Here is a 111884-nt window from a genome sequence, read left to right as displayed (position 1 = left end):
ACGAGGGCGCGGTGCACGATCCCGACGCGCTCGCGGAGCTGCTCGGCGACTTCGACGTGGAGATCGACGGGGACGGCGAGGAGATCGGCTTCGCGGCGGACGAGGCGTACGAGCAGCTGACCGGCGCGGAGACCCCGGACCTGGGCATTCCGATGCCGGGCGGGGAGCCGCTGGGAGCCCCGTTCGACCTGGAGGACGACAAGGTCCTCCGGGCCCGCTTCCCGCGGCTGTGGGAGCGCTTCGGGTCGGTGTAGCGACGATCCGGGGCCCCGGGCCGCGGGCCGCGGCCAGGCGCACTGCCCACGGGGTGCCGGGCGTCAGAAGTGCGTGCCGCCGTCGATGCGGACCTCGGTGCCGGTGATGAACTTCCCGTCCTCGGACGCCAGCATCGCGACGACGCCCGCGACGGTCTCGGGGCCCGCGAAACCCTGGCCGAGGGCCGGGGCGAGCTTCCCGAAGAGGGACCAGTCGGCGTCCTCGGGGATGCCGGGGCCGACGCTCTGGCGGCTGGCGCCGGTGCCGTCGGTCATGCCGGAGGAGATGGAGCCGGGCTGGACCGCGGTGAAGCGGATGCCCTGCTTGGCGTACTCGGCGGCGAGCGCGTGGGTCATGGACTGGATGCCGCCCTTGCTGGCCGCGTAGGCCGCCATGTAGGGGTGCGCGAACGTCGCGGAGGTGGAGGAGAAGTTCACGACGGCGGCGCCGTCGCCCTCCAGGAGCGCGGGGATCGACTCGCGGATCACCAGGAACGTGCCGGTGAGGTTGATCCGTATCACCTGCTCGAAGGAGTCGAGGCTCGTCTCACGGGTGTGCGAGGAGCGCAGGATGCCGGCCGCGTTGACCAGGACGTCCAGGCCGCCGAGCGCCTCGACGGCGGCGGCGACACCGGCGCGCACGGAGGCCTCGTCGGCGACGTCCAGGACGACGGTGGTGAGGCGGTCGGCGGCGTCGCCGGCCTTGGCGGCGGTGTCCTCGAGGCCGTCCTCGCTGATGTCGGCGGCGACGACCCGGCCGCCCTCGGCGAGCACGCGCAGGACGGTGGCCTGGCCGATGCCGGAGCCACCGCCGGTGATGAGGGCGCGGCGTCCTACGTAACGGGTCAGCTGGTTCATGGCGGCGACCTCTCGATGTCGAGCTTCCGGGGATCCTGCTTCCGGGACGTCAGAGGTTCCCGGGGATGCCGCCACCGTACGCCCACGTGGCACGTTTTGCCACAGCTGCACGACGTGCACCGTCGGCAGTCGCGGGCGTACGCTTCGTACGGTGAGCACCAAGCCCGAGGGCGCCACGCCCCCCACCCGGACGCTGACGGAGCGCCGCAAGGCCGCGACCCAGCTGGACATCGCGCGCGCCGCCGCCGAGCTCTTCACCGAGCACGGCCCCGACGGCACCACGGCCGAGGACATCGCCCTGCGGGCCGGGGTCGCGCTGCGCACCTTCTACCGGTACTTCCGCTCCAAGCAGGACGCCGTCGCCCCGCTCCTCGCGGGCGGCGGCGACCGCTGGCGCGAACTCCTCGCCGCGACGGCCACCGCCGGCGCGGGGGGCGCCTCGGGGCCGGGCGCGGGGCTGCCCGAGGCCCTGGAGCGCTCGATCGCCGCCTCACTGACCCCGGTGGACCCGGCGGCCGAGGAAGGACTGCGCTGGACGCGCGGGCTCCTGCGCGCGGCCGCCGAGGACCCGGCGCTGCGGGCCGTCTGGTACCGGGTCAACCAGGAGTCTGAGGAGCGGCTGCGCGAGGTCGTCGCCGGCCTCGCGGGGCCGGGTGCGGACCCGCTGGAGGTACGGCTCGCGGCGGCGGCGGCCACGGACGCGATCCGGATCGCCCTGGAGAGCTGGGCGGAGACGGACGCGCCGGTGCGCGGCGAGGGCGCCCCGGCGGAGCTCGCGGTCCGGTGCCTGCGCGAACTGATGGGCGGGATGCGGCTGCTGAACCCGGACGTCAGCGAGGGGTCAGCGACCGGCCCATGAGGACGTCGTCCACGTACTCCCCGGCCAGGAACAGCTCCCCCGGCAGCACACCCTCCACCGTGAAGCCCTCGGAGGCGTAGAGCGCGCGGGCCGGGGCGTTGTGGCCGAGCACCCGCAGTGTCATGCGGACGGCGCCGTCCGCCCGGGCCTTGTCCATCGCGGCCCGCAGCAGCGCCCGCGCCACGCCGCGCCCCCGCGCGGCCTCGGCGACCACGAGGCCCTGGACCTGCCGCACATGGGCGGTGGCCGCGAGCCGGGTCGGCGGCACCACCCGGATGTAGCCGACGATCACGCCCCCACGCACCGCGAGGAGGTAGTCCCCGGGCAGGTGGCGCTCGTCGAAGAAGGGCTCGTACGGCGGGACCGGGGCGGGCAGCACCGCGTGCAGGGTCGACCAGGCGGCCCGGTCGAGCTCGGCGAGGGCGGCGTCGTCCGCGCGTTCGGCGGTACGTATCAGCGTCTCCGGCACGATCATGACCGCCACTGTGCCACGCGCCCGCCCGGGAGGGCAGGATGGTGCCCATGCAGCGTTCCACCACTCGCAAGCGCGTCGCCGTCACCGGCGCCTCCGGGCTCATCGGCTCCGCCCTCGTCCGCTCCCTGCGCGCCGACGGCCACGACGTCGTCCGGCTCGTCCGCCGGCCCGCCCTGACCGCCGACGAGGTCGAGTGGGACCCGAAGCGGCTGTACGTGGACGCCGCCGGGCTCGTCGGCGTGGACTCCGTCGTGCACCTGGCGGGCGCCGGGGTCGGCGAGCGCCGCTGGAACGACGCGTACAAGCAGGAGATCCGCGACAGCCGCGTCCTCGGCACGACGGCGATCTCCCAGGCCCTCGCCTCCCTCGCGGAGCCGCCCGAGAGCCTGGTGTGCGGCACGGCGCTCGGCTGGTACGGGGACACCGGCAGCCGCGCGGTCGACGAGAGCGCCCCGGCGGGCACGGGCTTCCTGCCCGAGGTCTGCGTGGAGTGGGAGGCCGCCGCGGCCCCCGCCGAGGAGGCCGGCATCCGGGTCACCTACGCCCGTACGGGCCTGGTGGTGGCGCGCGAGGGAGGGGCGTGGGGACGGCTGTTCCCGGTCTTCCGGGCCGGACTCGGCGGACGGATGGGAGACGGCCGCCAGTACTGGTCGTTCATCTCCCTCCACGACGAGGTGGCCGCCCTGCGCCACCTCGTCGACACCCCGGCGCTCTCGGGCCCGGTGAACCTGACCGCCCCCGACCCCGTCACCAACCGCGAGGTGACGGCGGCGATGGGCCGGGTGCTGCACCGGCCGACGCTCTTCACCGTGCCCGCGGCCGCCCTGAAGGTGGTGCTCGGGGACTTCGCCCAGGACGTGCTGGGCAGTCAGCGGGTCCTCCCGGGGCGGCTGTTGGAGACCGGATTCGACTTCGCGTTCCCGACGATCGACGACTCGATCAGGGCCGCCGCGCGCTGAACTCGGCACCGCTCCCCCGCCTTCGCTCCCCCTCCGTGCTCCCCCGTGCCACACGCACCCCGGTGCGCGCGGCTGGCACCCGTGGGAGCGCTGCCTAGGCTCGACGAGAACGGCGAACTCGGGCATTCCGGAGGCTCGTTGGGGGCATAGGCCTCCCACCGGCCGCGCCGACCTGGGGAGGGGCACGTGCTCAACAGCGCAGACAGCGCAAGGACCGCACAGCGTACGAACGTCGACAGCGACGTCCATGTCGACCTCGGCACCGCGCACACCGTCGACGTCGTCATCGTGGGAGCCGGGGCCGCGGGACTCGCCGCGGCCCGCCGGCTGACCGACGCCGGGCTCTCCGTGATCGTCCTGGAGGCGGAACCCCGCATCGGGGGCCGGATGGCGACCGAAGCCGTCGACGGCTTCCTGCTCGACCGGGTGGGACCGCTGCTCACCCTGTCGCACGAGGAACTCCGGGCCGTCCCGGGGCTCGACGGCCTGGTGCTGCGGCCGTTCGCCCCGGGGGTGCTCGTGCACAGCGACGGCCGGTACGCGCGGTGGGGCGCCCCGCACCCTCGCCGGACGGCCGGCGCGCCCCGGAGCGCGGGGCACCGAAGCGTGGGGGGAGCGTTCAGCGTGGCGCGCGCCCTCGCGAGCGCCCCCCGGCATCCGGCCGCCTCGCTCGACCAGGCGCGGCTCGGGGCCTCCCTCGTCCGGCTCGCGGCGACCCCGACGCAGCGGATCCTGGCCCGCCCCGAGCGGACCGCGCGCGAGGCGCTCACCTCGCGGCTGCCCGCCAGGACCGTCCAGGGCGTACTGCGGCCGCTGCTCGCGGCGCTCCTCGGCGACCCGGACCTCGGCATGTCGAGCCGCCGCGCGGATCTGGCGCTGCGCTCCTTCGCCCGGGGCCGGCTCGCGGTGCCCGAGGGCGGGGCGGCGGCGCTCCCGGAGCGGCTCGCGGCGGCGCTTCCGCCGGGCACGGTACGGACGGGGGTCCGGGTCACGGAGGCGTCGGTCTCGCGGGTGACGACGGCGGAGCACGGGGTGTTCCGGTGCCGGTCGGTCGTCCTCGCGACGGGGGCGCGGACGGCCGCCGAGCTGCTGCCCGGTCTGCGCCGGCCGGCCTTCCACCCCGTGACGGTGCTGCACCACACGGCGCCGGTGGCGCCGACGGCCGACCCGACGCTGCTCCTGGAGGCGGACCCGGGCGGGCCGGTGGCCCACACGGCGGTGATGAGCGCGGTGGACCCGGGGCGGGCGCCGGAGGGCCGGACGCTGATCACCTCGACGGTGCTCGGGACGCCGCCGGACGACACGGAACGGCGGGTCCGCAAGCACCTCGCGACGCTGTACGGGACGTCGACGGACGAGTGGGAGCTGCTGGCCCTGCGTCACACGCCGGACGCGGTCCCGTCGATGCCCCCACCGCACGACGCGCACCGCTCGGTCCGCCTGCTCGCGGGCCTGTACGTCTGCGGCGACCACCGCGCGACGAGCACCCCGCAGGGGGCCCTGATCTCGGGCCACCGGGCGGCGACGTCCTTGTTGAGGGACTTGGGGCTGCGGCGGGGGGTGGACGAGGGGGCTGAGGAGGCGGCGTAGGCCCCAGCGCCCGCGTCGTGGGCGACCGCTCCTCCCCCCGGACGGAGTCCGGGGGGAGGGTGGCACGACGGAACGGCGCCCTTGCCGGGCCCAGGCTTCCGCGCCTGGACCCGCACCCCTTGTGCACCGTGCTCGGGGCGCGGGTCCAGGCGCAAGGGCGGAGGCCGCGGGCGCAGCCCGCGCGGCGGCCCGGGGTGCTGGGGGTCAGACGGTGGCCCCAAGGGCCCGGGGTGCTGGTGGTCAGCCGATGGCGGCTACTCGGTCTCGGTAGGTGCGGGCCGCCGCCGCGTCCCGGTACGGCTCCAGGCGGCGCTCGAAGTCGCGTACGTACTCCACCGCCCTCGCCGACCGCATCTCCGAGGCCTGCTGGGCCGCCTCCGCCCCCAGCGCGCACGCCTGGTCCAGTTCCCCCAGGGCCAGCCGCGACGTCGCCAGGACCACCCGGCAGAAGAGGCGGCTGCGGGCGAAGCCGGGGGCCCGGAGCTGCAGGGCGCGTTCCGCGTGCTGCGCGGCCGGCCGGTACTGCTGGAGGTCGCGGTGGCAGTGCCCGAGTTCGTCGGCGAGCTGGGCCTCGTCGAACATCCGGGCCCAGTACGGCACCTCGTCGCCCGGCCGCGCCGCCTCGAGGGCCCGCTCGGCCCGTACGAGCGAGGCGCTGCAGGCCCGTGCCTCGCCGAGCACCGCGTGCCCCCGCGCCTCGACCGCGTGCAGCATCGCCTGGACGACCGGCGGCGCGGCCGGTCCGACGCCCTGCTGGGCGACCCGGGCCAGCTGGACGGCCTCCCGTCCGTGGCCGAGGTAGACGGCCTGGCAGCTCATGGTGAGCAGTACGTACGAGCCGTAGGCCCGGTCCCCGGCGGCCTGGGCGAGCCGCAGCGCCTGGACGAAGTAGCGCTGGGCGAGGCCGTGCGCGGCGATGTCGTACGAGGTCCAGCCGGCGAGCCGGGTGAGGTCGGCGGCCGCGGCGAAGAGGCGGCGACCGACGGACTCGCCGTACGTGCCGCGCAGCATCGGCTCGGCCTCGTGCTCCAGGTAGCGGACGAGGGCCTGCCGGGCGTGCCCGCCGCCGTAGGCGTGGTCGAGCGTGCGGAAGAGCTCGCCGACCGAGCGCAGGGCCGCGATGTCCCCGCTGGTGACCCGCTGGCCGGGCCCCCGGTCCGTGCCGCGCTGCCGGGGCACGGAGAAGCGCCCCTGGGGCGGCACCCTGGGGTCGTGCGCGAGCCGCGGGTCGTGGGCCGGGCGCGGGTCGTGCCCCAGGCGGGCCTCGCCCGTGACCGCGGCTGTGACGGCCGGGGCGCCGGACGAGGCCCGCGGGCCCTGCGGCGCGTCCCCCCGCGCCACCCGGTCGTCCGCACGGCCGATCAGCCAGTCGCGGCTGGGCACGACCAGGCCCGCCGGGGTGAAGGCGATCTTGCGGAGTTCGGCGTGGCTGCCGGAGTCCTTCCGCCAGAGCCCGCTGACGATGTCGACCGCCTCTTCGGGGGTCGCCGCGAACTCCAGGCCCGCGTAGACCGGGGCGCAGGCGTCGAGGCCGAGGTCCTGGGCGGAGAGCCGGCGGCCGAGGCGACGGGTGAAGACCTCGGCGATCAGCGCGGGCGTGGTGCCGCGCGGCTGCTGGCCGCGGAGCCAGCGGGTCACCGAGGTCTTGTCGTACCGCAGGTCGAGTCCGTGTTCCAGACCGAGCTGGTCCACCCGTCTCGCCAGGCCCGCATGGGAGAACCCGGCTTCGGCGATGAGCGCGGCGAGCTGGCGGTTCGGGATGCGCTGCGGTGGTCGTTCCGTCATCAGCTGTGCGGTCTCCTGCCTTCCGGGTCCCGGCGGCAGCCCCGTCGGACCCTCATGGAACGGCGTGAATTTAGCGGTACTCACGGCCTGTACCGCCACCTTCGCCCCACATTCATCCGATCGTGTGAGGATTGACGGCATGGCTGACGTAGGTGCTCCCAGCCACCTGCCGGAGGATGTCCCGCCCACTCCGCGGCACGCGGTCCCCGAACACCTGCCGGAGGGCCGTCCCCGGCACCGCCGTACAGTGGCATGGGCGCGAATGACGCATGGTGCCGCACCGGCCCGGGATGATCCCCGGAGTCCGGCCCCCGGCACCCAGGAGGAGGCATGGCCGTGAGTGAGCTGCGATTCGTCCGCCTTGGGTTCGGCGGGGAAGCCGTCGACTACCAGGTGGCCTGGGACAGGCAGCGCGAAGTGCACGCCGCGCGGTTCGCCGACGAGATCGACGACACCTGTCTGCTCCTCGAGCACTCGCCGGTCTACACGGCCGGCCGGCGTACGGCGGAGAGCGAGCGCCCGCTCGACGGGACGCCCGTGGTGGACGTCGACCGCGGCGGCAAGATCACCTGGCACGGCCCCGGTCAGCTCGTCGGCTACCCGATCATGAAGCTGCCCCGCCCGGTGGACGTCGTCGCGCACGTGCGCCGGCTGGAGGAGGCGCTGATCCTCACCGCCGCCGAGTTCGGCGTGGCGACCACGCGGATCGAGGGCCGCAGCGGCGTCTGGGTCCTCGGCGACCCGGTCGAGCAGCGCCCGGCGATCGGCGGGCTCTCCCTCGACTTCGACCCGCGGCTGACCGACGACGAGTTCGACCCGCGCCTGAACGGCCCCGAGTACGCCCCGTCCAACGCCGGCCAGCGCCGCGAGGACCGGAAGCTCGCCGCCATCGGCATCCGGGTCGCCAAGGGCGTCACGATGCACGGTTTCGCGCTGAACGTGAACCCGGACAACGCCTGGTTCGACCGGATCATCCCGTGCGGCATCCGCGACGCGGGCGTGACCTCGCTCGCCAACGAGCTGGGCCGGGACCTCACCATCGAGGAGGTGCTCCCGGTCGTGGAGAAGCACCTGCGGAACGTCCTGGAGAACGCGGAGCTGAAGCCGCGGGAGATCGAGCGCCCGGTGGAGACGGCCTCGGCCTGAGGAGTGCCCGCAGGAATGCAGGGCGCTGGCCAGAGGTTGGCCAGAGGTAGTAAGGCATGGGAAGCAACGGCGTACCCTGGTGTGCGCCGAAGAATCGAAGCTACAGGAGCCGATGTGTCCGCAGTCGCACCCGACGGACGCAAGATGCTGCGCCTGGAGGTCCGGAACGCCCAGACCCCCATCGAGCGCAAGCCCGAGTGGATCAAGACGCGGGCGAAGATGGGGCCCGAGTACACGAAGATGCAGAGCCTCGTGAAGAGCGAGGGGCTGCACACGGTCTGCCAGGAGGCGGGCTGTCCCAACATCTTCGAGTGCTGGGAGGACCGCGAGGCGACCTTCCTCATCGGCGGTGACCAGTGCACCCGGCGCTGCGACTTCTGCCAGATCGACACGGGCAAGCCCGAGGCGCTGGACCGGGACGAGCCGCGCCGCGTGGGCGAGTCCGTCGTCACGATGGACCTGAACTACGCCACCATCACCGGCGTCGCGCGCGACGACCTGGAGGACGGCGGCGCCTGGCTGTACGCGGAGACCGTGCGCCAGATCCACCAGCAGACCGCCGAGCGCGCCGACGGCCGCACCAAGGTCGAGCTGCTCGCGCCCGACTTCAACGCCGTGCCGGAACTCCTGGCCGAGGTCTTCGCCTCCCGCCCCGAGGTCTTCGCGCACAACGTGGAGACCGTGCCGCGGATCTTCAAGCGGATCCGTCCGGGATTCCGTTACGAGCGTTCGCTCGACGTCATCACGCAGGCCCGTGACTACGGTCTGGTCACGAAGTCGAACCTGATCCTCGGCATGGGCGAGACCCGTGAGGAGATCAGCGAGGCGCTTCAGCAGCTGCACGACGCGGGGTGCGAGCTGATCACGATCACGCAGTACCTGCGTCCCTCCGTCCGGCACCACCCCGTCGAGCGCTGGGTGAAGCCGCAGGAGTTCGTGGAGCTCAAGGAGGAGGCCGACGAGATCGGCTTCTCCGGTGTCATGTCGGGCCCGCTGGTCCGTTCGTCGTACCGCGCGGGGCGCCTCTTCCAGCAGGCGATCGAGAAGCGCGGCGCGGTGGACAACGCCACGCAGGCTGTGTGAATCGGAGCACAAGCGGTTACCGGTCGGTAATGGCCGGATCGGACGCGGCCCGTACGGCCCCGCAGCTCAGCGGGGATGTGCGGGCCGCGTCGACGTCCGCCGTGCCCTCCACATGGCCGCATCAACGTTTCATCAGTGTTTGACCAGCGGGTCACGCCCTGGTAACACCAGTCTGTGAGCGTGGTTTCACTCACCGCCACGACGCGCTCACATCCCCGCCGTACCCCCCGCCTCGTCTCACCCGCAATCGAGGGAGGACCCCGACATGCCGGCCGCATCGACGCACGTCCGCGTCACCGCGATCCCGTCCGTCACCGACGCCCTGAAGGCCGTGGAGGCACTGCTCCTCGGCGCCGGGCAGCGCACCGCCCGGCGCAACGCCTGGAACTCCGTCCTGGAGGACCGGCGCCGCGCCAAGGACCGGGTCGAGGCCCAGCACGTGATGGAGGTCGCGTCGGGCCGGACTTCCCGGGCCACGTAAACTTCAGGACATGGCGAGGAAGGCAAACACGGGCAGCGCTGACGCTGCGAACCAGGGGCGGCTCAAGCAGATCGCCCTCACGTACAAGATGACCCGAAAGGCTGACCCCAAGGTCGGGCTTGTCGTCGCAGGCGTGGGCATCGTCGTACTCGGTGTCCTCCTCGCGATCGGCTTCCTGATCGGTCACCCGGTCTACCTGGGCATCCTGGGCTTCGTCCTGGCGCTCCTGGCGGCGGCCATCGTGTTCGGACGGCGTGCCGAGCGCGCGGCCTTCGGACAGATGGAGGGCCAGCCGGGCGCTGCCGCGGCGGTGCTCCAGAACGTCGGGCGAGGCTGGACGACGACCCCCGCGGTCGCGATGAACCGCAGCCAGGACGTCGTGCACCGGGCGGTCGGCCGGGCCGGCATCGTGCTGGTGGCCGAGGGCAACCCGAACCGGTTGAAGCCTCTGCTCGCGGCCGAGAAGAAGCGCATGAACCGCGTCGTGGTGGACGTGCCGGTGACCGACATCATCGTCGGCGACGGCGAGGGCCAGGTGCCGCTCAAGAAGGTCCGTACGACCATGCTCAAGCTGCCTCGGGTGCTCACCGGCCCGCAGGTGACGGTGGCCAACGACCGGCTGCGGGCGATGGGTGACCTGATGAGCAACATGCCGCTGCCGAAGGGTCCGATGCCGAAGGGCATGCGGATGCCGCGGGGCGGAAAGACGCGCTGACGCGCCCGACCGGAGGCGATGCCTCCAGAACTGCTGCATGAGGAGGGCCCCGGACCGTGTGACGGTCCGGGGCCCTCCTCATGGGGTTCTCCGGGTGACGGGGCTCCCGGGCGTGCTCTCGGGCGGGCTCCCGGGCGTCAGATGCGGACCTGTACGGCGCCGGAGAGGCGGTCGTGGAGGCCGCGGCCGTCGCGGTCCCAGATGAGGGCCGGGATCGCCAGGCAGACGAGCAGGGAGCGGAGCGCGACGCGCGGGAGGCCGAGGCGGCCGCCGTTCACGGAGACGACCCCGAGGCCGAAGAGGCGCTTGCCGGGAGTCGAGCCGATGGTGCCGACGGTCAGCACGCTCAGGACGAGCAGGATGACGAGGGCCCAGTTGCCGGTGGCCTGGTTGTAGCCGTCGGTGATCAGGCCGTATGCGATCAGCGTGCAGAGGGCCCAGTCGACGGCGAGGGCGCCGAGGCGCCGCCCGGGGCGGGCGATCGAACCGGGGCCCTCCTCGGGCAGCCCCAGCTGCTGACCGCGGTAGCCGAAGTCGACGCCGGCGTCCTCGGCCGCCGCGCGGGGGCCGGAGAGCCAAGATCCGAGTGCTTGCCTGTTGTCCACCCGACCACGGTACTGCGCCCGTTTTTGATCACTTCGGCCCGGGTAGGCGAAGGGTCCCGACCGGCGCGGCGGCACCCACCTCGGTTAACTTCGACGAAACAAATGGGTCATGCTTGAGAAATCCCGTCTGCCTATGGTCGGGTCCAGCGTGTGCCACCGCACTGGCCGCACGAACCAGCTGCAAACCCCGCCCCTCCCCGGGCCGGGAGTAGGAGGAGTGGGATGTCCGAGACGCACGGGTTCCAGAACGCCGACGAGGTCAAGAAGTACATCAAGGACAACGACGTCAAGATGGTCGACGTCCGTTTCTGCGACCTTCCGGGCGTGATGCAGCACTTCACGATCCCGGCGACGGCGTTCGACCCGTCGGAGGAGCTCGCCTTCGACGGCTCGTCGATCCGCGGCTTCCAGGCGATCCACGAGTCCGACATGGCGCTCCGCGCCGACCTGTCGACGGCCCGCGTGGACCCCTTCCGCCGCGACAAGACGCTGAACATCAACTTCTTCATCCACGACCCGATCACGGGCGAGCAGTACAGCCGTGACCCGCGGAACATCGCGAAGAAGGCCGAGGCGTACCTCGCGTCCACCGGCATCGCCGACACCGCGTACTTCGGCCCCGAGGCCGAGTTCTACGTGTTCGACTCGGTGCGCTTCGAGACCTCCGCGAACCAGGGCTTCTACCACATCGACTCCGAGGCCGGCGCCTGGAACACCGGTGCGGAGGAGAACAACCGCGGTTACAAGGTCCGCTACAAGGGCGGCTACTTCCCGGCCCCGCCGGTCGACCACTTCGCCGACCTGCGCTCGGAGATCTCCCTGGAGCTGGAGAACGTCGGCCTGCAGGTCGAGCGCCAGCACCACGAGGTCGGCACCGCCGGCCAGGCCGAGATCAACTACAAGTTCAACACGCTGCTCGCCGCGGCCGACGACCTGATGCTCTTCAAGTACATCGTGAAGAACGTCGCCTGGCGCAACGGCAAGACCGCGACCTTCATGCCGAAGCCGATCTTCGGCGACAACGGCTCGGGCATGCACGTCCACCAGTCGCTGTGGGCGAACGGCGACCCGCTGTTCTACGACGAGACGGGCTACGCGGGCCTCTCGGACACCGCCCGCTACTACATCGGCGGCATCCTCAAGCACGCCCCGTCGCTGCTGGCCTTCACCAACCCGACGGTGAACTCGTACCACCGCCTGGTCCCGGGCTTCGAGGCCCCGGTCAACATGGTGTACTCGCAGCGCAACCGCTCCGCCGCCATGCGCATCCCGATCACGGGCTCGAACCCGAAGGCCAAGCGCGTCGAGTTCCGCGCGCCGGACCCGTCCTCGAACCCGTACCTCGCCTTCTCGGCGCTGCTCCTCGCGGGCCTCGACGGCATCAAGAACAAGATCGAGCCGGCGGAGCCGATCGACAAGGACCTCTACGAGCTCGCTCCCGAGGAGCACGCGAACGTCCAGCAGGTCCCGACCAACCTGGAGGCCGTGCTCAACGCCCTCGAGGCGGACAACGAGTACCTGCAGGCCGGCGGCGTCTTCACGTCCGACCTGATCGAGACCTGGATCGACTACAAGCGCACCCACGAGATCGCCCCGATCCAGCTGCGCCCGCACCCGCACGAGTTCGAGCTCTACTTCGACCTCTAAGCCGTACCGCGCGAGCGAGGTTCTCCGAGGCCCGTCGTCCCCTTCGAGGGGGCGGCGGGCCTCGCCGTTCCCGGCCAAGATCACAGGAGTGCGAACAGGTGACGAACTCTCGTCCGTACCTGCGAGTAGGGGGTTCACGCTCCGCGACTGATCGATAGCGTGTGGTCGTCGCCGCCGCCACACCCGGAGCACTGGGCTCCGCTGGGACTAGCTGGCGCGATGAGGACTGCCGACGTGACTCAGGCGGCTTTCGCCCCTGCAGAGACGCTCCGACTCCAGCCGTACACCGATCACTGCCGCGTCATCGCCGACGAGGGCGCGCACGTGGTCATCGGCGTCTCTCCGGGAAACAGTTATTTCACCGCCCAGCGGCTGCGCGAGCTGACGCGCTGGGGCTTGGACCACTTCGACCAGGTCGATCTCGTCTACACCGATCTGCATGTCTCCGACATGTACGAGGCACTGGGGTACGGGGCCGACGAGGCGCGGCGCAAGGCCGTCAAGAACCTGCGGGGGGTGCGGGCGAAGGTCGGGGCCGCCGTGGCCGAGGCCGATCCCACCGGGGTACGGGTACGGGCCCGCGGGATGTCGGAGTTCCAGGCCCTCCCCGCGTACCAGGAGCTGCACCGCCAGGTGGTGGCGGCCGTCGCCGGGGATCCCGTCGTACGGGAGACCTGCGACGCGCTCACCGGGATCTTCCTGGCCGGGAAGCTGACGCCGGGGCAGCAGGCGAGCGGGCTCCAGAAGGAGGTGTGCCGGGCGTACATCAGCGCCGAGGTGCCGCTGTTCCTGGACACCCCCGCGATCCTCGGGGTGCCGTCCTCGCTCAACTGCTACCACCAGGCCCTGCCCCTCGCCGATCTGCTCTACGCCCGGGGCACCGGGCTGCGTGCCTCCCGCAACCAGGGGCACGGCATCCTCACACCTGTCGAAGGAGATCCGCGATGACCGTGGTCACGACGAACGAACCGCCCGCGTTCCCCTTCGACTGGGACGGGACCCGGCTGCCCGCCGAGGTCGAGGCGCTCCGCGCCGAACCCGTACGTCGGGTGCGGACGATCGCCGGGGCCGAGGCCTGGCTGGTCTCCTCGTACGAGCTGTGCCGACAGGTCCTGGAGGACCCGCGGTTCAGCCTCAAGGACACCTCGGCGCCGGGAGCGCCGCGGCAGTACGCGCTGACGATCCCGCCGCACGTGGTGAACAACATGGGCAACATCACCGGGGCCGGGCTGCGCAAGGCCGTCATGAAGGCGATCAACCCGAAGGCGCCGGGTCTGGAGGAGTGGCTGCGGGCGCGGGCCGGGGCCCTGGTGGACACGCTGGTCGCCGAGGGGGCGCCAGGGGAGCTGCGGAGCGGCTACGCCGATCCGTACTCGGCGGGGCTGCACTGCCGGATGCTGGGCATCCCGGAGGAGGACGGGCCGCGACTGCTGCGCAGTCTGGACGTGGCCTTCATGAACGCCCCGCACGAGATCGAGGCGGCCCGGCTCCACTGGGACCGGGACATCGCGTACATGACCGAGCGCCTGGACGATCCCGCGACGGGCGGGCTGATGGCGGAGCTCGCGGCGCTGCGCGAGGACCCCGACTACGCGCATCTGACGGACGAGATGCTGGCGACGGTGGGCGTGACGCTGTTCGGGGCCGGGGTGATCTCCACCGCCGGGTTCCTGACGATGGCGCTCGTGTCGGTGCTGACCCGGCCGGACGTGCGGGAGGCGCTGGTCGCCGGCGAGCACGGGGTCGCCGGGGCGATGGACGAACTGCTGCGGGTGAACCTGTCGATCGGCGACGGGCTGCCCCGGCTGGCCCTGGAGGACGTACGGCTCGGCGAGGTCGAGGTGCGGGCCGGTGAACTGGTCCTGGTGCTGGTGGAGGCCGCGAACCACGACCCGGAGCGCTTCCCCGACCCGCTGGCCTTCCGGCCGGACCGGGAGAACGCCGCCGAGCACCTCTCCTTCGGCGGCGGGCGGCACTACTGCCCGGCGACGGCGCTCGGCAAGCGGCATGCCGAGATCGCCCTGGAGACGCTTCTCGACCGGCTGCCGGAGCTGCGGCTCGCGGTGCCGGTCGAACAGCTGGTGTGGCGCACCAACTTCATGAAGCGGCTCCCCGAGCGGCTGCCGGTGGCCTGGTAGCGGACGGGATCCGACGACGGCGCTGCCCGGCCGGGGGCCGGGCAGCGCCCCTCCGCCGTCAGCGGCCGTAGCGGATCATGGCGCGCACCATGCGGCAGGTGGTGTCCGAGGGCGGGTGGATGCCGAGGTGGTCGGCCGTGGTGCGTATCGTCGCGTTCGTGGCCTTCGACGGGACGTAGACGCCGGCGTCGAGGAGGGCGATCGCGAGGCGCATGGCCTTCAGTCGGCGGTTGTGCGTCACGTACCACTCGCGGGGGCGGCCCGCGGGGAGCGGCTTCTTCCGGAGCGGCTTCCAGGGTTCGAGGGACGGTGTCCGGATCACGGCGAGAGCCATGGGCTACCTCCTGGCGAACGGCGGGGTGCGGGCCCTCCCCGGGACCCTCACCTTCACCCCTTATTTTAGTGCCCCCCACTGACAATCGCCCCTGGCCAGAGGGGGTTTGGGGGGTGGTGGAGGGTGCTCTGGGGGGTACCGTGGGGGCATGGAGATCTGGATCAATCCCGCCTGTTCCAAGTGCCGCAGCGCCCTCACCCTTCTCGACGCCGAGGGCGCCGACTACACCGTGCGCCGCTACCTGGAGGACGTGCCCTCCCCCGACGAGATCCGGCAGGTGCTCGACCGGCTCGGGCTCGAACCGTGGGACATCACGCGGACGCAGGAGGCCGTCGCCAAGGAGCTCGGGGTGAAGGAGTGGGCCCGCGACGCCGGGAGCCGGGAGCGGTGGATCGAGGCCCTCTCCGCGCATCCCGAGCTCATCCAGCGGCCGATCATCACGGCCGAGGACGGGACGGCCGTCGTCGGCCGGTCCGACGAGGCCGTGCGGGACGCGCTCTCCCGGTAGGGCCTGGACCTTTCCGTCGGATCGAGCCCTAGGAGGCCAGGAAGCCCGTGAGGGTGGCCAGGGTCTTCGGCGGCAGCGTGGCCGGCAGGGTGTGGTGGGTCGCCCCCGGCACGAGCTCCGCGCGCAGGCCCAGGGCCGTCGCCCTCGTCGCCACCTCGTGTGCGTCGTGCGTCCGGCTGCCCTCCGCCAGGAGGACCAGAGCCGGCGGGCGCAGGGCCGCGAGTTCGGTGGCGGTCGGGCGGGGGCCGGTGACCGGGCGGAGGCGCGGGAGCTCCGCCGCCAGGGTGTCCAGGCGGCGCACCCGGGGGTCGTGTTCCGCGCTGCCCGTCTCCCACGCCAGGAACCCCGCCGTCCGCGCGGCCGTCGGGCGCAGCAGCGTCGGCAGCGCCCGCAGCAGATAGCCCGGGCGGAAGCCGGCGAAGCAGCCGGTCGGGTCGAGCAGGGCGAGGCGGTCGGTCCGGTCCGGGGCCGCCAGCGCGTACCGGAGCGCGATCCACCCTCCGTACGAGTGGCCGCAGAAGGCCGCCGAGGTCAGTCCGAGGCCGTCGAGCACGGCGTCCAGCCAGGCCGTCAGGTCGGCGGCCGTACGGATCGGGCGGCCGTCCGTACGGCTGCGGCCCGGGCCGCCGACGAGGTCGACGGCGTGCACCCGGTGGGTCGCGCCGAGCGCCGCGGCCGTGGTGCGCCAGGAGCCGGCGGTCGATCCGCCGCCGGGCAGGAGGAGGACCGGCGGGGCGTCCTCGGCGCCGTGGTGCAGGAGGTGCGTGGTGCCGTAGGGGGTGGGGAGTTCGGAGGCCGTGGTGGGGTGCGGCCAGGTGGCGAGGAGTTCGTCGTACGCGGAGTCGAAGGCGGAGTCGTTCGCGGAGTCGTCCGCGGAGTCGGAGTCGTCCGCGGAGCCGGAGTCGTCCGCGAAGTCGGAGTCGTGCGCGGAGTCGGAGGTTCGGGATTCGGGCATCTCCTGGTCCTCTCGTTCGGCGATAATCTCGCTCAGCGAGATAATAGGAGGACGCGGTGGCCGAGTCACCCGAGATGCTCATCTTTCATCTGCTCCGCGAGGTCACCGTCGAATACGGCCTCCGGCAGGGCGAGTTCGCCGCCCGCAACGGCATGCACCCCACCGACGTCCGCGCCCTGATCTGCCTCCTCGACGCCGAGCGCGCCGGCACCGACGCCACCGCCGGGTGGCTCGGCGCGCGGCTCGGCCTCAACTCGGCCGGCACGACCGCCGTCGTCGACCGGCTCGAACGCCTCGGCCACGTGGCCCGCGTCCGCGACACCCGCGACCGGCGGCGGGTCCTCCTCACCGTGGAGGACCGGGCGAAGGAGCTGGGGCGCGCCCACTTCGGGCCCCTCGTCGACGGGGCCGTGGCCCTGCTCGGCGGGTTCGAGGAGGGCGAGAGGGAGGCCGTACGTCGGTTCCTGACCGGCGTACGGGACCTCATGAGCAACGTGGGCGACGTGCGCGCCGTGAGCGACGGGGAGGAATCGTGACCGCGTCGGGCGACGACGGGCTCGGGGTCGATCTGCACCTGGAGCTGAGCGCCGCCGGCGGGCGGCGGGCCGTGCTCATCGCCGCGCTGCGCGAGGCCGTACGCGGCGGGCGGCTGGCCCCGGGGACCCGGCTGCCGCCCTACCGGTCGCTCGCCGCCGATCTCGGCATCGCCAGGAACACCGTCGCCGACGCGTACGCCGAGCTCGTCGCCGAGGGCTGGCTCACCTCCCGCCAGGGCTCCGGGACCCGCGTCGCCGACCGGGTCGCCGCCCCCGCCCCCCGGCCCGTACGGACGACCGTGCCGCCCCCGCTCCCGTACGACCTCGTCCAGGGCAAGCCCGACCCCGGCGCCTTCCCCCGCGCCGCGTGGCTGGCGGCGGCCCGGCGGGCCCTGACGGCCGCGCCGCACGAGGCCTTCGGGATCGGCGACCCGCACGGCCGGATCGAACTGCGCCTGGCCCTCGCCGAGTACCTCGCGCGGGTGCGGGGCGTCCGCACCACCCCGGACCGGATCGTGGTCTGCTCCGGTGCCGCGCACGCGCTCCGGCTCCTCGCACGGGTGCTCGGCCCGGCGGACCCCTGGGCGGTCGAGGCGTACGGGCTGCCCTTCCACCGCGGGCTGCTCGCCGAGGCCGGAGTCACCACCCTGCCGGTGGCCGTCGACGAGGACGGGGCGCGGGTCGCCGAGATCCCGGAGCACGCGCGCGCGGTGCTGCTGACCCCCGCCCACCAGTTCCCCACCGGCGGCCCGCTGCACCCGGAGCGCCGGGCCGGGGTCCTGAAGTGGGCGCGGGCCTCCGACGGGCTGGTGATCGAGGACGACTACGACGGGGAGTTCCGCTACGACCGGCGGCCCGTGGGCGCCGTCCAGGGCCTCGACCCCGAGCGGACCGTGCTCATCGGCTCCGTCAGCAAGAGCCTCTCCCCCGCCCTGCGGATCGGCTGGATGTGCCTGCCGTCCGGGCTGGTGGACCCGGTGGTCGCGGCGAAGGGCCAACGCGAGCCGTACGCCTCCGCGGCGGACCAGCTCACCCTCGCGGACCTCCTCGCCTCGGGCGCCTACGACCGGCACGTCCGGCGGATGCGCCAGCGGCACCGCGCGCGGCGCGACCGCCTGACGGCGCTGCTCGCCGAACGGGTCCCGGCGGTACGGGTGACGGGCATCGCCGCCGGGCTGCACGCCGTCCTGGAACTGCCCGCCGGTACGGAGCGGGCGGCCCTCGCCGCGACGGCCCGGCGCGGGGCCGCGGTGGAGGGCCTGGCCCCCTATCGCCATCCAGGCGCCCGGGACCCGGCCCGTCCGGACGCCCCGGACGGCCCGGCCGCCCTGCGCGGCCCGGCCCGCCTGGACGACCCGGCCCCTCCGGACGGTCTGGTCGTCGGTTACGCCACGCCGCCGGAGCGGTTGTACCCGGATGCGCTGGAGGCGCTGTGCGCGGGGCTGTCCGAGGCACTGGGGTCCTGACGGGCGCCCTCCGCCGCGATCGCCTCCGCCGCCGTCAGGATCTCCGTGAGGCGGAGCCCGAAGCGGACGTCGCAGGCGTCGGGTTCGCCCGTGCGGGCCGCGTCGACCAGGGCGTCCACCGCCGCGCCGAACGCCCCCACCGCCCCGTCCCAGCGGGGCAGTTCGGCCCGGCCCCCGGTGCCGTACAGGGTGAGTGCCGCCTCCGCCGCCTCCGGCGGTGCGCTGAGGGTGAGGGTGGCGGTGCTGCTCGCGCCCGAGGTGTGGCGGAGCACCAGGTGGTGGGTGTCCGCCGGGCCCCGCGCCGCGGTGATCTCCGTGACGTCTCCGAGGACCGGGAGGTAGACCGAGAGGACGTGCGGGCCCACGTCCCACAGGCCGCCCTTCTCACGGCGCCAGGGTGAGGCCGCGTACTCGCTGGTCGAACCGGTCCCGTAGAGCGAGCCCAGCCAGTGCGCCTCGCCCAGGAACCAGCCGCCGGCCGCCGCCTGTTCGTCGATCCAGCGGGCCGTCGGCTCCGCGAAGCGGAGCGTGCAGAAGACGACCGAGGACGCTCCCGCGGCCTCCACCGCCTCGGCCACCTCCCGCGCCCCGGCGACCGTCGTCGCGACCGGCTTGTCGAGGAGGACATGGCAGCCGGCCTCCGCGGCCCGGACCGCCAGCGGGGCCTGAACGTCCGGCGGGAGCGCGAGCGCGACGGCGTCGCTGGCCGCGAGGAGCGCGTCCACGTCGTCGTACGCGCGCGTGCCCGACGCGGCGGCGAGCGCGGCCGCCGCCTCGGGGCGTCTGCCCCACACCCCGCTGAACTCGATCCCGGGATGCCCGGCCAACGCGGGCGCGTGCGTGTGACCGGCCCAGGGGCCGGTGCCGAGGAGTCCGATACGGGGCTTCGCGCCCAGCTGCTTCGCCATGCCCCCAGTCTGCCGGGTGCCTCCGACAACGGTCCCAGGCGGACCCGCCCGCGGCGGCCCTCACCGAAATCCGCTCGCGCCCCTCCCCCTGCCCGGTGTTAGCGTTTCCGGGCCGGCCGCGGGACTCCGGTGCGACTTCCGGAACCTGCCTCTGAAGCAACGTCTTCGCTGTTCGCGCCCTCATTCCCCGGCCGGCGCCCACGCGGTACGAGAAGGAGAGAGCCTTGTCCGAGCTCGTCGCCGCCGAGGACGTGCTCCTCTTCGTCAACGCCGCCGTGACCGCCACCGGCCAGCGCGAGTTCCGTTCCTCCGCCGCCGAGCAGCAGTTCTCGCTCCGCTTCGTCCACGAGTACGTACGGGTCAACTACCGGCCCGTGTACGCCGCGGCCCTCGCGCTCGACATCAACCACCACAACGCCGCCCTCGTCGTCGAGCAGCTCCTGCGCACCGCCGACGAGGCGGGCGGGCCCGAGGAGAAGCGGGCCGAGGGGCGGCTGATCGGGGCCCGGCTCGCGCTGCTGCCGCCGCAGCGGGTCTACCGGCTGTTCCGGGCGCTGCGCGCCGCCGGGGTCAACAACCGGCGTACGCGCGCGATCGTGCGCGCGTGGCTCGCGGCCCGCCCCGATCCCGCCCTGGACGCGGTGAAGTACCGGAGCGGTCTGAAGGCCACTCTCCGGCACGTCCACGGGCGGCTGCCCGACCCCGAGACCGGGGACTTCCTCTTCGCGCCGGGGCGCCGGGTCCGGTACGAGAGCCCGACGCTCGACGCGTTCCGCCGCGCCCGGTACGAGCAGGGGGCGCTGTACGAGCTGCCGTTCACCGTCGCCGAGGGTTTCGCCGCCAGGCACGGGGTGCCGCGCGCGGTGTTCCTGGAGCGGATCGCGCCCCGGATGACCCGGCTCGAACAGCTCAGGACCGAGCGGGCCGCCGACCTGTCCGTGATGCCGCTGACCCGGCTCGCCCTGTACGTCCTCTCGCTGCCGTTCGGCGAGCGCGTGGAGCGGCGGGCCGAGCTGACGGGGGCGCTGCGGGCCGCGGCCCGGCGTGCGGCGGGGCCGTACGCCGGGAGTTGGGGGCGGGTCACGGCGGTGCTCGACGACAGCTTCTCCTCCTCGGGTTCGGCGGTGAAGCGGCGTCGTCCGCTGGCGGTCGCGCTCGGCTGCCACTTCCTCCTGGAGGCCCTCGCGGCGCCGGGGGCGTACACGCCGCTCTGGACGTCGGGCGGGGAAGATCCGCTGCTCGTCCGGCCGTACGGGCCGACCCCGCTGGGCCTGCGGATCCTGGACGGTCTGGAGACCGGCCCGGACCGGCTCGTGATCGTCTCGGACGGCTGGGACAACGCCCCGCCGGGACTCGCGGGCGAGGTGCTGCGGGTGTGGCGGTCGCGGCTGGATCCGGAGCGCCGCACGAGCGTGGTGCACCTGAACCCCGTATACGACGGGCAGGGCTTCGACGTGCGCCGGCTCGCCCCGGGCGTGCCCGCCGCTGGCATCCGGGACGCGGAGGACCTGGCGGCGCTGGTGGAGATCGCGCAGTTCGCCGAGGGGCGGACGGGCTTCGCGGAGCTGCGGGCCTATCTGGACCGGCGGGTGGAGCTGTTCCTGAAGGCGGCGGAGGAAGGGGGACGGGCATGACCAGGATCGATCTGACCGGGCTCGACGTCCGGCCCGCGCAGGTGTGGGGCGGGGTACGGCTGGTGCCGCTGGTGCGGTCAGAGCCGGTTCCCGGGCTGCGGCTGCACCGGGAGGTGTACGGCGGGCTCGGCGCGGTGGACCTGCCCGACCGCTCCACCTACACCTCGTACGTCCCGCACGGGTTCGTCGCCGACTGGACGGGGGCGGGGGCCGGGGCGGACCCGGTGCCGGGGGCGGGCCGGGAGTCCGCCGCGTACGGGACCCGGCTCGGAGGCGGAGCCGGCGCGCGCGGAAGCGGCGGCCGCGACGAGGTGCCGGACCGCGTGCCCGTGCGCCGCGTCCACCGGATGGCCAAGCGGCGGCGCGACAAGGACGGGCGCGCCGAGTCGCGGCTCCGCTTCCTGCCGCTGCACCTCGCCCTGGAGGGCTATCTCGCGCTGCACTTCGGCGGTCCTTCGATCGTCTGGGACGAGTGGTCCCGCGAGGCGGTCCGGCACGGCCTCTCGCCGCGTGCCGAGGCGGCGTACGCGGGGTGGGGCGTGCCCGGGCTCACGGAGGCGCTGTGGATCTTCGAGGTCCACCCGGGCCAGTGCGGGCTGCTCCTGTACACGGCCGACGCGCTGGCCGCGGCCTTCGTGGTGCCGCACCCGGACGACTACCGGCTGCTGCACCCGACGCTCGTCGAGGACCTGTACGGGGAGCTGGTCCACCAGTACGCGTACTACGGCGGCCCGGTGCCCGAGTTCACGGCGCGGATCCGGGACGGGGGCGGTGGCATCCGTACCCTCGCGGACCTGCGGGCGGCGGCCCGGGAGCAGGAGCGGGCCTGGGCCGCGGCGCACGACGGGATCATGGCGCGGGACCTCCTGGAGACCTCGTACGCCTTCGAGCGGGTCCACCGGGCCGGGCCGTTCGACCTGCACCGGTTCCTGCCGCCGTTCGAGCGGGGCGGGCGGGAGCAGCACATCGGGGAGCTGATCACCGACCGCAAGGGGCGGACGGCCTATCTGAAGACGTTCCGGCTCTCGGAGAACCAGATCCGCAAGGGGTATCTGCTGCGGCGGCTCGCCGACTGCGACTGGCACCTGGGGCGGGCGGCGGAGGCCCTGGGGACCTCGTACGCGGAGGTCGTACGGCGTGTCCGGAGCGCGGGTCTGGGCTCGTTCCTGAACGAGCACTCCGTCGCACAGCGGCTCCGCGAAGATCGGGAAAGCTGAGTAACACGGGGTTCACATTCGGGCAACGGACGGGAAATCCCGTGTTGCGAAGCTGCGACCGGACACAGACACCGCAGCTTCTCGCAGCGCCGCGAGCCGCCGCGACACCCGCAGCAGCACGCCCAAAGGATGAGGCCAGTGACCTTCAAGGCTGAGTACATCTGGATCGACGGCACCGAGCCGACCGCGAAGCTTCGTTCGAAGACGAAGATCATCGTGGGCGGGGGCGCCACGCTCGGCGAGCTGCCGATCTGGGGCTTCGACGGTTCCAGCACGAACCAGGCCAAGGGCCACGCCTCGGACCGTGTCCTCAAGCCGGTCTTCGTCTGCCCGGACCCGATCCGCGGCGGCGACGACGTCCTGGTGCTGTGCGAGGTCCTCAACACGGACATGACGCCGCACGAGTCCAACACGCGTGCCGCGCTGGCCGAGGTCGCCGCGAAGTACGCCGCTCAGGAGCCGATCTTCGGCATCGAGCAGGAGTACACGTTCTTCGAGGGCACCCGCCCGCTCGGCTTCCCGGTCAACGGCTTCCCGGCCGCCCAGGGCGGCTACTACTGCGGTGTCGGCGCGGACGAGATCTTCGGCCGCCCGATCGTCGAGGCGCACCTGGAGAACTGTCTCAAGGCCGGTCTCGGCATCTCCGGCATCAACGCCGAGGTCATGCCGGGCCAGTGGGAGTTCCAGGTCGGCCCGCTGGCGCCGCTGGAGGTCTCGGACCAGCTGTGGATCGCCCGCTGGCTGCTGTACCGCACGGCCGAGGACTTCAACGTCTCCGCGACGCTGGACCCGAAGCCGGTGAAGGGCGACTGGAACGGCGCGGGCGCGCACACCAACTTCTCGACGAAGGCGATGCGCGAGGGCTACGACGCGATCATCACCGCCGCCGAGTCCCTCGGCGAGGGCTCGAAGCCGCTCGACCACGTCAAGAACTACGGCGCCGGCATCGACGACCGTCTGACGGGCCTGCACGAGACCGCCCCGTGGGACCAGTACTCCTACGGCGTCTCGGACCGCGGCGCCTCGGTCCGCATCCCGTGGCAGGTCGAGCAGGACCAGAAGGGCTACATCGAGGACCGCCGCCCGAACGCGAACGTGGACCCGTACACGGTGACCCGCCTCCTGGTGGACACCTGCTGCGAGGCCCTCGCGAAGGCCGGCCAGGTCTGATCCGCACGTCTTCACGCCGAGAGGCGCCCACCCTTCCCGGTGGGCGCCTCTCGGCGTTCGTGCCGGGCCTCTCCCGGCGCGTGACGGGGCTCCTCCCGGCCTCGCGAACCGGGCGGCTCTCCCGGCATGTGGGAAGGACGACACGGGGTTTGGCCGACGAAGGGGTCGTCGGGGGCATTCCCTTCTGGTTCAATAGGGATATGGCCATCACACAGAACGACACCGCGACGGGTCGTCACGACCTCGAGCCGTTCTGGCCTTCCCGGCAGCACCACGACTTCGACCGGGTGTGTTGCCGCGCGAGGAACGCGTCGGCCCTCTAAAGCCCCGATCGGTACGGTCCGATCCACGGCCTTCGGCCGACGCGCACGACGTCTGACGTACGACTCCTGTCCGTCCGTTCCTCCGCGCGAAAGAGCTGACTCCCCATGGCCCAGACCGCTCACAGCACCCCCACCGCCGTTCGTCCCGGCCGTCATCGACTGCGCGCCGTCGATCCCAACGAGGTCGTCGACTTCGCGCAGGTGGCCGACTTCCTGCCGCCCGGCGCCACTCTGCTGCCCGCTCCCCCGCACACCCTGCCGACGCTGCCGGGCCGGCCGCCGATGGTCGGGTACCTCGTGCTCGTACCGGCCGATCAGCAGCCGCGGCTGCCCGTCGCCGCTCCCGTGCCCGCGCCCGTCCCCGCCGCGGTGGAGGACCAGGGGCCCGTGGCCATCGACGGCGTCCAGCGGATCGCCGTCGTGGACGGGCAGGCGCTCGACCTGACATATCTCGAGTTCGAGTTGCTCGCCCATCTGGTGGCGCACCCCCACCGGGTCCACACCCGCGACCAGTTGGTCACCACCGTGTGGGGGTACGGCCACGTCGGCGACGGACGCACCGTCGACGTGCACGTCGCCCGGCTGCGGCGGAAGCTGGGCGCCGAGCACCGCCACACGATCCAGACCGTGCGGCGGGTCGGCTACAAGTACACGCCCTGACCGGGCGGTTCGGCCGGCGCGGTCAGCTCGCCCGCGCCCTGCCCCTCGCCCTGGACACCAGTCCCAGGGCGAGGTCCACGGTCAGGAACAGCAACAGGCTGATGCCGAGCAAGGGGACGAACCACCCCACCACGGCCGTCACCGCGAGCAGCGGGAGCAGCATCGTCACCGGGACCTTCCGCCAGGCGCCGCGGGCCGCCGGGCGGCCCGGGCGGCGCAGCCACCACATGCGGTAGCCCCACAGGATCAGCAGGATCAGGGCGAGCGCCAGGACCGCGAGGGCCAGCTGGTTGAACAGGCCGAGGAAGACGCCCATGTGCGCGTCGATGCCTATCCGGGTGAGCTTCGCGAGGAGCGGGTAGTCCGCGAAGGCGAGCCGGTCGACGACCGCGCCGTCCGCCGGGTCCACCGCCACCGAGTCCAGCTGGAGCGGGAACTGCGCGTCCGTCTCCTTGACCACGTACCCCTTGCCCTCGCCCGGCAGGATCACCGAGATCCTCGGGCTGTCGATGCCGGCCGCACGGGCCGTCTCCAGGGCCTTGTCGAGGCCGATGTCCGGGCCCTGGGCGGTGCTGCCGCCGGTGTGGCCACCGCCGTGGCCCTCGTGCTCCGAGGAGCCGCCGGCCGCGCCGTCGACGGTCGCCGTGAGCGTGGGCGTGGCGCCGCCGAGGCCGTCCTGGACGACGCCGATGTTCTCGCCCGCGTACTTCGACCAGGTCAGGCCCGTCGCCGACAGCAGGACGAGTCCGGTCACCGCCCACAGGCCGACCGAGCCGTGCCAGGACAGCGTGCGGCGGCGCGAGGCCGGGCCGCCCTCCGGTACGAACAGGGCACGGCGGTTCCTGCGCCGCCGGCCGAGCCACAGCAGGAGACCGCCGAGGGCGATGACCCAGAGCCAGCTCGCCGCCAGCTCGCTGTAGTTGCGGCCGAACTCCCCGAGGTGCAGATCGCGGTGCAGACCGTCGATCCAGGTGCGCAGCGGGAGGGCGCCGGAGCTTCCGTAGCTGGGCAGCTGCCCGCGTACGTCCCCGGTGTACGGGTCCACGAAGACGGCCAGTGAGGTGTCCTCGGGGACGTCCGGGTCGGCCATCAGGACGCGGGTGGTCGCGCCGGGTTCGGCGCCGGGCCAGACGGCGGTGACGGTGCCGTCCGGGTTGGCCTTGCGGGCGATGTCCACCTGCTGGGAGAGCGGCAGGGTCGTCTCGCCGACGGGGACCTCCAGCTCGTGCGCGTAGACGACCTTCTCGGCCTGGAAGGAGAGCGCGTAGAGCAGACCGCTCGCGGCGGCCACGAGGAGGAACGGGGCGATGAGCACGCCCGCGTAGAAGTGGAGACGGAGGACGAGGGGGCGCAGGGCGCTCCAGGTCCCCGCCTTCTGCGGGGCGGTGGGGGTGGCGGGAGTGCGTTCCGACGGTGGCGCCTCGGGCGTTTCCGGGCGTGCGGGATCGTCGATGGTCATCGCTGTGACTGTCCTTGGAGTCGATGCAGACAGGGGGAGGGGACCCCCGGGTCAGACGTGTGCTCCGAGGGTCGTGGCGCGGGGTGCGGACAGCCGGGGCGGGCCGCGCCGGGACAGGGTGTGGGCGAGGACGACGGTGTGCGGGCGGTGGGCGCTCCGCCGGGCCCGCCGGACGGGGCGACGCGGCGCGTCGGGGACCCGCGCGCGCGCGAAGAGCAGCCGCAGGGGGGTGAAGGCGTACGCGAGGGCGGCTCGGGCGAGCGTGAAGAACGCGGCCTCGCCGTGCGCGAGCCAGAGGCCGCAGAGGAGCGCGGCGAGGAGGTGGGCGGCGAGCATGCCGGTGCTCATGTCCCTGAACATCGCGGTGGCTGCGCTCAGGTCGTGCGGGCCGGCCACGCCGTCGGCGCCGTCGGCGCCCGCCGATCCGTGCATGGCGTGCATGCCGGTCATGGCGTGCATGCCGGGCATGCCGTGCGGGGCCGTCGCCGGATGTCCCGTGTCCCCCGCCAGGGAACCGGCCATCGAGAAGAGCAGGTGCAGTGCGCCCTGGAGGACGGACAGCGCGCCCGCGATCGTCGGGGCGCCCCGGCGCCGGCCCGCGGCGGCCCACGCGGCGGCGGCCGTGACGGTGAAGGCGCCGAGCAGCGCGAACGCCGGAAGCTGGTGCGCAGACATGGACGAATGCCCCACGGCTGCCAAGGTCACGCACACCACCGCGAAAAGGGCGGCTCTCACTGCGCGTAGGGGCGACCGGGCATTCGTCATCGCCCGTCATGGTGCCACCCCGCCCGGAGGCGCACGAGACCCCCCTCCCGAACCGATGACGTTCCTCCCGGGCCGATGACCTTCCTCCCTCGGCGGAATCCTCCGGCAGCGAAAAGCCCTGGTCCCACGCCGTCCCGCGAGGGACGCTCCGATCATGAAACTGTTGATGCTCGGAGGTACGGAGTTCGTCGGCCGCGCGGTCGTCGAGGCGGCGCTCGCCCGGGGCTGGGAGGCGACCGTCTTCCATCGCGGCCGGCACGCGGCGCCGGCGGGGGTCACCTCGCTCATCGGCGACCGCACGACCGGCCCCGACGGTCTCGCCGCGCTCGCCACGGGCTCCTGGGACGCCGTCGTGGACACCTGGTCGGCCGCGCCGTCCGCGGTGCGGGACGTGGCACGGCTGCTCGCCGACCGGGTCGGGCGGTACGCGTACGTGTCGAGCCGTTCGGTGTACGCGTGGCCGGCGGCGGCCGGGCTCGACGAGGACGGCCCGCTGGTGGAGGGCTCGGCCGACGACGGGGACGTGCCGTACGCCGAGGCCAAGCGGGGCGGCGAGCTCGCCGCCACCGCCGCCTTCGGCGCGGACCGGACGCTGCTCGTCCGCGCGGGCCTCATCCTCGGCCCGTACGAGAACGTGGGCCGGCTCCCCTGGTGGCTGGGCCGGATCGCGCGCGGCGGTCCGGTCCTCGCCCCCGGGCCCGCCTCGCTCTCGGTCCAGTACGTCGACGTCCGCGACCTCGCCGAGTGGACCCTCGACGCGGTGGCCGCGGGGCTCTCGGGGCCGTACAACCTCGTCTCGCCGCCCGGGCACGTGACGATGGGCGATCTGCTCGACGCCTGCGTACGGGTCACCGGCTCCGACGCCGAACTCCGCTGGACCGCGCCGGAGGCACTGGTCGAGGCCGGGGTGGCGCCGTGGTCGGAGCTGCCCGTGTGGCTGCCGCCGGGCGAGATGTACGACGCGATGCACGCGGCCGACGTCTCCCGCGCGCTCGCGGCGGGGCTGCGCTGCCGGTCGGCGGCGGAGACGGTCGCGGACACGTGGGCGTGGCTGGAATCGGTCGGCGGCATGGCGCCCCAGCGCCCGGACCGGCCGCAGGTCGGCCTCTCCCCCGAGCGCGAGGCGGAGGTGCTTGCGGCGCTCGCGGAGGGGTGAGGCGGGCGGAGGGACGGAGGGCGGAGGCGGCCGGGGCCGGGCACATTCCACGCGAGACTGCTGGAACTGCCTGTACCGGGGTGATCCTCTACGGTCGACTCGAACGCGTACGTACCGGAGGAGTCGACATCATGCCCGCCATCCCCGCCACCTCCGTCGCCAACCTCCGTGACCTGGGGGGTCTGCCGCTCGCCGGCGGGCATGCCGTCCGTCCGGGCCTCGTCCTGCGGTCCGCCCAGCTCGACCGGCTCGACCCGGCCGAGCCGGTCGTGGCCGCGCTGGGCATCCGTACGGTCGTCGACCTCCGTACGGAGACCGAGCGGGCCGACCGGCCCGACCGGCTCCCCTCCGGTGCCCGGGGCCTCGTCGCGGACGTGCTCGCCGACCATCTGGCCACCAGCGGACTGCCGCCCGCCGCCCGTCTCAAGGCGCTGCTGTCCGACCCCGCGCTCGCCGAGGAGCACCTCGGCGAGGGCCGGGTCCGGGCGGCCTTCGCCCGGACGTACCGGGCCTTCGTCTCCGGAGAGTCCGCCCGCGCGGCCTACGGCACCCTCCTCACCGAGCTGGGCGCTCCGGGCGCCGGTCCGCTGCTCTTCCACTGTGCGGCGGGGAAGGACCGTACGGGGTGGGCGGCGACGGTCGTCCTGTCGCTGCTCGGCGCGGACGAGGAGACCGTGCGGGAGGAGTACCTGTCGGTCAACACGGCCGTACGGCAGGCGTTCGCGCCGATGATCGAGGGGTTCACCGCCCAGGGCGGCGACCCCGATCTCGCGCTCGATCTGATCGGGGTCCTGCCGCGGTACCTGGACGCGGCGCTCGACGAGGTGGCGGTCCGGCACGGGTCGATGGAGCGGTACGTACGGGAGGGTCTCGGGGTCCCGGACGAGGTGGTGGAGCGGATCCGCGAGCGGCTGACGGTCCGCGCGGGGCGACCGGTCGGGTGAGCCGCCGGGTGGGCCCCGGCTGAGCCCCGGGTGACCCGTCGGGTGGGTCGTCGGGTGGGTCGTCGCGTCGGTCGGACAGGGCGCCGGCAGCGGGAGTCGGCCGCCGAGCATGCTGTGCCGTCGCCGTCCGGGCCGCCGGGGTGACCATCGGAAGAATCGCTCGTTCTGCTGAACGTGAGCACCAAGGATCTCGTTCCCTCGCCCGTGGGCCCCGTCGACGTCGAGCAGGCCGAGGCCGCGCTCGTCGAGCGCTATCCGCGTCTCGTCCGCATCGCCTACCTCGTGCTGCCGCCGTCGCTCGGCCGCAACCGCCGGGTGCTGACCGCGCACGCGCTCGTCCAGCGTTCGCTGCCGCGCCGCCGGGTCGCGGGTCCGCCCGTGCCGGAGCCGCGGCTCGCGGAGGACGCGGTCGATCCCGGATACGCGTACGTACGGGGTGAGGTGCTGCGGCAGGCACTCGTCGCGGGGCTGCCGTTGCGGCGCCTCGCGCTGCCGCGCCGGGCCCAGTTCCCGCCGCTGCTGCCGCACGTGTGGGGGCTGCGGCTGTTCCCCCGGGTGGGCGGCGCGGACGAACTCGCCCTGGACCAGCGGCTGTCCCGGCTCTCCGGGCCGGGCCGCGCCGCGTACGTCCTGCGGGGCCTGGAACGCCAGGGCGACGCGGAGGTCCTGCGGGTGCTCACGGCGGCGGGGGTGGCGGACCCGGCGGCGGCGCTGGCGGAGGCCGACGCGCTGGAGGACGCTCCCGACTCCCCGGGTGAGGGGCCGGACGGGACGCTTCCCCCGTCCGGTGGCGGGGCCGGCACCCGTTCCGGCGCCGGTGCGGGTTTCGCCGACCGGGTCGGCGCCGGGGGTACGGGCCCGTACGGCCGCAGCGACCGGGTGGGCGAACAGCCCGGTCCCGGCCGGGGCTCAGCCGGCGGCGACCGGCCGGGGACGGGCGCGGCCGGTCGCGCAAGCCACGGGGACGCGGGGCGGCGCGCCGGCACCCCGACCGGCCCCGACGGGTCCCCGGGGACCGGCGGCGCGGACGGCGGCGGCGGCGAGAACCGCGAGCACCCCCCTGCCGTCCAGCCGGCTCGGCGCGGCTTCGATCCCGGCAGGCGCCGCAGCGGTGTCGCCCTGCTCGAGTCCGACGAGTTCGACCCCTGTGCGCTGCAGGCGCGGCCCACCGACCTGCTGCGGCGGCGGCAGCACGCGCGGGCCGGGGTCGTCGCCGTCGCGGCGTTGCTCGTGTGCGGGGCGCTGCTCGGGCTGCCGGGGGACGGATGGGGCAGAAACGGTGCTGCGGCGCCCTCGTACGCCCGCAACCCCGCCGCCGAGGCCGCGCTCGACCCCGGGGCCCTCAAGCGGGTCGACCCGGCCGTCTGGCCCGGTTCCACCCGGCAGGACTTCTCCGTGTGGCCGGCGCGCGGTGCGCTCACCGGGGACCGCGCGCTGCTGCGGCGGGCGCTCGCCGTGTGGGCGCGGCCCGGCGCGTCCGTGCACTCGTCCGCCACGCCCGGGACGCCGGTCGGGCCGCCCATGGGGCCGCCCCAGCTGCTCTTCGCCGGGGTGGTCGACGGGGCCCGGGTGGTGCTCCTTCACGACGGGCTGCGGGCCGTGCGGTACGCGGAGCCCGTCGGGGGCGACGCCGGTGCCGCGCTCGACTTCGCGCGGACCGACGGCGCCGACGCCGTCGGCTCGGCCGCGCTCGTGCTCTCCCGCGCGGCCGGCAACGTCCGCTATCTGACGGCTCCCTGGGTGAAGGAGACCGCGGTACGGGATCTCCTCGCGCCCGGCGAGGACGCGAGGCCGCTGGGGCGTGACGCCGGCGGGGTGACCGAGCCGATGACCGGTCCCGCGCCGGCGAAGGGCTGCACCCGCTGGAACACCCTTCAGGTGCGGGACGGTTCAGGGCTCCGGATGCTCGCCGACCTCGGGGAGCTCGCGCCCGCCCGGCTGCTCTGGGGGCCGCCCGCCGCACCCGCCGACGCCACGGCCCCCGAGGCGCGCGAGGCCTGGGCGCGGACCGCGTGCCAGCTGTCCGCGGTACGGGCGCACGGCGTGCGGTCCGTGAACGCCTGGCGGTTCGCCCGGCAGCCGCTGCCCGAGGGCGCCGGGCGCGGCACCTGGCTGTGCACCCGCGCGGAGACCTGGCGCGGTACGGGCAGCCGGGTCCTCGCCCAGTTCCTGGTCCCGTCGCCCTCCGTGCCCGCCGCGCTCGCGGCGCGTTCCGAGGGGTCGCCCGCCTGCGGTGTGCGCGATCCCCGGGTGCTTGCCGGGGTGCTCTGGCAGGCGCCCGGCGGCGGCTGGTACGTGCTGGCCGCCGGGAGTCCGGAGTTCACCGCCCTGGAGACCTCCGGCGGGGTGAAGGGCCGGTCCGACGGGCCGCTGCTGGCCGTGAAGGCGGCGGCGGGGGCCCGCGCCGACCTCGGCGGCACCCTGCCGGACGGGACACGGGTGCGCGCGCTGAGGTGATGTCCGGGCCGGGTGGGGGAGGTGGGGACCTCCCCTCCCCCACCTCCTCTTGGCGTCCCCTCCCCCACAGGGCAGAAAGACGGTGCACACCTCTGTTGCCACCGCGCTACCCCTCAGTACATTGACGCCATGTCTAATACGCAGCCTGCACCGGTGGCGTCGGAGCACGTCGAGCTCAAGGCCCGAAAGGTCTCCTTCGACTGGGAGGAGACTCCGCTCCACTGGGTGCCCGGCGATCCCTTCACCACGCACACCATCAACGTGCTGCACCTGCTGCTCCCGGCCGGCGAACGCTGGTTCGTGCACGTCTACCGGCAGGCGCTGCCGTACATCACCGACGACCGGCTGCGCGCGGACGTCATCGGCTTCATCGGCCAGGAGGCCGTCCACTCCCAGGCCCACGACGACGTCCTGCCCCACCTCCGGGAGCAGGGCCTCGACCCGACCCCGTACACCGCCCAGGTCGACTGGTTCTTCGAGAAGCTCCTCGGGGACCGGACCCTGCCGCCGGGGCGGCCGCGCCGCTGGTGGCTGATGGAACGGGTCGCGCTCATCGCCGCGATCGAGCACTACACCGCCTTCCTCGGCGACTGGGTGCTGAACGCCGACGAGCTCGACCGGGTCGGCGCCGACCCCACCATGCTCGACCTGCTGCGCTGGCACGGCGCCGAGGAGGTCGAGCACCGCTCGGTCGCCTTCGAGCTGTTCACGCTCCTCGACGGCGGCTACCGGCGCCGCGCCCGCACCTGGGCGCTCGCCTTCTCCGCCCTCGTCTTCCTCTGGCAGCGGGGGGTCCGCTTCTTCATGGAGAACGACCCCACCCTCCTCGACGGCAAGGCCTCCTTCGGCCAGTTCGTCCGCAAGGGCCGGCAGGGCGTGCTGCCCTCCACCCCGGACATGCTGCGCTCGATACCCCGCTACCTGAGCCGCGCCTACCACCCCTCCCAGGAGGGTGACACCGCGCAGGCGATGGCCTACCTGGCCTCCTCCCCCGGCGCCAACGGAGGCCGCTGATGCCCCGGTTCACCACCGTCGCCCTCGTCGCCGGGGCCGCGCTGCTCGTCCGCCGCGCCGTCCGCAGCCGGATGACGACCGCCCCGCTGTGGCCCATGCCCGCCCTCGACGAGCCCGTGTCCGGATACGGCCGGGGCAGCACCGTCCCCCGCAAGGTCCTCGTCACCTCGCGTGCCACTCCGGCCGAAGGAGTCGTCGAACTACGTCTGGAGGGACGCGGGTTGCCCGCCTGGCAGCCCGGCGCGCACATCGACCTCGTCCTGCCCTCCGGGCTCGTCCGGCAGTACTCGCTCTGCGGCGACCCGGCCGACCCCACGTACACCGTCGCGACCCGGCTGATCGAGACCGGGCAGGGCGGCCGGGGCGGCTCGCGCGAGGTCCACGAGCAGCTCCACGAGGGCGTGGAGATCGAGATCCGGGGCCCGCGCAACCGCTTCCCGCTCGTCGGCTCCCCCGCGTACGTCTTCGTCGCCGGCGGCATCGGCATCACGCCGGTCCTGCCGATGCTGCGCGCCGCCGAGGCGGCCGGGGCGGACTGGCGGCTCGTGTACTGCGGGCGCAGCCGCGCCACCATGCCGTACCTGGCGGAGATCGAGGCGCTGGGCGCCGCCGGGGACCGGGTGACCGTCGTCGCCGAAGACGAGACCGGCTACCCCGACCTGGGCTTCCTCGCCGGCGTACCGGCCGGGACCCCCGTCTACTGCTGCGGTCCCGACGGGCTCATGGACGCCGTGACGGCGGCGATGCCGGAAGGCGCGGCCCCGCGCCTCGAACGTTTCTCGGCCACCGCGACGACCGGCGGCACGGCCTTCGAGGTCGAGCTGCGCCGCTCAGGCCGTACGGTGCGGGTGGCGGCGGACCAGTCGGTCCTCGCGGCGGTCCGCGAGGAGGTCCCGGGCCTCATGTACTCCTGCCGGCAGGGCTTCTGCGGGACCTGCCGGCAGCGGGTCCTGGAGGGCGAGGTCGACCACCGGGACGAGCTGCTCACCGACGCCGAGCGGGACGACTCGATGCTGATCTGCGTCTCGCGCTGCGCGGGAGAGCGGCTCGTCCTGGACCTCTAGGGGGTCAGCGGGCTACGGCAGGACCAGCCAGTCGAGGGCCAGCGCGGCGAGGAGGCCTCCCACCAGGAGCCAGGTGCCGAGCCGCGTACGGCCGTTGCGGGAGAGCTCGATCACGATCCCGCAGAGGATCATCGCGAGTCCGTACACCCCGACGACCAGGACCGACGTCCGGCTCGCGAGCCGGATCACCAGGACGACGGCCATCGCGACGAGCAGCACGGAGGCGACGGCGACGCGGATGCGCCGGGCCTGCTTGGGCGTGAGGCCGTCCGCGGCGGCGACCTCGTCCTCGTCCGGGGTGTCGTCGTCGTCCGCCTCGTCGAGGTCGTCCTCGTCGAGGTCGTCGTCCTCGTCGAGTTCGTCCGCCGCGGCCGCCGTGTCCCGGGCGGCCTCGTCCGCCGCGGCCGTCTTCCGGCCCTCGGCGGGGGTCTTCGCGCGTACGGCGTCGGCCTCTTCGGCCTCGGGGGCCTCCGGGGCCTCGGTTGCCTTGACGGCCGGGGTGTCCTGGTCGGAAGCGCTCATGGGGCAGGAGCGTATCGGACGACGTTAGGCTGTTCGTATGACGACCGGGGTGCGCCGCAGGATGGGCGTCGAGGAGCGCAAGCAGCAGCTGATCGGGGTGGCCCTCGAACTCTTCAGCCACCGCTCTCCCGACGAGGTCTCCATCGACGAGATCGCCGCGGCCGCGGGGATCTCGCGGCCGCTGGTCTACCACTACTTCCCCGGCAAGCAGAGCCTCTACGAGGCGGCCCTCCGGCGCGCGGCCGACGAGTTGGCGGCCAGGTTCGTGGAGCCGCCGCAGGGTCCGCTGGGGGCGCGGCTGTTGCGGGTGATGGGCCGGTTCTTCGACTTCGTCGACGACCACGGGCCGGGGTTCGCGGCGCTGATGCGGGGCGGGCCCGCGGTGGGCTCCTCCACGACGAACGCGATGATCGACGAGGTGCGGCAGGCCGCGTACGTGCAGATCCTCGCCCATCTCCAGGTCGAGAAGCCCTCGGCCAGGCTGGAGTTGGTCGTGCGGTCCTGGGTGTCGCTCGCCGAGTCGACGGCGCTGATCTGGCTGGACGGCCGCCGGGTCCCGCGCGCCGAGCTGGAGTTGCAGCTCGTGCACGACTTCGGGGCACTCGCCGCGGTGAGTGCCGCGTACGACGCGGACATGGCGGAGATCCTGGTCGGCATCCTCGCCGACGAGCCGGCCGACGGCCCCTTCGGGGAACTGGTGGCCCGGCTGGTCGCGCTGGTGCCCGCGGTCGCGCCCGAGGTGCCCTCCGTACCCGATCAGCGCTTGCGGTAGGACGCCTCCAGGTCGCGGACCTCGACCGAGAGGCGCACCCCGTCGGTCGCCGTGAGGTGCTCCGGGAGGAGGGCGAGGACCGCCTCCGCGAGGCGCCCCTTGAGCTCGTCCGGGCGGCCCGGCAGCAGCGCGATCTCGACGTGGACGAGGGCGTCCTGGGTCGAGCCGTCCCCCACGACCGCCTCGTCGACCTCGCGGAACCGGGTCTTGCAGGCGTCGAGCGTCGTGTCGACCGTCTTCACGACGAGCGGGTGCAGGGCGAGCGCGAAGCCGCGCCGGTCGAGGGGCGCGGAGTGGTCGACGGTGATCTGCGGCATGGGCACTCCCGGCCAGAGGGATACGGCTGTCGGATGTCTGGCCACACCTTTACGGTGATCGCCATGACGGCACAAGTGACCTTCCGGCAGGCGGACGCCGGCGATGTGGACCTGCTGGTGGGAATGTACGACGGCGCGGCCCGGTGGATGCTGAGGAGCGGGATCGACCAGTGGAAGCCCGGCGGGAAGAGCGCCGAGCACTTCCGCGGACGGCTCGCCGCCGGTGAGGTGTGGCTGGCGTGCCACGGCGGGCTGCCTGTCGGCGCGTACGAGCTGTGGTGGGAGGACGAGCAGGCCTGGGGCCCGCAGCCGCCGGTCGCCGGGTACGTCCACCGGCTGATGACGGACCGGGGCTCGGCCCCCGCCGGGGCCGGGCGGGCGCTGCTCGCGCACGCGGAGGGCCGGGTCGCGGCCGGTGGGCGGTCGGTCGCCCGGCTGGACTGTCTGTCGGACAACCCGCGGCTCCGTACGTACTACGAGGCCGCGGGCTATCGTGCCGTCGGCGAGGAGCCGGGAAAGCTCGCCGCCGACGGCACGCGCTACGGGGTGACCCTGATGGAGCGGTCGCTCACCCCGGGTCCGACGGGTGGGGGTGTCACTTCGCCGTGAAGACCGCCACCGTGCGCGCCGGGACCGTGAAGGTGCCCGAACCCGGCTCGTAGGACGACGTCTTCACGACCGTGTCGGAGCCGTTCGCCTGCACCGGGTGCAGGGCGTACGACGTCCCGGCCAGGCCGGGGGCGCGCTGCGTCTGCTGCCGTGTGCTCGCGTTGAAGACCACGACCAGGTCGCCCAGGCGCATCGTGATCACGCCCGGGGTCTCCTCGGGGCCCGAGAGCGGGAAGGACAGGGCGTCCTGCACCCGGTCCGCGGTCGCGAGGGAGAAGGCCGGCTCGGTGGTACGGATCTTCTGGAGGTCGCGGTAGGCGGCGGAGGCGCCGTCGATCTGCGCGCAGCCGACGTTCAGGGCCGGGTTCACCAGGAGCGGCTTCCCGTATCCCCACTTGGCCTTGTTGTCGGGGGCCGGCGGGAGACCGCGGCCGAAGCCGTTGCCGTCGCCGCAGTCCCAGTGGATCGCGTTGAACCAGTCGCCGCTGTCGTAGGAGTTGCGGTCGAGGGACTTGGAGCGCAGCAGGTCCGAGCCGGCCTGGGAGAGCGCCGGGCCCTGCGAGAGGGTCGCGGTGGCCATGGCGAGGACCTGCATGCGGGCCCGGTCCGCGGCCGGCGTGGCCGCCGGGAGCTTGAAGGCGAGCGCGTCGTACAGGGTCTCGTTGTCGTGGGCGTCGGCGTAGGCGAGGGCCTCGCCGGGGGCGGCGGCGTATCCGGCGGGGGCGCCGTTGTAGTCGACCTGGCTGCCCTTGACCGTACGCCCGGAGGTGTCGGTGAAGGAGTAGTCGGCGAGGTTGCCGGTCAGGCCGACCTTGATGAGGTCCTGGTAGTGGAGGAGCCGGGCCTTCTGCTGCTCCGGGGTGCCGTTGGCGGTGGACGTGTTGGGGTCGGTGAAGAGGCCTGAGGCGAAGCCCTGGACGCCGGGGTCCTCGTCGAAGGGGCCGCCGCCGCGGACGGCGTCGCGGGCCCGGTCGGAGAAGGTCGCGATGCCGGTGCCGGCCATGTTCTTCTGGGTGGCCTGGACGAAGCGGGCGTCGTCGGCGATCTCGCCGAAGTTCCAGCCTTCGCCGTAGAGGATGATCGCCTTGCCGTCGACGCCGTCCTTGGCGACGGTCAGCTCGTCGAGGGCCTTGCGCACGGCGAGGATGTTGGCCTTGGGGTGGTGGCCCATGAGGTCGAAGCGGAAGCCGTCGACCTTGTAGTCCTTGGCCCAGGTGACGAGGGAGTCGACGACGAGCTTGCCCATCATCGCGTTCTCGGGTGCGGTGTTGGCGCAGCAGGTGGAAGTGGCGACGGTGCCGTCGGCCTGGAGGCGCTGGTAGTAGCCGGGGACGATCCGGTCGAGGACGGACTTGTCGGACTGTCCGGCGGCGACGGTGTGGTTGTAGACGACGTCCATGACGGTGCGCAGGCCGCTGCCGTTGAGGGCCTGGACCATCTGCCGGAACTCGACCGTGCGGCGGGTGCCTTCGGGGTCGGTGCTGTAGGAGCCCTCGGGGACGGTGTAGTGCAGCGGGTCGTAGCCCCAGTTGTAGGCGTCCTCGGCCGCGGCGGCGGCCACGCAGGCCTGCTGCTCCTCGGAGTCGGGGGCGTAGACCTTCAGGTCGCAGGCGGGCTCGGTCCGGTCGGACTTCTTCTCGGGGATGGTGCCGATGTCGAAGGCCGGGAGGAGGTGGACGTAGGAGGTGCCGGAGGCGGCGAGTTCGCGCAGGTGCTTCGAGCCCTTGCTCGCCTTGTCCGTGAAGGCGAGGTAGGTGCCGCGGTGGTCGGCCTTCGCCGTGGGGTCCGCGACGGAGAAGTCACGGATGTGGAGTTCCTGGATCTGGGCGTCGCGCAGCGGCACGGCGGCCGGCTTCCTGAGGCCGCGCCAGCCGGCCGGTGCGAGCTTCGGGTCGGCGAGGTCGACGGCGAGGCTGCGGGCGGAGTCGGTGGTGAGGGCGGTGGAGTAGGGGTCGGTGACCTTGTTCACCACGATCTTCTGGACGCTGGGCGCCCAGACCTTCACCACGTACCGGTACGGCTTGCCCGCCCAGCTGCGAGGGCCGGTGGCGGACCAGACGCCGGAGGTGTCGTCGCGCCGCATGGGCACGGTCCGGCCGTCGAGTTCGAGGGCGACGGACTGCGCGGTGGGCGCCCAGACGGAGAGGCCGACCCTGCCGCCGCGGAAGACGGGGCCGAGGGCGGCGCCGGTGGCCTTCTTCGCGTACAGGTCGTCGAGGACTCCGGCGGTCTGTACGCCGGTGGCGGCGAGCAGGGCGCCGTTGGCGGCGCGCTGGGTGGCGATCAGCTGTCCGCGCAGGGAGTCGCGGACGCGCTCGGTGTCGCGCGGGTCGACGGTGAAGGCCGGGTACTCCTTGAGATGGGGGTACTTCGCCTTCTGGGCGTCGGTGAGGGCGGTCTGGTTCAGCCGGAGCCACCGGCCCTCGGTGTTCAGGGCGCCGTCGGTGACGGTGATCCCGCCGTCCTTCGCGTACACGAGCTGCTGGCTGGTGGCCTCGGTGGCCTTGACCTTCCAGACGACGGTGTTCTGGTCGATCCACTGGGCCTCGGCCTTGCCGAGGTCGAGGTTCGGGGCGCCGCCGACGGTCGGGAGCAGGTACTTGGGCTGTCCGGAGAGCAGCCACACCTCGTGGCCGAGGCTCGCCAGGTCGAGGGACTGGTCGGTGGGCAGGTCCTTCTCGTCGCCCTTGTGGAGGATGTACGAGAGGGAGCTCGCGCCCTCGGTGAGCGGGACCTCGTAGACGGCGCCGTAGGCGTCGGTCCGGGTCGGCATGAGGGGCTTGGACCAGTCGGTGGGCTGGGCGGCGCCGGTCCAGGTGTGGAGGCCCCAGCCCTCGTAGTTCCCGTCGGTCCGCTGGTAGTGGAGGACGGCCTTGGTCTTGTCCGGGGTCACCGGGGCCGGGTTGGTGTCGGACTGGCCGTCGGCGCCTTGGGTGATCCAGACCTCGCCGGTGCGTCCGAGGTCGACGCTGCGCTGCGGGCCGTCGGCGGCGCCGTTCTTCTCGACGGTGTACGCGAGGGTGGCCGCGCCTTCGGGGACCTTGACCCACGCGAACGCGCCGTGGGCGTCGCGGCCGGTGAAGGCGGCTTCCTGGCCGGCGCCCTTCAGGGTCCAGCCGTCGTAGTTCCCGTCCTCGCGCCGGTAGTGGACGACGGCGTAGGTGCGTTCGACGGCGACCGGCTTCTGGGGGGCGGGGGCCTGTCCGGCGGTGCTCGCGGCGGTGGCGCTCGCGGTGCGGCCGGTGCTGTCGACGACGACGGCCTTGTAGCGCAGGGCGGTGCCGGCGGGGGCGGCGACGTGCTGGGTGACCTTGTAGGGGGCGTGGTCGGCGGTGCCGAGGGTCTGCCAGCGGCCGTTGCCGGTCTGGGCGGCGAAGACGACGCGGTTGAGGGCGTCGCCGCTGACGTCGGCGGTGAGCTCGACGGTGCCGGTGGCTCCGGCGGCGGGGGCCCTGAGGCTGACGGAGGGCTTCACGGCGGGGGCCGGGAGGGGCTTGTCGGCCTTGAGGACCAGGGAGGAGAGGGCGGGGACGGTGACGGTGACCCTGCCGTCGGCGGCGTTCACGGCGCCCTGGCTGCCGTACAGGCCACGGAGGTTCACCGAGTCGACGGGGACGGTGACCGTCTTGGCGGTGGTGGCGCTGTTGGTGGCGACGAGGTACTCGGTGCGCGTCTTCGGGTCCGTACGGGTGAAGGCGTACACGGAGCCCTCGGCGTACCGTTCCCGCTGGACGCCGTCGCGGAGGGCCGGGTGGTCGCGGGTCAGCTTCGACAGGGCGGCGACGGACCGGTACACCGGGTGCGTGGGGTCGTACGCGTCGGTGGCGTGGGTGCGGTCGGTGCCGAGCTGGTCGTCGTCGAGGTAGTCGGCGGTCTGGGAGGCGAAGAGGGTCTGGCGGGCGTCCTTGTCGCCGCCGGGGCCGGTGAAGCCCTGCTCGTCGCCGTAGTAGATCACCGGGTTGCCGCGGGACAGGAACATCAGCTCGTTGGCGAGGGTGGCCCGGCGGACGAGTTCGGTGTCGGAGGCGTTCGGGTTGTCCTGCTTGAGGAAGGTGCCGATGCGGCCCATGTCGTGGTTGCCGAGGAAGGTCACCTGCTCGTAGGCGTTGGCCTTGTCGGTGGTGTACCGGTAGTCCTCGGCGAAGACCTTGGCGAGCCGGTCGGCTCCGGCGCCCTGGGAGGCGAAGGCGCGGGCGGCGTCCTGGAAGGGGAAGTCGAGGGTGGCGTCGAGCCGGCCCCGGGTGACGTACGGGGAGGTGACGGCGGTGTCGGCGGAGTAGACCTCGCCGAACATGAAGAAGTCCTCGCGGCCCTGCTTCTTCGCGTAGGCGTCGAGGGCGGTGGCCCACTGGGTCCAGAAGTCGAGGTCGACGTGCTTGACGGTGTCGATGCGGAAGCCGTCGATCTTGAAGTCGCGGACCCACTTCTCGTAGATCCTCCGCATGCCGTCGACGACCTCGGGGCGCTCGGTCCACAGGTCGTCGAGGCCGACGAAGTCGCCGTACTCGGCGGACTCGCCGACCCAGGTGGAGTCGCCGCGGTTGTGGTACATCGCGGGGTCGTTGAGCCAGGCCGGGACCTTGGTGTCCGCCTTCTCGGTGGAGGCGACGGGGGTGTACGGGAAGGAGTCCCGGTCGACCTTGCCGACGGCCTCGCGGTCGTCGAAGGGGCGGCCGTCCTTGTCGAGGTACGGGTAGGCGCCCTTGGGGCGGTAGCCGTACTTCTGCTCGGCGTAGTCGACGGTGTCGGCGGTGTGGTTGGTGATGACGTCGAAGAAGACCTTCATGCCCTTGCGGTGGGCGGCCGCGATCAGCTTCTCCAGGTCCTCGTTCGTCCCGAAGTGCGGGTCGACCTGGGTGAAGTCGGTGATCCAGTAGCCGTGGTAGCCGGCGGAGGCGTCCTTGCCCTCCCCCTGCACGGGCCGGTTCTTGAAGATCGGCGCCATCCAGATGGCGGTGGTGCCGAGGCCCTTGATGTAGTCGAGCCGCTCGGTGAGGCCCTTGAGGTCGCCGCCCTGGTAGAAGCCCTTGTCGGTGGGGTCGAAGCCGGTCTGGGTCCGGCTGCCGGTGAGGCCGCCCCGGTCGTTGGAGGCGTCGCCGTTGGCGAAGCGGTCGGGCAGGACGAAGTAGAACTGCTCGCGGGTGAGGTCCTGGCGGGCGGGCTCGGCCGCGAGCGCCCGGTCGGAGGGCGGGGCCGGGGGCCTGGGCGCGGCGGCCGCGGGGACGGCCGGCACGAGGGCGGCGCACAGGGCGGCGGCCAGTGCGACCGCCGTTCTCTTGCGTGTCACGGGGGTGCTCCCTGGAGGAGGGACGGGTGTACGGGTACGGGTGGGAGGACCGCCCCGGTGCGGGGCGGCCCTGGAGGGGTGGGGAGGTCAGCCGCGGAAGGTGTCGTTCACGACGACCTGGCCGGAGGCGGGGACGGTCGCGGTGCGGTTGGCGCCGGACTCCCAGGTGACGTTCCCGGCGGCGTCCTTGCGGAGGTACTTGTACTCGAAGGCCGTTCCGGCGGGCAGGCCGACGGTGAGCTTCCAGACGGGGTACGTGGCCGGGTCGAGCTTGAGGGCGGCGGCCGGGGACCAGTTGCCGAGTTCGGCGCGGTTGCCGGTGACGTAGACGTCCTGGCCGGGCACGGTGGTGGCGGTGACGTGGAAGGCCGCGCCCGAGGTGGCGGGCGGGGTCGTCGGGGCCGTGCCGGAGCCGCAGTTCGTCGCGTTCACGTGCAGGGCCAGGGCGGTGTTGGCGCCGAGGGTGGCCGTGAACTGGCCGGATCCGTTCACCGTCACGGGCGTGTTCGACTGGACGTCGCAGTAGGTGCCGGCGGGCAGCGAGGTCTGGAAGGTGCGGGTGAGCGCCGAGGTCTCGTGGTTGATGGCCACGTACGCCTTGGTGCCGCGGCCGAACGCGATCGCGTTGTTGCCGTTGTCCCACCAGCCGGTGACGGCCTGGCCGCGTGCGGTGTTGCGGAAGGCGACCATGGAGGAGATCTCGCGCCAGGCGTGCTGGCACTTCCAGCCGTCGGTGTGACAGGCGTTGACCTGGCCGCCGTTGGGCGGTCCCGCGTCCTTGTCGGTCCACTCGTAGCCGGAGTGGACGTCCGGGGAGCCGTAGGGCCAGGCGAGCGCGAAGACGGAGGCGAGGGTGTAGTTCGCGCCGTCCTTGTAGGAGAGGGTGTCGCCGCCGCGCTCGGTGTCGTGGTTGTCGACGAAGACGCCGGACTGGCCGGAGGGCATGTAGCCCCAGGCCTCGCCGAAGTTCTTGAGGTAGGCGAGCTTCTCGTTCTGCAGGACGCGCTTGAGGTCGCGGGCGTAGCGGAACTCCTGGACGTCTCCGCTGCCGAGGTACTCGCTCGGTGAGACGGCCTCGCCGGCGCCGTGGATGGCCTCCAGCTTCCAGTACACGCCGGGCTTGGTGAGCCGCGACTTGATGTCGGCGAGGTCGGCGGCCGGCATGTGCTTGGCGGCGTCGATGCGGAAGCCGTCGACGCCGAGGGAGAGCAGGTCGTTGAGGTAGCCGGCTATCTTCCCGCGGACGTGGTCCTCGCCGGTGTCGAGGTCGGGGAGCTGGACCAGTTCGCAGTTCTGGACGTTGCCCCGGTCCTGGTAGTTGGAGATCGTCGCGCGGCAGTCGTCCATGTCGGCGCCGGAGTAGAGGCCCGGGTAGTCGTACTTGGAGAACGGGGTCCCGCCCGTTCCCGTACCGGAGCCGTTCGCCATGTGGTTGATGACGGAGTCGGCGACGACCTTGACGCCGGCCGCGTGGCAGGTGTCGATCATGTTCTTGAAGGCGGTGCGGTCGCCGAGCCGTCCGGCGATCTTGTAACTGACGGGCTGGTACGAGGTCCACCACTGGCCGCCCTGGAGGTGTTCCTGGGGCGGGGAGACCTGGACGTATCCGTATCCGGCGGGGCCGAGGCGGGCGGTGCACTCCCGGGCCACCGAGGCGAAGTTCCACTCGAACATCACCGCGGTGACGTCCTTCTCGCCGGGCGGGGCGGCTTGCGCCGGGGCGTTTCCCGTGACGGCCACAGCGGCAGCTCCCGCCACGAAGGCGAGTGCAGCGGCCACGGTTCTGCTGGCCATGATTCCTCCTGCTGACTTCACTGTCGCAAGAAGTTGCCGAAAGCTTCAGCAACTGTTTTCAGCCGTGACCGTACGAGTGCCCCGACGCCCGGTCAACCCTCCGGACAGCGCAACGCAAGTTGTTACGTAAGGACTTGCGGCAGCGCGGCGCGCGCGGGCGGCTGCGCCGTCGAGCCGCGGACCACCAGCTCCGGCTGGAAGACGAACTCCGTGCGCTGCACGGGGTTGCCCTCGATCTCCTCCAGGAGCGCGCCGACGGCCGCCGTCGCCATGGCCTGGACGGGCTGGCGCACGGTGGACAGCGGGGGGCTGGTGAAGGCGATCAGCGGCGAGTCGTCGAAGCCGACGACGGAGACGTCCCCGGGCACGTCAAGGCCCCGGGCGCGGACGGCTCGGATCACGCCGAGCGCCATCAGGTCGGAACCGCAGACGATGCCGGTGCAGCCCTCGCGGAGCAGGATGTCGGCGGCCGCGTGCCCGCCCTCGACACCGAAGAGCGTGGGTCTGATGAACCGCTCCGCGTCGGCGCGTTCGACGCCGAGGAGCTCGTACAGCTCGGCGGTGAAGCCCTCGGCCTTGCGGCGCGAGGGCACGTAACGAGTGGGGCCGATGGCCAGGCCGATGCGCTCGTGCCCCAGCTCGACCAGGTGCCGCACGGCCATCCGCGCCGCGGCCCGGTCGTCCGGGGAGACGAAGTTGGCGTCGATGTGCTCGTTGTAGCCGTTGATGAGGACGTACGGCACGCCCCGGGCGGTCAGCCGGGCGTAGCGGGCCGGGTCGGCGGAGGCGTCGGCGTGCAGCCCGGAGAGGAAGACGATGCCGGCCACCCCGCGCTCCACGAGCTGCTCGACGAGCTCGTCCTCGGTGGCGCCGCCGGGCATCTGGGTGCAGAGCACCGGGGTGTAGCCGTGCCCGGCCAGGACCTGCTCGACGACCTGCGCGAAGGCCGGGAAGATCGGGTTGGTCAGCTCGGGCACGACGAGCCCGACAAGGCCGGCGCTGCGCCGTTTCAGCCGTACGGGACGCTCGTAGCCGAGCACGTCGAGCGCCGCGAGCACCTTGTGCCGGGTCGCGCCGGCCACCCCCGCCTTGCCGTTGAGGACGCGGCTGACGGTGGCCTCGCTGACCCCGGACTGGGCCGCGATGTCCGCGAGCCGCGGGGCGCCGTTCCCGGCGCCCCGCGGCAGGGGGATCGTCACACCGCCCACCAGGCGGTCGTGTCGGCGGGCAGGACCGCGGTGTCCTGGCCGTCGGCGGCGACGATCTCGATCTCCTCGTTGGAGAGAAGGAACCGGCCGGGCAGCGGGACGGAGATGGCCCGGCCGGTGGTGTTGGCGATGCAGGCGAAGCCGTCGCGGCGGAAGGAGAGCACACCCTCGGGTGCCTCCAGCCACTCGACGGCCTCGCCCGCACCGAGTCCGGGCTGCGCCCGCCGCACGGCGAGGGCGCTGCGGTACAGCTCCAGGGTGGAGCCGGGGTCGCCGGTCTGCGCCTCGACGCTCAGGCCGCCCCAGGTGGTGGGCTGCGGCAGCCAGGAGCCGCCGGCGCCGAAGCCGTACGAGCCGCCCTCGACGGTCCACGGGATCGGGACCCGGCAGCCGTCGCGGAAGCCGTCCTGGCCGGACGCCCGCCAGAACGACGGGTCCTGGCGGACCTCGTCGGGCAGGTCGGTGACGTCGGGCAGGCCGAGCTCCTCGCCCTGGTAGACGTACGCCGAGCCGGGCAGCGCCAGCATCAGCAGGGTGGCGGCGCGGGCCCGGCGCAGGCCGAGTTCGCGGTCGCCGGGCTCGCGGAGCTGGGTGCCGAGGCCCGCCGGGTTGGCGAAGCGGGTGGCGTGCCGGGTGACGTCGTGGTTGGAGAGCACCCAGGTGGTGGGCGCGCCCACCGGGCGCATCGCCTCCAGCGACTCGTCGATGACGCGGCGCAGCTCGGCCGCGTCCCAGTGGGTGCCGAGGTACTGGAAGTTGAAGGCCTGGTGCATCTCGTCGGGGCGCACGTAGTTCGCGGTGCGCGCGACGGTCGGGGTCCAGGCCTCGGCGACGAGGACGCGCTCGCCGTCGTACTCCGAGAGCACCTTCCGCCAGGAGCGGTAGATCTCGTGGACGCCGTCCTGGTCGAAGAAGGGCATCACGTCGTTGCCGAGCAGCTTCAGCTGGTCGTGGGCGCCGAGGTCGGGCAGGCCCTCGGCCTTGACGAGGCCGTGGGCGACGTCGACGCGGAAGCCGTCGACGCCCATGTCGAGCCAGAAGCGCAGGATCGACCGGAACTCGTCGCGGACGGCGGGGTGCTCCCAGTTGAAGTCGGGCTGCTCCGGGGCGAAGAGGTGGAGGTACCAGTCGCCGGGGGTGCCGTCCGGGTTCTCCGTGCGGGTCCAGGCCGGGCCGCCGAAGATGGACTCCCAGTCGTTGGGGGGCAGTTCGCCGCTCTCGCCCTTGCCAGGGCGGAAGTGGTAGCGCTCGCGCAGGACCGATCCGGGGCCCTCGCGCAGCGCGCGCTGGAACCACTCGTGCTGGTCGGATGAGTGGTTGGGGACCAGGTCGACGATGATGCGCAGGCCCAGGGCGTGGGCGTCGCGGATCACGGCGTCGGCGTCGAGGAGCGAGCCGAACATGGGGTCGATGGCCCGGTAGTCGGCGACGTCGTAGCCGGCGTCGGCCTGCGGCGAGGCGTAGAACGGGGAGAGCCAGACGGCGTCGACGCCGAGTTCCTTGAGGTACGGCAGCCGGCTGCGGATTCCCTCCAGGTCGCCCATGCCGTCGCCGTTGCCGTCGGCGAAGCTGCGCGGGTAGACCTGGTAGATCACCGCGTCTCTCCACCAGCCCGTGTGCGTGCCGGTGGTCGGGGCGTCGGCCGGGGTGGCGAGATGCTGGGTCATGTCTTCCCTGGGAGGTAAGGAGGTGCGTACAGAGGTGCGTACAGAGGGCGGGCTCAGGGCCGTCAGCCCTTGACGGCACCGGCGGACATGCCGGTGACGAGGTGGCGCTGGGCGAAGAGGAACACCAGGGCCGCGGGGATGGCGATGAGCACGGAGGCCGCGGCCATCGGGCCCCACTGGGCGCCGTACTGGTTGACGAACTTCTGGAGTCCGCCGGCGAGCGTGAGGTTCTCGTCGCCGACCATGAAGGCGGAGGCGTAGGCGACCTCGCCCCAGGCGGTGATGAACGAGTAGAACGCGGTGACCGCGATGCCCGGCTTGGCGAGCGGCAGGATCAGCCGCCAGAAGGTGCCGAAGGGCGTGAGGCCGTCGACGTAGCCGGACTCGTCGATCTCGCGCGGGATGGTGTCGAAGAAGCCCTTCATCATCCACGCGCAGAACGGGACGGCGATGGTCAGGTACGTGATGACCAGGCCGACCGGCTGGTTGAGCAGGCCCATCGACGCCATGATGTTGTAGATCGGCACGATCAGGACGGCGACCGGGAACATCTGGGTGATGAGCAGCGTCCACATCAGGCCGCGCTTGCCGGGGAAGCGGAAGCGGCTGACGGCGTAGCCCGTGGTGGCGGAGATGAAGACGCCGATGACGGTGGTGAGACCGGCGACGAGCAGCGAGTTGCCGAACCAGGTGAGGAACGGGGTGTCGTTCAGCAGGTTCGTGTAGTTCTCGAGCGTCGTCTCCTTGAAGAAGTCCGTGGTGATCGCGTACTTGGCCGGCTTGAGCGAGGTCAGCAGGACCCACAGCACGGGGAAGACGGCGATCACGGACGCCGTGATCAGGGTGACGTGCAGCGCGACCGAGGCGAGCGGAGAACGGCGGCCGCGGAGCGGCGTGTTCACGACGGCCTGGGGGGTGGGGGTCGTGGTCGTCACCAGACTTCTCCCTGCTTGCGGAGGACTCGCCGGTAGACCGCGGCGAAGAGCATCAGGAGGACGAGGATGAGCACGCCCCAGGTGGAGGACTGGGCGAAGTCGCGCGGGCTGACCTCGAAGGAGAACTTGTACGCCTGGGTGACGAGGATCTGGGTGGCCTCGCCGGGTCCGCCCCGGGTGAGCAGGAAGATCACCGGGAACATGTTGAAGGTCCAGATGGTGGAGAGCAGGACCACCGTCGTCGACACCGAGCTCAGGCCGGGCATGGTGATGTGCCGGAAGCGCTGCCAGGCGTTGGCGCCGTCCATCTCCGCGGCCTCGTACAGCTCGCCGGGGATGGACTGGAGCCCGCCGAGGAGGGCGACCATCATGAACGGCACGCCGAGCCAGACGTTGACGAGGATGACCGAGAACTTGGCCCAGGTGGGGTCGTTCAGCCACGGCACGGCGTCGATGCCGCCGCCGGCGAGGATCTTGTTGAGGAGACCGTTGTCCTGGTTGTAGAGGAAGCGCCAGGCGAAGACGGAGACGAAGCCGGGGACGGCCCAGGGCAGGATCAGCAGCAGCCGGTAGAAGGAGCGGCCGGCGATCCTGCGGTTGAGGACGTTGGCGAGGGTGAGGCCGAGCGCGAAGGTGACCGAGACGCAGGACACCGTCCACAGCAGCGTCCAGCCCAGGGTGGAGAGGAACTGGCCGCCGGTGAGCGCGTCGGCGTAGTTGTCCAGGCCGACGAACTCGTAGGTGGCCGGGATCTCGTTGACGCCGATCGACCGCGCGACGTTCCGCTCATTGGCGTCGGTCAGCGACAGGTAGACGCCGCGGACCAGCGGATAGCCGATGATCACCGCGATCACGATCGTCACCGGGGCGATCATCGCCCAGGCGTACCAGTGGGTGGCGAGGGAGCGCTTCCTGACGCTCCTGCGCTTGCCAGTTCCGCGGCTCCGGCCGCGGGCGACAGAGTCGCCCGCGGCCTTCGCCACCGACTGGCTGGGGGTGTCCACAGCCATCAGCCGGCCTGCCTTCCTGTTACTTCCAGTCCTTCAGGAGCTTGCGGTAGGCGTCGCCCGTCGCCTTCGCTCCCGCGTCCGGGGTGGTCTGGCCGGTGAGGACCTTGGTGTACTCGGTGACGAGCGGCGCGAAGAGGCTGCCGGTCTCCGGGATCCAGGGGCGCTCGACGGCCTTGTCGACGACCGGCTTGAAGAAGCCGATCATCTCGTTGGTCGCGACGTCCGGCTTGATGAAGACGGACTCACGGGTCGGAAGCAGGCTGAGCTCCTTGGCGACCGTCGCCTGGGTCTCGACCGAGGTCATGTACTCGGCGAAGGCGTAGGACGCGTCGAGGTTCTTGGAGCCCGCGTAGACGGCGAGGTTGTGACCGCCCTGCGGGGCGCCCTGGCCGGCCGAGCCGGCGGGGACCGGGGCGATGCCCAGGTTCGCCTTGTCGGTGAACTCCTTGCCGGCGTAGGTGTCGGCGACGGCCCACGGGCCGTTGATCATCATGGCGACCTTGCCTTCCTTGAAGGCGGTCTGCATGTTGTTCCAGCCGTCGGTGGCGTCGGTCTTGGCGGCACCGGAGTCCACCAGGTCCTTGACGACCTTGAAGCCCTTCACACCGGCCGCGTTGTCGACGGTGATCTTCTTGTTCTCGGCGTCGACGAGGTCGCCGCCCTCGCCGTAGAGGAAGGAGAGGAACCAGTAGGCGTCGTCGCCGCGCAGGTAGAGGCCGGGGTTGCCCGTCTTCTTCTTGATCTTGGCGGAGACGGTCTTGAGCTCGTCGATGGTCTTGGGGACCTCGACGCCGGCCTCCTTGAAGATCTTCTTGTTGTAGAAGATGCCCATGGAGTCGATGACCTGCGGGACGGCGTAGGTCTTGCCGTTGTACTTGGTGGAGGCCGCGGCCTGCTCCAGGAAGTCGTCCGCGTCCTTGAGGGCCGGGGTGCCGTCGAGCGGGGCCAGGTAGCCGAGGTCGGCGAACTCGGGGGTCCAGGCGACCTCGGAGCGGATGACGTCGGGGGCACCGGAGCCGGACTGCGCGGCGTTCTTGAACTTGTTCTGCGCCTCACCGAACGGCACGTTCACGTACTTGACGGTGACCTTCGGGTGCTTCTTCTTGAAGTCCTCGGCGACCTTCTTGAAGACCTTGTCCTCGGAGCCGACCGTGGAGGTGTCCCACCAGGTCACGGTGCCGGAGAGCTCGCCCGAGCTCTTCGAGCCGCCGTCCGAACCGCTGTCACTCCCGCACGCCGCCAGGGTCACGCCCAGGGCCGCGACCAGCGCGGTGGCCGCTATGCCACGCCGCATGTGAACTCCTTCAACTGATCCCGGGGGGACGAGGGGCTGGAACCTTCCTCATGCGACCGCTCCCTCGCGGCGCTCCGGGTTGCCAGGAACGTAACAGGGATGAAAACGAGCCGAAAGAGCTTGCGGGAACTTTCTGCAAGGACCGGGGATCGTTACATCCACGTGTCCCGAAGGTTGCCGTTGAATCGCTTGACAGCAGCTGACACACGCCCCTCACGCGCCGTACGGCCCCGCGCGCACGCCCTGAACGCACCACGCACGCCCCGCAAATCCTGCAAGACCTTGCGGAGTGGCTTGCATCACCCGCACCTCACCCGTGCGGTGGGCAATACGCCCCGTGACCGGTACAGTCCATCCTCATGACCGCGCGGCTCTCCGACATCGCAGCCCAGGCGGGGGTCAGTGAGGCCACAGTCAGCCGCGTGCTCAACGGCAAGCCCGGTGTGGCCGGGGCCACCCGTGAATCCGTCCTTGCCGCGCTCGACGTGCTCGGCTACGAGCGGCCCGTACGACTGCGCCAGCGCAGCGCGGGCCTCGTCGGCCTCATCACCCCCGAGCTGGACAACCCGATCTTCCCCGCGCTCGCGCAGGTCATCGGGCAGGCCCTGACCCGGCAGGGATACACCCCGGTGCTCGCCACCCAGACCCCCGGCGGGTCCACCGAGGACGAGCTCACCGACATGCTGGTCGAGCGGGGCGTCGCCGGCATCATCTTCGTCTCCGGGCTCCACGCCGACACCACCGCCGACATGACGCGCTACGACCAACTGCGCGGCAAGGGCGTCCCGTACGTCCTCCTCAACGGCTTCTCCCCCAAGGTGCAGGCGCCCTTCGTCTCCCCCGACGACCGGGCCGCGATGCGGCTCGCGGTGACGCACCTGGCCGCGCTCGGTCACACCAGGATCGGGCTCGCCGTCGGACCGAAGCGGTTCGTGCCGGTGCTCCGCAAGATAGAGGGCTTCCAGCAGGGCATGCAGGAGCGGCTCGGCCTCGGCTCCGAGGAGTCCGAGGCGCTGATCCAGCACTCCCTCTACACCCTGGAGGGCGGCCAGGCCGCGGCCGGGGCGCTGATCTCCCGCGGCTGCACCGCGGTCGTGTGCGCGAGCGACATGATGGCGCTCGGCGCGATCCGGGCCGCACGGCAGCAGGGGCTCGACGTCCCCAGGGACGTCTCCGTCGTCGGTTTCGACGACTCTCCCCTCATAGCGTTCACCGATCCGCCGCTGACCACCATTCGGCAGCCCGTGCAGGCGATGGGACAGGCCGCGGTCCGCGCGCTGCTCGAGGAGGTCGGGGGCACTCCCGCCCCGCACTCCGAGTTCGTCTTCATGCCCGAGCTGGTCGTCCGCGGGTCGACGGCCTCGGCCCCGCCCGCCGTACGCGGCTGACGGCCGCGCGCCGAACCCGCTCCCGCCCCACCGCCCGACCCGGCCCTGCCCTGCCCTGTCCTGACTTGCCCTGCCCCTGACCTTGTCCCTGACCTGTCCCTGTACCTGTTTCCGACCCTTGAGGCACCCTCCGTACGACCTCATTCCCGAGGTGGACCGGGTGCGCCCCGAACCCGTCGGAGGGATGATCGGTCGGGGGGAAGGGATCTGGCAGACTCTCTCCCTATGGGTGAAACGACCGTGAAGAGTTTGGACAACCGGACGACCCCGTCGTCACCCACCGTGGCCGACGGCAGGTTCGCGCGCCTCCGTGCGCGCGCGCCGCGGCGCCCCACGATCTGGTTCGAGATCGCGCTGATCGCGGTGAGCTACTGGACGTACTCGCTCATCCGCAACGCGGTGCCGGAGCAGAAGGCCCAGGCCTTCAAGAACGCCGACTGGATCTGGGAGACCGAGCAGTCCCTCGGCCTCGCCTTCGAGCACGCCGTCAACCATGCCGTGAACTCGGTGACATGGCTGATCGTGTCGATGAACTACTACTACGCGACGCTGCACTTCATCGTCACCATCGGTGTGCTCGTGTGGCTGTACCGATGGCACCCGGGCCGTTACGGGGCGTTCCGCACCGTGCTGTTCGCCACCACCGGTGTGGCACTGGTCGGTTACTACCTGTATCCGCTCGCGCCCCCGCGGCTCATGACCGGCCAGAACTTCATCGACACGGTCCTCGTCCACGAGACCTGGGGCTCGATGGCCTCGGGCAACCTCAAGCACGTGTCCAACCAGTACGCGGCGATGCCGTCGATGCACATCGGCTGGTCCCTCTGGTGCGGTCTGACGATCTTCCTCCTGGCCAAGGCGCCCTGGGCGAGGATCCTGGGCCTGCTCTACCCGGCGGCGACCCTCGTCGTCATCGTCGCCACCGCCAACCACTTCTGGCTGGACGCGGTCGGCGGCATGATCTGCCTCGCCTTCGGCTTCGCCGTCTCCTACTTCTGGTACGGCTCCCGACCGCACCGCCTGCCCAAGCTGGTCGAACCGATGCCGGGCGCGGTGACGCGCGGCGGCCCGCCTCCGGAGGAGGAGGCGGACCGCGAGGACGCGAAGGCCGACGCCGTCGCGTCGACCGGGGCGGCCGGCGGGACGGACGTGGCCGAGAAGGCCGGTACGGAGCGCTCGGTCAGCTCCGGCAGGTGATCCGGCCGCCGGCGACGGTGAGGCGGATCGGGGCGTTCTCCGTCTCGTCCGCCGGCGCCTCCACCGGGTCCACCGCGAAGGCGGTGAGGTCGGCCCGGTGGCCCGGGGCGATCCGGCCCGCGATCCGTTCCTCCCCCGCCGCGACCGCCGCGTGCGTGGTCATGCCCTCCAGGGCCATCAGACCCGTGAGCCCGTGCCGGGCCGAGGCCGCGCCGCGCGGGGCCCGCGCCGTGGCGAGGACCTGCCGGGCGTCGTAGTGCGCGATGGGCCAGTCCGAGCCGAGCGCGAGGTGCGCCCCGGCGTCCCGCAGGTCACGGCAGCGCCAGGCGCGGGCCGCCCGCTCCTCGCCGAGCCGCCTGGACCATTCGTCGGTGTGGTCGGCGCGGGTGTACGCGGTGTGCGGGGGCTGCATCGAGGCGACGACACCGAGCGCGGCGAACCGCCCCAGCTGGTCGTCGGGGACCGTCTCGATGTGCTCGATGCGATGGCGGGGGCCGCCCGTGCCCAGGGCTTCCACGGTGTCGAGGACGTGCCGTACGGCGGCGTCGCCGATGGCGTGGGTGGCGGTGCCGACGCCCGCACGGTGGAGACGGCGCACGGCCGCGGAGTACGCGGCCGGATCGGGCCAGAAGGCGTCGGTGCCCCGGCCGTGGCAGTCGGCGTGTTCCAGCCAGGCGGTACCGCCCTCGACGGTGCCGTCCATGAAGAACTTCACGCCGCCGATCGCCCACATGCGCCCGGCCCGCCCCTGGAGCCGTACGAACTCGTCCAGCTCCTCCTCGCCGACGCCCGGCATGCACCAGGGCGCGAGACGGAGGCGCAGCGGCAGCTCGCCGTCCTCCTCCAGGGCGGTCAGGAGGCCGGGTACGTCGGGTCCGCCGAGGTCCATGACGTGGGCGGAGGTGAGTCCGGTGGCGGCCATGCCGGTGAGCAGGTCGACGAGCCGGTCCCGGCGCTCGGCGTACGGTTGGGCCGGCAGGACCGGGGTCATCAGGTCCATGGCCGCGTGCTCGACCAGATGCCCGGTGGGGCGTCCGTCGGTGTCGCAGACGATCTCGGAGAGCTGGGCGAAGGCGCGGGGTCCGTCGATGCCGGCGGCCTTGAGTGCGGCCGCGCCGGCCAGGGCCGAGTGTCCGTCGTAGAGGCGGAGGTAGGCGGGGGCACCGCCGAGGACGTCCTCGATCAGGTCGCGGTGGACGGGTCGGCCGCCGAAGACGTTGTGGTCGAGGCCGAAGCCGATGATCCAGCCGTCGCGGCGCTCGGCGTCCCGGAGGACGGCCCGCAGTCCTTCGAGGTCGCTGACGCCGGACAGGTCGGTGCCGGTGAACATCTCCAGACCCCAGACGGGGTGGCTGTGGGCGTCGGTGAGGCCGGGGGTGAGGGTGGCGCCGGCCAGGTCGACGACCTCGGTGCCGGGGCCGCGCCAGGCACGTGCGTCGGCGGCGTCGCCGAGGGCGGTGATCAGTCCGTCGCGGACGGCGACCGTGGTGTGGCCGCTCGGCTCGGGGGTACGGACGCGGGCGTCGACGAGGAGGAGGTCGGGGGCTGCGGACACGAGGGGTCGGCTCCTTCGGCGGGCGGGGCGGGGTTCGGGTGGGCGTTCGAGGCGCCGGGCGGGGCGGGGTTCGGGTGGGCGTTCGAGGCGCCGGGCGGGTCGGCGGGTGGTTCTTCGGCGAAGTGGGCGTAGACCTCGGGGCGCGTGCGGCGCAGCCGGTACGCGAGGAGGAGCCCGAGGACGAGGACGGCGGGGACGACGGCGACGAGGACCGCGTTGACGGTCGGGGAGGCGCCGGTGAAGAGCGCGACCTTGGAGGCGACCAGCCAGATCGCCACGGCGAGCAGGACGGCCGCGGTGCCGGGGGCGACGAGGGTGCGCAGGGCTCCCTCCTGGTGCGGGACGCGCCGGAAGTAGCGGACGACGGCGAGGGCGGCGAGCAGCATCAGCGCCATGAGCCCGAGCATTCCGGGGGTGTTCACCCAGAGCAGCAGCTGGGTGTACGGGTCGGCGCCGGCGGCCGCGAAGCCGAGGACGACAGCCGCGCCGAGCACGGTCTGGGCGAGGCCCGCGACGTACGGGGAGCGGTGGCGGGGGTGGATCCGGCCGAGGGCGGCGGGCAGGACGCCCTCCTCGGCGAGGGCGAGGGCGTAGCGGTTGATCGCGTTGTGGAAGGCGAGCAGCGAGGCGATGATGCTGGTCACGATGAACACGTGCATCAGGTCGGCGGCCCAGGGGCCGACGTAGGTGGTGATGGCGGCGAAGAAGAGTCCGCCGGTGTCGCCGGCGGCGGCCGCGACGACCTTGTCGTCGCCGAAGGCCTGGATCACGGTCCAGACGACGAAGGCGTAGAACAGGCCGAGGAACCCGACCGCGATGTAGGTGGCGCGGGGGATGGTGCGGGCCGGGTCGCGGGCCTCGCGGCGGTAGATGACGGTGGACTCGAAGCCGGTGAAGGCCGAGAAGGCGAAGGCCAGGACGGCCGCGGTGCCGGGGACGAGGACGTTGCCCGGGGCGAAGGAGGCGAGGGAGAGCCCGTTCGCGCCGCCCTTGAGGAGGACGCCGCCGGCGAGGAGGACGAGTATGCCGGTCTCGGCGACGAGCAGGAGGCCGAGGACCTTGGCGCCGAAGTCGATGGAGCGGTAGCCGCCGTACCAGATGACCAGCAGGCCGGCGAGGGCGATCGGGAGCCAGGGCAGGTCGGTGCCCCCCAGGGCGCCCGCCGTGTCGGAGGTGGCGGAGCCGAGGAGTCCGTAGACGCCGATCTCCATGCCGTTGTAGCCGACCATGGCGACCAGGGCGGCGGCGATGCCGAGCGGTTTGCCGAGCCCCTGGGCGATGTACGCGTAGAAGGCTCCGCCGCTGCGGACGTGGCGGCTCATGGTGGTGAAGCCGACGGCGAAGATCGCCAGGGTGATGCCGGCGAGGAGGTAGCCGGCCGGGGCTCCGATGCCGCCGAGGACGAGGGCGATGGGGGCGACGCCGGCCATCACGGTGAGCGGGGCGGCGGCGGAGACGACGAAGAAGGAGATGTCGGCGGTGCCGAGGGTGCCTGTGCGCAGGCCTGGCGGCTTGTCGGAGGTGCTGGAGGACATGCGGGAGAAGCCCTTCTCGTAAACCTAAAGGCTTTCGGTTGGCGCAATGTAGCCTCGTGCCCAACGATTCGGGAAGACCTGAACAGCGGGAGAACGTCCATGGGCCGGCCGCACAAGCCCCTGCTCGACCGGGTGCGCATCACCACCACGGCACTCGAACTCGTCGACGAGCAGGGCGACTTCAGCGTCCCCCAGATCGCCAGGCGACTCGGTGTGCAGACGGCCTCCGTGTACCACCATGTGGACGGCAGGGACGGCATCGTGGAGCTGCTGCGGGAGCGGATCTGCGCCGCCATCGACGGCGGAACCCTCGACGGACGGCCGTGGGACGCGGCCGTCGCCGCCTGGGCGCGCTCCTACCGGGCCGCCTTCGCCGCCCACCCGAAGGCGATCCCGCTGCTCACCACGTCGCCGGTGCGCGCCCCGCGGGTCCTGGAGCAGTACGAGAAGGCGGTCGCCCTCCTCCTCGACGCGGGCTTCGCCCTCCCGGACGTGATGCCGGTGATCATCGCCCTGGAGAACCTGGTCCTGGGCTCCGCCCTCGACATGGCGGCCCCGGAGGCGATGTGGGAGCTGGCCGACGACACGGCGACCCCGCGGCTCGCGCGGGCGCTCGCCGCCTTCCCCGAGGGCGGCCGCACCGACACCTCCTTCGAACTGGCCCTGGCCGGCTATCTGACGCACATCCGGGGCATGCCGGACGGGGCGTAGGCGCGGCGACGGCCTGCCCGCGCCGCCGCCCCAGCGGGCCTACGCCCCGTAGAACAGCTCCTCGACGACGGCGCGGGCCCGCCGGGTGATCCGCCGGTAGTCGTCGACCATCTCGCCGACATGCCCGGCCTCGTAGCCCAGGTACCGTCCCACCGCCGCGAGTTCGCGCGGGTCCGAGGGGAAGGTGTCGCCGGGCCGGCCGCGGACCAGCATCACCGCGTTGCGGACGCGGGTGGCGAGGACCCATGCCTCGTCCAGGGTCTGCGCCTCCTCCGTGGGGATGAGGCCGGCCGCGTGGGCCGCCCGGAGCGCGTCGCGGGTACGGGTCGTCCGCAGCCCCGGTTCCACCCAGCCGTGCTGCATCTGGAGCAGCTGGACCGTCCACTCGACGTCGCTCAGGCCGCCGCGCCCCAGCTTGGCGTGGAGGGTCGGGTCGGCGCCGCGCGGCAGCCGCTCGGACTCCATCCGGGCCTTGAGGCGGCGGATCTCGCGGACGGCGTCCTCGCCGAGCCCCTCGGCCGGATAGCGCAGCGGGTCGACGAGTTCGATGAACCGGTCCCCCAACTCGCGGTCGCCCGCGATGGGTTCGGCGCGCAGCAGCGCCTGGCTCTCCCAGACGAGAGACCAGCGGCGGTAGTAGGCCGCGTACGACTTCAGGGTGCGGGCCAGGGGGCCGCTCTTGCCCTCCGGCCTGAGGTCCGCGTCGATCAGCAACGGCGGGTCGGCGGTGGGGAGCTGGAGCAGCCGTCGCATCTCGGCGACCACCTTGCTCGCGGCCCTGGCCGCGTCCTGCTCGTCGACGCCCTCGCGCGGCTCGTGCACGAACAGGACGTCGGCGTCGGAGCCGTACCCCAGCTCGTGACCGCCGAAGCGGCCCATGCCGATGACGGCGAAGCGGGTGGGCAGTTCGTCGCCCCACTCGGCGCGGACGGCGGCCCGCAGGGCGCCCGCGATCGTCGCCGCGTTGAGGTCGGTGACCGCCTCCCCCACCCGGTCGACCAGCTCGCCCGGGTCGGGCTCGCGGGGGCTGTCCTCGGTGCCGTACGAGCCGATGAGGTCGGCCGCGGCGGTCCGGAACAGCTCCCTGCGGCGCACCCCGCGGGCCGCCGCGACGGCCTGCTCGGCGTCGGACGCGCGGCCCACCGCGGCCAGGACCTCCTGCTCCAGGTGGTCCCGGCCGCGCGGCTTCAGCCCCTCCGGGTCGCCGAGCAGCGCGACCGCCTCGGGGGCGCGCAGCAGCAGGTCGGGGGCGAGGCGTCCGGCGGACAGGACGCGGGCGAGGTTCTCGGCGGCGGCGCCCTCGTCACGGAGCAGCCGCAGGTACCAGGGGGTCTTGCCGAGGGCGTCGGAGACCTTGCGGAAGCCGAGCAGCCCGGCGTCCGGGTCGGCCGAGTCCGCGAACCAGCCGAGCAGCACCGGGAGCAGCGTCCGCTGGATCGCGGCCTTGCGGCTGACCCCGGAGGCCAGGGCCTCCAGGTGGCGCAGGGCGGCGGCGGGGTCGGCGTACCCGAGCGCTTCGAGCCGCTGTCCCGCGGCCTTCGGGCTGAGCCGGATCTCGCCGGGCGCGAGCTGGGCGACGGCGTCGAGCAGCGGCCGGTAGAAGAGCTTCTCGTGCAGGCGGCGGACGACGGCCGCGTGCCGCTTCCACTCCTTGTTCAGATCGGCCACCGGGTCGGTGCGCAGTCCGAGCGACCGGCCGAGACGGCGCAGGTCCGCCTCGTCCTCGGGGACGAGGTGGGTGCGGCGCAGCCGGTACAGCTGGATGCGGTGCTCCATGGCCCGCAGGAAGCGGTAGGCCTCGTCGAGCTGGGCGGCGTCGGCCCGGCCGACGTAGCCGCCGGCGGCGAGGGCGGCGAGCGCGTCGAGGGTGGTGCCGCTGTGCAGTCCGGCGTCGCTGCGGCCGTGCACGAGCTGGAGGAGCTGGACGGCGAACTCGACGTCGCGCAGGCCGCCGGGGCCGAGCTTGAGCTCGCGGTCCACCTGGGCGGCGGGGATGTTGTCGACGACCCGGCGGCGCATCTTCTGCACGTCGGGCACGAAGTTCTCGCGCTCGGCGGCCTGCCAGACCAGCGGGGAGACGGCGTCGATGTACTGGGCGCCCAGCTCCGGGTCGCCGGCCACCGCGCGCGCCTTGAGCAGCGCCTGGAACTCCCAGGTCTTCGCCCAGCGCTGGTAGTACGCGAGGTGGGAGGAGAGCGTACGGACGAGGGGACCGTTGCGGCCCTCGGGGCGCAGATTGGCGTCGACCGGCCAGATCGTGCCCTCGACGGTGGTCTCCGAGCAGATCCGCATCAGATGCGAGGCGAGCCGGGTCGCGGCCTGCATGGCCTTGCCCTCGTCCGCGCCGTCGGCCGGCTCCGCCACGAAGATCACGTCCACGTCGGACACGTAGTTCAGCTCGTGACCACCGCACTTGCCCATCGCGATCACGGCGAGCCGGCACATGGCGGCGTCGGCGGGCGCGGCGGTGCGGGCGATGGCGAGCGCGGCGCGCAGGGTCGCCGTCGCCAGGTCCGCGAGCTCGGCGGCGGTCTCGGCGACGTCGATGGTGCCGCACACGTCACGGGCGGCTATGGCCAGCAGGCACCTGCGGTAGGCGACCCGCAGCGAGACCGCGTCGGCGGCCTCCGCGAGACCGCGCTCGAACTCGGCGACCCCCGGGTGCAGGTCGGCGGCCTCGTACGTGACGAGGGACTCCGAGTCGCGCGGGTGCCGGGCCAGGTGGTCGGCGAGCGCCTCGGAGGCGCCGAGCACCCCGAGGAGCCGGTCCCGGAACGGCTTGGCCGCGAGCAGGGTGGTCGTGAACGTCTGCCGCTCGGTCTCGGGCTGCGCCTCGACGAGGCGGACGAGACCGCGCAGGGCGAGGTCGGGGTCGGCGGTCGCGCCGAGGGCGTCGAGGAGGACGTCGTCGCCGCGCAGCGCGGACAGCTCGGGCACGTCCAGGAGCCGTTCCGCCCCCGACGGGTCGGTGAATCCGTGCCGCAGCAGACGTGAGAACGTGCTGCTCCTGCGTCCCGGCACCGTCATTCCGCCGCTCCCTCCGAGCAGGTCCGCCCCGGGGTCGACCCCAGGGCTCACCCCCGGGTCGGAACCCGGGCGGATCGAGCCTATCCGCAGCGGGGGACGGGGGCGTTCAGGCCTTCGGTTCGCAGCGGATCACACGTGATGTCCCGCACATCGATGGCTTTTCGAGTCCGATGAACCGTATTCCTTGAAAGTCCGTCTTGCTGGGGGCGGACCACTCCCGCCTGCCCGAACCCGCCGAGGCGACCCTGACGCGGACCCGGACGCATGCGCGGGACCACCCCGCCCGTCCGCACCCGATCAGGCGACCCCTGAAGCCACCCCGTACGCCAGCGCGGGACCGACCCGCCTGCCCGACCTGTTGAAAGCGCGCCGCCGACCATGCCCGTACGCCTCCGCCGTCGTCTCCCCCTGTCCCGCCGCAGGACCGTCTCCACCGCGGTCACGGCCGTCCTGGTGGGCGGCACCTTCGCCGGACTCCTGTCGGTGACCGGTGCGCCGAAGACGGCCGCGGCGCAGACGGCGACGCCGGACGGAAAGGTGCCCGCGACCCTGGCCCCCGCCGTCCCGCCCCGGGCCTCGGCCCCTTCGCCGGTCCCCATGGCCACCGGCCCGGACTCCCGGGACCCGGCCTCGGACCCCGGGACGCCCGGACGGACCCCGGCGTCCACCGCGCCCGGGGGGAACTCCGCCACCTCGGTCATGCAGATCGTGGCGCACCCGGACGACGACCTGTTCTTCATGAACCCGGACATATCCCAGACCATCCGCTCCGGCACCCCGCTGGCCGCGGTGTACCTGACGGCCGGTGAGTCCGACGGCGTCAACGCCCGCCCCCGCGACGCAGCGGCCGCCAAGGCCGACAAGGCCGCCTACGCCGAGGCCCGGCAGAACGGCATCCGGGCCGCGTACTCCGAGATGGCGACCGGCAGCCGGACCAGCCCCTGGGACCGGGTGGCGATTCCCACGGCCGGCGGCGGCCTGGCCGAGCTGGACACCCTGCGCGCCGACCCGAAGGTCAGGCTGGTGTGGCTGCAGATACGCGAGGCGGGGTCGACCAACCACTACCGCCCGAACAGTCTGAACGGCCTCTGGCACGGACTGATCGGCACGCTGGAGTCGCAGCGCTCCTCCGGCACCCCGGTCACCACAGACTTCCGGTACACCAAGGACGAGGTCGTGGCGACGATCGCCGGGCTGCTCGACCGGTTCCGGCCGACCTTCGTCCGGATGCAGGACCCGAGCCCCGGCACCGATCCGAAGACCGGGAAGATCCGCGACCACCAGGACCACCTGTACGGGGCGCGGTTCGCCCAGGCCGCGCTCGCCCGGTACGCGGAGCTGCCCGGACATCCGCGGGTCGGCGTGCAGAACTACCTCGGCTACCCCACCAGCGTCCTGCCGCACACGCTCGACCCCGAGACGGCGGACGACAAGCTGAGGACCCTGAAGACCTACGCCTGGCTCGACGGCGTCAACGACTGCGGGACGCCCGCCGGCTGCGGCGACCTGAAGGTGGCCGCGCGGCCCGCCGGACGCGGCTGGACCGCGACCGTGCGCTACGCCCGGGGCACCTCCACCTCCTGGGTGCAGCGGGACCGGGACGGCGGACTGCACGCGTTCGCCGTCCTCGACGGACAGCTCGCGGCCTGGCGGAAGCCGGCCGACGGCGGCGCCTGGAGCGGCCCGACGCTGCTGCCCGGCGGCGGCATGGACACCGGCGTCACCTCGGTGTCGCTGCCCGACGGCCGTATCGCGGTCTACGGCACCCGGACGCTCCTGGCCGGCGGCCCGGCCGGCTACCGCCGCGAGGTCGTGAGCACCCAGCAGGCGGTGCCGGGCGGCGCCTTCGGCCCGTGGCGCTCGCTCGGCAGCCCCGAGCGGAACGACGCGACCGGCACCTCCGACATCAGCGCGCCCGCCGTGACGGTGGGCGCCGACGGCCGCGCGACCGTGGTCCTGCGCGACAGCCTGCGCCGTCTGACCGCACGCGAGCAGGGCCCGGACGGCGGCTGGGGGCCCTGGCGGGTGCTCGGCGGCGTGGACGTGGTCGGCGACCCGGTCGCGGCGACGGACGGGAAGGGCCGCGGGTACGTCTTCGCGAGCACCGTGAAGACCGTTCTGGTATGGGCGCAGCACGTGCCCGGCGGCCCGCTCACGGGTCCGGCGCCGACCGCGCTCCCGCCGACGACCCTGGCGCTGAGCGCGAGCCCGGCGCCGGACGGCGACGGCGTACGGCTCTGGTTCCGCAAGCCGGCCTCCGGCGATCTGCGCAGCGCCGACTTCTCGGGTGTCGGCCCGGTCTCCCCGGTCACGGAGCTGCCCGGCGGTGTGGCGGGCTTCGGCCCGGTGAGCGGCGGCGACGGACTCCTCGCGGTCCGGTCCCGGACCGGCTTCCTGGCGACGGCGCCGCACGGCAGGACGGGGGCGGCGGCGCCCGCCTGGAAGCTGGAGAGGTTCCTGTTCGCGGGGGCTCCGGACGCGGGCAGGGACGGAGTGGCGGCGATCGGCCTGGACGGCCGACTGCACTGGACGCCGGCGCGGTCGGGAGCGCCGGCCGGGCAAGGAGTCGCGGCGGCCGAATGAGCCGCGGCGGGCGGACGGCCTGCGGCGGGCGGACGGGGTGGGGCCCGGCGCGCGGACGGCCTGCGGCGGGAGTGGGTCCCGGCGCGCCGATGAGTTTCCCGGGCCGGTCCGGTCGTTACCTGTGCACACCCACCGCACACGCGCGCGGCGGCACAGGCGACGAAGGGAACGGCGATGAACCCGCAGACCCCGCAGACGGTCCTCGACCCCCGGTACAGCGACGACAAGGCGGGCCCGGTCCCCTGGTCCGAGGCCGAGGCACGGCTCGCGGCGGCCGAGGTCTTCTGGCTGACGACCGTGCGCCCCGACGGCCGCCCCCATGTGACCCCGCTGATCGCCGTCTGGTCGGAGGGCGCGCTCCACTTCTGCACCGGCCCGGACGAGCGCAAGGCCCGCAACCTGGAGGGCAACGCCTCCGTGGTCCTGACGACGGGCACGCCCGCGCTCGGCGAGGGCCTCGACCTCGTGGTCGAGGGCGAGGCCACGCGGGTGACCGACGAGGACCGGCTGACGGCGCTCGCCGGGGCGTGGGCCGAGAAGTACGGCGAGGACTGGCGTTTCGAGGTGCGCGACGGGGCGTTCCGGGGGGACGGTGGTACGGCCCTGGTGTTCGCGGTCGCGCCCCGCACGGCCTTCGGCTTCACCAAGGGCGATCCCTTCGGACAGACCCGCTGGCGTTTCTGAGGAGAACCCCCGTGAACTGGACACTGGAAGTCGTCCCGGTCCCCGTCACCGACATGGACCGGGCGAAGGAGTTCTACGCCGGGAAGTGCGGCTTCGCCGTCGACCTGGACGACGCCGTGGCCCCGGGCGTGCGCGTCGTCCAGCTGACGCCGCCGGGCTCACGCTGTTCGCTCGCGCTGCTGAGCGGGATGCCGCCGATGCCGGGCACGAAGCAGATGGCCCCGGGCACCCTGCAGGGCCTGCAGTTCTGCGTGACGGACATCGAGGCGGCCCGGGCGGAGTTCGTCGGGCGCGGGGTGGAGGTCTCGGCGATCCAGCACGTGGGAGAGAAGGGCTGGGAGGCCGGCAAGGGCGGCACGTGGAACGCCTTCATGACCTTCGAGGACCCGGACGGAAACGGCTGGGTGGTCCAGGAGGCGCCGTCGGAGCTCTCGGAACGCTGACGGCGGCCACGTCCTGCGGCGTCCGGGGCCGAGCGCGCGGCGGCCGGTGGCGGGAACCTCGGCCGGATCGAGGTCGGCGCCGGGCTCCCCGCACATCTCCCGCGCGGCGATGTCGGAGAACCGCGCGGGGGACGGCGTTCCGGCGTGAACCGACACCGGCGCGGACGGTCCGTCACACCTAGAACCCCCGGTAGAAGTGCCGGAGCTGGTCGTCCTGCGCCACGCACGGCATCCCGGCGGCCTCCATCACCCGGTGGGACGCCGGATTGTCCAGGTCGGCGTCGCCCTTCACCCCGGAGACACCGGCTCGGCGGGCGATCTCGAGAAGCGCCCGCAGCGCCTCGGAGGCGTACCCGTTGCCGCGCGCCACGGGCACGAGCCCGTACCCCACGGTGACGACCCCGATCTCGTCGGGCGGCCCGTGGAACCCGATCCCGCCGACGGTGACGCCGCTCTCCGCGAGCCGTATCGCGTACGGCCGGAACACCCCCGGGTCGCCGCGCTCGGCGACCCCCCGCAGAAACCCGGTGGCCGAGCGGACGTCCCCGTCCCCGGGGTACCCCTCGCCCCACAGTTCCCCGGTCGCGGACTCCCGCGCGACGATGCGCTCGGCGTCGGCGACGGACAGCGGTCGGAGCAGGAGCCGCTCGGTGGCGACGGATTCGATCTTCACCGGGGCAGTGTGAACGGACACACCGCCCCGGGCAACGGATTAACGGACCGCCCTACAGCACCGGCAGGTTCTTCCGCAGCTCGAAGGCGGTGACCTCGGAGCGGTACTCCTCCCACTCCTGCTTCTTGTTGCGGAGGAAGAAGTCGAAGACGTGCTCGCCCAGCGTCTCCGCCACCAGTTCGCTCTTCTCCATCAGGGCGATCGCCTCTCCCAGGTTCTGCGGGAGCGGTTCGATGCCCATCGCCCGGCGTTCCGCGTCCGAGAGGGCCCAGACGTCGTCGTCGGCGCCGGCCGGGAGTTCGTAGCCCTCCTCGATGCCCTTGAGGCCCGCGGCGAGGAGGACGGCGTAGGTCAGGTACGGGTTCGCGCCCGAGTCGATGGAGCGGACCTCGACGCGCGAGGAGCCCGTCTTGCCCGGCTTGTACATGGGGACGCGGATCAGGGCCGAGCGGTTGTTGTGGCCCCAGCAGATGTACGAGGGGGCCTCGCCGCCCGAGCCCGCCGTGCGGGACGAGCCGCCCCAGATGCGCTTGTACGAGTTGACCCACTGGTTCGTCACGGCGGAGATCTCGCCCGCGTGCTTCAGCAGGCCCGCGATGAACGAGCGGCCGACCTTGGACAGCTGGTACTCGGCGCCCGACTCGTAGAACGCGTTCCGGTCGCCCTCGAAGAGGGACAGGTGGGTGTGCATGCCCGAGCCCGGGTAGTCCGAGAACGGCTTCGGCATGAACGTGGCCTGCACGCCCTGCTCCAGCGCCACCTGCTTCATCACCAGGCGGAAGGTCATGATGTTGTCCGCCGTGGAGAGGGCGTCCGCGTAGCGGAGGTCGATCTCCTGCTGGCCCGGGGCTCCCTCGTGGTGGCTGAACTCCACCGAGATGCCCATCGATTCGAGCATCGTGATCGCCTGGCGGCGGAAATCCATGCCCACGTTCTGCGGAGTGTGGTCGAAGTACCCCGAGTTGTCCGCCGGGGTGGGGCGGGTGCCGTCGAGCGGCTTGTCCTTGAGGAGGAAGAACTCGATCTCGGGGTGGGTGTAGAAGGTGAAGCCCAGGTCCGAGGTCTTGGCCAGCGCCCGCTTCAGGACGTACCGCGGGTCGGCGAAGGACGGCGATCCGTCCGGCATCAGGATGTCGCAGAACATCCGCGCCGTCCCCGGCGCCTCGGCCCGCCACGGCAGGATCTGGAACGTGCCCGGATCCGGCTTCGCGATCATGTCCGACTCGTATACGCGGGCGAAGCCCTCGATCGCGGAGCCGTCGAAACCGATGCCCTCGTCAAAGGCCTGCTCAAGCTCGGCGGGCGCCACGGCCACCGACTTGAGGAAGCCCAGCACGTCGGTGAACCACAGACGTACGAAGCGGATGTCGCGCTCCTCGAGCGTACGGAGCACGAATTCCTGCTGCTTGTCCATTTCCACACCCATCCTCGCTGGTCAGGCCGCCTGCTCCCACCGCCTCAGAGCACATCGGGGGGCACCTGAGCATCCCACCACATGGTTTCGCGCACGTTGCACACCCATAGTGCCTGCTCGGGTGTGACTCAGGTAACGCGAGAACGGCGGCGTCCGGCTCTCCGTCCGCCCCTCGGCCGCCCCCCGTCGGTACCGAGTGGTACCCCGTTCGGCCCACAGAGCCCCCGCGCCCACTACGATCTGCGCCCATGGGGGCCACACGGCTCGTACGCCCGTCCCAGCACGCGCGTCCCATGGCACTGGTGAGTGCCGTGGCGACGCTCCTCGCCGCGCTCTTCTTCTGCCTGGGCGCCGGACCCGGTCCCGAGAACCATCACGCGGGCACCGGAGCGAGGGCCGCGAGCGGGCCCACGGCCACCGGCACCACGGTCACCCCCGCGGCCACCGGGACCGTCGTCGAGTACGTCTGCCCGTACGACCGCGGTGGCTGCTCCCTCTTCCCCTCCCTCTCCCCCGCGGTGCTCAGCGCGCCCCCGCTCGACCCGCCGCTGCACGCGGCCGCCGGGGTCCCGCGCTTCGAGCCGCCGTCCGGCGACGGCGCCGCGCGCCGTTCCGGCGTCCGGCCGCGCGCGCCGGATCTGCACGTCCTTCAAGTTCTTCGGACATAGCGGCGGCGGGCGTCCCGCCCCGATCCGTCCACCCCCGAACTCCACCCCCATCCCTGAAGAAGGACGACATCACCATGGCCGCCAAGAGCTCCGCCAACGCCGACCGCCGCGCCCGAATAGAGGAGATGCGCCGCGCCGAGCAGGCCCGTGAGCGCCGCAACCGCCTCGTCACGATCGGTGTCTCGGGCGTCGTCGTCCTCGGCCTCGTCGGCTTCGGCACCTTCGTGCTGATGAAGAAGTCCGACGAGCAGGACAAGAAGGACGCGGCCGCGAAGGCCCCCATCACCGCGGAGAAGTCCTGGGACGCCGCGAAGCTCGGCCGCAACCACGTCGAGACGGCCGTGAAGTACGACATGAAGCCGCCGGTCGGCGGTGACCACCACCCGGTCTGGATGAACTGCGACGGCGTCGTCTACAAGAAGGCCATCGCCGAGGTGAACGCCGTGCACTCCCTGGAGCACGGTGCCGTCTGGGTGACGTACAACAAGAAGGCCGCGGCCGACGACGTGAAGAAGCTCGAGGACAAGGTCGGCAAGACCAAGTACACGCTGATGAGCCCGGTGGACGACCAGGCCGGCGCCATCATGCTGTCCGCCTGGGGCAAGCAGGTCACCGTGGACGACGCGAGCGACCCCCGTATCGACGCCTTCTTCACGAAGTACGTCCAGGGCCCGCAGACCCCCGAGCCGGGCGCCGCCTGCACCGGCGGGATCGGCCAGTGAGCCGGGTCGGCGAGGACGAGGCCGACGTCGACGCCGTACCGACACCCCCGGCCCGGCGGCCGAACCGGACGCAGTGGGCGGCGATCACCGCCGTCGCGCTCGCCCTGCTGTTCGCCGGGGGCGCCGTCACCGTCGCCTCCGCCGAGCGCGAGGAGGCACCGCGTACGCCGTCCTCGCTCTCCGCGGACGCCGGCTTCGCCCGGGACATGGCCGTCCACCACCAGCAGGCCGTCGAGATGTCGTTCATCGTCCGGGACCGCACCCAGGACGAGGAGGTGCGCCGTCTCGCGTACGACATCGCCAACACCCAGGCCAACCAGCGGGGCATGATGCTCGGCTGGCTCGACCTGTGGGGGCTGCCCAAGATCGAGTCCGGCGTCGAGCCGATGACCTGGATGGGCATGGGCGGCTCCGGCGACACCGGTCCGCTCGACGGGGCGCTCATGCCCGGCATGGCGACCAACGCGCAGCTCGACGAGCTGCGCGGGGCGAGCGGCCGGGAGGCCGAGGTCCTGTACCTGAAGCTCATGACCGAGCACCACAGGGGCGGGGTCCACATGGCCGAGGGCTGCGTCCAGAAGTGCTCGGTGGAGATCGAGCGCGGTCTCGCGCAGGGCATGGTCGACGCCCAGAAGTCCGAGATGCTGCTGATGGCGGACATGCTCAGGAAGCGTGGCGCCTGACGACCCGGGTCGCTGACCCGACGGCCCCCGTGACCCGCCGCGGTCGCGGGGGCCGTGTCGTCCGCCGACAAGTCGCGGCGGCCGGGCCGCGCGCCGAGAATGGATGGGGCTCGGGGACGTACGTGTGACCACGTCCGACGAAAGGTACGCAGCCCATGACCACGGCGAAGGACATCATGCACCCCGGGGCCCAGTGGATCCCGGCTCACGAGACGCTCGACCGCGCAGCGCAGCTGATGCGCAACCTGAACGTCGGCGCGCTGCCCATCGCCGACGAGAGCGAGCGGCTCTGCGGCATCATCACGGACCGCGACATCGTGGTCGGGTGTGTGGCCATGGGCCACGACCCCTCGAAGGTCACCTGCGGCGAGATGTCCAAGGGCACCCCGCGCTGGGTCGAGTCGGGCGCGGACGTGGGCGCGGTCCTGGAGGAGATGCAGAGCAACCAGATCCGGCGGCTGCCCGTCATCGAGGAGAAGCGGCTCGTCGGCATGATCAGCGAGGCCGACCTGGCCCAGCACCTGTCGGACGAGCAGCTCAAGGGGTTCTGCGAGAGCGTCTACGCGCCTTCCTGACCGGTCGGTCTTCCTGACCGGTCGGTCTTCCTGACGGGTCGGTCTTCCTGACCGGAGCGACCGCGGGATCACGGTCGCAGGATCACGGCCGCGACCTCTTCCGGGCGGTCCTTCATGACCAGATGGCCCGACGGCACGGCCGCCTCGTAGCGGGCGGCCAGCCGTCGGGCCAGCGCGCGTTGGCGCCGTTCCCAGCGGGCCGAGCCGTCGGGGGCGGCGAGGACGGTGACGGGGAGGCCCGGCGGGAGCGGGTGCGTGGCGCGCAGGGCGAGGAGTTCGGCCGCGACGGCTCCGTAGTGGGCGTTCTCCCAGAGGGTGCCGCGCAGGACGCGTGAGGTGCGGTAGACGCGGTGGACGAGGGCGGCGGGGGCCGGGTCGCGGCGGACGGCCGCACGGCGCACCGCGGGGCCGAGGGCGGCCGGGACTCCGGCGGCGGACAGGACGGCGCCGAGGACGCGGGCGACGGCCCCCGGGGACGGGCCCACCCGGGGGCGCTCCTCCACCGACGAGTCCACGAGCACGAGCGCGGTGGTCCGGTCCGGGTGGAGCCGGGCGAAGGCCTCGGCGTGGAATCCGGCGATCGAGTGCCCGACGACGGCGGCGGGGCCCGGGAGCCCCAGCGCGTCGAGGAGCGCGGCGATCCGGTGGGCCTCGCCGGCGGCGGTGGGCGGGCCGGCGGCGGGCTGGGAGAGGCCGTGTCCGGGGCGGTCGAAGCGGACGACCGTACGGTGCGGGGCGAGGAGCGGGACGACCGGGTCCCAGTCGAACCAGCTCATTCCGAGCCCCGCGCTCAGGACGCAGACGGGACCCGAGCCCTCGACGACGACGTGGTGGGCCACGCCGTCGACGCGTACGAAGGCGGGCTGTCCGGTCATCGCTCCTCCTCCGGGGCGGGGCGGGACGTGGCGAGTTCCTCCTCCGCGGCGGGGCGGGAGCCGGCCGACTCCTCCTCCGGGGCGGGGCGGGACGTGGCGAGGGAGTACGCCAGGACCGCGAGCCACACCGCCACCAGGAGCACCTGGAGCCGCTGGCCGGCGCCGAGCGCCCAGGCGCCCTCCCCCGCCTCGAAGGCGGCGACGGCCGCGAGGGTCCAGACGGTGGCGGCGAGCCCCAGGGCCACCACGACCGGGCCGGTACGGGCGAGGGGCCGCCACCGGCCGTACCGGCGGGCGGCCACGGTCAGCGCGACGAGGGCGACGAGGGCGCCGGTCATGGCGAGACCGGAACTGACGGCATGGGCCGTATGGGTGGCGGGCACGAGCCCGGCGGTCTCGCGCGCGGCGCACGCGGGGTCGACGGTCGCGGCGCAGCTCAGCGGGAGGCGCGAGTCGGCGACGGTGGCGGCGCCGAAGAGGGCGAGCGCGCCCCACCCGAGGACCGCCCAGGGCTCGCGGACGCGCCACCGCACCCGGCCGGACCCGGGGGCGCCCGCGTGACCGGCCTCCGGCGTCCCCGCGTGACCGGACCCCGTGGGCCCCGGGCGCCTCGTCCCCGCCCGCCCCAGCGCCGCCCCCGCCAGGACGAGTACCCCCGACACCAGGTCGCTCGCGCGGAAGAAGGTGCCGAACGGCTGGTCCGAGGCCGCCAGTTCGGAGACGTACGTCCGGACCGGGTCGAGTCCGGTGCGCAGGACGGCTTCGAGGACCCACGCGGTGTACGCGAGCGCGCCGAGGGCCAGCAGGGCGGCCGAGGCTCGCGTCACGTTTCCGGGCATAGTGGGTCTGACGCTACGGCGTGCCGGAGGGTTGCCGGTGCCCGGGGTGGATCCGGACCGGCCCTGGCGGGTGGTCAGTGACCGTCGTGGGAGTCATGAGAGCCATGATCGATCGGGCGGGGCGGGGGCGCACGCCCGGCGGGAGGAACGGGTCACGGCCCGTTTCCCAGGACATCGCGTCGGTCTGACGATTACACTGGCGGGGTGCCTCAACTACGCCTCGCCCTGAATCAGATCGACTCGACCGTCGGAGACATCGCCGGGAACGCCGAGGCGATCGTGCACTGGACCCGGCACGCCGCCGGGCAGGGCGCGCATCTCGTCGCGTTCCCCGAGATGGCGCTGACCGGATACCCCGTCGAGGACCTCGCGCTGCGCTCCTCGTTCGTCGAGGCGTCGCGGGCGGCCCTGCGCGGTCTCGCCCGCCGGCTCGCGGACGAGGGCTTCGGGGAGGTGCCGGTCGTCGTCGGCTATCTGGACCGCTCCGAGCGGGCGGAGCCGAAGCTCGGCCGGCCGGCCGGTTCGCCGGAGAACGCCGCCGCCGTGCTGCACCGGGGCGAGGTGGTGCTGCGTTTCGCCAAGCACCACCTGCCGAACTACGGCGTCTTCGACGAGTACCGCTACTTCGTCCAGGGCGACACCCTGCCGGTCGTCCGGGTCCACGGGGTCGACGTGGCCCTGGCGATCTGCGAGGACCTGTGGCAGGAGGGGGGCCGGGTCCCGGCGGCCCGTCACGCGGGGGCGGGGCTGCTGCTGTCGGTCAACGCCTCGCCGTACGAGCGGGACAAGGACGACACGCGCCTCGAACTGGTCCGCAGGCGGGCCCGGGAGGCCGGTTGCGTGACCGCGTACCTGGCGAGCACCGGCGGCCAGGACGAGCTGGTCTTCGACGGCGACTCGATCGTGGTGGACGCGGAAGGCGAGGTGATCGCGCGGGCACCGCAGTTCGTCGAGGGCAGCGTGATCCTGGACCTGGAGCTGCCGGCGGCCGAGGCCGGGGCGCCGGAGGGCCTGGTGAACGACGGGCTGACGATCGACCGCGTGGTCCTCTCGGAGGAGCCGCTGCCGGCGTACGAGCCGGAGCTGACGGGCGGTTACGCGCACCGGCTGGACGATGAGGAGGAGGTGTACTCGGCGCTGGTCATCGGGGTCCGGGCGTATGTCGCGAAGAACGGTTTCCGCTCGGTGCTCGTCGGTCTCTCCGGGGGCATCGACTCGGCGCTCGTCGCCGCCATCGCCTGCGACGCCCTCGGCTCGGAGAACGTGTACGGGGTGTCGATGCCCTCGAAGTACTCCTCCGACCACTCGCGCGGCGACGCCGCCGAGCTGGCCCGCCGCACCGGGCTCCACTTCCGCACGGTGTCGATCGAGCCGATGTTCGACGCGTACATGGGAGCGCTCGGCCTCACCGGCCTCGCCGAGGAGAACCTCCAGTCGCGGCTGCGGGGCACGACGCTGATGGCGCTCTCCAACCAGGAGGGCCACATCGTCCTCGCCCCGGGCAACAAGTCCGAGCTGGCGGTGGGCTATTCGACGCTGTACGGCGACTCCGTCGGCGCGTTCGGGCCCATCAAGGACGTCTACAAGTCGACCGTGTTCCGGCTGGCGCGCTGGCGCAACCGGGCGGCCGAGGAGCGCGGCCAGACCCCGCCGATCCCGGAGAGCTCGATCAGCAAGCCGCCGAGCGCGGAGCTGCGCCCGGGGCAGATCGACACGGACTCGCTGCCGCACTACGACACCCTGGACGCGATCCTGGCCCTGTACGTGGACCAGGACCGGGGCCGGGACGAGATCGTGGCCGCCGGCTTCGACGAGGAGCTGGTCACGAAGACGCTGCGGATGGTGGACACGGCGGAGTACAAGCGGCGCCAGTACCCGCCGGGCACCAAGATCTCGGCGAAGGGCTTCGGCAAGGACCGGCGCCTGCCGATCACGAACCGCTGGCGGGAGACGACGAGCTGATTCGCTTCCCGGCAGCGGGGGGACCTTCGGCGAGGGGGCTTTGCGCGACGACGCGCGAGGCCCCCTCCGCCGTACCCCGGTCGCGGTCGAGGAGGCCCGCCACCGCCGCGATCGCCAGGCCCACCACCGTGAGGCCCGCGCCGACCAGGGCAGGCGAGGTCCAGCCCCAGCCGGCGGCGACGGCGGCACCGCCCGCCCAGGCGCCGCCGGCGTTGGCGAGGTTGAAGGCGGAGTGGTTGGAGGCGGAGGCGAGCGTCGGGGCGTCCTTGGCCTTGTTCATGACCAGCATCTGGAGCGGGGTGGTGGTCATGAAGCCGACGGCGCCGAGCACCACGACCGTGACCAGGGCCAGCCAGGGCACGTGGATCGTGAAGCGGAAGGCGACCAGGGCGAGGACGAGGGCGGCGAGCGAGCCGTACAGCGTCGGGCGGAGTGCCCGGTCGGTCAGCGGGCCCGCGGCGAGCGCCCCGCCGGTCATGCCGAGGCCGAAGAGGGCGAGGACCACGGTGACGGTGGAGTCGCCGAAGCCCATCACCTCGGTGGTCATCGAGGCGAGGTAGGAGTAGACGGCGAAGACGCCCGCGAAGCCGAAGACGGCGGTGAGCAGACCGAGCAGCACCTGCGGGCGTCCGAGCGCGCGCACCTCGCGGCCCAGGCTCTGCCGCTCGTCCACGGGGATGTGCGGCACGAGGCGGGCGAGCGCGGCCATGGCGAGCAGACCGATGGCGGAGACGACGAGGAAGGTGGCCCGCCAGCCGAGGTGCTGTCCGAGCAGGGTCGCGGCGGGTACGCCCAGGATGTTGGCGACGGTGAGGCCGAGGAACATCGTGGCCACCGCCCGCGCCTGGCGGCCCTCGCGCACGAGCCGGGCGGCGACGACCGCGCCGAGCCCGAAGAACGCGCCGTGCGGGAGTCCGGCGAGCACCCGGCCGGCGATCAGCCAGCCGAAGCCGGGGGCGAGCGCGGAGGCCAGGTTGCCGACGGTGAAGAGGGCCATGAGCAGGAGCAGCATCCGCTTGCGCGGGACGCGGGAGCCGAGGGCGGTGAGCAGCGGGGCGCCGATGACGACGCCGATCGCGTACGCCGAGACGAGGTACCCGGCGGTGGGGACGGAGGTGCCGAGGTCGTCGGCGACCTGGGGGAGCAGGCCCATCATCACGAATTCGGTGGTGCCGATGCCGAAGGCGGAGACGGCGAGCGCGAGCAGCGCCAGGGGCATGGGGAGGGCCTTTCCTGAAGATAGTTCTTCTACGGAACAAAGGCTCTCAGATGTTTTCTTCCCGGCGGCTTCCGGGGAGTGAAGAGGAGATTTCGACCCGTGTGCTACGGGACACCCGCGTCGTCAGAACGTCACGCGGGTTGTCAGAACGCGCACGGGCCGCGCGTCGTCAGAACCTCACGCGGGCCGCGACCGGGAGGTGGTCGCTCTTCGTCTCCGGGAGGGCCCAGGACGACATCGGCTCGACGCCCTTGACCAGGATCTGGTCGATGCGGGCCATCGGGAACGAGGCGGGCCAGCTGAAGCCGAAGCCGTCGCCCGCCGCGCCCTGGGTGGAGCGGAGCTGCGAGGTGATGCCGTTGAGGGCCCGGTCGTTCATGGTGCCGTTGAGGTCGCCGAGGAGGACGATCCGCTCGTGGCGGTCGTGGGAGATGGCCTCGCCGAGGGCGTTCGCGCTGTCGTCGCGCTGGTTGGCGGTGAAGCCGGCGTTCAGCTTGACCCGGACGGACGGCAGGTGGGCGACGTACACGGCGATCTCGCCCCGGGGGGTCACGACGTCGGCGCGCATCGCGCGGGTCCAGCCCATCCGGATGTCGACGGGCTGCGGGTCGCGCAGGGGCAGCTTGCTCCAGAGTCCGACCGTGCCCTGGACCGAGTGGTACGGGTAGGTCTTCGCCAGGCCCTTCTCGTACGCCGGGACCACGTCGCCCTTCAGTTCCTCCAGGGCGAGGACGTCGGCGCCGGACGCGGCGAGCTGCTCGGCGGTGCCCGCGGGGTCCGGGTTGTCGGCGTTCACGTTGTGGGTCGCGACGGTCAGGTCGCCGCCGGCCACGGACTTGTCGGCGACGAGCCCGCCGAAGAGGTTCAGCCACACCACGGCCGGCAGCACCAGGGCGATCAGCGCGGTGGCGGAGCGGCGCAGCAGGGCGAGGACGAGGAGGACGGGGACGAAGAGGCCGAGCCAGGGCAGGAAGGTCTCGGTGAGGCTGCCGAGGTTGCCGATCCGGTTGGGGATGTCGGCGTGGAGGACCATCAGCAGGGTGAGGGCCACCGCGAAGAGCGCGAGGAGGATGCCGCGGCGCCAGATCCCGGGGTCGCGGCGGAGTCCGCCGAGGGCGGCCCGGAAGCGGGAGGAGGTCGTCGGCTCGTTCCCCGTGCCGCCCTGCTCGGTCTCCGTCATGTCCACCCGCGCCATCGCCCGTCCTCACTGCCTTGCTGCCGTGCTGTCTTGCTGCCGTGCTCCGTGACCCGACGTCGACACTAGGGGATGACGGGGCCGTCGTACGTCCGGTGGGACGACAGCTACGGCGTGGCGGGTTCCTGCAGGTGGCGCCCCCGGGTGGGCTGTGACAGAACGCGCACATTTGGCCGGGTCCGGCCTTGTCGGGCGGGCGGCAGTCAGTCTCGGGGCCGCAGGCCCTCCATCACCGTGTCGACGACCCGCTCGGCGAGGCCGGGTTCCAGGGAGGCGCCGGGGCGGATGACGGTGCGCAGGAGCAGCGGGCCCGTGAGGAGGTCGTTGACGAACTCGATGTCGAGGTCGTCGCGGATCTCCCCCTTCTCCATCCCGCGCCGGACGGTGTCCAGGCCGAGGCGGCGGCGCGGTTCGATGACGCTGTGCTGGTAGACCTCCCACAGCCGGGGGTAGAGCTGCATCTGCGCGAAGACGTTGTGGAGCAGGCTGGAGGTCCGCTTGGCGACGCCGCGTTCGCGCAGCGACTCCAGGAGGACGACGAGGTCGCCTCGGACCGAGGTGCCGGAGAGCACCGGGTCCGGGGGTTCCACCGAGCGGAGCAGGTCGACGAAGAGCTCCTCCTTGCCGGTCCAGCGGCGGTAGATGGTGGCCTTGCCGACGCCGGCGGTGCGGGCGATCCGCTCGATGGACAGCTCGGCGAGCGGGACGCCCTCGTCCAGGAGCCCGACGACCGCGTCGAAGACGGCGCGCTCGACGCCCTCGCTCCGGGGTCGGCCGCGCCGGGCCCCCGCCGGGGCCCCGGTCGACGCACCGGTCGCGGCTCCGTCGTCGTGGGTTTCCGGGGTTCCGGGGGTCCCGCCGTCCTGCCGCGACACGTGTGCTCCACCTCTCGTTCGGGCTCTCGGACACCACCGGCGCCCTGGGCGCCTCGTGTCCTACCGTCGGGCCGATTCTCCCGCCTCGGACGCCGGGCCCGGCACCGAGCCCCGCCGGGCCTCGCCCCCCGGCCCGGCTCCGGGTGCGGTGGCACCCGGTCCGGGGACGCCCGGAGCCGCCCCGCCCGGTCCCGCGGCGCCGGGTCCCGGGGCGCCCGCGGTGCCCGTCGGCGTACGGCCGGGCAGGAACATCGCGACCACCGCCGCGCCGATCAGGCCGATCACCGCCGAGGCGAGCGCCGTGACGTGCATGGCGTCGAGGAAGGCGTCGTACGCCGGGGCCACCAGGTCACGGCCCGCCGGACCGAGCTTCTCGGCGACCGCGAGCGTCGCCTCGACGGACTCGCCCGCCGTGGCCCGCAGGGCCGCCGGGACGCCGCCGAGGTGCCCCTCGATCTCGCCGCGGTACGTGGAGGAGAGCAGCGAGCCGAGGACGGCGACGCCGAGCGCACCGCCGACCTGCCGGAAGGTGTTGTTGATCGCCGAGCCGGAACCGGCCTTCTCGCGCGGCAGCGCCTGCATGATCGCGACCGTGACGGGCGGCATGATGTGCGCCATTCCCGCGCCCTGGACGAAGAAGACGATCTCCATGACCCAGACCGGGGTCGAGGCGTCGAAGAAGGCGAAGGCCGCGAGGCCGAGGGCGACGAGCAGCATGCCGGCGGTACAGACGGCCTTGGCGCCGAAGCGTTCGACGACGAGCCGCGCGCGGGGCGCGAAGACCATCTGTGCGACGGCCAGGGGCAGGATGAGCAGCCCGGACTGCAGGGCGCTGTAGCCGCGGACGCTCTGCAGGTAGAAGGCGGAGAAGAAGGTCACGCCCATGAGCGCGAAGAAGACGAGCGCGATCGCGGCGACGGCCGCCGAGAACGCGGGCCTCTTGAAGTACGTCATGTCGATCGCGGGGTGGTCGCTGCGCCGCTCGTGGAGGACGAAGAGGACCAGCACGGCGAGGCCGCCGAGGGTCGGGGCGAGGACGGTGGCGTCGGTGAAGTCGGCCAGTTCGCCGCCGCGGATGATCCCGTAGACGAGGAGGACGAGTCCGACGACGGAGAGCAGCACGCCGGGGATGTCGATCCGGCCGGGCCTGGGGTCCCGGGAGTCGGGAACCAGCCACATCATCAGGGCGAGGGCGATCAGCACGACCGGCACGTTGATGAGGAAGATCGATCCCCACCAGAAGTGTTGGAGCAGGATGCCGCCGGTGATCGGGCCGATCGCGATGGCGAGGCCGACGCTGCCGGCCCAGATGCCGATGGCCTTGGGCTGCTCCTCGCGCTCGAAGACGTTCATGAGGACGGCGAGCGTCGCGGGCATGACGAAGGCGGCGCCCAGGCCCATGACGGCCCGGAAGGCGATGAGCTCGGCCGGGGAGCCGGAGAGCGCGGCGAGCGCGGAGCCGATGCCGAAGACGGTGATGCCGAAGAGCAGCACCTTCTTTCGGCCGAGGCGGTCGCCGAGCAGGCCGGAGGTGAAGAGGAGTCCGGCGAAGACGAGCGTGTAGGAGTTGATCGCCCACTCCAGCTCGCTCTGGGTGGCACCGATGCCGGTGGGCGCGGGGGCGGCGATCGTCTTGACGGCGACGTTCAGGATCGAGTTGTCGAGGACGACGATCAGAAGGCTGAGCATGAGAACGCCGAGGACGGCCCAGCGGCGCCGGTGGACGGCCTCGGGGACCCGGGGTCCGGAGGCTCCGGGGGGCACGGCGGATGCGGCGGATGCGGGGGACGGCTGTGACATGCCCACCACCCTAGAGGCATTTCGATACGAGACCGTCTCGTATCGTAATTCCTGACCGAGCCTTTACGTTGCGGGCGGCTCAACGCCCGCGACGGCACGCGGCCCGCCGCGGCGCGCCGGTGTGAACAGCGCCACTCCGGCCCACTTCCCCGCCCGGCCGGCGAAGTGCCACCATGGATGTGGTCCGGGGACGCCGTCAGGGCGCCTCGAGATGACACAAGGAGCCGTGCACCATGACGCTTCAGGCTGCCCAGAAACCCCCCGCCGACAGCAGCAAGGCGCTGTACGGCGGCAAGGGCACGCGCCGCATCACCGTCCACGACATCGCCGCCGCCAAGACCCGCGGCGAGAAGTGGCCCATGCTCACCGCCTACGACGCGATGACCGCGTCCGTCTTCGACGAGGCCGGCATCCCGGTGATCCTCGTCGGGGACTCCATGGGCAACTGTCACCTCGGCTACGACACCACCGTGCCCGTCACGATGGACGAGATGACGCTGCTCTCCGCCGCCGTCGTCCGGGGCACGAAGCGCGCTCTCGTCGTCGGCGACCTCCCCTTCGGTTCGTACCAGGAAGGGCCGGTCCAGGCCCTGCGCAACGCCACCCGGCTGGTCAAGGACGCGGGCGTCGGTGCGATCAAGCTGGAGGGCGGCGAGCGCTCGCTGCCCCAGACCGAGCTGCTCGTCCAGGCCGGCATCCCCGTCATGTCGCACCTGGGCCTCACCCCGCAGTCCGTGAACACCATGGGCTACCGGGTGCAGGGCCGCTCCGACGAGGCCGCGCACAAGCTGCTCCGCGACGCGAAGGCGGCGCAGGACGCGGGCGCGTTCGCGGTCGTCCTGGAGCTCGTACCGGCCGAGCTGGCCGCCGAGGTCACCCGCTCCCTGCACATCCCGACCATCGGGATCGGTGCCGGCGCCGGCACCGACGCCCAGGTGCTCGTCTGGACCGACATGGCCGGTCTGACGGGCGGCAAGGTGCCGCGCTTCACCAAGCAGTACGCCAACCTCCGCGAGACGCTCGGCGACGCCGCCCGCGCCTTCGCCGAGGACGTCGGCGGCGGGGCGTTCCCCGCCGAGGAGCACACCTTCCACTAGTCGCGACAGGCCCACGAAGCCACTGCGGCACCACCCGACAGCCCGCCGACATCCCCCATCGGCGGGCTGTCGGTCGTCTGTCGGAGGATTGTCGGTGGCGCCTGCTCTAGTAGGGGCCATGACGCGATCACACACCAACGCCGTCGAGGTCCGGGGCCTCGTGAAGCACTTCGGCGCCACCAAGGCCCTCGACGGGGTCGACCTGGACGTACGGGAGGGCACCGTCCTCGGCGTGCTCGGCCCGAACGGCGCGGGGAAGACCACCCTCGTCCGCTGTCTCTCCACCCTCCTCGTCCCGGACGCCGGGACCGCCACCGTCGCCGGCTACGACGTGGTGAAGCACCCCCGCCAGCTGCGCCGCACCATAGGGCTCACCGGTCAGTACGCCTCGGTGGACGAGAAGCTGTCCGGCTGGGAGAACCTGTACATGATCGGGCGGCTGCTCGACCTCTCCCGCGCCGACGCCCGCCGCCGGTCCGACGAGATGCTGGAGCGCTTCTCCCTCACCGACGCCGCCAAGCGGCCCGCCATGACCTACTCCGGCGGCATGCGGCGCCGGCTCGACCTCGCCGCCTCGATGATCGGCCGGCCGGCCGTCCTCTACCTGGACGAGCCGACCACCGGTCTCGACCCCCGCACCCGCAACGAGGTGTGGGACGAGGTCCAGCGGATGGTCTCGGAGGGCGTCACCGTCCTCCTCACCACCCAGTACATGGAGGAGGCGGAGCAGCTCGCGAACGAGCTGACCGTCATCGACAAGGGCAAGGTCATCGCCCGGGGCGGCGTCGACGAGCTCAAGGCCAAGGTCGGCGGCCGGACCCTGAAGGTCCGCCCGGTGGACCCGGGCCGGCTGCCCGCGATGGCCGCCGCGCTCCGCGAGACCGGCCTCGACGGGATCGCCGGGTCGACCGTCGTGCCCGACGAGGGCGCCCTGTACGTGCCGATCCTCACCGACCAGCAGCTGACCGCCGTCGTGGCCCTGTTCGGCGCCCGCGGCTTCGGCATCGCGCACATCGGCACGCATCTGCCGAGCCTGGACGAGGTGTTCCTGGCCATCACCGGCGAGAAGACCACCGTTTCCGACGAGACCAACGAGGAGGTCGCCGCATGAGCACGACCACGGTCACCAAGTCCCCCGTCGGAGCCCCGGGCCCGGCGGCCGCGCGCCCCGCGCCCGCCGCCGAGGGCCGGATCGGCCTCCGCGCCAACCTGCGGCACATCGGCGCCCTCGCCCGGCGCAACGCGCTCCAGATCAAGCAGGACCCGGAGTCGATGTTCGACGCCGTCCTGATGCCGATCATCTTCATCCTGCTCTTCGTGTACGTCTTCGGCGGCGCGATCTCCGGCAAGGGCAACAACGACGTCTACGTGAACTACGTGACGCCCGGCCTGATGGCGATGATGGGCATGAACATCGCGATGGCCGTCGGCGTGGGCATCAACGACGACTTCAAGAAGGGGGTCATGGACCGGTTCCGGACGATGCCGATCGCCCGGTCCTCCGTCCTGATCGCGAAGATCGTCGTCGAGGTCGGCCGGATGCTGATCGCCACCGCGATCCTGCTCGGCATGGGCTTCCTGCTCGGCCTGGAGATCCACACCTCGGTGCTGCACCTCTTCGCCGCCATCGGTCTCTCGATGGTCTTCGGGGCGTCCCTCATGTGGATCTTCATCCTGCTCGGCCTCACCCTGAAGACCGCCCAGGCCGTCCAGGGCATGGCGATGCTGGTCCTGATGCCGCTGCAGTTCGGCTCCTCGATCTTCGCCCCGACGACCTCGATGCCCGGCTGGCTGGAGACCTTCACCGACTACAACCCGCTGTCCAACCTCGCCGACGCCGCCCGCAACCTGATCAACGGCGGCCCGGTCGCCCACTCCGTGTGGATGACACTCGGCTGGGCCCTCGCGATCACGATCGTCACGGCGCCCCTGGCGGTGACCAAGTTCCGCAAGAAGACCTGAGTCCACCACGGGGGTTCAGGACTCGGCGCGCTCACTGATCGCGTCGGCGGCGCGACCGAGCAGGGCGGCGGCCTCTTCCAAGGAGAGGCCGCCGCCTTCCGCGTGTGCCGCGGTGAACTCCGCGGCCCCCAGCTCGGCCCGGCACAGTTCCGCGGCCCGCGCCAGGTTCTCCCGCTCCATCGGCGGGGCCAGGTGCCCCGGCGGGACCAGGGCGTCCCTGGCCCCGAGCAGCACCGCCCCGGTACGCGCCTCCGGGCCGCCGAGCCCGGCCAGCGCCCAGGCCGCGGTGACCAGATGGACCCCGGGCATCTGCGGGGCGACCATCATCGACAGCGCGCCGAGGGACCTCTCGTAGGCCTCCGTGGCGAGAGCGAGCGCGGAGCCGTACCGTCCGTCGAGGGCGTCGAGCCAGCCCAGGCTGCCGAGCGTGAAGCCCTCGAAGATGGAGAGCGTCTCGGAGCCGAACTCCCCCCGCAGCGCGTGCAGGTGCTCACGGGCCTCGTCGGTGCGACCGCTGCGGCCGAGCGCGAGGGCCAGGAAGATGCGGGCACCGAGCAGGGGTTCATGACCCCAGAGGTGGCCGCCGTCCACGATCTCGCGCAGGATGGCCTCGCCCTCGTCGAGCCGACCGGTCTCGACGAGCGTTCCGGCGTACCGGGCGCGCAGGAGCGCCATCTGCGACTGGGCGCCGATCCGTTCCGCGTAGCCGATGGCGGCCTCGAAGTCCGCGGCCGCGTCCTCGAACGAGAGCCGCCGCTCCTGGGCCTCCGCGCGGGAGGAGAGCGCCTCGGCCGCGCCCCAGGCGTCCCCCAGCCGGACGAAGAGCGCCAGGCTCTCGTCGGCGTCGGCGATCGCCTCGACGGCCTGGTCGCCCCGGTTGGCGAACATGTTGGCCCGCATCTGCAGGGCGTTGGCGAGCTCCCAGTCGTAGCCGTGGCGGCGGCAGGTCTCGATGGTCGTGTCGAGCAGTTCGCGGAGCCGGCCGGCCTCGCCGATGAGGAGGACCGCGAAGACGGCGAGAGAGCCGGGCAGTCGGGCGGCCTGGGGCAGGCCGGGCTCGTAGACGGCGGTCATCTCGCGAAGCCGCTCCATGCCGGCGGGGCTGGTCCAGCGCCCGGTCTCGTGATCCATGTTGATCAGCTCGACGAGCCGCACCCCGCGCCGCGCCTCCCAGCGCTGCTCCTCGGCGAGCGGCGGCGGCACCGCCGTGCACGGTGCGTCCAGGGGGACGACGGGGGCGGCGGGCGGGGTGAACGGGTCGGGGCCGAGGGCGGCGGCCGCCCGGGCCCAGTGCAGGGCGTCGGAACGCAGGTCGCGCATCTGCCAGTACCAGAGCAGGGAGTGGACGAGGACGAGCGCCTCGTCCTCGTCGCGGGCGTCGACGGCCCGGTGCAGGGCGGTGCGCAGGTTCCCGTACTCGGCGCCGAAGCGGGCGATGGCGGCGACCTGGCCCGATCCGCGCAGCTCGGGGTCGGTACGGCGGGCCAGCTCGCGGTAGTACGTCAGATGGCGCCGCTCGACCACCGCCCGCTCGCCGGCCTCGTCGAGGCGCTCCCCCGCGTACTCCGCCACGGTCTCCAGGAGGCGGAAGCGCATCCCCTCGTCCCCCGGGCCTGCCACCACGAGCGACTTGTCGACGAGCGCCCCGAGCAGATCCAGTACGTCGAGCGCCTCGCCGGTCCCGTCGTCCGTGCAGACCGCCTCGGCCGCCGCCAGATCACAGCCGCCCGTGAAGACCGCTAGCCTTCGCAGCACCGCGCGTTCCACCTCGTCGAGCAGGTCCCACGACCAGTCCACCACCGCCCGCAGCGTCTGCTGCCGCGGCAGCACCGTCCGGGCCCCCGACGTCAGCAGCCGGAACCGGTCGTCGAGTCGGTCCGCGATCTGCCGCGACGTCAGCATCCGCAGCCGGGCCGCGGCCAGCTCGATCGCCAGCGGCAGACCGTCGAGACGGCGGCAGATCTCCTCCGCCGCCTCGGGGTCCTCGCCCACGGTGAACCCCGGCCGCGCCGCCGCACCCCGCTCGTCGAGCAGGCGCAGCGCCATGCCCATCGGCAGCGGGCCCAGGGGCCGCACCAGTTCCCCCGGCACCCCCAGCGGCTCCCGGCTCGTCGCGAGGACCCGGAGTCCCGGGCAGCGGGCGAGCAGGGTCTCGGCCAGTTCGGCGGCGGCGGCCACGACGTGCTCGCAGTTGTCGAGGAGCACCAGCATCCGGCGCCCGGCGCAGTGCTCGACGAGCCGGGAGAGCGGGTCGTTGCCGGCCCGGAGCTCCTCGGCTCCCGCGCCCCGCAGGACGGTCTCGCGGGCGCCGACGGCCGCGAGGACCGCCTCGGGGACGGCCTCGGGGTCGGTGACGGGCGCGAGTTCGGCGACCCAGACCCCGTCCGGCCATGCCTCGGCCGCGCGCTCGGCCGCCTCCTGCGAGAGCCGGGTCTTCCCGGCGCCGCCGGGGCCGAGCAGGGTGACGAGCCGGGCGTCCTCCAGGTCCCCTCGGAGGGCGGCGATCTCCTCGTCCCGGCCGACGAAGCTGGTGAGCCGGGCGCGCAGGTTGCCGGGAGGGGTGGCGGTGGCGGGCGCCCGGTCCGGCTCGGTCTTCGACGCGCGCTTCGCTTCCGTCCTCGGCCCCCGGGCGAGCAGCTCCGCGTGCAGGGCGCGCAGGGCCGGCGACGGGTCCGTGCCGAGGCGGTTGGCGAGGGCGCGCCGGACCGTCTCGTACGCGGCGAGGGCCTCGGCCGCGCGTCCGGTGTCCCGCAGGGCCCGGATCCGCAGCGCCTGGAGGGTCTCGTCCAGGGGGTGGGCGGCGCAGAGGGCGGTCAGTTCGGGGAGGGCCGCGGGCGCCTCGCCGAGCCCGAGGGCGGCGTCCAGCCTGGCCCGGCGGACGTCGAGGCGGCGGGCCTCCCAACGCGGGGCCTCCGTCTCCCGGTCGGGAAGGTCGGCGAGGGCGGGCCCGCGCCAGAGCCCGAGGGCCTCGTCGAGGAGGGCAGCGGCCCGGGCCGGGTCCCCGGCGCCGAGCGCTGCCACGCCCTCCGCGGCCAGGTGCTCGAAGCGGCGGGCGTCCACGTCCTCGGGCCGGGCGTCGAGGCGGTAGCCGCCCTCCGCGGAGACGATCCGGTCCCGGCCGAGGGCCTTGCGGAGCCGTCCGACGAGGGCCTGGAGCGCGGCGACGGCGTCGGCGGGCGGCTCGTCGCCGTGCCACACCTCCTCGACGAGGTCCGGTACGAGCACGGTCCGGCCGGCCCGCAGCGCGAGGACGGTGAGCAGCGCGCGGACCCGGGGGCCGCCGACGGCCACGTCGGCGCCGTCGGGCGTGCGGGCGAGGGTCGGGCCGAGGACGGAGTAGAGCACGGGCCCATTCTCCGTGAGAGGGTGCCCGACTCCGGAACTCGCCCCGTCACCCGATACGTTTCCCGCACATCAGGCACCGAACGAGCCACCTCCGTCCCCTGGGAGCTTCCGCGATGACCACGGCCACCACCCGGCGCCACGAGCGGCGGATCAGCCCCGTCTTCCTGGCGATCCTCGCCGTCATGGCCGTCACGGGCTGGGCGGTGTGGACGGACTTCGCCGCCCTGCCCGGTCTGGCGGTCTTCCTCTTCGTGACCTCGGCGTGGGTGGTGTCGCTCTGTCTCCACGAGTACGCGCACGCCCGTACGGCCCTGCACGGCGGTGACACCACGGTCGGCGCGAAGGGCTATCTGACCCTGAACCCGCTGGCGTACACCCACGCCGTCCTCAGCGTCGTCCTGCCCGTGCTGTTCGTGATCATGGGCGGGATCGGTCTGCCGGGCGGCGCGGTCTTCATCGAGCAGGGCCGGATCAAGGGCCGCTGGAAGCACAGTCTGATCTCGGCGGCGGGTCCGCTCGCGAACGTGCTGTTCGCGCTCGTCTGCACGGCCCCGTTCTGGCTGGGCGCGCTCGACGGCGTCCCGCTCCCGTTCCAGTTCGCGCTGGCCTTCCTGGCGTTCCTCCAGGTGACCGCGGCGCTCCTGAACCTGCTGCCGGTGCCGGGCCTCGACGGTTACGGGATCGTCGAGCCCTGGCTGTCGTACAAGGTGAAGCGGCAGATCGAGCCGTACGCGCCGTACGGCTTCTTCATCGTGATCGCGCTGCTGTTCGTGCCGGCGGTCAACGACGGCTTCTTCGACGCGATCGACGCGCTGATGCGGTCGCTCGGGGTGCCGGAGCTGTCCCGCTACTGCGGCTCGCAGCTGTTCCGGTTCTGGCAGGAGGCGCCGGAGTTCTGCCAGGTCTGAGGCCGGTGAGCGCCCGGGGGCCGGACCGGCCTCCGGGACCGGTCTGCCGGTCTAGGCCTCGGCGCGCGCGGCCTTCTCGACCTTCGCGCGGCGGATGTAGTACCAGGCCATGTTGGAGGACAGACCGGCGATCAGGATCCAGACGACGCCGAGGAAGCTGCCCTCGACGAAGGAGACGACGGCCGCGGCGACGGCCAGGGCGCAGACCACGAGGGCGAAGAGGGCGAGGCGGGGCATGGGGGTCGGCTCCTGTCCGGGTACGGCTGCTGTGCCCGTCCAGTGTCCCCCATGCCCTCCGTCCGGCCCGGACCGGCTCGGCCGTCCTGCCGGGAAGCGGCTCAGATGTCGGTGACGCGCAGCCCGGCGTGGGCCTTGTAGCGGCGGTTGACCGAGATCAGGTTGGCGACGAGCGACTCGACCTGGTGGGCGTTGCGCAGCCGGCCGGCGAAGACGCCGCGCATGCCGGGGATGCGGCCGGCGAGGGCCTGGACCAGCTCGACGTCGGCGCGCTCCTCGCCGAGGACCATCACGTCCGTGTCGATCTCCTCCAGGGAGGCGTCCTGGAGCAGGACGGCGGAGAGGTGGTGGAAGGCGGCGGCGACGCGGGAGTCCGGGAGGAGCGCGGCGGCCTGCTCGGCGGCGGAGCCCTCCTCGGGCTTGAGCGCGTAGGCGCCCTTCTTGTCGAAGCCGAGCGGGTTGACGCAGTCCACGACGAGCTTGCCCACGAGCTCCTCGCGCAGGGACTCCAGGGTCTTGGCGTGCCCGTCCCACGGCACGGCGACGATCACGATGTCGCTGCGGCGGGCGCAGTCGGCGTTGTCGGCGCCCTCGACGCCGTGGCCGATCTCGCCGGCGGCCTCCTGGGCGCGGTCGGCGGCGCGGGAGCCGATGATCACCTTCTGTCCGGCCTTGGCGAGCCGGTAGGCGAGGCCGCGGCCCTGGTCGCCGGTGCCACCGAGGACGCCGACGACGAGGCCGGAGACGTCGGGGAGGTCCCACGGGTCCTTGGGGGCGGCCTTGGGGGCGGGGGTGCTGGGAGTCGAGGAAGTCATGGACCCGACACTACCGAGCGGTCGGCCCCGCCGGGGCGGCTCCCGTACGGGTGGAACGACCGCGACAGGCCACGCGAGGGCCTCCGCCTGGTGCAGGATGCGGGGCCATGGATGCCGTACGGGTCGCGTTGCTGCGGGAAGTGCTCGCCGGGACGGAGTGGCCGCGGGCGGCCCGCCGGTTCGCGGGTGCGCTCAGGTCCTCGGTCGTCCCGCACCGGGGCGGGCTGCTCCTGGTCGGCACGGCGGAGTACGAGCCCTGGCACCTGGCGGCGCACCTGGTCGACGAGTCGGCCTGGTCGGGGATCCCCGAGCTGGCGCCGACGCTGGTGCGGCACCGGGTGCGGCCGGGGGATCCGGCGCACCTGGCGGTGGGGCTCGGCCGTCTTGAGGCGGCGGGCCGCGGCGCGACGCTGCTGATGGTGACGCCGGAGCGGCCGGACGCGGGGCTGCTGCAGCGGGTGCACGACGCCCGGCGGGCGGGGGCGACGGTGCTCTCGCTCGACGGGGGCGACGAGGAGGTGCGCGGGCTGGCGCACGAGACGCTCACGGTGGCGGAGGGGGCGGAGGTCGACCTGGACACGGTGCAGCATCTGGTGAGCGCGGCGGCCGGCGAGAACAGCCTGCCGTCACCGCGGGGGAACCGGCGCTTCCGCGACCGGCTCTCGGACCTCGCGGACCGGCTGACGGCACCGCCGCCCGCGCGCTGGTAGACCGCCGCCCGCGCGCTGGCAGGAGGGGCCCGGTCCGCCGTTGGCGGCGTCCTCGTGTCGGCACTGCGGCAGGAAAATCGTTTGCCCCGTCCGGTTCGTCACCGGAGCATGGCCTCTCGTGTCTCCTGCATTCGCGAAGCTCTCCGCGCTCCTGCCCGATCTGGCGCCGTGGCGCGCGACCCGGGACTTCCGGCTGCTCTGGGTGCAGGGGCTCGTCACGTACTTCAGCAGCGCGATGGCGATGATCGCCCTGCCGCTGCAGATCAAGGAACTCACGGGTTCACCGCTCGCCGTCGGCGCGATGGGCGCGGTCGAGCTGGTGCCGCTGGTGGTCTTCGGCCTGTACGGCGGGGCGCTCGCCGACGCGGTCGACCGGCGGAAGGTGATCCTCCTGACCGAGGCGGGTCTCGGACTGCTCGCCGCGATCCTCCTCGTCAACGCGCTGCTTCCGACCCCGATGCTCTGGCCGCTGTACGTGGTCGCGGCCGGCGTCTCGGCGCTCGCGGGGCTCCAGCGGCCGGCCCTGGACTCGCTCATGGCCCGGATCGTGCCGCACGAGCACCAGACGGCGGCGGCCGCGCTGAACTCGCTGCGCTGGCAGATGGGCTCGATCGCGGGGCCGGCGCTCGCCGGCCTGGTCGTGGCGTACGCGGGTCACGCGCCCGCGTACGGGGTGACGATCGTCGGTTTCGCCGCCTCGGTGCTGCTGTGCCGCCGGCTCTCGCCCGCGCCGCCCGCGCACGACGCGGAGAAGCCCTCGCTGCGGGGGATCGCGGAGGGCGCGCGGTACGCCTGGTCGAGGCCGGTGCTGCTCGGCACGTACGCGGTCGACCTCGCGGCGATGTTCTTCGCCTTCCCGAACACGATCTTCCCGTTCCTCGCGGACGAGCTGGACGCGGACTGGTCGCTCGGCCTGATGTACGCGGCGGGTTCGGTCGGCTCGCTGGTGCTGGGCCTGACCAGCGGCTGGACGTCGAGGGTGCGCCGGCACGGGCTGCTCGTGGCCGCGGGAGCCGCCGGCTGGGGTCTGGCGATCGCGGCGGCGGGCTGGTTCGGGAACATCTGGCTGGTCCTGCTCTGCCTCGCCTTCGCCGGGGCCGGCGACATGCTGAGCGGCCTGGGCCGGGCGACGATCTGGAACCAGACGATCCCGGAGGAGCTGCGCGGCCGGCTCGCGGGCATCGAGGTGCTCTCGTACAGCGTCGGCCCGCAGCTGGGCCAGGTCAGGGCCGGCGCGATGGCGGGCTGGACCGGCACCCGGTCGGCCGTCTGGACGGGCGGCGTGGCCTGCGTCGCCTCGGTGGGCCTGCTCTGCCTCGCGCTGCCGAAGCTCCTCACGTACGACTCCGAGACCGACGAGGACTCACTGCGCCGCAAGGCCCAGCAGGAGGCGGCCCGGCGGGAGGCGGCGGAGCGGGACCCGGCGGGGACCGTGTGAGCGGTCCCCGCCGGGTCCCGACCGCCGGACCGGCACGGTGGCCGGACAGGCGGGGCGGCTAGTCCTGCGTCTCCGGCTTCCCCGCCTTGTCGTGCCAGCGCGGGTCGGTCTCCCACTCCAGGTTCCGCTCGCGCGCGGTCTCCATGGCGTGGGCCGCCTCCTCGCGGCTGGCGTACGGGCCGAAGCGGTTCTTCGCCGGGCAATCGGGGCCCTCTTCGACCTTCTTGTGCTCCAGGCAGTAGTACCACTCGCCCGGTTTGCCCGCGGTGCGCTTCTTGAACAAAGCCATCGTCGTCGGCTCCTTCCTCCGAGACCATGCTGCCCCAGACCCGGTCGTTAGACTCGCTGGCATGTCTGGCCAGTCGCTTCTCGTCCCGGGGGAGCTCTCCCCCCATCGTTCCGTTCCGGGCTCCATCCGCCGCCCCGAGTACGTCGGGAAGCCCGCCCCGACCCCGTACAGCGGGCCCGAGGTGCAGGATTCCGACACCATCGAGCGGATGCGGATCGCCGGCCGCATCGCCGCGCGGGCGATGGAGGAGGCCGCCAAGCACATCGCCCCGGGTGTCACCACCGACGAGCTCGACCGGGTCGCGCACGAGTACATGTGCGACCACGGCGCCTACCCGTCCACCCTCGGCTACCGCGGGTTCCCGAAGTCGCTGTGCGCCTCGATCAACGAGGTCATCTGTCACGGCATCCCGGACTCCACCGTCCTGCGGGACGGCGACATCGTGAACCTCGACATCACGGCGTACATCAACGGCGTCCACGGCGACAACAACGCCACCTACCTCTGCGGCGACGTCGACGAGGAGTCGCGGCTGCTCGTGGAGCGGACCCGGGAGTCCCTGAACCGGGCCGTCAAGGCGGTCAAGCCGGGCCGTCAGATCAACATCATCGGCCGGGTCATCGAGTCGTACGCCAAGCGCTTCGGCTACGGCGTCGTCCGTGACTTCACCGGGCACGGCATCAACTCGTCCTTCCACTCCGGCCTGATCGTCCCGCACTACGACTCGCCCCACCACACCACCGAGATCAAGACCGGCATGACCTTCACCATCGAGCCGATGCTGACGCTCGGCACCCACGACTACGACATGTGGGACGACGGCTGGACGGTCGTGACCAAGGACCGCAAGCGGACCGCGCAGTTCGAGCACACGCTCGTCGTGACGGAGACCGGGGCGGAGATCCTGACGTTGCCCTAGCCGTTCGAATGGGTAGAGCTTTTACCGACAGGACGTCGGGAACCAGTTGACTTAGGTAAGCCTAACTTGGCAGGATCGTCACTGGTTCCCGTCCCATCGGTCCCGGAGGCACGCCTTGGACACGCCCTTCTCCACGCTCATCCGTACGGCCTCGCACGAGCAGCACACGGAGGCGGAGACGTCGTCCTTCATGGGCGACCTCCTGGGCGGGCGCCTGGGCGTCGACGCCTACGCGCGCTACACCGAGCAGCTCTGGTTCGTGTACCGCGCCCTGGAGGACGGCGCGGAGGCCCTGCGCTCGGACCCCGTCGCGGGGCCCTTCATACAGCCCGAGCTGTTCCGCACGGCCGCCCTGGAGCAGGACCTCGCCCATCTGCGGGGCCCCGACTGGCGCGCCGGGGTCTCCCCGCTGCCCGCCACCGTGGCGTACGCCGAGCGGGTCGCCGAGTGCGCCCGCGACTGGCCCGCGGGATACGTGGCCCACCACTACACGCGCTACCTGGGCGACCTGTCGGGCGGACAGATCATCCGCGACAAGGCGGAGCGCACCTGGGGCTTCGCGCGCAAGGGCGACGGCGTCCGCTTCTACGTGTTCGACACGATCTCCAACCCGGCCGCGTTCAAGCGCGCGTACCGGGAGCTGCTCGACGGGGTGAACGCGGACGACCTGGAGAAGCAGCGGATCGTCGACGAGTGCAAGCGCGCGTTCGCCTTCAACAGCGCGGTCTTCCAGCAGCTCGGCGGAGAGTTCTCCCTCAGCGCCTGAGCCCTCGGAAGGACGCGAACTCAGCGCGTGAGCGTTCCCTCCAGGCGGACCCGTCCGCCGAGTTCCACGATGCCGTCGGGGCCGGGGGCGGTGAGGAGCTGCGAACCCCGGCCCTGCGTGATGTTCAGGGCCCGCCCCAGCTCAGCCGTGAGCAGCAGCGCCGCCGCGCCGGTCGCCTCGTCCTCGTCGATGCCGTCGCCCCGCCCCGGGAACGCCCGCGCCCTGATCCGGCCCGCGGCCTCCTCCTCCCAGGCCCAGGCGTAGACCCACTCGCCCGGCTCGGGCACGTCGAGGGCCTCCACCTCGGCCGCGGAGCCGTACCGGCGCAGGGTCCGCGGCGGCGCCCACTCGGCGCGCGCCTCGATCCAGGTGAACTCCCCGTCGCCGCGCACCCACACCTCGCCCGCGGGCGGGACGACGACCTCCAGGTCGAGCAGCCAGGCGACGCCGACCAGCGGGTGTCCGGCGAAGGGCAGCCGCAGGCCGGGCGTGTAGATGTCGACGATCCCGCGCTCCGGGTCGTCCACGAACACCGTCTCGCTGAAACCGAGTTCCTTGGCGAGCGCCTGCCGGGAGGCCTCGTCTGGGTGGGTGCCGGCGTCCCGTACGACTCCGAGGGCGTTGCCGTGCCGGCCGTCGGCCGCGCAGAAGACCCGGAGGACGTCGATGTCGGAGGCGGCGCTCAGCACGGTCGTGTTCATGGCGGAGATTGAACCATGCACGGCAGGGCGACAGGGCCGCACCCGGAGATTCGGGGGCGGCCCTGTCGGGTGGGGTGGCGGATCAGGAGCCCGTCGCGCGACGGCGCACCGCGACGACCACGCCCGCGCCGGCCGCCACGGTCAGGGCGGAGGTCGTGAGGAGAAGGGTGGTCGACACCTCGGCGCCGGTGGAGGCGAGGGCGCCGGAACCGCCGCCCGTGGCGGACGAACCGCCGACGGTGCCGGAGCCGCCGACCGTACCGGCACCGCCGACGGTGCCGCCGCCGCCCGTGGTGGACGAGCCGTCGCCGCCGGACGTGCCGGAGCCGCCGGAGCCGGAGGTGCCGTCGCCGCCGGAGGTACCGGTGCCGCCGGTGGCCGGCGGGAGCGTGGCGCCACTGTCGGACGCGAGGCTCAGGGTCAGCGCGTCCAGCCCGGTGCCGGCCGGGTAGCCGCCCTGACCGCCGGGAGCGCTGAAGGTGGCCGAGCCCGCCTCCGTCAGCGTCGCCGGGATGTTCGCGAGCGTGACGACGTCGCCCTCCGCCGACCAGTCGGACCTCGACAGGTCGAGGGTGGCGAGGGCCACGTCGTTCCGGGCGCCCCGGGCGCTGGTGACATCGGCGGAGAGGGTGCCGGTGGTACCGGACGCCTTCACCTTCAGGTCGCCGACGGTCCAGTCGATGCCGTGGGCGTTGCAGACGAAGGAGACCTTGCCGGAGAAGGCGGCGTCGACCTTGCGGGCGTCGGCGTCGAGCTCGGCTTTGACGAAGCCGAAGTCGTAGGCGGAGCCGTTCTTCTTGGCCCCCTCGGAGGCGGTGACCGTACCGCCGCAGATCTGCCCGACGTACCGCTGCCAGCTCTCCTTCACCCCCCAGGTCAGCTTGCCGTCGACGACGCCGCCGGGGGCGGTGGTGGGGGCCGGGGTGGTGGGGTCGGTCGTCGGATCCGTGGTCGGGTCGGTGGTCGGATCCGTCGTGGGGTCGGTGGTCGGATCCGTGGTCGGGTCGGTCGTGGGATCCGTCGTCGGGTTCGTGGTGGGGTCTGTCGTCGGGTCCGTGGTCGGGTCCGTCGTCGGATCGGCCGTCGGACCCGTGGTCGGGTCCGTCGTCGGATCGGCCGTCGGACCCGTGGTCGGGTCCGTCGTCGGATCGGCCGTCGGCGTCGGGTCCACCGTCGGGTTCACCGTCGGGTCCACGGTCGGCGTCGGAGTCGGGCGGCTGCCCGCCTTCACCGTGAGGGTGGCCGCGTCCAGCGCGTCGCCCTCCTTGTAGAAGCCCGCGAACGCCGCCGCGCCGTCCGCCGTCAGCTTCGCCGGTATGTCCTTGAACACCATCGCGCCGCCCGCGCCCTGGCCCGGACGGATGCCGGTCATGTCGAGCGCGGCGAAGGCGATGTCCTCGCGGGTGCTGAAGGAGCCGTCCTTCTCCTTGGTGACGACGTCGGCGGTGATCTCGCCGGTCGGCGCAGCCGAGCCCTTCGTCGACAGCCTGACGTCCGAGATCAGGATGTCGAGGGCGCCCTCGTGGGCCTCGAAGTGGACGCTGCCCTTGAATCCGGTGGCGGTGCCGTGGGTGCCCATGTCGTACGTACCGGTGCCGTCGGCGAAGGTGAGGACGCCGTTGTTCGCGGCCTGGGTGGCGCCGCCCCCGACGGTGGTCTTCCCGTGGGCGAAGGGCATGGCGAGGTACGAGCGGAAGGACTGCTTGATGCCCCAGTCCAGCGTGCCGTCGACCAGCGGCAACGGTGGTGCGCCCTCGGCCGCCGCGGGCAGGGCGAGGACGACGGCGCCCGTGCCCAGGGCGGCGGCCGTGGCGACGGCGGCGGCCAGGGTGACGGAACGGCGCAGGGGGATGGCCATGACGGGGTTCTCCTAGGGGGACGCGGGGCGCAAGGGGGGGTGCGCGGGAATCGAGGTGTGGGGGCTCAGCCCGTGGGGGTGCCGGTACGACGACGGCGTACGGCGGCGAAGACGGCCAGTGCGGCGGCCAGCAGCCCGCCCGCGCCGATCGCGAGGTACGTGCCCGTGGAGGTCTCCGCGGCAGGAGCGGGGGCGGCGGTGGGGGCGGGCGTGGCCGGCTTCGACGGGGCGGCGGACTGCGTGGCCTCGCTGCCGAGGTCCGGGAGCGCGGGCAGCTCGGCCTCGGTGTCGACGGTGACGGCGAGGGACACCGGGTCCATCGCGGTCCCGGCCCTGTACATCCCGCCGAAGGCCTTGGCGCCGCCCTCGGTGAGGGTGGCGGGGGCCTCGGTGACGGCGGCGAGGCCGTTCTTCGGGGTGAGGTCCCGGGCGGCGAAGGTGACGAGGGGGACGGCCCTGTCGGTCTTCCCGGCGCTCGTGACGTCGGCGCTGAGGGTGCCGGTGCCGCCGGTGACCTTGACGGCGACCTTGCCGAGGGTGAGGTCGAGGTGGGTGCCGGTGAAGCGGACGCTGCCCGCGAAGGCGGCGTCGAGGGTGCCCTTCTTCGGGTCGTACGTGCCCTTGCCGGCGGTGAAGCGGAAGAGCGCGCCGCCGTCCTGGGCGCCGTCGGCGAGCGTCCACTCGCCCTGGGAGATGGCGCCGGTGACGTACTCGCGGAAGGTGCGGCGGACGCCCCAGTCGACCGCGGCGGCCCGGAGGGAGCCGGTGCGCGCAGGCGCCTCGGAGGAACTCGCCGTGGGCGACTGGTTCGTGGAGGGCTGTGCGGTCGGGGCGGGCGGCGCGGTGGTGGCCGGCGCGTTCGTCCGGGCCTGCCGCTGCGGCGTCCTGACGTCGACGGTGAGGCTGACGGGGTCGAGCGCGGTGCCGGCCGGGTAGTAGCCGGCGAAGGCGGAGGCGCCCTGCGGGGTGAGGGTGGCGGGCACGCCGCTGAGCGAGACGGGGCTGCCTCCGCCGCGCATGTCGATGCCGCCGACGTCGAGGGTGGCGAGCGGCACCTGGGAGGAGACGGTCGTCCGGCCGCTGCCCTTGGCCTTGCTCGCCATGTCGGCGTAGAGGGTGCCGCCGCCGCCCTGGATCCGGACCCGGGGCCGGCTGATGGTGAGGTCGAGCTCGTTCGTGCCGTCCGCCTTGCGGTGGCCGGTGAAGTGGACGCCGCCGGAGAACGCGGCTTCGAAGGCGCCGGTCGCCGGGTCGTACGAGCCCTGCGCGGAGTGGAAGCGGAACTGGCTTCCGCCGGTGGTGGCGGCGCCGCCGACGAGGCCCCAACCGCCCTGGGCGATGGGCCCGGTGACGTAGCTCTGGAAGGAGGACCTGATGCCCCAGTCGAGCCGGCCGCCCTGCACCGTGCGGCTCTCCGCGTGGGCGGTGCCGGCCGGAACGAGGGCGGCGAGCAGGGCCGCGAGCAGGGTCACGGCGAGCGCGCGGGCGGGTCTGGACAGCATCATGGAACCCCTCCGAGGGCTGGCAAGTGAGGTAAGGCTAACCTAAGCTACGGCGAGCTTCGGTTGGAATCCCCGGCGACGAACTCGTCCGACCACCAACCGCGGCAGTACGAAGCGGAACGAACGACAGGACGGTGCCCGGTGCGCAGAACTCGCCTCGCGGGAGCGCTGACAGCAGTGCTAGCCCTCGCCCTCATGGCGACCGGCTGCGGCGACGCAGGCGGCGACGGGACCGCAAACGGAAGCGGAAGCAGTCCATCCACCACCGGTGCGTCCACTACCGGTGCGTCCCCCACCGGTGCGTCCACCACAGCCCGCGACCGGGTCGAGCCGCTCGCCGACCCGGTCGCACCCCGGCTCCCCGTCACCGTCCCCTCGGCCGACGGACGCACGGTCACCGTCGCCTCCACCGACCGGATCGTGCCGCTCAGCGGCTCCCTCAACGAGATCGTCTTCACCCTCGGCCTCGGCCCGAAGGTCGTCGCCCGGGACATCACGGCCACCTTCGAACAGGCTGCGGAACTCCCGGTGGTGACCCGCGCCCACGACGTCTCCGCCGAGAGCGTGCTCTCGCTGCGGCCCACCGTCGTCCTCGCCGAGGGCACCACAGGACCGGCCGAGGCCATCGCCCAGATCCGCGACGCGGGCATCACGCTCGTCGTCGTGAAGCCCGCGAAGGCGCTCGCCGACGTCGGCACCCGGATCGACGCGGTCGCCGCCGCCCTCGGCGTACCGGACTCCGGCACGGCGCTCAGGAAGCGCACTCAGGAGCGGATCGACGCCGTACGGAAGGGGATTCCGGCCCGCGGGGAGAAGCCGCGCGTGGCCTTCCTCTACGTCCGCGGCTCGGCCGCCGTCTATCTGCTCGGCGGCGCCGAGTCCGGCGCGAGCTCGCTCCTGGAGGCCGCGGGGGCGATCGACGCGGGCAAGGAGTCCGGTCTCACCGAGGACTTCACCCCGATCACCAGCGAGGCCCTCGCGAAGGCCGCACCCGAAGCGATCCTCGTCATGAGCAAGGGACTCGCCTCCGTCGGCGGGATCGACGGCCTGGTGAAGGTCCCCGGCGTCGCCGAGACCCCGGCCGGTGCCGACCGCCGGGTCGTCACCGTCGACGACGGCGTCCTCCTCAACTACGGCCCGCGCACCGACCAGGTCCTGAAGTCCCTGGTCGGCCAGTTGTACGGGGAGGAGGAGTGACGGCGCTCCAGGAGACCCCGCCGGCCCTCGACAAGGGTCTGCCGACGGAAGCGGCTCCCGTCGCACGGCCGCGCTCCGCCGCCCTCCTCACCGCCGGCCTCCTCACCGTCCTGCTCCTCCTCGCCCTGCTGTCCGCCGGGATCGGGGCGTACGAGATCCCGCTCGGTGACGTCCTCGCCTCCGCGCTGCACCGGATCGGACTCGGCGGACACGCGCTCGACCGCACGGCCGAGAGCGTCCTGTGGAACATCCGGCTCCCCCGGGTCGTCCTCGCCCTGCTCGTCGGCGCCTCGCTCGGCTGCGCGGGCGCCCTCATGCAGGGAGTGTTCGGCAACCCGCTCGCCGAGCCCGGTGTCATCGGCATCTCGGCCGGCGCGGCCGTCGGCGCGGTCGGCGCCATCGCGCTCGGCCTCACCTTCCTCGGCAACTGGACGGTGCCGGTCTGCGCGTTCGTCGCCGGGCTCGCCACCGTGCTCCTCGTGTACGCGATGTCCCGCTCCGGCGGCCGTACGGAGGTGGTGACGCTGATCCTCACCGGAATCGCGGTGAACGCCTTCGCGGGCGCGCTCATCGGCCTGTTCGTCTTCTTCGCCGACAACGCCCAGGTCACCCAGATCACCTTCTGGCAGCTCGGCTCGCTCGCACAGGCCACCTGGCCGAAGGTCCTCGCCGTGCTGCCGTGCGCGCTGGCCGGCCTCGCCGTCGCCCCCTTCTACGCCCGCCGGCTCGACCTGCTCGCCCTCGGCGAGCGGCCCGCCCGTCATCTCGGCGTGGACGTGGAGCGGCTGCGGGCCGCCCTCGTCCTCGTGGTGGCGCTGCTGACGGCGGCCGCCGTCGCGGTGGCCGGGATCATCACCTTCGTCGGTCTGCTCGTCCCGCATCTGCTGCGGATGGCGAACGGCCCGGGCCACCGTTTCCTGGTGCCGGGCAGCGCGCTCGGCGGCGCGGTCGTCCTGACGGCCGGCGATCTCGCGGCCCGTACGGTCGCGGCCCCGGCCGAACTTCCCCTGGGCGTCCTCACCGCCCTCCTCGGCAGCCCGTTCTTCTTCTGGCTGCTGCGCAGGACCCGTCGCAGGCAAGGTGGTTGGGCATGACATCGGTACGCCTCCGGGGGCTGCTCCCCGCACGCGCGCACCGGCGCACCCGCGCCCTGCCCTCCCCCGCCGCGCCGGGCGAGACGGTCGCCGAGGCCGTCGGCGTCCGGGTCGAACGCGGCGGCAGGGCCATCCTTGACGACGTCGGCGTCGGGGTGCGGGCCGGAGAGGTCCTCGCCCTGGTCGGGCCCAACGGGGCCGGGAAGTCGACCCTGCTCGCCGCGCTCGCCGCCGATCTCGCGCCGAGCGCCGGAGAGGTACGGATCGGGGGACGGCCGACGGCCGCCTGGACGCCCGGCGAACTCGCCCTGTGGCGGGCGGTGCTGCCGCAGGACGCTGCGCTCTCCTTCCCGTTCGCCGTCGGCGACGTGGTGCGGATGGGCCGGGCCCCGTGGGCGGGAACGGCGCGGGAGGACGAGGACGAGGCGGCGGTCGCCGAGGCGATGGCGGCCACCGAGGTCGAGGCCTTCGCCGCGCGCCCGTTCTCCGCACTGTCGGGCGGCGAGCGGGCCCGGGTCGCACTGGCCCGGGTCCTGGCCCAGCGGACCGGCCTCCTGCTGCTCGACGAACCCACGGCCGCGCTCGACCTGCGCCACCAGGAACTGGTCCTGGGAGTCTGCCGGGAGCGGGCGGCGGCCGGGGACGCGGTGGTGGTGGTACTGCACGACCTCGGGCTCGCGGCGGCGCACGCGGACCGGGTCGGGGTGCTGCACGGCGGCCGGATCGCGGTGGAGGGGCCGCCCTCGGAGGTCTTCGACGAGGCGTTGCTGAGCCGGGTCTACCGGCAGCCCGTGGAGGTGTTCCCGCACCCGCGGACCGGCGTCCCGCTCGTCGTGCCGAAGCGGACCGACGCCATCCGCGGGGAGCGGTGAATCAGGACAATTCGGCGCCCTTGACCTGTCCTTGACCACCTCATGAGGACCTCATGAAGCCCCTGTGATCCCGCCGTGTCCGGTCCGTCGGACCTGAGAGCTGAATCACTGGACGGCCGGGTATGGCTGAGGTAAGCCTCGGTTAAGTTAGGTCCGCCTCAGTCCCCCTCCCCGTGTTTCTGGAGTCCCCATGCGAGCCGTCCGCCTCTCCGTCGTCACCGCCGCCGCGACCGCGGCGGCCCTGGCCGCCGTCACGGGCTGCACCGAGAAGAGCGACGCGAAGGCGGACGACGGCACGATCACCGTGGTCGCCAAGGACGACTCCTGCGAGGTCTCGAAGAAGGAGTTCCCGGCGGGCCACGTGCAGCTGTCCGTCGAGAACCGCGGCTCCAAGGTCACCGAGGTCTACGTCCTCTACCCCGACGACCGGATCGTCACCGAGCGCGAGAACATCGGCCCCGGCACCAAGGCGAGCCTGACCGCCGAGATCAAGGCCGGCGACTACGAGATCGCCTGCAAGCCCGGCATGGTCGGCGACGGCATCCGCCGGCAGGTCAAGGCCACCGGCGGCGCGGCCGGCGTCAAGCGCTCCCCGGAGATGGACGCGGCCGTCGCCGCCTACCGCCAGTACGTCCAGGCCCAGGCCGACGCCACCCTGCCCAAGGTGAAGGTCTTCACCGACGCCGTCCGCGCCGGGGACATCGAGGGCGCGAAGAAGGCCTACGCCGAGTCCCGCATCGGCTGGGAGCGCACCGAGCCGGTCGCCGAGTCCTTCGGCGACATCGACCCCAAGGTCGACGTCCGCGAGGACGGCCTGGAGGACGGCCAGGACCCGGCCAAGGACTGGACCGGCTGGCACCGGCTGGAGAAGGCCCTCTGGCAGGACAAGAAGATCGGCGAGCGCGAGAAGCAGCTCGCCGACCTCCTCGACAAGGACCTCGCGGACTGGGTGAAGCGGGTCGGCAAGGCCGAGATCACCCCCACCTCGATGGCCAACGGCGCCAAGGAGCTCCTGGACGAGGTCGCCACCGGCAAGGTCACCGGCGAGGAGGAGCGCTACTCCCGCACCGACCTCGTCGACTTCAAGGCCAACGTCGAGGGCGCGCAGAAGTCCTTCGACCTCCTCAAGCCGGTCGCCACCAAGAACGACCCGAAGCTCGTCGCCGAACTCGACAAGCAGTTCGCCGCCCTGAACACGCTGCTCGACAAGTACCGCACCGACAAGAACAGCTACGTCTTCACCTCGTACGACAAGGTCGGCAAGGCCGAGCGCAAGGAGCTGTCCGACGGCGTCAACGCGCTGGCCGAGCCGCTCTCCAAGCTCTCCGCCGCCGTCGTCAAGTAACGGACAGAGAGAGCGGGGAGGCGCGGACATGTCCGAGGAGACCCAGGAAGACCGGGAGACGACGGCGGCCCCGGCCGCCGCGCCCTCCCGCCGCACGGTCATCGCCCTGGGCGGTGCCGGGCTCGCGCTCGGTGCCGCCGCGGCGGGCGGCGCCGCCGCCCTGCTGGCCCGGGACGGGGACACCCCGGTACCGGTCGCCGACAGCGGCGCGGCCGTGCCCTTCCACGGCCCGCACCAGGCCGGCATCGCCACCGCCGTCCAGGACCGGCTGCACTTCGCGGCCTTCGACGTGACGACGACCGACCGCGCCGAGCTGGTCCAGCTCCTCAAGGACTGGACGAGGGCCGCCGAGCGCATGACGGCCGGCGCCGAGGTCGGCGAGGGCGCGTACGGCGGCCTCCCGGAGGCGCCGCCTGACGACACCGGCGAGGCCCTCGGCCTCAAGCCCTCGCGCCTCACCCTCACGATCGGCTTCGGCCCCACGCTCTTCGACGGGCGTTTCGGGCTGAAGGACAAGCAGCCCGGGGCCTTGGTGGAACTGCCCAAGTTCCCGGGCGACAACCTGGATCCGGCGCGCAGCGGCGGCGACCTCTGCGTCCAGGCGTGCGCGGACGACCCGCAGGTCGCCGTGCACGCCATCCGGAACCTGGCACGGATCGGCTTCGGCAAGGTCGCGGTGCGCTGGTCCCAGCTGGGCTTCGGCAAGACGTCCTCGACGACCCCGGACGCCCAGACCCCCCGCAACCTCTTCGGTTTCAAGGACGGCACCCGCAACATCGCGGGCACCGAGACCGAGCGGCTCGCGCAGCACGTCTGGGTCTCCGGGAAGGACGCCGAGGGACCGGCCGCCTGGATGGACGGCGGCTCGTACCTCGTCGCCCGCCGCATCCGGATGAACGTCGAGACCTGGGACCGCACCCCGCTCGCCGAGCAGGAGGACATCTTCGGCCGCGACAAGCGCGAGGGCGCGCCCGTCGGCAAGGCCAAGGAGCACGACGAGCCGTTCCTGAAGGCGATGAAGCCGGACTCCCACGTCCGGCTCGCCCACCCGGACACCAACGCCGGGGCGACCATCCTGCGCCGCGGCTACTCGTTCACCGACGGCACGGACGGCCTCGGCCGCCTGGAGGCCGGGCTGTTCTTCCTCGCCTACCAGAAGGACGTGCGGACCGGCTTCATCCCGGTGCAGACCTCCCTGTCGCGGGCCGACGCCCTCAACGAGTACATCCAGCACGTGGGTTCGGCGCTGTTCGCGATCCCGCCGGGCGTCCGGGACAAGGGCGACTGGTGGGGCCGGGCGCTGTTCTCGTGACACTCCACGCAACCCCGGGAGGGAACCGGCGTGTTCGGTAACTATCTGATCGGCCTGCGCGAGGGCCTCGAAGCCAGCCTGGTCGTCTGCATCCTCATCGCCTATCTGGTCAAGACCGGCCGGCGGGACGCGCTGAAGCCGATCTGGATCGGCATCGGCGTGGCCGTCGGCGTCGCCCTGGCCTTCGGCGCCGGCCTCGAGTTCGGCTCCCAGGAGCTGACCTTCGAGGCGCAGGAGCTGCTCGGCGGCTCGCTCTCGATCGTCGCGGTCGTCCTGGTGACCTGGATGGTCTTCTGGATGCGGCGCACCGCCCGGCACCTCAAGGCCGAGCTGCACGGAAAGCTGGACGCGGCCCTCCGGATGGGCACGGGTGCGCTCGTCGCCACCGCCTTCCTCGCCGTGGGCCGCGAGGGCCTGGAGACGGCGCTGTTCGTGTGGGCGTCGGTCCGGGCCTCCTCGGACGGCACGTTCGCACCGCTGGCCGGGGTCCTGCTCGGCCTGCTCACGGCGGTGCTCCTCGGCTGGCTGTTCTACCGGGGCGCGCTGAGGATCAACCTGGCCACGTTCTTCACCTGGACCGGCGGGATGCTGGTCGTGGTGGCGGCGGGCGTCCTCGCGTACGGCGTGCACGACCTCCAGGAGGCCCGTTTCCTCGACGGCCTCGCGGACAAGGCCTTCGACGTCTCGGCGACGATCCCGCCGGACAGCTGGTACGGCACGCTCCTCAAGGGCGTCTTCAACTTCCAGCCGAACCCGACGGTCCTTCAGGTCACGGTGTGGGCGCTGTATCTGGTCCCGACGCTCGCGCTGTTCCTGGCCCCGATAGGGTCGGGTCCGTCCACGCGGGTGAAGAAGCAGAAGGCGACCGATGAGAAGGCTGACGCTGAGGCGAGCGCCGGGACGACCGCTTGAGCGGCTGTCGGCAGGACGGTCCACGCGACCCACGAGAGCCACGCGCCCCGCGCGACCCGTACGTCTCCTCGCGGCGACGGCGGCCGCGACCGTCCTCGCGCTGACGGCGAGCGGCTGCGTCACCGTGCACGGTGAGCTCGCCCTGATGCCGCCGGCCACCCAGGCCGAGGCCGCACAGGCCCTCGCCGACTTCACGGCCGCCTACAACCGGGCCGACAAGGCGCACGACCCGGCCCTGGACGCGGGCCGGGTCACCGGTCCGCTGGGCGAGATCAACCAGGCGGGTCTGCGCGCGCGTGCGGTGACGTCCCCCGGCGGCAACGCGAACCACCGCCCCCTCGAACTGTCGGACGCGCGCTTCGTACTGCCCAGGAAGGCGGGCTGGCCGCGCTGGTTCCTCGCGGACACCGACCCCAACCTGGACACCGACGAGGGCGCCGGCGACCAGCGCTGGCTCGTCGTCTTCGTGCGCAACGGCCCCCAGCAGCTGTGGGAGGCGGCCCACCTGGTGATCCTGGGCCCGGCGCAGGTGCCCGAGTTCGCCGAGGAGGACGGGTACGCGGTGCCGGTCGCCGCGGACACCGACACGCTCGCGGTCGCGCCCGAGGACCTCGGCACGGAGTACGTCGCGTACCTGAAGGACGGGCAGCCGGGGCCGTACGCGGCGGGGCCGCACACGACGGTGCTGCGGGAGCAGCGGCAGAAGGGCGCCAAGCGCCCGGGGCTCGCCACTCAGTACCTGGACCGGGTCGCGGACCAGGGCGACTTCGCGCCGCTCGGGCTGCGGACGAAGGACGGCGGCGCGTTCGTCTTCTTCGCGACGCGGTTCTTCGAGCGCCAGACGGCTGCGCCCGGCTACCGGCCCAAGGTCGACCCCGACATCAAGGCGCTGCTGACCGGCGAGGTCAAGAACACGGTCACCAAGGAGTGGGTGTCCAACCAGGCGGTCCTGGTGAAGCCGGCGGGCGCCGACCGCGACGGGGTCACGATCAAGGCCCGGCTCCAGGGCGTGGTGGGCGCGCAGGGCTCGTAGGGCCCGGTCGTCCGCCGAACGGACCCCGGCTCGGGCCGCGGTTCGGGCGCTGCTCGGGCGCTGCTCGGGCGTTCCCCGGCGGCTCGGCGGCCCAGCGGCTCGGCAGCTCAGCGGGTCAGCGGGGCAGCCGCTCAGCGGGTCAGCGGCCAGGCGATCTCGTGGGCCGTGTGCTCGCCGTCGCTCTCCGCCTCGCGCGCGGCCACGTGGCGGGCGCAGGCGTCCTGGAGGGTCTCCAGGAGGTTCAGCGGGTCGGGCAGCGGGTGCTCGGGGCCGCGGAGCCAGGCGACGACCGGATGGGCGCTCTCGTCCCCGGGGAGCCGGGCGGGCGGTACGAGGACGTAGCTGCCGCGGCAGTGCCAGCGGAGCCCCGGATGCTCGTCCATGGTCTCGGGGTGGCAGTCCAGCTCACACGGCCACCACTCGTCCTCGTCCTCGGGGGTGCCGCGGGTGGCGGTGAAGAAGAGCATCCGCCCGCCGACCGGGTCGACGTCGGCGGACTCGGCGACGGGCCCGACCTCGACGCCCTCGGCGAGGAGGCGCTCCAGGGCGGCGCGGCCGGCGGCGAGCGGTACGTCGAGGACGTCGTGGACCATGCCGGTGGCGGTGATGAAGTTCGCCTCGGGCTCGTTGCGGGCCCAGCGCTCGATCTGGGCGCGGTCGGTGGTCGACTGCGTCTGCCAGGCGAACGAGACCGGGTGCCGGGCGGGGGTGGGACAGCCGATCCGCTCACAGGAACAGCTGTAGCCGACGGGGTACGCGGCGGGGGCGAGGGGCAGCCCGGCGGCGGCGACGGCCAGGAGCAGCTTCTCGCGGTCGTTCTCGTCGTCGGCCGCGGTGCGTTTCGGGCGCCTGCGCAGCCACTGTGCGAGTTTGCTCTCCGTGCCGCGGTAGCGGTCGATCCCGTCGCCCATCTATCCCCTCACACCTCATGCTCGCCCGTTCGGCTCTGCCCATGGTCCCACCATCCTGCGCCCTGGGTGACCGGAGTGCGGAACCGGGGTGTGGAACCGGTGTGCGACGGGCGTTTCAGGGCCTCGGCGCGAGGCCGCGCAGGGCGAGGTCGACGAGGCTGTCGGCGTAGGCGTGGGTCAGCGGCAGGGTGCGGTGGAGCCAGCGGTGGTGGAGCGGCCCGACGAGGAGTTCGAGGGCGATGCGGGGGTCGATGCCGGGGTCCACGTCGCCGGCCGCCTGGGCCGCCTCGATGCGGCGGGCGTAGTACTGGAGCTGTGGTTCGAGGAGCGCCTCGGTGAAGCGGGCGCCGAGCTCGGGGTCGACGATGCCCTCGGCGGCCAGGGCGCGGGTGGGGGCGTCGAAGGCCGGGTCGTTCATCTCGTCGACGGTGGCGCGCAGGACGTACCTGAGATCGGCGGCGAGGTCGCCGGTGTCGGGGATCTCACTGTCGGCGGCCCCGCCCAGGGCCTCGTTCGCGCGGGCCGCGAGGTCCAGGAAGGCGTCGAGGAGGACGGCGGCCTTGGAGGGCCACCAGCGGTAGATGGTCTGCTTGCCGACCCCGGCGCGGGAGGCGATGCCCTCGATGGTGGTCTTCGCGTAGCCGGTCTCGGAGACGAGGGCGAGGGCGGCGTCGAAGATGGCGCGGCGGGAGCGCTCGCTGCGGCGGGAGGCGTCAGGGGCCTTGGTGTCGGACATGGGCCCAATCTAGCAGCCCACGAGACGCTACGTCTCGCGAGTCGTGGCCGGAACCGAACCACCCGAACGGTCCACAGCGCGACGGGCCCGGAAGGCGGACCATGGGGTCACCGATCCGGCGGATCCCCACCCCGCCGGTGCCTCTGATCTCCCGTCCGTGAGGAGCCCTCATTGCGCACCACTCCGCGCACGTCCTCGCCCCGCCGTTATCTGATGTGCCCACCCACGCACTTCACGGTGACGTACTCCATCAACCCCTGGATGGACCCCACGAAACCGGTCGACCTGCCGCTCGCCCTCACCCAGTGGGAGGACCTGCGCGACCGCTACCGCGCGCTCGGCCACACGGTCGAGCTCCTCGCCCCCGACCCGGCGCTGCCGGACATGGTCTTCGCGGCGAACGGCGCCACCGTCGTCGACGGCAGGGTCCTCGGAGCGAGGTTCGCCCACGCGGAGCGCGCGGCCGAGGCCGCGGCGCATCTGTCCTGGTTCCGAGGAAACGGTTGGGCAGCCGACGACGTACGGGCTCCGGAGCACGTCAACGAGGGCGAGGGGGACTTCGCCGTCACCGCCTCCTGGATCCTCGCCGGGCGCGGCTTCCGCTCCAGCCCGCTCTCGCACGACGAGGCGCAGGAGTTCTTCGGCCGCCCCGTGATCGGCCTCGAGCTGGTGGACCCGCGGTACTACCACCTGGACACGGCCCTGTCCGTCCTGGACGACGCGGGCGACGAGGTCATGTACTACCCGGACGCCTTCTCCCCCGGCAGCCGCGCGGTGCTCGCCCGGCTCTTCCCCGACGCCCTGATCGCGACGGAGGAGGACGCGGCGGCCCTCGGCCTGAACGCGGTCAGCGACGGCCGCAACGTCCTCCTCCCCCAGGCGGCCGTGGGCCTTTTCGAGCCGCTCAGGCGGCGGGGCTTCGAGCCGATCGGCATGGACCTGGGAGAACTCCTCAAGGGCGGCGGCAGCGTGAAGTGCTGCACCCAGGAGCTGCGGCCCTAAGGGTCGATCAGGCTGGACCAGGGAGCGGCGTCCGGTGCGGTCCGGGGACTCTCAGCCCTCGTCCTCCGGCGGCCAGGCGTCGCCCCACTCCGCGTCGCGGGCCTGCTTGTAGAGCGGGCCGTGGCGCTTGGTGACCGTGTCGCGGGTCAGGCCGTCCGGGCCGCACAGGTCCAGGAGGACGAGCCCCTTGCGGATCTGCGGCCTGCGGGTGATGCGGGAGCCCGCCGGCGCCGGCGGGAACCGGGTCGCCGCCACGTAGCTGTACTTCTCGTCCTCGTACGGCAGCGAACCGCCCTTCACCTTCCGGTGCAGCGAGGAACGGCTCACCCGGGCCGAGAAGTGGCACCAGTCCGTGCCCGGCTCGATCGGGCAGGCCCCGCTGTGCGGGCAGGGCGCGGCGACCGTGAACCCGGCCTCGATCAGCAGCGTGCGGGCCGCGATGATCCGCTCATAGCCGTCGGGGGTGCCGGGCTCGACGATCACGACGGTCTGCGCGGCACGCGCCGCCTCGGTCACGAGCGCGGCCCGGTCGGCCTCGGTCAGCTCCTTGAGCACGTACGAGACGGTGACGAGGTCGGTGTCGGCGAGCCGCAGCGCCCCGCCGATCCTGGCCGTGCGCCACTCGGCGTCCAGGGTCCCGGCCGCGAGCTCGCGCCCGAGGGCGAGGGCCGGCTCGGCCCAGTCCAGGACGATGGTGCGGGGCGGCTGCTCCTCCCAGGCCTCGGCGACGGCCCAGCCGGCCGCGCCCGTACCGCCGCCGACGTCGGTGTGGGTACGCGGCTCCCAGTCGGGCGCCGCCTCGCGCAGGGCGCCGAGGGCGCTCCGTACCGCCTCGAAGGTCGCCGGCATCCGGTACGCGGCGTACGCGGCGACGTCGGAGCGGTCGCGCAGCACGGGGGCGTCCGTCGGGGTGGTCCCCCGGTAGTTGGCGATCAGCCGGTCGACGGCCCGGGCGGCCTGCTTGGGCGGCAGCCCGTCGAGGAGCCCGGCGAGGGCGGCGCGCAGGGAGTCGGCGGAGGGAGCGGAGGCGTTCACCGAGACAGTCTAGGCGGCGGGACCGGTGGCCCCGGCGGGCCCGTGGAGCGAGCTTCCCGTGGCCGGCTTGGCCGGCTGCCACGGCCTGCACAGGCCGAGGAAACAGGTCAGGGCCAGGACGGCGCAGGTCAGCTGGACGACCGCCATCGGGACGGCGGTGTGCTCGCCGGCGATGCCGACGAGCGGGGAGGCGACGGCGCCGACCAGGAACGACGTCGTGCCGAGCAGCGCGGACGCGGAGCCGGCGGCGTGCGGGGTGCGCATCAGGGCCTGGGCGTTGGTGTTCGGCATGGCGAGGCCCATCGCGGACATCAGGACGAAGAGTCCGGCCGCGACCGGTACGAGTCCGACCTCGCCGAAGACGCCGCTGGTCATGAGGAGCAGCGCGAGGGAGGAGACGAGGATGGTCCCGAGTCCCCAGCCGAGCGCCTTGTCGAGGCTGACGCGGCCGACGAGCAGCTTGCCGTTGATCTGGCCGACGGCGACGAGGCCGATCGAGTTGAGGCCGAAGAGCAGGCTGAACGTCTGCGGCGAGGCCCCGTAGATCTCCTGGACGACGAACGGCGAGGCCGAGATGTACGCGAAGAGGGCGGCGAAGGCGAGGCCGCCGGTCAGCATGTACCCCGTGAAGACGCGGTCGGCGAGCAGCCCCTTCATGGTGCGCAGGGCCTGGCCGACCCCGCCCTCGTGCCGGCGCTCGGGCGGCAGCGTCTCGGCGAGGAAGCGCCAGACGACGAGGGTGAGGAGGATGCCGATGACGGTGAGGACGTGAAAGACGCCCCGCCAGTCGGTGATCCTCAGGATCTGGCCGCCGATGAGGGGCGCGATGATCGGGGCGACGCCGGAGATCAGCATCAGGGTGGAGAAGAACCGGGCCATCTCCACGCCGTCGTACAGGTCGCGGACGACCGCGCGGGCGATGACGATGCCGGCGGCGCCGGCGAGGCCCTGGAGCAGCCGGAAGCCGATGAGCGTCTCGGCGGTGGGGGCGAGGGCGCAGACGGCGGTGGCGAGGACGTACACGATCATGCCGATGAGCAGCGGGCGTCGCCGGCCCCACTTGTCGCTCATGGGGCCGACGACGAGCTGGCCGAGTGCCATGCCGGCGAGGCAGGCGGTGAGGGTGAGCTGGACGGTGGCGGCGGGGGCGTGCAGCGCGCCGGTGACCTCGGGCAGGGCCGGGAGGTACATGTCCATGGAGAGCGGGGGCAGTGCGGTGAGCCCACCGAGGACGAGGGTGACGAGCAGCCCGGTGCGCCGGGCGGCCGCGACGCCGGTCGGCTCCGGGGCTCTTTCGGTTATGTGCCCTTGTGTTGTTCTCTGGCCGCTCTCCGGCATCGACCGCTCCATTTCGTTGAATTCTTGCCTATGCTCTCAGCTCGACCGGCATGGTCGAGACCTCTGCGGGACCGGTGGGACAGATGGGGACGGGTGGGGACATGGGTGAGACGGTGCGTTGGGGAATCCTGGCGACGGGCGGCATAGCGGAGCGGTTCACCACGGACCTGCTGACGCTCGACGGTGCGGAGGTCGTCGCGGTGGCGTCCCGTACGGAGGCGTCCGCGAAGGCCTTCGCGGACCGGTTCGGCATCCCGCGCGCGTACGGCGAGTGGGCCGGGCTCTTCGCCGACGCGGACGTCGACGTGGTGTACGTGGCGACCCCGCACCACGCGCACCGGGAGGCGGCCGGCCGCGCCCTGGAGGCGGGCAAGGCGGTGCTCTGCGAGAAGGCTCTCACGCTCAACGCCCGCGAGGCAGAGGAACTCGTCACCTTGTCCCGGGACCGCGGCCTCTTCCTCATGGAGGCCATGTGGATGTACTGCAACCCGCTGATCCGGCGCCTCGCGGAGCTGGTCCGCGACGGGGCGATCGGCGAGATCAGGACCGTGCAGGCGGACTTCGGGCTCGCGGGCCCGTTCCCGGCGGGCCACCGGCTGCGGGACCCGGCGGTGGGCGGCGGGGCGCTGCTCGACCTGGGCGTGTACCCGGTGTCGTTCGCACAGCTGCTGCTCGGTGAGCCTGACACCGTGCACGCGCACGCGCTGCTCTCGCCGGAGGGCGTCGACCTGAACACCGGCATGCTGCTCGGCTGGTCGGACTCGGGGGCGTCGGCGCTGCTGTCCTGCTCGCTCGACGCGGACACCCCGCTGACGGCCTCGGTGACGGGCTCGCGGGGCCGGATCGACGTCCCGCGCGGCTTCTTCTTCCCGGAGCGCTTCACCCTGCACCGCGACGGCCGCGAGCCGGAGGAGTTCACGTCGTCCGACGATCCCCACGCCCTCCGGCACGAGGCCGCCGAGGTCATGCGCTGCCTGCGGGCGGGCGCGACGGAGTCCCCGCTCGTCCCCCTCGACGGCTCGCTCGCGGTGATGCGGACGCTCGACGCGGTGCGGGACCGCGTCGGCGTCCGCTACCCGCAGGAAGCGGTGGCCGCGCGGGCTTGAGGCCCGGGGTCACGCGGGCTTGAGGCCCGGTGTCACGCGGGCTTGAGGCCCGGTGTCACGCGGGCTTGAGGCCCGGGTCGGCCGTTGTCGGGTACAGAACATCCACGGGTCGGGACAACGGGTTCATGGGGCACGCGTCTCGCGTACGCTGCGCGCCCATGAGCATCGCAGTGGTGACGGGAGCGGGATCGGGCATCGGCCGGAGTGTGGCCCTCGCTCTGGCGGCGGCCGGCTGGTCGGTGGCCCTGGCGGGACGGCGGCCGGACGCCCTGGAGGAGACGGCGGCGGCCCTGCCCGCCGGGGACTTCCTGACCGTCCCCACGGACGTGACCTCGGCGCGGGAGGTGGCGGCCCTCTTCGCGGCGGTACGCGACCGCTACGGCCGCGTCGACCTGCTCTTCAACAACGCCGGTACGTTCGCGGGCGGCGGCGTCCCCGTCGAGGACCTGGACCCGGACACCTGGCGCGCGGTCGTCGACGTCAACCTGACGGGCGCGTTCCTGTGCGCCCAGGCGGCCTTCCGGACGATGAAGGAGCAGTCGCCGCAGGGCGGCCGGATCATCAACAACGGCTCGATCTCGGCCCACGTACCGCGCCCGCACTCGATCGCGTACACGGCGACGAAGCACGCGATGACGGGCCTGACGAAGTCCCTGTCGCTCGACGGCCGCCCGTACCGGATCGCCTGCGGTCAGCTCGACATCGGCAACGCGGCGACGGAGATGACGGCCCGCATGCAGACCGGCATCCTCCAGGCCAACGGCGAACTGGCGGCGGAACCGGTGATGGACGCGGCGGACGTGGCGACGACGGTGGTGCACATGGCGGCACTGCCGCTGGAGGCGAACGTGCAGTTCGCGACGGTGATGGCGACGGCGATGCCGTACATCGGGCGCGGCTAGCCCCGGACGCGGGCCGTCGGCCGGGCACGGCGCCGGATACCGCCTATCGGCCGGGGGTGACGCCCGAAGCCGCCGACATCGGCCGGGGGCCACTCCGCCCCCGGGCCGGCGTCAGCGGCAGTCGGCGCTACGCCTGCCCGGTCTCGAAGCGGGAGATCTTCCCGCCGTCGACGGTGAACAGCCACTTGGTGCGCATCGAGCCCCAGGTGTCGTTGCGGTAGTCGGCGACGAGACCGCGCCCGCCGTCCGACTCCGACACGACGTCCATGTGCCCGCGCGAGCCGAACACCTCCCGGTCGAGCCACTCCCGGAGGTCGCGCTCGGAGCCGTCGTCGGCCATGGTCGCGTCGGGGGTCAGGGCCTCGAACAGGGCCGTCTGGTCATTGGCGTTGAGGGCCGCGACGAACGCACGCACGGCCGGATCGCTGAGCTGGGCCACAGGGATGGTCATGCCCTACCCGTACACCTCGCCGGGCCCCCGGCGCGTGTCGCGCGCCGATGGGACCCGGCAGGCTGCCCCGGATGACCGACACCGGCATGGGCGGGCGGGGTGTCAGGTCCCGTCGCAGACCCTGCCGTCGGCGCGCGGCGCGCGGAACCTGCCCCTCCCTGACGACTTCTCAGCGCCACACAGCCTATGACCTGCGTGTTCGCTGGCACCTGGCAGGGCCGTACGGGCACCCTCCGGCATAACCGCCACACGCGACCCACTCAACCCAGGAGGAGCGATGTCGAACGCCGGCAAGGTCGTCAAGCTGTACGCGAAGGGGGCCCCGGTCGGGGTCGAGCAGGGAGCCGTCGTCGGCTTCCTCGCCGACCCGACCCGCGCCGGGGAGTGGCTGATCACCCGGGCCGCCGAGGGCTTCAGGCTCACCGCCAAGGGCACCGAGGAGACCATCGCGTCGGAGGGCACCGAGCGCGCGCCCGTCGTCGCCCGCCCCGACGACTCCCCCGCCTCCGTCTGGCGCCTCCAGCGCGTCGAGGACGACGGCGACACCCTCGCGCTCACCACCCTCACCTCGCTCGCCGACCTCCGGGACGGCACGTACGTGATCGACCAGAACGGTCTCGCCCTCGGCCGCGACCTGTTCGAGGACCGCTCCCTGCTCCCGAAGCGCATCTTCGTCCGTACGGACGACCGGGACCCGCAGTGGCGGATCGAGGTCCTCGGCTGAGCCGACCGCCCGGCGCGCGCCCCGTCCGGAATCCGGGTGGGGCGGGCGTGCGTCCTCCCCGTCAGCCGGTGAAGCCCGGCACCACCAGGCCGGACTCGTACGCGATGACCACCGCGTGCGTCCGGTTCTGCGCGCCGAGTTTGGTCAGGACGTTCCCGACGTGCGTCTTGACCGTCTCCAGGCTCACGGTGAGGGACTCCGCGATCTCCGGGTTGGACAGACCCGTGGCCATCAGCCGCAGCACCTCCTCCTCCCGCCCCGTCAGCGCCGCCCTCGGCAGCGCCGCCGCGGACTCCAGCGGACGGGCGGCGACCATCCGGCGCAGGGTCGCGGGGAAGAGGATCGCCTCGCCCGCCGCCACCACCCGAACCGCCTCCGCGATCTGCCGGACCGGGAGCCGCTTGAGCACGAACCCGCTGGCACCGGCACTGAGCGCGGCGGTGACGTGGTCGTCGTTCTCGAAGGTGGTGATCACGACGACCTTCGGCGGCGCCGGGAACGGGGCCCCGCCCCTCGGCCCCGCCGGCTCCCTCGGCGCCGCGAGGAGGCGGCGGGTCGCCTCGATCCCGTTGCGCCGGGGCATCCGCACGTCCATCAGGACCACGTCCGGCCGCAGCCGCAACGCCCGCTCGACCACCTCGACGCCGTCGGCGGCCTCCCCGACCACCTCGATCCCCGGCTGTGCGGCGAGCAGCATGCGCAGACCGGTACGGGTCACCTCGTCGTCGTCCGCGATCAGGAGCGTCGTGGCGGTCTCGGTGCCGTCGGGGCCGGTCATGCCGACAACCGTACGGGCAGCCTGACCGCCAGTCGCCAGCGCCTCGGCCCGTCCGGACCGGCGTCGAACTCGCCGTGCAGGAGTCGTACGCGCTCGGCGAGACCGGGCAGCCCGTGCCCGGAGGTCGGGAAGGCCCGCGGGCGGCCCGTACGCGGGGCGGCCCCCGTCTCGTTGACCACAGCCAGCTCCAGCGCGTCCGGGCCGGCCGCCACCCGTACCGTGATCGGGCCGCCGGAGCCGTGCCGGACGGCGTTGGTCAGCCCCTCCTGGACGATCCGGTACGCGGCCCGGGAGAGCGTCCCCCGCACCCGCGCCGGATCCCCCGACCGCTCCCACTCCACCACCGCGCCCGTGTGCCGCACCCGTTCGAGCAGCTCGGGCAGGTCGGCCAGGGTACGGATCGGCGCGGCCGCGGCTGTACCGGTCCCGGCCTTCTCGGCCTCGCGCTCCCGCAGGACGCCCAGGACGTAGTCCAGGTCTTCCAGCGCGGCCCGGGCGGACTCCTCGATGCTGCGCAGGGCGGCCCGCGCCGCCACCGGGTCGGTGGACATCAGCTCGCCCGCCACCGCGGCCTGGATCGTGGTCGTCGTCAGCGTGTGCCCGATGGAGTCGTGCAACTCGTGGGCCAGCCTGTTGCGTTCGGCCAACAGCCGCTCCCGTTCGGCCGCGAGCGCGAGCCGCTCGGCCGTCGACGGCCCGAGGAGCTTGGGTGCCGACCACCGCAGGGCGCGCGTCACGAGGACGCAGACGACCGCGGCGAGCAGCAGACAGCCGAGCGCCTCGGCCCAGCTCTGCCAGCCGCCCGTCACCCGTGCGGACCGGCCGAACATGCTGAACGCCAGCTCGGCGCGGAGCCAGCCCCCGGGAAGGGCCAGAGCGAGGAAGAGCAGCAGCCCGCTCGCGAGCGCACCCGTCCAGCCGAGGGTCACGTGCAGCAGCAGCCAGAGAGGAGTCCGCCAGCGCTGCCCGGCCTCGGGTGAGGTCCTGGGCGGGCGGGCGGCCGAGGGCGCGGGCAGGACCACGTACAGCAGTCGGCGGGCGGCCAGGATCAGCACCCGCCGTGTGGTGCGGGCCAGGCCGACCAGCGCGATCAGGGCGGCCCAGACGACCAGCACCACGGCGAACAGGACGCCCTCGGGGGCCGATCGCCAGGCCAGCGCGGGAAGCAGCGCGAAGGACAGCAGGGGGAGGCTCGCGAGGGCGGCCGCGTAGGCGAACAACGCGCCCGCGTACGTGGAACGGCGCAGCAGCGGCCGGAGTGCCTTGATCATCATCGGCCAGTATGGACGGGCGGCCCGCGGCCGGCCTCCCCCGATCGGGGGAGCACCTTCTCCCGCGTTTCCGCGATGTGCTCAGCGGCGCCGGAAACCATGATCGTGTCCTGCCCGATCGACGGAAGGACAGCGATGAACACGCGAGCGATGAAGACGAGGACGTCGAGGTTCCGCCTCTCCCGGCCGCGGAAGGGTCTCCGGCGCGGGGGCGCCGCGGCCGCGGCGGCGGTGGTCGTCGCGGTGATGACGGCGGGCGCGCTCGCGCCGCCCGCCGCGGTCGCGGCGACCCGGCCGGACGCCGTGCAGCAAGGCCTGAACGCCCTGGTGCGCGGGGGCCAGCCGGCGGCGCTGGCGAGCGTCGAGGACGGCGGGGGCCGCGCCCGTACGTACACCGCGGGGGTCGGGGACCTGGCCACGGGCGCGAAGGTGCCCAGGGACGGCCAGGTGAGGATCGGCAGCAACACGAAGACGTTCACGGCGGTGGTCGTGCTGCAGCTGGTCGGCGAGGGGAAGATCGACCTTGAGGAGTGGGTCGACACGTACCTGCCGGGGGTGGTCCGGGGGAAGGGGCTCGACGGAGGGAAGATCACCGTCCGTCAGCTGCTGCAGCACACGAGCGGGATTCCGGATTACGGGGCGGACATCAGCGACGAGGAGATGCTGCACCGGTACTTCGAGCCCCGTGATCTCGTGGATGTGGCGCTCAAGCACGAGGCCGAGTTCGAACCGGGGAAGAAGTGGAGTTACAGCAACACGAACTACGTACTGGCGGGGCTGATCGTCCAGAAGGTGACGGGGCGCCCGTTGGCCGAGGAGATCGACCGGCGGGTCGTGAGGCGGATCGGGCTGCGGCACACGTATTTCCCGGGGCAGGGAGACCGGAGCATCAGGGAGGCGCACCCGAAGGGCTATCACCGGATGAAGGCGGGTGAGCCGCTGCGCGACGTCACGCAGCTCGACCCGTCGGCGGGCTGGGCGGCGGGCCAGATGATCTCGACGAACTCGGACCTGAACCGCTTCTTCGGCGAACTGCTCGGCGGCGATCGCCTGCTGCGCGAGGCGCAGCGCGAGCAGATGCGGACGACGGTCCCCATCGAAGGGACGGAGTTCCACTACGGGTTGGGACTCATGAAGAGGCCGCTGTCGTGCGGAGGCTTCTACTGGGGCCACGGCGGCGACATCACGGGCTACGAGACCAGGGGCGGGGTCACGGAAGGCGGGCGGGCCGCGAACGTGACGGTGACGAGCATCCCGACGGAGAAGGAGGCCGTGAAGGGGGTGGCGGAGGTCGTGGACACGGCTCTGTGCGGGTGAGAGGGGTGGGCGCCGGAGGGCGGGCGGGGGTGAGGTGTCCGGGGGCGGGGGTTTCGAGTGGGCTTCTGGTGCGGCCGCCCTCTTTCCGAGTGTGGCGGCCTCCACCACCGGGTCAAGGGCGCTCCTTCGTCGCGTCGCTGCGCGATGGGCTGCGCCCACCCTTGACCCGGCGGCGGAGGCCGCCTTTTCACACTCGGAGGGCGGCCGGGGGCCGGGGCCGCGCGGACGCCGGGGGTGGGGGCCCGCTTTGTGGGCGTCTGATTGCCGGTGGGTGGGGGGCTTGGTTCGTGGCGGGGGCCGGGTGGGTTTCCGTCGGCCGGTTCGGGGTGCGCGGTTGTTGAATGGGGCGGCCCGGCGGCGCTTAGCGGCCGACCTTCGTCCTTGGGCTGGGACTCAGGCCCCGCTGGTCTGTCTTGGTGGGTGGTGGGGTGGGGTCGGCGTGAGTTTCTTACACTTTCAGCGCCCGATAAGGGAGATTCGCCCCTCATGGGGCATCTTTCGGGGCGTGTTACTCGGAGTAGCGCGCAGTTTCATTCACCCCCACCCCACCGGGGGCGACCAGCGGGGCCTGAAGCCCCACCACGGACTACCGCAACCCGCTGAGCCGGAGCCCAACTGCCCCATTCAACTGCCGCGCACCCCACCCACCGGCCGGCACACGCAAGCCGACGCCGACTACTGCCCGGGGCCCGGCGTGGACCCCGCCCCCTGGACCGCCCTCCGAGAGTGTCTTCGCTCCTGGAGGTGGTGGGTCAAGGGTGGCCGAAGGCCATCGCGCAGCGACGCGACGAAGGAGCG

99 protein-coding genes (1 of these 99 running past the window's edge) are annotated in these 111884 nt (G+C 73.0%); 56 read left to right on the top strand and 43 right to left on the bottom strand.

Annotated features, from left to right (window positions below):
* Positions 1-254, top strand: the final stretch of a protein-coding gene (locus ACIP84_RS16995; protein ID WP_355964727.1) for a DUF4240 domain-containing protein. Its footprint begins 268 nt before the window's first position; the window shows 254 of its 522 coding nt (coding positions 269-522); its start codon lies beyond the left edge, outside the window; it ends in the stop codon at positions 252-254.
* Between the two features lie 63 nt (positions 255-317).
* On the opposite strand, the gene ACIP84_RS16990 is transcribed toward ACIP84_RS16995, so the two are convergent.
* Positions 318-1112: an SDR family NAD(P)-dependent oxidoreductase gene (locus ACIP84_RS16990; protein WP_401798432.1), complete on the bottom strand. Its 795-nt coding sequence runs from the start codon at positions 1110-1112 to the stop codon at positions 318-320.
* A gap of 151 nt (positions 1113-1263) precedes the next feature.
* Between ACIP84_RS16990 and ACIP84_RS16985 the strand changes: the two genes are divergently transcribed.
* A complete protein-coding gene (locus tag ACIP84_RS16985; RefSeq protein ID WP_401798431.1) occupies positions 1264-1971 on the top strand; it encodes a TetR/AcrR family transcriptional regulator in 708 nt (235 codons plus the stop codon).
* On the opposite strand, the gene ACIP84_RS16980 is transcribed toward ACIP84_RS16985, so the two are convergent.
* Positions 1943-2446, bottom strand: coding sequence for a GNAT family N-acetyltransferase (locus ACIP84_RS16980; RefSeq protein WP_401798430.1), 504 nt, complete (start codon positions 2444-2446; stop codon positions 1943-1945). The two genes, ACIP84_RS16985 and ACIP84_RS16980, sit on opposite strands and share 29 nt — an antisense overlap.
* Positions 2447-2484: 38 nt before the next feature.
* Here ACIP84_RS16980 and ACIP84_RS16975 point away from each other — a divergent pair, with 38 nt between their 5' ends.
* A complete protein-coding gene (locus tag ACIP84_RS16975; RefSeq protein WP_401798429.1) occupies positions 2485-3405 on the top strand; it encodes a TIGR01777 family oxidoreductase in 921 nt (306 codons plus the stop codon).
* A gap of 186 nt (positions 3406-3591) precedes the next feature.
* The gene (locus tag ACIP84_RS16970) at positions 3592-4995 is read left to right on the top strand and encodes an NAD(P)/FAD-dependent oxidoreductase (protein ID WP_401798428.1); all 1404 of its coding nucleotides are present in this window, start codon (positions 3592-3594) and stop codon (positions 4993-4995) included.
* Between the two features lie 240 nt (positions 4996-5235).
* Here ACIP84_RS16970 and ACIP84_RS16965 read toward each other — a convergent pair whose 3' ends face one another.
* Positions 5236-6780: a regulator gene (locus ACIP84_RS16965; protein ID WP_401798427.1), complete on the bottom strand. Its 1545-nt coding sequence runs from the start codon at positions 6778-6780 to the stop codon at positions 5236-5238.
* 336 nt (positions 6781-7116) lie between these two features.
* Here ACIP84_RS16965 and lipB point away from each other — a divergent pair, with 336 nt between their 5' ends.
* The 4 genes from lipB (at position 7117) to ACIP84_RS16945 (ending at position 10205) form a co-directional block, all read left to right on the top strand.
* The gene (gene lipB / locus ACIP84_RS16960) at positions 7117-7926 is read left to right on the top strand and encodes a lipoyl(octanoyl) transferase LipB (RefSeq protein WP_401798426.1); all 810 of its coding nucleotides are present in this window, start codon (positions 7117-7119) and stop codon (positions 7924-7926) included.
* 114 nt (positions 7927-8040) lie between these two features.
* A complete protein-coding gene (gene lipA / locus ACIP84_RS16955) occupies positions 8041-9009 on the top strand; it encodes a lipoyl synthase (RefSeq protein WP_209494434.1) in 969 nt (322 codons plus the stop codon).
* Between the two features lie 265 nt (positions 9010-9274).
* Entirely contained in the window at positions 9275-9490 is a 216-nt protein-coding gene (locus tag ACIP84_RS16950; RefSeq protein WP_030208220.1) for a hypothetical protein, read from the top strand.
* Positions 9491-9500: 10 nt separating this feature from the next.
* On the top strand, positions 9501-10205 hold the full coding sequence (locus ACIP84_RS16945) for a DUF4191 domain-containing protein (RefSeq protein ID WP_355964710.1): 705 nt from the start codon (positions 9501-9503) through the stop codon (positions 10203-10205).
* Positions 10206-10342: 137 nt separating this feature from the next.
* On the opposite strand, the gene ACIP84_RS16940 is transcribed toward ACIP84_RS16945, so the two are convergent.
* Positions 10343-10810, bottom strand: coding sequence for an RDD family protein (locus ACIP84_RS16940; RefSeq protein ID WP_266965265.1), 468 nt, complete (start codon positions 10808-10810; stop codon positions 10343-10345).
* Positions 10811-11032: 222 nt separating this feature from the next.
* Between ACIP84_RS16940 and glnA the strand changes: the two genes are divergently transcribed.
* The 3 genes from glnA (at position 11033) to ACIP84_RS16925 (ending at position 14595) form a co-directional block, all read left to right on the top strand.
* A complete protein-coding gene (glnA, locus tag ACIP84_RS16935; protein ID WP_030314285.1) occupies positions 11033-12457 on the top strand; it encodes a type I glutamate--ammonia ligase in 1425 nt (474 codons plus the stop codon).
* 234 nt (positions 12458-12691) lie between these two features.
* On the top strand, positions 12692-13405 hold the full coding sequence (locus ACIP84_RS16930; RefSeq protein WP_401798425.1) for a tRNA-dependent cyclodipeptide synthase: 714 nt from the start codon (positions 12692-12694) through the stop codon (positions 13403-13405).
* On the top strand, positions 13402-14595 hold the full coding sequence (locus tag ACIP84_RS16925) for a cytochrome P450 (RefSeq protein WP_401798424.1): 1194 nt from the start codon (positions 13402-13404) through the stop codon (positions 14593-14595). The genes ACIP84_RS16930 and ACIP84_RS16925 overlap by 4 nt, the downstream gene beginning before the upstream one ends.
* 58 nt (positions 14596-14653) lie before the next feature.
* Here ACIP84_RS16925 and ACIP84_RS16920 read toward each other — a convergent pair whose 3' ends face one another.
* Positions 14654-14929, bottom strand: a complete 276-nt coding sequence (locus ACIP84_RS16920; protein ID WP_073917414.1) for a hypothetical protein — start codon at positions 14927-14929, stop codon at positions 14654-14656.
* Between the two features lie 148 nt (positions 14930-15077).
* On the opposite strand from ACIP84_RS16920, the gene ACIP84_RS16915 reads away from it, so the two are divergent.
* Positions 15078-15437 (top strand): arsenate reductase family protein, encoded by a 360-nt coding sequence (locus tag ACIP84_RS16915; RefSeq protein WP_355964706.1) that lies wholly within the window; start codon positions 15078-15080, stop codon positions 15435-15437.
* Between the two features lie 28 nt (positions 15438-15465).
* Here the strand turns inward: ACIP84_RS16915 and ACIP84_RS16910 are convergent, their stop codons facing one another.
* Entirely contained in the window at positions 15466-16392 is a 927-nt protein-coding gene (locus ACIP84_RS16910; protein ID WP_401798423.1) for an alpha/beta fold hydrolase, read from the bottom strand.
* Between the two features lie 74 nt (positions 16393-16466).
* On the opposite strand from ACIP84_RS16910, the gene ACIP84_RS16905 reads away from it, so the two are divergent.
* Both ACIP84_RS16905 and ACIP84_RS16900 read left to right on the top strand, forming a co-directional pair.
* Positions 16467-16928: a MarR family transcriptional regulator gene (locus ACIP84_RS16905; protein WP_401798809.1), complete on the top strand. Its 462-nt coding sequence runs from the start codon at positions 16467-16469 to the stop codon at positions 16926-16928.
* Positions 16925-18394, top strand: a complete 1470-nt coding sequence (locus ACIP84_RS16900) for a PLP-dependent aminotransferase family protein (protein ID WP_401798422.1) — start codon at positions 16925-16927, stop codon at positions 18392-18394. The genes ACIP84_RS16905 and ACIP84_RS16900 overlap by 4 nt, the downstream gene beginning before the upstream one ends.
* Here the strand turns inward: ACIP84_RS16900 and ACIP84_RS16895 are convergent.
* Positions 18313-19302: a Gfo/Idh/MocA family protein gene (locus ACIP84_RS16895; RefSeq protein ID WP_401798421.1), complete on the bottom strand. Its 990-nt coding sequence runs from the start codon at positions 19300-19302 to the stop codon at positions 18313-18315. The two genes, ACIP84_RS16900 and ACIP84_RS16895, sit on opposite strands and share 82 nt — an antisense overlap.
* 224 nt (positions 19303-19526) lie before the next feature.
* On the opposite strand from ACIP84_RS16895, the gene ACIP84_RS16890 reads away from it, so the two are divergent.
* The 4 genes from ACIP84_RS16890 (at position 19527) to ACIP84_RS16875 (ending at position 24306) form a co-directional block, all read left to right on the top strand.
* Positions 19527-20936: a hypothetical protein gene (locus tag ACIP84_RS16890; protein WP_401798420.1), complete on the top strand. Its 1410-nt coding sequence runs from the start codon at positions 19527-19529 to the stop codon at positions 20934-20936.
* A complete protein-coding gene (locus tag ACIP84_RS16885; RefSeq protein ID WP_401798419.1) occupies positions 20933-22153 on the top strand; it encodes an ARPP-2 domain-containing protein in 1221 nt (406 codons plus the stop codon). The genes ACIP84_RS16890 and ACIP84_RS16885 overlap by 4 nt, the downstream gene beginning before the upstream one ends.
* Positions 22154-22291: 138 nt before the next feature.
* Positions 22292-23323, top strand: a complete 1032-nt coding sequence (gene glnII, locus ACIP84_RS16880; RefSeq protein ID WP_073917423.1) for a glutamine synthetase — start codon at positions 22292-22294, stop codon at positions 23321-23323.
* Between the two features lie 428 nt (positions 23324-23751).
* Positions 23752-24306: a winged helix-turn-helix domain-containing protein gene (locus ACIP84_RS16875; protein ID WP_355964699.1), complete on the top strand. Its 555-nt coding sequence runs from the start codon at positions 23752-23754 to the stop codon at positions 24304-24306.
* A gap of 22 nt (positions 24307-24328) precedes the next feature.
* On the opposite strand, the gene ACIP84_RS16870 is transcribed toward ACIP84_RS16875, so the two are convergent.
* Positions 24329-25765: a PepSY-associated TM helix domain-containing protein gene (locus ACIP84_RS16870; protein WP_401798418.1), complete on the bottom strand. Its 1437-nt coding sequence runs from the start codon at positions 25763-25765 to the stop codon at positions 24329-24331.
* A gap of 51 nt (positions 25766-25816) precedes the next feature.
* Positions 25817-26440 carry a hypothetical protein gene (locus ACIP84_RS16865; protein ID WP_401798417.1) on the bottom strand — a complete coding sequence of 208 codons (624 nt, stop codon included), beginning with the start codon at positions 26438-26440 and terminating at the stop codon, positions 25817-25819.
* A 244-nt stretch (positions 26441-26684) separates the two neighbouring features.
* Between ACIP84_RS16865 and ACIP84_RS16860 the strand changes: the two genes are divergently transcribed.
* The 5 genes from ACIP84_RS16860 (at position 26685) to ACIP84_RS16840 (ending at position 33165) form a co-directional block, all read left to right on the top strand.
* Positions 26685-27686 (top strand): NAD-dependent epimerase/dehydratase family protein, encoded by a 1002-nt coding sequence (locus ACIP84_RS16860; protein ID WP_401798416.1) that lies wholly within the window; start codon positions 26685-26687, stop codon positions 27684-27686.
* 131 nt (positions 27687-27817) lie between these two features.
* A complete protein-coding gene (locus tag ACIP84_RS16855; RefSeq protein ID WP_401798415.1) occupies positions 27818-28630 on the top strand; it encodes a tyrosine-protein phosphatase in 813 nt (270 codons plus the stop codon).
* A 174-nt stretch (positions 28631-28804) separates the two neighbouring features.
* Entirely contained in the window at positions 28805-31087 is a 2283-nt protein-coding gene (locus ACIP84_RS16850) for a hypothetical protein (protein ID WP_401798414.1), read from the top strand.
* Between the two features lie 129 nt (positions 31088-31216).
* Positions 31217-32101 (top strand): metal-dependent hydrolase, encoded by an 885-nt coding sequence (locus ACIP84_RS16845; protein ID WP_401798413.1) that lies wholly within the window; start codon positions 31217-31219, stop codon positions 32099-32101.
* Positions 32101-33165 carry a PDR/VanB family oxidoreductase gene (locus ACIP84_RS16840; protein ID WP_355964692.1) on the top strand — a complete coding sequence of 355 codons (1065 nt, stop codon included), beginning with the start codon at positions 32101-32103 and terminating at the stop codon, positions 33163-33165. The genes ACIP84_RS16845 and ACIP84_RS16840 overlap by 1 nt, the downstream gene beginning before the upstream one ends.
* A gap of 12 nt (positions 33166-33177) precedes the next feature.
* Here the strand turns inward: ACIP84_RS16840 and ACIP84_RS16835 are convergent, their stop codons facing one another.
* Positions 33178-33687 (bottom strand): hypothetical protein, encoded by a 510-nt coding sequence (locus ACIP84_RS16835; RefSeq protein ID WP_401798412.1) that lies wholly within the window; start codon positions 33685-33687, stop codon positions 33178-33180.
* A gap of 37 nt (positions 33688-33724) precedes the next feature.
* Here ACIP84_RS16835 and ACIP84_RS16830 point away from each other — a divergent pair, with 37 nt between their 5' ends.
* Entirely contained in the window at positions 33725-34459 is a 735-nt protein-coding gene (locus ACIP84_RS16830; protein WP_355964690.1) for a TetR/AcrR family transcriptional regulator, read from the top strand.
* Here ACIP84_RS16830 and ACIP84_RS16825 read toward each other — a convergent pair.
* Positions 34444-34776: an isomerase gene (locus ACIP84_RS16825; RefSeq protein ID WP_355964689.1), complete on the bottom strand. Its 333-nt coding sequence runs from the start codon at positions 34774-34776 to the stop codon at positions 34444-34446. The genes ACIP84_RS16830 and ACIP84_RS16825 overlap by 16 nt on opposite strands.
* A 63-nt stretch (positions 34777-34839) precedes the next feature.
* On the opposite strand from ACIP84_RS16825, the gene ACIP84_RS16820 reads away from it, so the two are divergent.
* Positions 34840-35385, top strand: a complete 546-nt coding sequence (locus ACIP84_RS16820; protein WP_401798411.1) for a GNAT family N-acetyltransferase — start codon at positions 34840-34842, stop codon at positions 35383-35385.
* On the opposite strand, the gene pulA is transcribed toward ACIP84_RS16820, so the two are convergent.
* From pulA to ACIP84_RS16785, 7 genes are all read right to left on the bottom strand, one after another.
* Positions 35372-40672, bottom strand: coding sequence for a pullulanase-type alpha-1,6-glucosidase (gene pulA / locus ACIP84_RS16815; protein WP_401798410.1), 5301 nt, complete (start codon positions 40670-40672; stop codon positions 35372-35374). The genes ACIP84_RS16820 and pulA overlap by 14 nt on opposite strands.
* 87 nt (positions 40673-40759) lie before the next feature.
* The gene (locus tag ACIP84_RS16810) at positions 40760-42466 is read right to left on the bottom strand and encodes a carbohydrate-binding module family 20 domain-containing protein (RefSeq protein WP_401798409.1); all 1707 of its coding nucleotides are present in this window, start codon (positions 42464-42466) and stop codon (positions 40760-40762) included.
* Between the two features lie 122 nt (positions 42467-42588).
* Positions 42589-43674, bottom strand: coding sequence for a LacI family DNA-binding transcriptional regulator (locus ACIP84_RS16805; protein ID WP_355964685.1), 1086 nt, complete (start codon positions 43672-43674; stop codon positions 42589-42591).
* Positions 43662-45341, bottom strand: coding sequence for a glycoside hydrolase family 13 protein (locus ACIP84_RS16800; protein WP_401798408.1), 1680 nt, complete (start codon positions 45339-45341; stop codon positions 43662-43664). The genes ACIP84_RS16805 and ACIP84_RS16800 overlap by 13 nt, the downstream gene beginning before the upstream one ends.
* 62 nt (positions 45342-45403) lie before the next feature.
* The gene (locus ACIP84_RS16795) at positions 45404-46279 is read right to left on the bottom strand and encodes a sugar ABC transporter permease (protein ID WP_401798807.1); all 876 of its coding nucleotides are present in this window, start codon (positions 46277-46279) and stop codon (positions 45404-45406) included.
* Complete coding sequence (locus ACIP84_RS16790; protein WP_355964682.1) at positions 46273-47286, bottom strand: sugar ABC transporter permease; 1014 nt, start codon at positions 47284-47286, stop codon at positions 46273-46275. Before ACIP84_RS16790 ends, ACIP84_RS16795 begins: the two co-directional genes overlap by 7 nt.
* A gap of 19 nt (positions 47287-47305) precedes the next feature.
* On the bottom strand, positions 47306-48580 hold the full coding sequence (locus ACIP84_RS16785; protein ID WP_355964681.1) for an extracellular solute-binding protein: 1275 nt from the start codon (positions 48578-48580) through the stop codon (positions 47306-47308).
* Positions 48581-48939: 359 nt separating this feature from the next.
* On the opposite strand from ACIP84_RS16785, the gene ACIP84_RS16780 reads away from it, so the two are divergent.
* Together ACIP84_RS16780 and ACIP84_RS16775 are read left to right on the top strand one after the other, a co-directional pair.
* Positions 48940-49968, top strand: coding sequence for a LacI family DNA-binding transcriptional regulator (locus ACIP84_RS16780; RefSeq protein WP_355964680.1), 1029 nt, complete (start codon positions 48940-48942; stop codon positions 49966-49968).
* A gap of 225 nt (positions 49969-50193) precedes the next feature.
* Entirely contained in the window at positions 50194-51165 is a 972-nt protein-coding gene (locus ACIP84_RS16775) for a phosphatase PAP2 family protein (RefSeq protein WP_401798407.1), read from the top strand.
* Here the strand turns inward: ACIP84_RS16775 and ACIP84_RS16770 are convergent.
* Both ACIP84_RS16770 and ACIP84_RS16765 read right to left on the bottom strand, forming a co-directional pair.
* Entirely contained in the window at positions 51149-52720 is a 1572-nt protein-coding gene (locus ACIP84_RS16770; RefSeq protein WP_355964678.1) for an amidohydrolase, read from the bottom strand. The genes ACIP84_RS16775 and ACIP84_RS16770 overlap by 17 nt on opposite strands.
* Positions 52627-54255 (bottom strand): APC family permease, encoded by a 1629-nt coding sequence (locus ACIP84_RS16765; protein ID WP_401798406.1) that lies wholly within the window; start codon positions 54253-54255, stop codon positions 52627-52629. Before ACIP84_RS16765 ends, ACIP84_RS16770 begins: the two co-directional genes overlap by 94 nt.
* A 99-nt stretch (positions 54256-54354) precedes the next feature.
* On the opposite strand from ACIP84_RS16765, the gene ACIP84_RS16760 reads away from it, so the two are divergent.
* Positions 54355-54966, top strand: coding sequence for a TetR/AcrR family transcriptional regulator C-terminal domain-containing protein (locus tag ACIP84_RS16760; protein ID WP_355964676.1), 612 nt, complete (start codon positions 54355-54357; stop codon positions 54964-54966).
* Positions 54967-55005: 39 nt separating this feature from the next.
* Here the strand turns inward: ACIP84_RS16760 and ACIP84_RS16755 are convergent, their stop codons facing one another.
* The gene (locus ACIP84_RS16755) at positions 55006-57993 is read right to left on the bottom strand and encodes a bifunctional [glutamine synthetase] adenylyltransferase/[glutamine synthetase]-adenylyl-L-tyrosine phosphorylase (protein WP_401798405.1); all 2988 of its coding nucleotides are present in this window, start codon (positions 57991-57993) and stop codon (positions 55006-55008) included.
* A 378-nt stretch (positions 57994-58371) separates the two neighbouring features.
* Between ACIP84_RS16755 and ACIP84_RS16750 the strand changes: the two genes are divergently transcribed.
* The 3 genes from ACIP84_RS16750 (at position 58372) to ACIP84_RS16740 (ending at position 61703) form a co-directional block, all read left to right on the top strand.
* Positions 58372-60576, top strand: a complete 2205-nt coding sequence (locus ACIP84_RS16750) for a PIG-L family deacetylase (protein ID WP_401798404.1) — start codon at positions 58372-58374, stop codon at positions 60574-60576.
* A 174-nt stretch (positions 60577-60750) separates the two neighbouring features.
* Complete coding sequence (locus tag ACIP84_RS16745) at positions 60751-61260, top strand: pyridoxamine 5'-phosphate oxidase family protein (RefSeq protein WP_355964673.1); 510 nt, start codon at positions 60751-60753, stop codon at positions 61258-61260.
* Positions 61261-61271: 11 nt separating this feature from the next.
* Complete coding sequence (locus tag ACIP84_RS16740) at positions 61272-61703, top strand: VOC family protein (protein ID WP_355964672.1); 432 nt, start codon at positions 61272-61274, stop codon at positions 61701-61703.
* 178 nt (positions 61704-61881) lie between these two features.
* Here the strand turns inward: ACIP84_RS16740 and ACIP84_RS16735 are convergent, their stop codons facing one another.
* Positions 61882-62376 carry a GNAT family N-acetyltransferase gene (locus ACIP84_RS16735; RefSeq protein ID WP_355964671.1) on the bottom strand — a complete coding sequence of 165 codons (495 nt, stop codon included), beginning with the start codon at positions 62374-62376 and terminating at the stop codon, positions 61882-61884.
* A gap of 52 nt (positions 62377-62428) precedes the next feature.
* Entirely contained in the window at positions 62429-63790 is a 1362-nt protein-coding gene (locus ACIP84_RS16730; protein ID WP_015033133.1) for a glutamine synthetase family protein, read from the bottom strand.
* A gap of 248 nt (positions 63791-64038) precedes the next feature.
* On the opposite strand from ACIP84_RS16730, the gene ACIP84_RS16725 reads away from it, so the two are divergent.
* The 4 genes from ACIP84_RS16725 to ACIP84_RS16710 all read left to right on the top strand — a co-directional run bounded on the left by ACIP84_RS16725 (position 64039) and on the right by ACIP84_RS16710 (position 66438).
* Positions 64039-64458: a hypothetical protein gene (locus ACIP84_RS16725; RefSeq protein ID WP_401798403.1), complete on the top strand. Its 420-nt coding sequence runs from the start codon at positions 64039-64041 to the stop codon at positions 64456-64458.
* A 74-nt stretch (positions 64459-64532) separates the two neighbouring features.
* Positions 64533-65180, top strand: a complete 648-nt coding sequence (locus ACIP84_RS16720; RefSeq protein WP_355964669.1) for a DUF3105 domain-containing protein — start codon at positions 64533-64535, stop codon at positions 65178-65180.
* Between the two features lie 83 nt (positions 65181-65263).
* Positions 65264-65863 carry a DUF305 domain-containing protein gene (locus ACIP84_RS16715; RefSeq protein ID WP_355964725.1) on the top strand — a complete coding sequence of 200 codons (600 nt, stop codon included), beginning with the start codon at positions 65264-65266 and terminating at the stop codon, positions 65861-65863.
* Positions 65864-66018: 155 nt separating this feature from the next.
* A complete protein-coding gene (locus ACIP84_RS16710) occupies positions 66019-66438 on the top strand; it encodes a CBS domain-containing protein (protein WP_355964668.1) in 420 nt (139 codons plus the stop codon).
* Positions 66439-66506: 68 nt separating this feature from the next.
* On the opposite strand, the gene ACIP84_RS16705 is transcribed toward ACIP84_RS16710, so the two are convergent.
* Together ACIP84_RS16705 and ACIP84_RS16700 are read right to left on the bottom strand one after the other, a co-directional pair.
* Positions 66507-67313: an alpha/beta fold hydrolase gene (locus ACIP84_RS16705; protein WP_401798402.1), complete on the bottom strand. Its 807-nt coding sequence runs from the start codon at positions 67311-67313 to the stop codon at positions 66507-66509.
* Complete coding sequence (locus tag ACIP84_RS16700; protein WP_401798401.1) at positions 67310-68152, bottom strand: DUF998 domain-containing protein; 843 nt, start codon at positions 68150-68152, stop codon at positions 67310-67312. The genes ACIP84_RS16705 and ACIP84_RS16700 overlap by 4 nt, the downstream gene beginning before the upstream one ends.
* Before the next feature lie 204 nt (positions 68153-68356).
* Here ACIP84_RS16700 and ACIP84_RS16695 point away from each other — a divergent pair, with 204 nt between their 5' ends.
* Entirely contained in the window at positions 68357-70114 is a 1758-nt protein-coding gene (locus ACIP84_RS16695; RefSeq protein ID WP_401798400.1) for an NAD+ synthase, read from the top strand.
* Here ACIP84_RS16695 and ACIP84_RS16690 read toward each other — a convergent pair.
* From ACIP84_RS16690 to ACIP84_RS16675, 4 genes are all read right to left on the bottom strand, one after another.
* A complete protein-coding gene (locus ACIP84_RS16690; protein ID WP_401798399.1) occupies positions 70083-71333 on the bottom strand; it encodes an MFS transporter in 1251 nt (416 codons plus the stop codon). The two genes, ACIP84_RS16695 and ACIP84_RS16690, sit on opposite strands and share 32 nt — an antisense overlap.
* Positions 71334-71502: 169 nt before the next feature.
* A complete protein-coding gene (locus tag ACIP84_RS16685) occupies positions 71503-72528 on the bottom strand; it encodes an endonuclease/exonuclease/phosphatase family protein (protein ID WP_401798398.1) in 1026 nt (341 codons plus the stop codon).
* Positions 72529-72731: 203 nt separating this feature from the next.
* Positions 72732-73403, bottom strand: coding sequence for a TetR/AcrR family transcriptional regulator (locus ACIP84_RS16680; RefSeq protein WP_401798397.1), 672 nt, complete (start codon positions 73401-73403; stop codon positions 72732-72734).
* 60 nt (positions 73404-73463) lie between these two features.
* A complete protein-coding gene (locus ACIP84_RS16675; protein ID WP_401798396.1) occupies positions 73464-75203 on the bottom strand; it encodes an MFS transporter in 1740 nt (579 codons plus the stop codon).
* A 233-nt stretch (positions 75204-75436) separates the two neighbouring features.
* On the opposite strand from ACIP84_RS16675, the gene panB reads away from it, so the two are divergent.
* The 3 genes from panB (at position 75437) to ACIP84_RS16660 (ending at position 78262) form a co-directional block, all read left to right on the top strand.
* Positions 75437-76300: a 3-methyl-2-oxobutanoate hydroxymethyltransferase gene (gene panB / locus ACIP84_RS16670; protein WP_338496831.1), complete on the top strand. Its 864-nt coding sequence runs from the start codon at positions 75437-75439 to the stop codon at positions 76298-76300.
* A 118-nt stretch (positions 76301-76418) separates the two neighbouring features.
* Positions 76419-77411 carry an ATP-binding cassette domain-containing protein gene (locus ACIP84_RS16665; protein ID WP_355964660.1) on the top strand — a complete coding sequence of 331 codons (993 nt, stop codon included), beginning with the start codon at positions 76419-76421 and terminating at the stop codon, positions 77409-77411.
* Positions 77408-78262, top strand: a complete 855-nt coding sequence (locus tag ACIP84_RS16660) for an ABC transporter permease (protein WP_355964659.1) — start codon at positions 77408-77410, stop codon at positions 78260-78262. Before ACIP84_RS16665 ends, ACIP84_RS16660 begins: the two co-directional genes overlap by 4 nt.
* Positions 78263-78277: 15 nt before the next feature.
* Here ACIP84_RS16660 and ACIP84_RS16655 read toward each other — a convergent pair whose 3' ends face one another.
* On the bottom strand, positions 78278-81607 hold the full coding sequence (locus tag ACIP84_RS16655) for a BTAD domain-containing putative transcriptional regulator (protein ID WP_401798395.1): 3330 nt from the start codon (positions 81605-81607) through the stop codon (positions 78278-78280).
* Positions 81608-81720: 113 nt separating this feature from the next.
* On the opposite strand from ACIP84_RS16655, the gene ACIP84_RS16650 reads away from it, so the two are divergent.
* Complete coding sequence (locus tag ACIP84_RS16650) at positions 81721-82515, top strand: site-2 protease family protein (protein WP_401798394.1); 795 nt, start codon at positions 81721-81723, stop codon at positions 82513-82515.
* 51 nt (positions 82516-82566) lie between these two features.
* Here the strand turns inward: ACIP84_RS16650 and ACIP84_RS16645 are convergent, their stop codons facing one another.
* Together ACIP84_RS16645 and npdG are read right to left on the bottom strand one after the other, a co-directional pair.
* Entirely contained in the window at positions 82567-82752 is a 186-nt protein-coding gene (locus ACIP84_RS16645; RefSeq protein WP_401798393.1) for a hypothetical protein, read from the bottom strand.
* Positions 82753-82853: 101 nt separating this feature from the next.
* Entirely contained in the window at positions 82854-83567 is a 714-nt protein-coding gene (gene npdG, locus ACIP84_RS16640; protein WP_401798392.1) for an NADPH-dependent F420 reductase, read from the bottom strand.
* 107 nt (positions 83568-83674) lie between these two features.
* Between npdG and ACIP84_RS16635 the strand changes: the two genes are divergently transcribed.
* Positions 83675-84277, top strand: a complete 603-nt coding sequence (locus ACIP84_RS16635) for a hypothetical protein (RefSeq protein ID WP_355964655.1) — start codon at positions 83675-83677, stop codon at positions 84275-84277.
* A gap of 118 nt (positions 84278-84395) precedes the next feature.
* On the top strand, positions 84396-85715 hold the full coding sequence (locus ACIP84_RS16630; RefSeq protein WP_401798391.1) for an MFS transporter: 1320 nt from the start codon (positions 84396-84398) through the stop codon (positions 85713-85715).
* A gap of 58 nt (positions 85716-85773) precedes the next feature.
* Here the strand turns inward: ACIP84_RS16630 and ACIP84_RS16625 are convergent, their stop codons facing one another.
* Positions 85774-86004 (bottom strand): hypothetical protein, encoded by a 231-nt coding sequence (locus ACIP84_RS16625; protein WP_355969454.1) that lies wholly within the window; start codon positions 86002-86004, stop codon positions 85774-85776.
* A gap of 61 nt (positions 86005-86065) precedes the next feature.
* Between ACIP84_RS16625 and map the strand changes: the two genes are divergently transcribed.
* On the top strand, positions 86066-86923 hold the full coding sequence (gene map / locus ACIP84_RS16620) for a type I methionyl aminopeptidase (protein ID WP_401798390.1): 858 nt from the start codon (positions 86066-86068) through the stop codon (positions 86921-86923).
* Between the two features lie 115 nt (positions 86924-87038).
* Complete coding sequence (locus ACIP84_RS16615) at positions 87039-87689, top strand: biliverdin-producing heme oxygenase (RefSeq protein WP_355969458.1); 651 nt, start codon at positions 87039-87041, stop codon at positions 87687-87689.
* A 20-nt stretch (positions 87690-87709) separates the two neighbouring features.
* On the opposite strand, the gene ACIP84_RS16610 is transcribed toward ACIP84_RS16615, so the two are convergent.
* From ACIP84_RS16610 to ACIP84_RS16600, 3 genes are all read right to left on the bottom strand, one after another.
* A complete protein-coding gene (locus ACIP84_RS16610) occupies positions 87710-88390 on the bottom strand; it encodes a PhzF family phenazine biosynthesis protein (protein WP_355969461.1) in 681 nt (226 codons plus the stop codon).
* Between the two features lie 82 nt (positions 88391-88472).
* Positions 88473-90248: an HtaA domain-containing protein gene (locus tag ACIP84_RS16605; protein ID WP_401798389.1), complete on the bottom strand. Its 1776-nt coding sequence runs from the start codon at positions 90246-90248 to the stop codon at positions 88473-88475.
* Between the two features lie 65 nt (positions 90249-90313).
* Positions 90314-91753: an HtaA domain-containing protein gene (locus ACIP84_RS16600; RefSeq protein ID WP_401798388.1), complete on the bottom strand. Its 1440-nt coding sequence runs from the start codon at positions 91751-91753 to the stop codon at positions 90314-90316.
* A 192-nt stretch (positions 91754-91945) separates the two neighbouring features.
* On the opposite strand from ACIP84_RS16600, the gene ACIP84_RS16595 reads away from it, so the two are divergent.
* The 7 genes from ACIP84_RS16595 (at position 91946) to ACIP84_RS16565 (ending at position 99515) form a co-directional block, all read left to right on the top strand.
* Positions 91946-92947 carry a hemin ABC transporter substrate-binding protein gene (locus ACIP84_RS16595; RefSeq protein ID WP_401798805.1) on the top strand — a complete coding sequence of 334 codons (1002 nt, stop codon included), beginning with the start codon at positions 91946-91948 and terminating at the stop codon, positions 92945-92947.
* Between the two features lie 38 nt (positions 92948-92985).
* On the top strand, positions 92986-94041 hold the full coding sequence (locus ACIP84_RS16590) for a FecCD family ABC transporter permease (RefSeq protein ID WP_401798803.1): 1056 nt from the start codon (positions 92986-92988) through the stop codon (positions 94039-94041).
* The gene (locus ACIP84_RS16585) at positions 94038-94913 is read left to right on the top strand and encodes a heme ABC transporter ATP-binding protein (protein ID WP_401798387.1); all 876 of its coding nucleotides are present in this window, start codon (positions 94038-94040) and stop codon (positions 94911-94913) included. Before ACIP84_RS16590 ends, ACIP84_RS16585 begins: the two co-directional genes overlap by 4 nt.
* Positions 94914-95103: 190 nt before the next feature.
* Positions 95104-96258, top strand: a complete 1155-nt coding sequence (efeO, locus tag ACIP84_RS16580) for an iron uptake system protein EfeO (protein WP_401798386.1) — start codon at positions 95104-95106, stop codon at positions 96256-96258.
* A gap of 28 nt (positions 96259-96286) precedes the next feature.
* The gene (gene efeB / locus ACIP84_RS16575; protein ID WP_401798385.1) at positions 96287-97570 is read left to right on the top strand and encodes an iron uptake transporter deferrochelatase/peroxidase subunit; all 1284 of its coding nucleotides are present in this window, start codon (positions 96287-96289) and stop codon (positions 97568-97570) included.
* 30 nt (positions 97571-97600) lie between these two features.
* The gene (efeU, locus tag ACIP84_RS16570) at positions 97601-98482 is read left to right on the top strand and encodes an iron uptake transporter permease EfeU (RefSeq protein WP_355969474.1); all 882 of its coding nucleotides are present in this window, start codon (positions 97601-97603) and stop codon (positions 98480-98482) included.
* Complete coding sequence (locus ACIP84_RS16565) at positions 98439-99515, top strand: hypothetical protein (protein ID WP_401798384.1); 1077 nt, start codon at positions 98439-98441, stop codon at positions 99513-99515. The genes efeU and ACIP84_RS16565 overlap by 44 nt, the downstream gene beginning before the upstream one ends.
* A gap of 131 nt (positions 99516-99646) precedes the next feature.
* Here ACIP84_RS16565 and ACIP84_RS16560 read toward each other — a convergent pair whose 3' ends face one another.
* Complete coding sequence (locus tag ACIP84_RS16560; RefSeq protein ID WP_355969477.1) at positions 99647-100426, bottom strand: bifunctional DNA primase/polymerase; 780 nt, start codon at positions 100424-100426, stop codon at positions 99647-99649.
* A 115-nt stretch (positions 100427-100541) separates the two neighbouring features.
* Positions 100542-101162 (bottom strand): TetR/AcrR family transcriptional regulator, encoded by a 621-nt coding sequence (locus tag ACIP84_RS16555; RefSeq protein WP_355969480.1) that lies wholly within the window; start codon positions 101160-101162, stop codon positions 100542-100544.
* Positions 101163-101333: 171 nt separating this feature from the next.
* Here ACIP84_RS16555 and ddaH point away from each other — a divergent pair, with 171 nt between their 5' ends.
* Complete coding sequence (ddaH, locus tag ACIP84_RS16550; protein ID WP_355969483.1) at positions 101334-102164, top strand: dimethylargininase; 831 nt, start codon at positions 101334-101336, stop codon at positions 102162-102164.
* 51 nt (positions 102165-102215) lie between these two features.
* Here the strand turns inward: ddaH and ACIP84_RS16545 are convergent, their stop codons facing one another.
* Both ACIP84_RS16545 and ACIP84_RS16540 read right to left on the bottom strand, forming a co-directional pair.
* Positions 102216-103199, bottom strand: coding sequence for a small ribosomal subunit Rsm22 family protein (locus ACIP84_RS16545; RefSeq protein WP_401798383.1), 984 nt, complete (start codon positions 103197-103199; stop codon positions 102216-102218).
* A 9-nt stretch (positions 103200-103208) separates the two neighbouring features.
* A complete protein-coding gene (locus ACIP84_RS16540; RefSeq protein WP_401798382.1) occupies positions 103209-104537 on the bottom strand; it encodes a Bcr/CflA family multidrug efflux MFS transporter in 1329 nt (442 codons plus the stop codon).
* A gap of 101 nt (positions 104538-104638) precedes the next feature.
* Here ACIP84_RS16540 and ACIP84_RS16535 point away from each other — a divergent pair, with 101 nt between their 5' ends.
* Both ACIP84_RS16535 and ACIP84_RS16530 read left to right on the top strand, forming a co-directional pair.
* On the top strand, positions 104639-105643 hold the full coding sequence (locus ACIP84_RS16535) for a Gfo/Idh/MocA family oxidoreductase (protein WP_355969490.1): 1005 nt from the start codon (positions 104639-104641) through the stop codon (positions 105641-105643).
* Positions 105644-105768: 125 nt separating this feature from the next.
* Positions 105769-106545 carry an SDR family oxidoreductase gene (locus ACIP84_RS16530; protein ID WP_355969493.1) on the top strand — a complete coding sequence of 259 codons (777 nt, stop codon included), beginning with the start codon at positions 105769-105771 and terminating at the stop codon, positions 106543-106545.
* Between the two features lie 127 nt (positions 106546-106672).
* Here the strand turns inward: ACIP84_RS16530 and ACIP84_RS16525 are convergent, their stop codons facing one another.
* Positions 106673-106996 carry a nuclear transport factor 2 family protein gene (locus ACIP84_RS16525; RefSeq protein ID WP_355969495.1) on the bottom strand — a complete coding sequence of 108 codons (324 nt, stop codon included), beginning with the start codon at positions 106994-106996 and terminating at the stop codon, positions 106673-106675.
* 277 nt (positions 106997-107273) lie between these two features.
* Here ACIP84_RS16525 and ACIP84_RS16520 point away from each other — a divergent pair, with 277 nt between their 5' ends.
* Positions 107274-107720 carry a hypothetical protein gene (locus tag ACIP84_RS16520; RefSeq protein WP_355969497.1) on the top strand — a complete coding sequence of 149 codons (447 nt, stop codon included), beginning with the start codon at positions 107274-107276 and terminating at the stop codon, positions 107718-107720.
* A 61-nt stretch (positions 107721-107781) separates the two neighbouring features.
* Here the strand turns inward: ACIP84_RS16520 and ACIP84_RS16515 are convergent, their stop codons facing one another.
* Together ACIP84_RS16515 and ACIP84_RS16510 are read right to left on the bottom strand one after the other, a co-directional pair.
* On the bottom strand, positions 107782-108498 hold the full coding sequence (locus ACIP84_RS16515) for a response regulator (protein ID WP_401798381.1): 717 nt from the start codon (positions 108496-108498) through the stop codon (positions 107782-107784).
* Positions 108495-109769 (bottom strand): sensor histidine kinase, encoded by a 1275-nt coding sequence (locus tag ACIP84_RS16510; RefSeq protein ID WP_401798380.1) that lies wholly within the window; start codon positions 109767-109769, stop codon positions 108495-108497. The genes ACIP84_RS16515 and ACIP84_RS16510 overlap by 4 nt, the downstream gene beginning before the upstream one ends.
* Positions 109770-110015: 246 nt before the next feature.
* On the opposite strand from ACIP84_RS16510, the gene ACIP84_RS16505 reads away from it, so the two are divergent.
* Positions 110016-111086 carry a serine hydrolase domain-containing protein gene (locus tag ACIP84_RS16505; RefSeq protein WP_401798801.1) on the top strand — a complete coding sequence of 357 codons (1071 nt, stop codon included), beginning with the start codon at positions 110016-110018 and terminating at the stop codon, positions 111084-111086.
* Positions 111087-111884: the final 798 nt, after the last annotated feature.

It is taken from the genome of Streptomyces sp. NPDC088707 (genome assembly GCF_044752725.1).
Taxonomy (GTDB): domain Bacteria; phylum Actinomycetota; class Actinomycetes; order Streptomycetales; family Streptomycetaceae; genus Streptomyces.
This window is presented reverse-complemented; position numbering and strand designations above follow the sequence as displayed.

What these genes read in the sequence shown, in the direction of transcription:
- ACIP84_RS16990 (WP_401798432.1), bottom strand. Translation starts at nt 1,112, where the DNA reads ATGAACCAGCTGACCCGTTACGTAGGACGCCGCGCCCTCATCACCGGC.
- ACIP84_RS16980 (WP_401798430.1), bottom strand. Translation starts at nt 2,446, where the DNA reads ATGATCGTGCCGGAGACGCTGATACGTACCGCCGAACGCGCGGACGAC.
- ACIP84_RS16975 (WP_401798429.1), top strand. Translation starts at nt 2,485, where the DNA reads ATGGTGCCCATGCAGCGTTCCACCACTCGCAAGCGCGTCGCCGTCACC.
- ACIP84_RS16965 (WP_401798427.1), bottom strand. Translation starts at nt 6,780, where the DNA reads ATGACGGAACGACCACCGCAGCGCATCCCGAACCGCCAGCTCGCCGCG.
- ACIP84_RS16950 (WP_030208220.1), top strand. Translation starts at nt 9,275, where the DNA reads ATGCCGGCCGCATCGACGCACGTCCGCGTCACCGCGATCCCGTCCGTC.
- ACIP84_RS16945 (WP_355964710.1), top strand. Translation starts at nt 9,501, where the DNA reads ATGGCGAGGAAGGCAAACACGGGCAGCGCTGACGCTGCGAACCAGGGG.
- glnA (WP_030314285.1), top strand. Translation starts at nt 11,033, where the DNA reads ATGTCCGAGACGCACGGGTTCCAGAACGCCGACGAGGTCAAGAAGTAC.
- ACIP84_RS16925 (WP_401798424.1), top strand. Translation starts at nt 13,402, where the DNA reads ATGACCGTGGTCACGACGAACGAACCGCCCGCGTTCCCCTTCGACTGG.
- ACIP84_RS16920 (WP_073917414.1), bottom strand. Translation starts at nt 14,929, where the DNA reads ATGGCTCTCGCCGTGATCCGGACACCGTCCCTCGAACCCTGGAAGCCG.
- ACIP84_RS16915 (WP_355964706.1), top strand. Translation starts at nt 15,078, where the DNA reads ATGGAGATCTGGATCAATCCCGCCTGTTCCAAGTGCCGCAGCGCCCTC.
- ACIP84_RS16910 (WP_401798423.1), bottom strand. Translation starts at nt 16,392, where the DNA reads ATGCCCGAATCCCGAACCTCCGACTCCGCGCACGACTCCGACTTCGCG.
- ACIP84_RS16905 (WP_401798809.1), top strand. Translation starts at nt 16,467, where the DNA reads ATGCTCATCTTTCATCTGCTCCGCGAGGTCACCGTCGAATACGGCCTC.
- ACIP84_RS16895 (WP_401798421.1), bottom strand. Translation starts at nt 19,302, where the DNA reads ATGGCGAAGCAGCTGGGCGCGAAGCCCCGTATCGGACTCCTCGGCACC.
- ACIP84_RS16885 (WP_401798419.1), top strand. Translation starts at nt 20,933, where the DNA reads ATGACCAGGATCGATCTGACCGGGCTCGACGTCCGGCCCGCGCAGGTG.
- ACIP84_RS16875 (WP_355964699.1), top strand. Translation starts at nt 23,752, where the DNA reads ATGGCCCAGACCGCTCACAGCACCCCCACCGCCGTTCGTCCCGGCCGT.
- ACIP84_RS16870 (WP_401798418.1), bottom strand. Translation starts at nt 25,765, where the DNA reads ATGACCATCGACGATCCCGCACGCCCGGAAACGCCCGAGGCGCCACCG.
- ACIP84_RS16865 (WP_401798417.1), bottom strand. Translation starts at nt 26,440, where the DNA reads ATGTCTGCGCACCAGCTTCCGGCGTTCGCGCTGCTCGGCGCCTTCACC.
- ACIP84_RS16860 (WP_401798416.1), top strand. Translation starts at nt 26,685, where the DNA reads ATGAAACTGTTGATGCTCGGAGGTACGGAGTTCGTCGGCCGCGCGGTC.
- ACIP84_RS16855 (WP_401798415.1), top strand. Translation starts at nt 27,818, where the DNA reads ATGCCCGCCATCCCCGCCACCTCCGTCGCCAACCTCCGTGACCTGGGG.
- ACIP84_RS16845 (WP_401798413.1), top strand. Translation starts at nt 31,217, where the DNA reads ATGTCTAATACGCAGCCTGCACCGGTGGCGTCGGAGCACGTCGAGCTC.
- ACIP84_RS16840 (WP_355964692.1), top strand. Translation starts at nt 32,101, where the DNA reads ATGCCCCGGTTCACCACCGTCGCCCTCGTCGCCGGGGCCGCGCTGCTC.
- ACIP84_RS16835 (WP_401798412.1), bottom strand. Translation starts at nt 33,687, where the DNA reads ATGAGCGCTTCCGACCAGGACACCCCGGCCGTCAAGGCAACCGAGGCC.
- ACIP84_RS16830 (WP_355964690.1), top strand. Translation starts at nt 33,725, where the DNA reads ATGACGACCGGGGTGCGCCGCAGGATGGGCGTCGAGGAGCGCAAGCAG.
- ACIP84_RS16825 (WP_355964689.1), bottom strand. Translation starts at nt 34,776, where the DNA reads ATGCCGCAGATCACCGTCGACCACTCCGCGCCCCTCGACCGGCGCGGC.
- ACIP84_RS16820 (WP_401798411.1), top strand. Translation starts at nt 34,840, where the DNA reads ATGACGGCACAAGTGACCTTCCGGCAGGCGGACGCCGGCGATGTGGAC.
- ACIP84_RS16810 (WP_401798409.1), bottom strand. Translation starts at nt 42,466, where the DNA reads ATGGCCAGCAGAACCGTGGCCGCTGCACTCGCCTTCGTGGCGGGAGCT.
- ACIP84_RS16800 (WP_401798408.1), bottom strand. Translation starts at nt 45,341, where the DNA reads ATGACCCAGCATCTCGCCACCCCGGCCGACGCCCCGACCACCGGCACG.
- ACIP84_RS16790 (WP_355964682.1), bottom strand. Translation starts at nt 47,286, where the DNA reads ATGGCTGTGGACACCCCCAGCCAGTCGGTGGCGAAGGCCGCGGGCGAC.
- ACIP84_RS16785 (WP_355964681.1), bottom strand. Translation starts at nt 48,580, where the DNA reads ATGCGGCGTGGCATAGCGGCCACCGCGCTGGTCGCGGCCCTGGGCGTG.
- ACIP84_RS16780 (WP_355964680.1), top strand. Translation starts at nt 48,940, where the DNA reads ATGACCGCGCGGCTCTCCGACATCGCAGCCCAGGCGGGGGTCAGTGAG.
- ACIP84_RS16775 (WP_401798407.1), top strand. Translation starts at nt 50,194, where the DNA reads ATGGGTGAAACGACCGTGAAGAGTTTGGACAACCGGACGACCCCGTCG.
- ACIP84_RS16765 (WP_401798406.1), bottom strand. Translation starts at nt 54,255, where the DNA reads ATGTCCTCCAGCACCTCCGACAAGCCGCCAGGCCTGCGCACAGGCACC.
- ACIP84_RS16760 (WP_355964676.1), top strand. Translation starts at nt 54,355, where the DNA reads ATGGGCCGGCCGCACAAGCCCCTGCTCGACCGGGTGCGCATCACCACC.
- ACIP84_RS16755 (WP_401798405.1), bottom strand. Translation starts at nt 57,993, where the DNA reads ATGACGGTGCCGGGACGCAGGAGCAGCACGTTCTCACGTCTGCTGCGG.
- ACIP84_RS16750 (WP_401798404.1), top strand. Translation starts at nt 58,372, where the DNA reads ATGCCCGTACGCCTCCGCCGTCGTCTCCCCCTGTCCCGCCGCAGGACC.
- ACIP84_RS16745 (WP_355964673.1), top strand. Translation starts at nt 60,751, where the DNA reads ATGAACCCGCAGACCCCGCAGACGGTCCTCGACCCCCGGTACAGCGAC.
- ACIP84_RS16730 (WP_015033133.1), bottom strand. Translation starts at nt 63,790, where the DNA reads ATGGACAAGCAGCAGGAATTCGTGCTCCGTACGCTCGAGGAGCGCGAC.
- ACIP84_RS16725 (WP_401798403.1), top strand. Translation starts at nt 64,039, where the DNA reads ATGGGGGCCACACGGCTCGTACGCCCGTCCCAGCACGCGCGTCCCATG.
- ACIP84_RS16720 (WP_355964669.1), top strand. Translation starts at nt 64,533, where the DNA reads ATGGCCGCCAAGAGCTCCGCCAACGCCGACCGCCGCGCCCGAATAGAG.
- ACIP84_RS16710 (WP_355964668.1), top strand. Translation starts at nt 66,019, where the DNA reads ATGACCACGGCGAAGGACATCATGCACCCCGGGGCCCAGTGGATCCCG.
- ACIP84_RS16705 (WP_401798402.1), bottom strand. Translation starts at nt 67,313, where the DNA reads ATGACCGGACAGCCCGCCTTCGTACGCGTCGACGGCGTGGCCCACCAC.
- ACIP84_RS16700 (WP_401798401.1), bottom strand. Translation starts at nt 68,152, where the DNA reads ATGCCCGGAAACGTGACGCGAGCCTCGGCCGCCCTGCTGGCCCTCGGC.
- ACIP84_RS16690 (WP_401798399.1), bottom strand. Translation starts at nt 71,333, where the DNA reads ATGCCCCTGGCGCTGCTCGCGCTCGCCGTCTCCGCCTTCGGCATCGGC.
- ACIP84_RS16685 (WP_401798398.1), bottom strand. Translation starts at nt 72,528, where the DNA reads ATGGCGCGGGTGGACATGACGGAGACCGAGCAGGGCGGCACGGGGAAC.
- ACIP84_RS16675 (WP_401798396.1), bottom strand. Translation starts at nt 75,203, where the DNA reads ATGTCACAGCCGTCCCCCGCATCCGCCGCATCCGCCGTGCCCCCCGGA.
- panB (WP_338496831.1), top strand. Translation starts at nt 75,437, where the DNA reads ATGACGCTTCAGGCTGCCCAGAAACCCCCCGCCGACAGCAGCAAGGCG.
- ACIP84_RS16665 (WP_355964660.1), top strand. Translation starts at nt 76,419, where the DNA reads ATGACGCGATCACACACCAACGCCGTCGAGGTCCGGGGCCTCGTGAAG.
- ACIP84_RS16660 (WP_355964659.1), top strand. Translation starts at nt 77,408, where the DNA reads ATGAGCACGACCACGGTCACCAAGTCCCCCGTCGGAGCCCCGGGCCCG.
- ACIP84_RS16650 (WP_401798394.1), top strand. Translation starts at nt 81,721, where the DNA reads ATGACCACGGCCACCACCCGGCGCCACGAGCGGCGGATCAGCCCCGTC.
- ACIP84_RS16645 (WP_401798393.1), bottom strand. Translation starts at nt 82,752, where the DNA reads ATGCCCCGCCTCGCCCTCTTCGCCCTCGTGGTCTGCGCCCTGGCCGTC.
- npdG (WP_401798392.1), bottom strand. Translation starts at nt 83,567, where the DNA reads ATGACTTCCTCGACTCCCAGCACCCCCGCCCCCAAGGCCGCCCCCAAG.
- ACIP84_RS16635 (WP_355964655.1), top strand. Translation starts at nt 83,675, where the DNA reads ATGGATGCCGTACGGGTCGCGTTGCTGCGGGAAGTGCTCGCCGGGACG.
- ACIP84_RS16625 (WP_355969454.1), bottom strand. Translation starts at nt 86,004, where the DNA reads ATGGCTTTGTTCAAGAAGCGCACCGCGGGCAAACCGGGCGAGTGGTAC.
- map (WP_401798390.1), top strand. Translation starts at nt 86,066, where the DNA reads ATGTCTGGCCAGTCGCTTCTCGTCCCGGGGGAGCTCTCCCCCCATCGT.
- ACIP84_RS16610 (WP_355969461.1), bottom strand. Translation starts at nt 88,390, where the DNA reads ATGAACACGACCGTGCTGAGCGCCGCCTCCGACATCGACGTCCTCCGG.
- ACIP84_RS16605 (WP_401798389.1), bottom strand. Translation starts at nt 90,248, where the DNA reads ATGGCCATCCCCCTGCGCCGTTCCGTCACCCTGGCCGCCGCCGTCGCC.
- ACIP84_RS16600 (WP_401798388.1), bottom strand. Translation starts at nt 91,753, where the DNA reads ATGATGCTGTCCAGACCCGCCCGCGCGCTCGCCGTGACCCTGCTCGCG.
- ACIP84_RS16595 (WP_401798805.1), top strand. Translation starts at nt 91,946, where the DNA reads ATGGCGACCGGCTGCGGCGACGCAGGCGGCGACGGGACCGCAAACGGA.
- ACIP84_RS16585 (WP_401798387.1), top strand. Translation starts at nt 94,038, where the DNA reads ATGACATCGGTACGCCTCCGGGGGCTGCTCCCCGCACGCGCGCACCGG.
- efeO (WP_401798386.1), top strand. Translation starts at nt 95,104, where the DNA reads ATGCGAGCCGTCCGCCTCTCCGTCGTCACCGCCGCCGCGACCGCGGCG.
- efeB (WP_401798385.1), top strand. Translation starts at nt 96,287, where the DNA reads ATGTCCGAGGAGACCCAGGAAGACCGGGAGACGACGGCGGCCCCGGCC.
- ACIP84_RS16565 (WP_401798384.1), top strand. Translation starts at nt 98,439, where the DNA reads ATGAGAAGGCTGACGCTGAGGCGAGCGCCGGGACGACCGCTTGAGCGG.
- ACIP84_RS16560 (WP_355969477.1), bottom strand. Translation starts at nt 100,426, where the DNA reads ATGGGCGACGGGATCGACCGCTACCGCGGCACGGAGAGCAAACTCGCA.
- ACIP84_RS16555 (WP_355969480.1), bottom strand. Translation starts at nt 101,162, where the DNA reads ATGTCCGACACCAAGGCCCCTGACGCCTCCCGCCGCAGCGAGCGCTCC.
- ACIP84_RS16540 (WP_401798382.1), bottom strand. Translation starts at nt 104,537, where the DNA reads ATGCCGGAGAGCGGCCAGAGAACAACACAAGGGCACATAACCGAAAGA.
- ACIP84_RS16535 (WP_355969490.1), top strand. Translation starts at nt 104,639, where the DNA reads ATGGGTGAGACGGTGCGTTGGGGAATCCTGGCGACGGGCGGCATAGCG.
- ACIP84_RS16530 (WP_355969493.1), top strand. Translation starts at nt 105,769, where the DNA reads ATGGGGCACGCGTCTCGCGTACGCTGCGCGCCCATGAGCATCGCAGTG.
- ACIP84_RS16525 (WP_355969495.1), bottom strand. Translation starts at nt 106,996, where the DNA reads ATGACCATCCCTGTGGCCCAGCTCAGCGATCCGGCCGTGCGTGCGTTC.
- ACIP84_RS16520 (WP_355969497.1), top strand. Translation starts at nt 107,274, where the DNA reads ATGTCGAACGCCGGCAAGGTCGTCAAGCTGTACGCGAAGGGGGCCCCG.
- ACIP84_RS16515 (WP_401798381.1), bottom strand. Translation starts at nt 108,498, where the DNA reads ATGACCGGCCCCGACGGCACCGAGACCGCCACGACGCTCCTGATCGCG.
- ACIP84_RS16510 (WP_401798380.1), bottom strand. Translation starts at nt 109,769, where the DNA reads ATGATCAAGGCACTCCGGCCGCTGCTGCGCCGTTCCACGTACGCGGGC.
- ACIP84_RS16505 (WP_401798801.1), top strand. Translation starts at nt 110,016, where the DNA reads ATGACGGCGGGCGCGCTCGCGCCGCCCGCCGCGGTCGCGGCGACCCGG.